Source organism: Paraburkholderia sp. D1E (assembly GCF_052682275.1).
In genome coordinates, this window is sequence record NZ_JBQYMB010000001.1 from 3,613,285 (window position 1) to 3,727,920 (window position 114,636).

The 114,636-nt window shown below is 59.9% G+C and carries 101 protein-coding genes and 11 pseudogenes (1 of these 112 only partly in view); 51 read left to right on the forward strand and 61 right to left on the reverse strand.

The genetic code is table 11. The features are described from left to right. The 8 genes from ACUN0E_RS16240 to ACUN0E_RS16275 all read right to left on the reverse strand — a co-directional run. A protein-coding gene (locus ACUN0E_RS16240) for an A24 family peptidase (RefSeq protein WP_445567245.1) crosses the window boundary here: on the reverse strand, positions 1–272 show its 5' portion. The gene continues 307 nt to the left of window position 1, outside the view; the window shows 272 of its 579 coding nt (coding positions 1–272); its start codon is at positions 270–272; the stop codon falls past the left edge of the window. 85 nt (positions 273–357) lie between these two features. Then, a complete protein-coding gene (locus ACUN0E_RS16245) occupies positions 358–543 on the reverse strand; it encodes a Flp family type IVb pilin (protein WP_408215600.1) in 186 nt (61 codons plus the stop codon). A 164-nt stretch (positions 544–707) separates the two neighbouring features. Then, positions 708–836, reverse strand: a complete 129-nt coding sequence (locus ACUN0E_RS16250) for a hypothetical protein (RefSeq protein WP_445567246.1) — start codon at positions 834–836, stop codon at positions 708–710. 888 nt (positions 837–1,724) lie between these two features. Then, a complete protein-coding gene (locus ACUN0E_RS16255) occupies positions 1,725–2,828 on the reverse strand; it encodes a nucleoside hydrolase (protein ID WP_445567247.1) in 1,104 nt (367 codons plus the stop codon). Positions 2,829–2,960: 132 nt separating this feature from the next. Next, positions 2,961–3,899, reverse strand: coding sequence for a ribokinase (gene rbsK / locus ACUN0E_RS16260; RefSeq protein WP_408229721.1), 939 nt, complete (start codon positions 3,897–3,899; stop codon positions 2,961–2,963). Positions 3,900–3,939: 40 nt separating this feature from the next. Continuing rightward, positions 3,940–4,941: an ABC transporter permease gene (locus ACUN0E_RS16265; protein ID WP_408229718.1), complete on the reverse strand. Its 1,002-nt coding sequence runs from the start codon at positions 4,939–4,941 to the stop codon at positions 3,940–3,942. 3 nt (positions 4,942–4,944) lie between these two features. Further along, a complete protein-coding gene (locus tag ACUN0E_RS16270) occupies positions 4,945–6,570 on the reverse strand; it encodes a sugar ABC transporter ATP-binding protein (RefSeq protein ID WP_445567248.1) in 1,626 nt (541 codons plus the stop codon). 72 nt (positions 6,571–6,642) lie between these two features. Further along, positions 6,643–7,608 carry a sugar ABC transporter substrate-binding protein gene (locus tag ACUN0E_RS16275; protein WP_408229712.1) on the reverse strand — a complete coding sequence of 322 codons (966 nt, stop codon included), beginning with the start codon at positions 7,606–7,608 and terminating at the stop codon, positions 6,643–6,645. A gap of 130 nt (positions 7,609–7,738) precedes the next feature. On the opposite strand from ACUN0E_RS16275, the gene ACUN0E_RS16280 reads away from it, so the two are divergent. Both ACUN0E_RS16280 and ACUN0E_RS16285 read left to right on the forward strand, forming a co-directional pair. Next, positions 7,739–8,683, forward strand: a complete 945-nt coding sequence (locus ACUN0E_RS16280) for a LysR family transcriptional regulator (protein WP_408335249.1) — start codon at positions 7,739–7,741, stop codon at positions 8,681–8,683. 381 nt (positions 8,684–9,064) lie between these two features. Then, complete coding sequence (locus ACUN0E_RS16285) at positions 9,065–9,859, forward strand: alpha/beta hydrolase (protein WP_445567249.1); 795 nt, start codon at positions 9,065–9,067, stop codon at positions 9,857–9,859. A 109-nt stretch (positions 9,860–9,968) separates the two neighbouring features. On the opposite strand, the gene ACUN0E_RS16290 is transcribed toward ACUN0E_RS16285, so the two are convergent. Further along, the gene (locus ACUN0E_RS16290; RefSeq protein WP_408229703.1) at positions 9,969–10,403 is read right to left on the reverse strand and encodes an Rrf2 family transcriptional regulator; all 435 of its coding nucleotides are present in this window, start codon (positions 10,401–10,403) and stop codon (positions 9,969–9,971) included. 173 nt (positions 10,404–10,576) lie between these two features. Here ACUN0E_RS16290 and ACUN0E_RS16295 point away from each other — a divergent pair, with 173 nt between their 5' ends. The 5 genes from ACUN0E_RS16295 (at position 10,577) to ACUN0E_RS16315 (ending at position 15,928) form a co-directional block, all read left to right on the forward strand. After that, entirely contained in the window at positions 10,577–11,488 is a 912-nt protein-coding gene (locus tag ACUN0E_RS16295) for an NAD(P)/FAD-dependent oxidoreductase (RefSeq protein ID WP_445567250.1), read from the forward strand. A 294-nt stretch (positions 11,489–11,782) separates the two neighbouring features. Then, complete coding sequence (locus tag ACUN0E_RS16300; RefSeq protein ID WP_445567251.1) at positions 11,783–14,128, forward strand: TonB-dependent receptor; 2,346 nt, start codon at positions 11,783–11,785, stop codon at positions 14,126–14,128. Between the two features lie 27 nt (positions 14,129–14,155). Next, on the forward strand, positions 14,156–14,803 hold the full coding sequence (locus ACUN0E_RS16305; RefSeq protein WP_408508889.1) for a MotA/TolQ/ExbB proton channel family protein: 648 nt from the start codon (positions 14,156–14,158) through the stop codon (positions 14,801–14,803). Further along, positions 14,800–15,198, forward strand: coding sequence for an ExbD/TolR family protein (locus ACUN0E_RS16310; protein WP_445567252.1), 399 nt, complete (start codon positions 14,800–14,802; stop codon positions 15,196–15,198). The genes ACUN0E_RS16305 and ACUN0E_RS16310 overlap by 4 nt, the downstream gene beginning before the upstream one ends. Continuing rightward, on the forward strand, positions 15,191–15,928 hold the full coding sequence (locus tag ACUN0E_RS16315; RefSeq protein ID WP_445567253.1) for an energy transducer TonB: 738 nt from the start codon (positions 15,191–15,193) through the stop codon (positions 15,926–15,928). The genes ACUN0E_RS16310 and ACUN0E_RS16315 overlap by 8 nt, the downstream gene beginning before the upstream one ends. 76 nt (positions 15,929–16,004) lie before the next feature. Here ACUN0E_RS16315 and ACUN0E_RS16320 read toward each other — a convergent pair whose 3' ends face one another. The 5 genes from ACUN0E_RS16320 to ACUN0E_RS16340 form a co-directional block, all read right to left on the reverse strand. Continuing rightward, complete coding sequence (locus tag ACUN0E_RS16320; RefSeq protein ID WP_408335231.1) at positions 16,005–16,856, reverse strand: carbohydrate ABC transporter permease; 852 nt, start codon at positions 16,854–16,856, stop codon at positions 16,005–16,007. A 10-nt stretch (positions 16,857–16,866) separates the two neighbouring features. Next, on the reverse strand, positions 16,867–17,865 hold the full coding sequence (locus ACUN0E_RS16325; RefSeq protein WP_445567254.1) for a carbohydrate ABC transporter permease: 999 nt from the start codon (positions 17,863–17,865) through the stop codon (positions 16,867–16,869). A gap of 63 nt (positions 17,866–17,928) precedes the next feature. After that, entirely contained in the window at positions 17,929–19,182 is a 1,254-nt protein-coding gene (locus ACUN0E_RS16330; RefSeq protein WP_445567255.1) for an ABC transporter substrate-binding protein, read from the reverse strand. 74 nt (positions 19,183–19,256) lie between these two features. Continuing rightward, positions 19,257–21,251: a beta-galactosidase gene (locus ACUN0E_RS16335; protein ID WP_445567256.1), complete on the reverse strand. Its 1,995-nt coding sequence runs from the start codon at positions 21,249–21,251 to the stop codon at positions 19,257–19,259. Positions 21,252–21,262: 11 nt separating this feature from the next. Further along, entirely contained in the window at positions 21,263–22,420 is a 1,158-nt protein-coding gene (locus ACUN0E_RS16340) for an ABC transporter ATP-binding protein (protein WP_445567257.1), read from the reverse strand. A 192-nt stretch (positions 22,421–22,612) separates the two neighbouring features. Between ACUN0E_RS16340 and ACUN0E_RS16345 the strand changes: the two genes are divergently transcribed. From ACUN0E_RS16345 to ACUN0E_RS16370, 6 genes are all read left to right on the forward strand, one after another. After that, positions 22,613–23,650 carry a LacI family DNA-binding transcriptional regulator gene (locus ACUN0E_RS16345; protein ID WP_445567258.1) on the forward strand — a complete coding sequence of 346 codons (1,038 nt, stop codon included), beginning with the start codon at positions 22,613–22,615 and terminating at the stop codon, positions 23,648–23,650. Between the two features lie 275 nt (positions 23,651–23,925). Further along, on the forward strand, positions 23,926–24,687 hold the full coding sequence (locus ACUN0E_RS16350; protein ID WP_445567259.1) for a flagellar brake protein: 762 nt from the start codon (positions 23,926–23,928) through the stop codon (positions 24,685–24,687). Positions 24,688–25,165: 478 nt separating this feature from the next. Continuing rightward, a complete protein-coding gene (locus tag ACUN0E_RS16355) occupies positions 25,166–26,170 on the forward strand; it encodes a sugar ABC transporter substrate-binding protein (RefSeq protein WP_408229666.1) in 1,005 nt (334 codons plus the stop codon). Between the two features lie 150 nt (positions 26,171–26,320). Continuing rightward, on the forward strand, positions 26,321–27,307 hold the full coding sequence (locus ACUN0E_RS16360) for an ABC transporter permease (RefSeq protein ID WP_408229663.1): 987 nt from the start codon (positions 26,321–26,323) through the stop codon (positions 27,305–27,307). A 20-nt stretch (positions 27,308–27,327) separates the two neighbouring features. Beyond that, positions 27,328–28,125, forward strand: a complete 798-nt coding sequence (locus ACUN0E_RS16365; protein WP_408508898.1) for an ATP-binding cassette domain-containing protein — start codon at positions 27,328–27,330, stop codon at positions 28,123–28,125. Between the two features lie 30 nt (positions 28,126–28,155). Beyond that, positions 28,156–29,382: an ROK family transcriptional regulator gene (locus ACUN0E_RS16370; protein ID WP_408229660.1), complete on the forward strand. Its 1,227-nt coding sequence runs from the start codon at positions 28,156–28,158 to the stop codon at positions 29,380–29,382. 109 nt (positions 29,383–29,491) lie between these two features. On the opposite strand, the gene ACUN0E_RS16375 is transcribed toward ACUN0E_RS16370, so the two are convergent. Both ACUN0E_RS16375 and ACUN0E_RS16380 read right to left on the reverse strand, forming a co-directional pair. Continuing rightward, positions 29,492–32,572, reverse strand: a complete 3,081-nt coding sequence (locus tag ACUN0E_RS16375) for a transglycosylase domain-containing protein (RefSeq protein WP_445567260.1) — start codon at positions 32,570–32,572, stop codon at positions 29,492–29,494. 265 nt (positions 32,573–32,837) lie between these two features. Beyond that, the gene (locus tag ACUN0E_RS16380; protein ID WP_445567261.1) at positions 32,838–33,770 is read right to left on the reverse strand and encodes a LysR family transcriptional regulator; all 933 of its coding nucleotides are present in this window, start codon (positions 33,768–33,770) and stop codon (positions 32,838–32,840) included. Positions 33,771–33,917: 147 nt separating this feature from the next. Here ACUN0E_RS16380 and ACUN0E_RS16385 point away from each other — a divergent pair, with 147 nt between their 5' ends. The 5 genes from ACUN0E_RS16385 (at position 33,918) to ACUN0E_RS16405 (ending at position 38,936) form a co-directional block, all read left to right on the forward strand. Further along, a complete protein-coding gene (locus ACUN0E_RS16385; RefSeq protein WP_445567262.1) occupies positions 33,918–34,850 on the forward strand; it encodes a dihydrodipicolinate synthase family protein in 933 nt (310 codons plus the stop codon). Between the two features lie 469 nt (positions 34,851–35,319). Then, a complete protein-coding gene (locus ACUN0E_RS16390; RefSeq protein WP_408215486.1) occupies positions 35,320–35,889 on the forward strand; it encodes an RNA polymerase sigma factor in 570 nt (189 codons plus the stop codon). Then, a complete protein-coding gene (locus ACUN0E_RS16395; RefSeq protein WP_445567263.1) occupies positions 35,889–36,671 on the forward strand; it encodes an anti-sigma factor in 783 nt (260 codons plus the stop codon). The genes ACUN0E_RS16390 and ACUN0E_RS16395 overlap by 1 nt, the downstream gene beginning before the upstream one ends. A 131-nt stretch (positions 36,672–36,802) precedes the next feature. Further along, positions 36,803–38,107: an NAD(P)/FAD-dependent oxidoreductase gene (locus ACUN0E_RS16400; RefSeq protein ID WP_445567264.1), complete on the forward strand. Its 1,305-nt coding sequence runs from the start codon at positions 36,803–36,805 to the stop codon at positions 38,105–38,107. 133 nt (positions 38,108–38,240) lie between these two features. Continuing rightward, positions 38,241–38,936, forward strand: a complete 696-nt coding sequence (locus tag ACUN0E_RS16405; RefSeq protein ID WP_408229642.1) for a TetR family transcriptional regulator — start codon at positions 38,241–38,243, stop codon at positions 38,934–38,936. A gap of 85 nt (positions 38,937–39,021) precedes the next feature. Here the strand turns inward: ACUN0E_RS16405 and ACUN0E_RS16410 are convergent, their stop codons facing one another. The 3 genes from ACUN0E_RS16410 to aroQ form a co-directional block, all read right to left on the reverse strand. After that, the gene (locus ACUN0E_RS16410) at positions 39,022–40,392 is read right to left on the reverse strand and encodes an MFS transporter (RefSeq protein ID WP_445567265.1); all 1,371 of its coding nucleotides are present in this window, start codon (positions 40,390–40,392) and stop codon (positions 39,022–39,024) included. Between the two features lie 119 nt (positions 40,393–40,511). Further along, positions 40,512–41,408 (reverse strand): shikimate dehydrogenase, encoded by an 897-nt coding sequence (locus ACUN0E_RS16415; RefSeq protein ID WP_445567266.1) that lies wholly within the window; start codon positions 41,406–41,408, stop codon positions 40,512–40,514. Then, positions 41,405–41,860, reverse strand: coding sequence for a type II 3-dehydroquinate dehydratase (aroQ, locus tag ACUN0E_RS16420; protein WP_408387730.1), 456 nt, complete (start codon positions 41,858–41,860; stop codon positions 41,405–41,407). Before aroQ ends, ACUN0E_RS16415 begins: the two co-directional genes overlap by 4 nt. Before the next feature lie 320 nt (positions 41,861–42,180). Between aroQ and ACUN0E_RS16425 the strand changes: the two genes are divergently transcribed. The 3 genes from ACUN0E_RS16425 to ACUN0E_RS16435 all read left to right on the forward strand — a co-directional run bounded on the left by ACUN0E_RS16425 (position 42,181) and on the right by ACUN0E_RS16435 (position 45,015). Beyond that, positions 42,181–44,064, forward strand: coding sequence for a bifunctional sugar phosphate isomerase/epimerase/4-hydroxyphenylpyruvate dioxygenase family protein (locus ACUN0E_RS16425; protein WP_445567267.1), 1,884 nt, complete (start codon positions 42,181–42,183; stop codon positions 44,062–44,064). Between the two features lie 201 nt (positions 44,065–44,265). After that, entirely contained in the window at positions 44,266–44,598 is a 333-nt protein-coding gene (locus ACUN0E_RS16430; RefSeq protein WP_408229629.1) for a hypothetical protein, read from the forward strand. 156 nt (positions 44,599–44,754) lie between these two features. Beyond that, positions 44,755–45,015, forward strand: coding sequence for a hypothetical protein (locus ACUN0E_RS16435; protein ID WP_408215466.1), 261 nt, complete (start codon positions 44,755–44,757; stop codon positions 45,013–45,015). A gap of 19 nt (positions 45,016–45,034) precedes the next feature. On the opposite strand, the gene ACUN0E_RS16440 is transcribed toward ACUN0E_RS16435, so the two are convergent. The 6 genes and pseudogenes from ACUN0E_RS16440 to ACUN0E_RS16465 form a co-directional block, all read right to left on the reverse strand. Further along, entirely contained in the window at positions 45,035–45,364 is a 330-nt protein-coding gene (locus ACUN0E_RS16440) for a hypothetical protein (RefSeq protein WP_408229626.1), read from the reverse strand. A 12-nt stretch (positions 45,365–45,376) separates the two neighbouring features. Next, the gene (locus tag ACUN0E_RS16445; RefSeq protein WP_445567268.1) at positions 45,377–46,144 is read right to left on the reverse strand and encodes a helix-turn-helix domain-containing protein; all 768 of its coding nucleotides are present in this window, start codon (positions 46,142–46,144) and stop codon (positions 45,377–45,379) included. A gap of 88 nt (positions 46,145–46,232) precedes the next feature. Next, complete coding sequence (locus ACUN0E_RS16450) at positions 46,233–47,525, reverse strand: FAD-dependent oxidoreductase (RefSeq protein WP_445567269.1); 1,293 nt, start codon at positions 47,523–47,525, stop codon at positions 46,233–46,235. An 89-nt stretch (positions 47,526–47,614) separates the two neighbouring features. Next, positions 47,615–47,878 (reverse strand): annotated as a pseudogene (locus tag ACUN0E_RS16455) ((2Fe-2S)-binding protein); the annotation flags it as partial. Continuing rightward, positions 47,871–48,998, reverse strand: coding sequence for an NAD(P)/FAD-dependent oxidoreductase (locus tag ACUN0E_RS16460; RefSeq protein WP_445570449.1), 1,128 nt, complete (start codon positions 48,996–48,998; stop codon positions 47,871–47,873). The pseudogene ACUN0E_RS16455 and the gene ACUN0E_RS16460, both read right to left, overlap by 8 nt. Then, the gene (locus ACUN0E_RS16465) at positions 48,995–49,942 is read right to left on the reverse strand and encodes a 4-hydroxyproline epimerase (RefSeq protein ID WP_445567270.1); all 948 of its coding nucleotides are present in this window, start codon (positions 49,940–49,942) and stop codon (positions 48,995–48,997) included. The genes ACUN0E_RS16460 and ACUN0E_RS16465 overlap by 4 nt, the downstream gene beginning before the upstream one ends. Before the next feature lie 356 nt (positions 49,943–50,298). Here ACUN0E_RS16465 and ACUN0E_RS16470 point away from each other — a divergent pair, with 356 nt between their 5' ends. Continuing rightward, positions 50,299–51,204, forward strand: coding sequence for a dihydrodipicolinate synthase family protein (locus ACUN0E_RS16470; RefSeq protein WP_408335186.1), 906 nt, complete (start codon positions 50,299–50,301; stop codon positions 51,202–51,204). Positions 51,205–51,227: 23 nt separating this feature from the next. Here ACUN0E_RS16470 and ACUN0E_RS16475 read toward each other — a convergent pair whose 3' ends face one another. Further along, on the reverse strand, positions 51,228–51,947 hold the full coding sequence (locus ACUN0E_RS16475; protein WP_445567271.1) for a response regulator transcription factor: 720 nt from the start codon (positions 51,945–51,947) through the stop codon (positions 51,228–51,230). 409 nt (positions 51,948–52,356) lie between these two features. Here ACUN0E_RS16475 and ACUN0E_RS16480 point away from each other — a divergent pair, with 409 nt between their 5' ends. From ACUN0E_RS16480 to tnpB (ACUN0E_RS16490), 3 genes are all read left to right on the forward strand, one after another. After that, the gene (locus ACUN0E_RS16480; protein WP_445567272.1) at positions 52,357–53,658 is read left to right on the forward strand and encodes an MFS transporter; all 1,302 of its coding nucleotides are present in this window, start codon (positions 52,357–52,359) and stop codon (positions 53,656–53,658) included. Positions 53,659–54,383: 725 nt separating this feature from the next. Continuing rightward, positions 54,384–54,797, forward strand: a complete 414-nt coding sequence (gene tnpA / locus ACUN0E_RS16485; RefSeq protein WP_171929598.1) for an IS66-like element accessory protein TnpA — start codon at positions 54,384–54,386, stop codon at positions 54,795–54,797. Then, positions 54,794–55,048, forward strand: a complete 255-nt coding sequence (gene tnpB, locus ACUN0E_RS16490) for an IS66 family insertion sequence element accessory protein TnpB (RefSeq protein ID WP_445567273.1) — start codon at positions 54,794–54,796, stop codon at positions 55,046–55,048. The genes tnpA (ACUN0E_RS16485) and tnpB (ACUN0E_RS16490) overlap by 4 nt, the downstream gene beginning before the upstream one ends. Here the strand turns inward: tnpB (ACUN0E_RS16490) and ACUN0E_RS16495 are convergent. The 3 genes from ACUN0E_RS16495 to ACUN0E_RS16505 form a co-directional block, all read right to left on the reverse strand. Beyond that, positions 55,010–57,127: a recombinase family protein gene (locus ACUN0E_RS16495; RefSeq protein WP_445567274.1), complete on the reverse strand. Its 2,118-nt coding sequence runs from the start codon at positions 57,125–57,127 to the stop codon at positions 55,010–55,012. The genes tnpB (ACUN0E_RS16490) and ACUN0E_RS16495 overlap by 39 nt on opposite strands. A 286-nt stretch (positions 57,128–57,413) precedes the next feature. Continuing rightward, the gene (locus tag ACUN0E_RS16500) at positions 57,414–57,881 is read right to left on the reverse strand and encodes a helix-turn-helix domain-containing protein (protein WP_445565193.1); all 468 of its coding nucleotides are present in this window, start codon (positions 57,879–57,881) and stop codon (positions 57,414–57,416) included. A 183-nt stretch (positions 57,882–58,064) separates the two neighbouring features. After that, a complete protein-coding gene (locus ACUN0E_RS16505; protein WP_445570450.1) occupies positions 58,065–58,376 on the reverse strand; it encodes a DUF5372 family protein in 312 nt (103 codons plus the stop codon). On the opposite strand from ACUN0E_RS16505, the gene tnpB (ACUN0E_RS16510) reads away from it, so the two are divergent. Continuing rightward, positions 58,361–58,525, forward strand: a complete 165-nt coding sequence (tnpB, locus tag ACUN0E_RS16510) for an IS66 family insertion sequence element accessory protein TnpB (protein WP_445570451.1) — start codon at positions 58,361–58,363, stop codon at positions 58,523–58,525. The genes ACUN0E_RS16505 and tnpB (ACUN0E_RS16510) overlap by 16 nt on opposite strands. 77 nt (positions 58,526–58,602) lie before the next feature. Continuing rightward, a pseudogene (gene tnpC, locus ACUN0E_RS16515) lies at positions 58,603–59,997 on the forward strand (IS66 family transposase); the annotation flags it as partial. A gap of 139 nt (positions 59,998–60,136) precedes the next feature. Here the strand turns inward: tnpC (ACUN0E_RS16515) and ACUN0E_RS16520 are convergent. From ACUN0E_RS16520 to ACUN0E_RS16530, 3 genes are read right to left on the reverse strand one after another with little or no spacing between them, the layout of a single operon-like run. Beyond that, positions 60,137–61,138, reverse strand: a complete 1,002-nt coding sequence (locus tag ACUN0E_RS16520; RefSeq protein ID WP_159004773.1) for a tyrosine-type recombinase/integrase — start codon at positions 61,136–61,138, stop codon at positions 60,137–60,139. Beyond that, positions 61,135–62,061, reverse strand: coding sequence for a tyrosine-type recombinase/integrase (locus ACUN0E_RS16525; RefSeq protein ID WP_063498244.1), 927 nt, complete (start codon positions 62,059–62,061; stop codon positions 61,135–61,137). The genes ACUN0E_RS16520 and ACUN0E_RS16525 overlap by 4 nt, the downstream gene beginning before the upstream one ends. Beyond that, entirely contained in the window at positions 62,058–63,299 is a 1,242-nt protein-coding gene (locus tag ACUN0E_RS16530) for a site-specific integrase (RefSeq protein ID WP_445567275.1), read from the reverse strand. Before ACUN0E_RS16530 ends, ACUN0E_RS16525 begins: the two co-directional genes overlap by 4 nt. 123 nt (positions 63,300–63,422) lie before the next feature. Here ACUN0E_RS16530 and ACUN0E_RS16535 point away from each other — a divergent pair. Continuing rightward, positions 63,423–63,554: pseudogene (locus ACUN0E_RS16535) on the forward strand (transposase domain-containing protein); the annotation flags it as partial. 43 nt (positions 63,555–63,597) lie between these two features. Beyond that, complete coding sequence (locus ACUN0E_RS16540) at positions 63,598–63,921, forward strand: hypothetical protein (protein ID WP_445567276.1); 324 nt, start codon at positions 63,598–63,600, stop codon at positions 63,919–63,921. Positions 63,922–63,993: 72 nt separating this feature from the next. On the opposite strand, the gene ACUN0E_RS16545 is transcribed toward ACUN0E_RS16540, so the two are convergent. From ACUN0E_RS16545 to tnpB (ACUN0E_RS16565), 5 genes are all read right to left on the reverse strand, one after another. After that, the gene (locus ACUN0E_RS16545) at positions 63,994–64,575 is read right to left on the reverse strand and encodes a helix-turn-helix domain-containing protein (protein WP_445567277.1); all 582 of its coding nucleotides are present in this window, start codon (positions 64,573–64,575) and stop codon (positions 63,994–63,996) included. A gap of 316 nt (positions 64,576–64,891) precedes the next feature. Then, positions 64,892–65,515 (reverse strand): hypothetical protein, encoded by a 624-nt coding sequence (locus ACUN0E_RS16550; RefSeq protein ID WP_445567278.1) that lies wholly within the window; start codon positions 65,513–65,515, stop codon positions 64,892–64,894. 386 nt (positions 65,516–65,901) lie between these two features. Further along, positions 65,902–67,623, reverse strand: a complete 1,722-nt coding sequence (locus ACUN0E_RS16555) for a hypothetical protein (RefSeq protein ID WP_445567279.1) — start codon at positions 67,621–67,623, stop codon at positions 65,902–65,904. A 139-nt stretch (positions 67,624–67,762) separates the two neighbouring features. Further along, complete coding sequence (gene tnpC / locus ACUN0E_RS16560; protein WP_408519094.1) at positions 67,763–69,331, reverse strand: IS66 family transposase; 1,569 nt, start codon at positions 69,329–69,331, stop codon at positions 67,763–67,765. A 30-nt stretch (positions 69,332–69,361) separates the two neighbouring features. After that, the gene (tnpB, locus tag ACUN0E_RS16565; RefSeq protein ID WP_445570452.1) at positions 69,362–69,523 is read right to left on the reverse strand and encodes an IS66 family insertion sequence element accessory protein TnpB; all 162 of its coding nucleotides are present in this window, start codon (positions 69,521–69,523) and stop codon (positions 69,362–69,364) included. 32 nt (positions 69,524–69,555) lie between these two features. On the opposite strand from tnpB (ACUN0E_RS16565), the gene ACUN0E_RS16570 reads away from it, so the two are divergent. The 3 genes from ACUN0E_RS16570 (at position 69,556) to ACUN0E_RS16580 (ending at position 72,874) form a co-directional block, all read left to right on the forward strand. Continuing rightward, positions 69,556–69,819, forward strand: a complete 264-nt coding sequence (locus ACUN0E_RS16570; protein ID WP_445570339.1) for a DUF5372 family protein — start codon at positions 69,556–69,558, stop codon at positions 69,817–69,819. A 183-nt stretch (positions 69,820–70,002) separates the two neighbouring features. Further along, positions 70,003–70,470, forward strand: coding sequence for a helix-turn-helix domain-containing protein (locus ACUN0E_RS16575; protein ID WP_445565193.1), 468 nt, complete (start codon positions 70,003–70,005; stop codon positions 70,468–70,470). 286 nt (positions 70,471–70,756) lie between these two features. Beyond that, positions 70,757–72,874 (forward strand): recombinase family protein, encoded by a 2,118-nt coding sequence (locus tag ACUN0E_RS16580; RefSeq protein ID WP_445567274.1) that lies wholly within the window; start codon positions 70,757–70,759, stop codon positions 72,872–72,874. On the opposite strand, the gene tnpB (ACUN0E_RS16585) is transcribed toward ACUN0E_RS16580, so the two are convergent. From tnpB (ACUN0E_RS16585) to ACUN0E_RS16625, 9 genes and pseudogenes are all read right to left on the reverse strand, one after another. Next, on the reverse strand, positions 72,836–73,090 hold the full coding sequence (tnpB, locus tag ACUN0E_RS16585) for an IS66 family insertion sequence element accessory protein TnpB (protein WP_445565195.1): 255 nt from the start codon (positions 73,088–73,090) through the stop codon (positions 72,836–72,838). The genes ACUN0E_RS16580 and tnpB (ACUN0E_RS16585) overlap by 39 nt on opposite strands. Beyond that, positions 73,087–73,521: an IS66-like element accessory protein TnpA gene (gene tnpA, locus ACUN0E_RS16590; RefSeq protein ID WP_445565196.1), complete on the reverse strand. Its 435-nt coding sequence runs from the start codon at positions 73,519–73,521 to the stop codon at positions 73,087–73,089. The genes tnpB (ACUN0E_RS16585) and tnpA (ACUN0E_RS16590) overlap by 4 nt, the downstream gene beginning before the upstream one ends. Positions 73,522–73,614: 93 nt before the next feature. Further along, positions 73,615–73,794: pseudogene (locus ACUN0E_RS16595) on the reverse strand (transposase); the annotation flags it as partial. 76 nt (positions 73,795–73,870) lie between these two features. Beyond that, positions 73,871–74,298: pseudogene (locus ACUN0E_RS16600) on the reverse strand (IS5 family transposase); the annotation flags it as partial. Positions 74,299–74,537: 239 nt separating this feature from the next. Beyond that, positions 74,538–75,347, reverse strand: a complete 810-nt coding sequence (locus ACUN0E_RS16605; protein ID WP_445567280.1) for an H-NS family nucleoid-associated regulatory protein — start codon at positions 75,345–75,347, stop codon at positions 74,538–74,540. 1,015 nt (positions 75,348–76,362) lie between these two features. Then, a complete protein-coding gene (locus tag ACUN0E_RS16610) occupies positions 76,363–76,659 on the reverse strand; it encodes a hypothetical protein (RefSeq protein WP_445567281.1) in 297 nt (98 codons plus the stop codon). A gap of 136 nt (positions 76,660–76,795) precedes the next feature. Then, positions 76,796–77,359: a LysR substrate-binding domain-containing protein gene (locus ACUN0E_RS16615; protein ID WP_445570453.1), complete on the reverse strand. Its 564-nt coding sequence runs from the start codon at positions 77,357–77,359 to the stop codon at positions 76,796–76,798. Further along, positions 77,360–77,584: a hypothetical protein gene (locus ACUN0E_RS16620; protein ID WP_445567282.1), complete on the reverse strand. Its 225-nt coding sequence runs from the start codon at positions 77,582–77,584 to the stop codon at positions 77,360–77,362. Positions 77,585–78,069: 485 nt separating this feature from the next. Continuing rightward, a complete protein-coding gene (locus ACUN0E_RS16625) occupies positions 78,070–78,441 on the reverse strand; it encodes a hypothetical protein (RefSeq protein ID WP_445567283.1) in 372 nt (123 codons plus the stop codon). Between the two features lie 188 nt (positions 78,442–78,629). On the opposite strand from ACUN0E_RS16625, the gene ACUN0E_RS16630 reads away from it, so the two are divergent. Then, a complete protein-coding gene (locus ACUN0E_RS16630; protein ID WP_445567284.1) occupies positions 78,630–79,199 on the forward strand; it encodes a hypothetical protein in 570 nt (189 codons plus the stop codon). 98 nt (positions 79,200–79,297) lie between these two features. Then, positions 79,298–80,161, forward strand: a pseudogene (locus ACUN0E_RS16635) (DDE-type integrase/transposase/recombinase); the annotation flags it as partial. A gap of 63 nt (positions 80,162–80,224) precedes the next feature. On the opposite strand, the gene ACUN0E_RS16640 reads toward ACUN0E_RS16635, so the two are convergent. Genes ACUN0E_RS16640 through ACUN0E_RS16650 form a run of 3 tightly spaced genes read right to left on the reverse strand, consistent with a single transcriptional unit; the run spans position 80,225 to position 83,389 of the window. After that, positions 80,225–81,220: a tyrosine-type recombinase/integrase gene (locus ACUN0E_RS16640; protein WP_445567285.1), complete on the reverse strand. Its 996-nt coding sequence runs from the start codon at positions 81,218–81,220 to the stop codon at positions 80,225–80,227. After that, positions 81,213–82,154 carry a tyrosine-type recombinase/integrase gene (locus ACUN0E_RS16645; RefSeq protein ID WP_445567286.1) on the reverse strand — a complete coding sequence of 314 codons (942 nt, stop codon included), beginning with the start codon at positions 82,152–82,154 and terminating at the stop codon, positions 81,213–81,215. The genes ACUN0E_RS16640 and ACUN0E_RS16645 overlap by 8 nt, the downstream gene beginning before the upstream one ends. Further along, positions 82,151–83,389: a tyrosine-type recombinase/integrase gene (locus ACUN0E_RS16650; protein ID WP_445567287.1), complete on the reverse strand. Its 1,239-nt coding sequence runs from the start codon at positions 83,387–83,389 to the stop codon at positions 82,151–82,153. The genes ACUN0E_RS16645 and ACUN0E_RS16650 overlap by 4 nt, the downstream gene beginning before the upstream one ends. A 160-nt stretch (positions 83,390–83,549) precedes the next feature. Between ACUN0E_RS16650 and ACUN0E_RS16655 the strand changes: the two are divergent. The 3 genes and pseudogenes from ACUN0E_RS16655 to ACUN0E_RS16665 form a co-directional block, all read left to right on the forward strand. After that, positions 83,550–84,152, forward strand: a pseudogene (locus tag ACUN0E_RS16655) (IS481 family transposase); the annotation flags it as partial. Beyond that, a complete protein-coding gene (locus tag ACUN0E_RS16660) occupies positions 84,149–85,006 on the forward strand; it encodes an ExeA family protein (RefSeq protein WP_007175955.1) in 858 nt (285 codons plus the stop codon). The pseudogene ACUN0E_RS16655 and the gene ACUN0E_RS16660, both read left to right, overlap by 4 nt. Before the next feature lies 1 nt (position 85,007). Then, positions 85,008–85,223 (forward strand): hypothetical protein, encoded by a 216-nt coding sequence (locus ACUN0E_RS16665; RefSeq protein ID WP_042974467.1) that lies wholly within the window; start codon positions 85,008–85,010, stop codon positions 85,221–85,223. A gap of 92 nt (positions 85,224–85,315) precedes the next feature. On the opposite strand, the gene ACUN0E_RS16670 is transcribed toward ACUN0E_RS16665, so the two are convergent. From ACUN0E_RS16670 to ACUN0E_RS16680, 3 genes are read right to left on the reverse strand one after another with little or no spacing between them, the layout of a single operon-like run. Further along, positions 85,316–86,311: an MFS transporter gene (locus ACUN0E_RS16670; protein ID WP_445567288.1), complete on the reverse strand. Its 996-nt coding sequence runs from the start codon at positions 86,309–86,311 to the stop codon at positions 85,316–85,318. 4 nt (positions 86,312–86,315) lie between these two features. Then, entirely contained in the window at positions 86,316–88,103 is a 1,788-nt protein-coding gene (locus tag ACUN0E_RS16675; protein ID WP_445567289.1) for an FAD-dependent oxidoreductase, read from the reverse strand. After that, entirely contained in the window at positions 88,100–88,942 is an 843-nt protein-coding gene (locus ACUN0E_RS16680) for a sulfurtransferase (RefSeq protein ID WP_445567290.1), read from the reverse strand. The genes ACUN0E_RS16675 and ACUN0E_RS16680 overlap by 4 nt, the downstream gene beginning before the upstream one ends. 389 nt (positions 88,943–89,331) lie before the next feature. Between ACUN0E_RS16680 and ACUN0E_RS16685 the strand changes: the two genes are divergently transcribed. Continuing rightward, positions 89,332–90,159 (forward strand): helix-turn-helix transcriptional regulator, encoded by an 828-nt coding sequence (locus tag ACUN0E_RS16685; protein ID WP_445567291.1) that lies wholly within the window; start codon positions 89,332–89,334, stop codon positions 90,157–90,159. A 560-nt stretch (positions 90,160–90,719) separates the two neighbouring features. Here ACUN0E_RS16685 and ACUN0E_RS16690 read toward each other — a convergent pair. The 6 genes and pseudogenes from ACUN0E_RS16690 to ACUN0E_RS16715 all read right to left on the reverse strand — a co-directional run bounded on the left by ACUN0E_RS16690 (position 90,720) and on the right by ACUN0E_RS16715 (position 95,460). Then, positions 90,720–91,043 (reverse strand): DUF4148 domain-containing protein, encoded by a 324-nt coding sequence (locus ACUN0E_RS16690; RefSeq protein ID WP_445567292.1) that lies wholly within the window; start codon positions 91,041–91,043, stop codon positions 90,720–90,722. A gap of 1,043 nt (positions 91,044–92,086) precedes the next feature. Continuing rightward, positions 92,087–92,988 (reverse strand): annotated as a pseudogene (locus tag ACUN0E_RS16695) (ABC transporter permease). 1 nt (position 92,989) lies between these two features. After that, a pseudogene (locus ACUN0E_RS16700) lies at positions 92,990–93,617 on the reverse strand (ABC transporter permease); the annotation flags it as partial. 3 nt (positions 93,618–93,620) lie between these two features. After that, positions 93,621–94,037, reverse strand: a complete 417-nt coding sequence (locus ACUN0E_RS16705) for a Gfo/Idh/MocA family protein (RefSeq protein ID WP_445567293.1) — start codon at positions 94,035–94,037, stop codon at positions 93,621–93,623. Positions 94,038–94,050: 13 nt separating this feature from the next. Then, positions 94,051–94,272, reverse strand: a pseudogene (locus tag ACUN0E_RS16710) (Gfo/Idh/MocA family oxidoreductase); the annotation flags it as partial. Between the two features lie 303 nt (positions 94,273–94,575). Continuing rightward, positions 94,576–95,460, reverse strand: a complete 885-nt coding sequence (locus ACUN0E_RS16715; protein WP_445567294.1) for a LysR substrate-binding domain-containing protein — start codon at positions 95,458–95,460, stop codon at positions 94,576–94,578. A 403-nt stretch (positions 95,461–95,863) separates the two neighbouring features. Between ACUN0E_RS16715 and ACUN0E_RS16720 the strand changes: the two genes are divergently transcribed. The 3 genes from ACUN0E_RS16720 (at position 95,864) to ACUN0E_RS16730 (ending at position 97,514) form a co-directional block, all read left to right on the forward strand. Beyond that, on the forward strand, positions 95,864–96,973 hold the full coding sequence (locus ACUN0E_RS16720) for an alkene reductase (protein WP_445567295.1): 1,110 nt from the start codon (positions 95,864–95,866) through the stop codon (positions 96,971–96,973). Between the two features lie 95 nt (positions 96,974–97,068). Next, complete coding sequence (locus tag ACUN0E_RS16725; protein ID WP_445567296.1) at positions 97,069–97,290, forward strand: hypothetical protein; 222 nt, start codon at positions 97,069–97,071, stop codon at positions 97,288–97,290. After that, a complete protein-coding gene (locus tag ACUN0E_RS16730) occupies positions 97,290–97,514 on the forward strand; it encodes a hypothetical protein (protein ID WP_445567297.1) in 225 nt (74 codons plus the stop codon). Before ACUN0E_RS16725 ends, ACUN0E_RS16730 begins: the two co-directional genes overlap by 1 nt. Before the next feature lie 1,020 nt (positions 97,515–98,534). Here ACUN0E_RS16730 and ACUN0E_RS16735 read toward each other — a convergent pair. Further along, entirely contained in the window at positions 98,535–99,200 is a 666-nt protein-coding gene (locus tag ACUN0E_RS16735) for a GntR family transcriptional regulator (RefSeq protein ID WP_445567298.1), read from the reverse strand. A 936-nt stretch (positions 99,201–100,136) separates the two neighbouring features. Here ACUN0E_RS16735 and ACUN0E_RS16740 point away from each other — a divergent pair. Next, positions 100,137–101,287, forward strand: a pseudogene (locus ACUN0E_RS16740) (IS3 family transposase); the annotation flags it as partial. A 223-nt stretch (positions 101,288–101,510) separates the two neighbouring features. On the opposite strand, the gene ACUN0E_RS16745 reads toward ACUN0E_RS16740, so the two are convergent. Both ACUN0E_RS16745 and ACUN0E_RS16750 read right to left on the reverse strand, forming a co-directional pair. After that, positions 101,511–102,836, reverse strand: a complete 1,326-nt coding sequence (locus ACUN0E_RS16745; RefSeq protein ID WP_244179604.1) for an MFS transporter — start codon at positions 102,834–102,836, stop codon at positions 101,511–101,513. A 159-nt stretch (positions 102,837–102,995) separates the two neighbouring features. Continuing rightward, positions 102,996–103,508 (reverse strand): hypothetical protein, encoded by a 513-nt coding sequence (locus ACUN0E_RS16750; protein WP_445567299.1) that lies wholly within the window; start codon positions 103,506–103,508, stop codon positions 102,996–102,998. Here ACUN0E_RS16750 and ACUN0E_RS16755 point away from each other — a divergent pair. The 9 genes from ACUN0E_RS16755 (at position 103,492) to ACUN0E_RS16795 (ending at position 114,542) form a co-directional block, all read left to right on the forward strand. Beyond that, positions 103,492–104,667, forward strand: coding sequence for an ABC transporter substrate-binding protein (locus ACUN0E_RS16755; RefSeq protein WP_093647280.1), 1,176 nt, complete (start codon positions 103,492–103,494; stop codon positions 104,665–104,667). The two genes, ACUN0E_RS16750 and ACUN0E_RS16755, sit on opposite strands and share 17 nt — an antisense overlap. A 39-nt stretch (positions 104,668–104,706) precedes the next feature. After that, positions 104,707–105,576 carry a branched-chain amino acid ABC transporter permease gene (locus ACUN0E_RS16760; protein ID WP_445567300.1) on the forward strand — a complete coding sequence of 290 codons (870 nt, stop codon included), beginning with the start codon at positions 104,707–104,709 and terminating at the stop codon, positions 105,574–105,576. Positions 105,577–105,586: 10 nt separating this feature from the next. After that, complete coding sequence (locus tag ACUN0E_RS16765; protein ID WP_445567301.1) at positions 105,587–106,630, forward strand: branched-chain amino acid ABC transporter permease; 1,044 nt, start codon at positions 105,587–105,589, stop codon at positions 106,628–106,630. Further along, a complete protein-coding gene (locus ACUN0E_RS16770; RefSeq protein ID WP_445567302.1) occupies positions 106,627–107,415 on the forward strand; it encodes an ABC transporter ATP-binding protein in 789 nt (262 codons plus the stop codon). Before ACUN0E_RS16765 ends, ACUN0E_RS16770 begins: the two co-directional genes overlap by 4 nt. Further along, positions 107,402–108,115: an ABC transporter ATP-binding protein gene (locus ACUN0E_RS16775; protein WP_445567303.1), complete on the forward strand. Its 714-nt coding sequence runs from the start codon at positions 107,402–107,404 to the stop codon at positions 108,113–108,115. Before ACUN0E_RS16770 ends, ACUN0E_RS16775 begins: the two co-directional genes overlap by 14 nt. A 541-nt stretch (positions 108,116–108,656) precedes the next feature. Next, a complete protein-coding gene (locus ACUN0E_RS16780; RefSeq protein WP_445567304.1) occupies positions 108,657–109,811 on the forward strand; it encodes a porin in 1,155 nt (384 codons plus the stop codon). 248 nt (positions 109,812–110,059) lie between these two features. Then, positions 110,060–110,812 (forward strand): IclR family transcriptional regulator, encoded by a 753-nt coding sequence (locus ACUN0E_RS16785; protein ID WP_445567305.1) that lies wholly within the window; start codon positions 110,060–110,062, stop codon positions 110,810–110,812. Between the two features lie 718 nt (positions 110,813–111,530). Further along, positions 111,531–112,649, forward strand: a complete 1,119-nt coding sequence (locus tag ACUN0E_RS16790) for a TauD/TfdA family dioxygenase (RefSeq protein ID WP_445567306.1) — start codon at positions 111,531–111,533, stop codon at positions 112,647–112,649. Positions 112,650–113,633: 984 nt separating this feature from the next. Beyond that, a complete protein-coding gene (locus ACUN0E_RS16795; protein WP_445567307.1) occupies positions 113,634–114,542 on the forward strand; it encodes an NAD(P)-dependent oxidoreductase in 909 nt (302 codons plus the stop codon). The last annotated feature ends 94 nt before the right edge of the window (positions 114,543–114,636 follow it).

Below are 114,636 nucleotides of genomic sequence, written 5' to 3' on the forward strand. Positions count from 1 at the left end.
CGCATCGCGTAGCCCGGCAGAAACATCGCACCGCCCACGAGCGTGCCGCCCAGCCACGTCTGCATTCCGTCGATACCACCCTGCGTGAACCATTGCACCGGTATCGCTACGATCAATCCTGTCGCCACCAACCAGTTAGGAATCCGGCGCGTTTGTATATCCCACAGTGCGGCGAAGAGCGCCAGCGTTATCACGCACGGCCCAACCGGAAAAGGAACCCCGTTCATTGTCTGCCCCGCTTTGAGGATCGAATTGCCCTTCTTGCGTGTCATTTAGCGCTGGGCCGTCGCTACCCTGTCTCGAAGGACCGTCGAGACAGGGCGAGCGATCGGTATGCGCCTGGTATTGCGTACGGCGTCAGGCCGCGGCCGTGGTGATGGCGGCCAGCGAGTTCGAAATGGTGGTGAACACGCCTTTCAGACTCGTGCTCATTGTCGTCACCGTCCCAATGATTGCCACCGCAATCAGCCCAGCCAGCAGGGCGTATTCGATCGCTGCAACACCGTCTTCTTCGCGCAGGAATTGTTGGATCGTGTTCTTCATGCTAACCCCCGTAAGAGTGAAAATTGACTTCGATTTGTGCCGCCACAGCTGCCTGAAAACAGGTCTGCCGGCGCGGCGTTCAGGTCCGTCCATAGAGACGGAAAAAGTGGCGGGATCATCGCTTCACGTCGTCGCGGTCGCAAGTGGCCGATACCCCGTATCGATCATTCGCGCCGTACTTTATCGACATCCGTTTTTCGCTGGCCCCGCCGCACCTCGTAAAGCGCGTTGAACTCCCCGACGCGTTCTACGAAGACTGTTGCTGCTGCCGGGATTTTTTCTGCTGCGTCCACTCATGTGCTGCTTCCCGGCTGCAACCTGTTTCGCTTTGTGACTCGCTTATTGCACGGGCTATGCCATATGCCTTCAAAGCCTTGCCGGGCGGAGTTGAGTGATTCGGCACACCCCGCGGAAGGGGGATTCGCATCGCGCGATGACTCGCGCCTGATACGCCGTGGATGGCCATCGCGGCGGCCAGTTGTCGTGCACCGCGCGTGATTTCTGGAGGATGGAAAACCCTTGGTCTCGATGACAGGCAATGGTTTGACGAATGCTCAGGTCAAATATGCCGATTCGCAATTCGATGAAGTAGCTTTTTCATGCCCTGGACCGGACTGTCGCAAGCCTGAGACGATGAGCCGCCGTTTGGGCCGATGTGTGATGGGGTCGACGCGGCCGGCGCTTGCATTGCTATGTGCGCTGGCACGCACTACGGGGGTTGACGGGGGATTTATGACTCGCTTGAACGTGGGGCAAGCGGCAAGCGGCGCGCATTTTCTTTGTACGAGGTAAGCGATGCGCCCGTTTCGCGCTCGCGCGAGGCGGAGCGCGTTGCTGGAAGCACGCTACGCAGCGCAGTGGGGGTGTACCAAACGATATTGTTTTGCGCGCGGCCGATAAAAAAACTTCGCGCTTCGCGCGCTGTACAGCGCCCCGGATACGCGCGACGTACATTGCGTCCGGCTTAGCTCAGCACTGCTGTGAGAGGCCGCGTGAATCGGCCGGTTTTGATTCCTGCGGCGCTCCTCGTAATTGGGGTCTGCGTATGAGCCGCGGGACCGGCGGGTCGGATCGGTCGCCGGTCCCGCCGTCATCCAGTTTTTATCAATCTGCTTAAGCGGTCAGTGCTGCAGTCCGGGAGAACCCGGAAGCACCGTTGCCGAGTTGCAGGTCGAGGCCGATCAAGGCAACGTAATCGGCACAGGACGCGTAAGCAAATCGACGTAGAGACTGAAGAAACGATTGTTGTCGAACTGCGTGACATAGGTGATCTTTTTGGGTGACGCGCCCGCCGCGGGTTGATCGGGGTAGACCATCACATGCCCCTGATCCTCGCCGCTCGTGGTATCGATATCCAGGTAGGCGCTTTTCGTCTGCGTGGCATAGGTCGGGTCCATGAAGTAAGCGATCGTCAAGGTGTCGAACAGATCGGTGTTGTCGGCGAATGCGCCCGCATTGGCGATGCCGTACGCCTTGGTCACCGCGGTCTGCTTGCTTGGGTTGTTGACGATCTGGTCGTACACGGTCTGGGTGAGCGGCACCGTGTTCGTGACATCGAGCGGAATGACAGCCTGGGGAATCGTGGTTTGAAGCACCGTACGTACGGCAAGCGGATCGAACCACCAGTTCAGTTCGCCCACGGCATTCGCATTGCCCGGTACCGCCATCGCGCCACCCATGTAGACGATCTGCTTGATCAGCGGCACGATCTCCGGCGCTTTCATGATCGCCGTGGCGAGATTGGTAGGCGGCCCGACCTCAAGAATGGTGACCTGATTCGGATAGCGTTTGATGGTCTGGATCATGAAATCCGCGGCGTTTTGTGCCTGCAGTTTCGTCGACACCGCGAAGCCGTCCGGCGGTGCAACAAGCTGGGACTGCTGGGTCGGTTCCGGGCGGCTCCACGCGCCGAAATAACCTTGCGGATTGGCGGCCTGCTGCGCGCGAATACTCGCCACATCGTATTGCAATGGATAGTCCGCCCCGCCGTAGACACCCACCACGTTCTGCACGCCCATGCGCTCCACGGCCTTCAGCGCATCCGATTCTTCCTGGATTAACCAGTCGTTACCGGTCACGACGGTCAACCCCAGCAGGTTGACCTTGCCCTGCCCCATCAACTGCGTGGTCATGGCGAACAACTGACCGTCGTCGCCCATTGTGTTGAAGTCTGAATCGATGATGATCTTCGGCGCCGTGGCAAGCGGATCGGTGGTCGATACGCCTCCGCCACATGCGCCGAGGATCAGCGTCATCATGAGGATACCTACGTATTGTGATTTCATGTCTCGTCCATTTAGTCTAGTAGAGATCGCGATCAAACCAGGAGACACCATCCGGAGAGGGTGCCGGTCATTCAACGTCAAGCTACCCAGAGTTGCAGGCCGGACTGCCTCATGTCACAACAGGCATCCGTTTCAGGCTGCGCTATCCACTTCCGCGCGAGTCGGGATCGACGGCTGCGCGCCGGCACGCGTGACGGAAATCGAAGCCGCGCGTTGTGCGAGGCTGATCGCGCCTTCCAGCGGCTGGCGGCCGGCGAGTTGTGCGGCAAAAACACCGATAAACGTGTCGCCGGCCGCGGTCGTATCGACGGCCCGCACCTGCGGTGCGGGAAAATGCATGCCTTCGCCGCCTTCCGGCAACAGATAAGCCCCTTGCGCACCGAGCGTGACGATCACGTTACTGGCGCCGCCGCGTTGCAGCTCCAGTGCCGCCCGTCTGGCGCCGCTTTGCGATTCGACCGGCAAGCCGGCCAGGATCGCGGCCTCGACCTCGTTCGGCACGAGGTAATCGATTAGCGGCAGCCATTCCGCGGGCAGCGGGCCGGTTGCCGGCGCCGGGTTCAGCACGGTGACCTTGCCCAGGCGCCGGGCAAGAGCGAGTGTTGCGTGAACGGAATCCCAAGGCGTTTCCAGCTGGCAAACCACGACGTCGCTGGCCTTGATCGCCGCTTCGTGGCGGGCGACGCTCTCCGGCGTGAGTTCGCCGTTACTGCCAGCGACCACGACGATTGTGTTCTGCCCGTCGTCCGATACCGTCACCATCGCAACACCGGTGGGTTGCGCCGGATCGACCTCGATACCCGCGCAGTCGATACCCTCCGCTTCCAGATCCTGGACCCGCTGGGCGCCGTTCGCATCCTTCCCCACGCGTCCGATCATTGCTACACGCGCGCCGATGCGAGCAGCCGCCACCGCCTGATTGCCACCCTTGCCGCCGGCCACCTGCGAGAACTCATGTCCGCCGATCGTCTCGCCGGGCCGCGGCAAATGCGGTGCACGGGCGACCAGGTCGGTATTGATGCTGCCCACCACGAGCACGCGGCCCTGTTTCGCTTCCTTCGACACTTTCATTCTCCTGCTGACCATCCACGTGTGGTCACTAATGGTCAATTTATGCGGCGCGACGCCGGCTTCTATACGTATCCAGCACGACGGCCACGACAATGACGGCCCCCGTGATAATGCGTTTGGTCGGCTCGGTCGCGCCGATCTGGGCGAGACCCGCGGCCAGCACCGAGATGATCAACACGCCAAAGAAGGTGCTGATCACCGAGCCTCGGCCGCCCATCAAGCTCGTCCCGCCGATCACGACGGCCGCGATCACCTGCAATTCGATGCCCGAACCGGCATTCGGATCGGCAGCCTCGAGCCGCGAAATCTGGAACAGGGACGCCATGCCGGCTAACAGGCCCATCATCGCGAATACGGCAATCTTGTAGGGCCGCGGGTTGACGCCCGCGAGGCGCACCGCCTCCTCGTTCGTGCCGATGCCGACCAGATAGCGGCCGAACACCGTGCGGGTCAGCACCAACTGCGCGGCGATCATCACGACGATGGCAATCAGGAACGCGGGAGAAATGCCGAACGCAATCGGGTTGGACAGGAAATCGAACGCATCGCCAATGTAGGCCGTGCGAGAGTTGGTGAGCTGATACGCGAGACCGCGGGCCGCCTCGAGCACGCCGAGCGACACGATGAATGACGGAATCCGCCAGGCCACGGTAATCGCGCCGGTCACGCAGCCCGTCAGGGCCGCGCCCGCCATGCCGAGCAAGGCGGCGGGCAGCGCCGGCCAGTGCCACTGCAAGGCTGCGACGCTCGTGAGCGCCGCGCCGAGCGCCAGCACGGAGCCGACCGACAGATCGATGCCGGCGATGATGAGCACAAAGGTCATGCCGATCGACATCACGACCAGATCGGGAATCTGGTTCGCAATCGTGCTGAAGGTGTCGTAGCTCAGGAAGTGCGAACTCAGCAGCGAGAACAGGACGATCATCCCGAGTAGCGCGCCGAGCAGGCCGAGGTAGTTCGAGAAACCCAGGCGCGTGCCAATCGGCTTCGCGTCTTTGGGTGGTTCGTTCTGCAACGTGGGCAGGCTGGTTGGTGAGGTCATACTTCAATACTCCACAGATTTTGTGCCGGGCGCCGGTGCGGCGGGGGCTTTCGCATCAGGTTCGATCGGATCGTGCAGCAGCGCGTCGCGTTTCGTGTAACCCGCGAACGCCGCTGCGAGCAGCGCGTCCTGGGTCCAGCTGCCACGCTCGAACATGCCCGTCATCCGCCCTGCCGACATCACCCCGATCCGGTCGCAAATCGACATCAACTCGCGCAGATCGCTCGACACCACCACCAACGCGCGGCCTTCCCGCGCGAGCGCGCCCATCAAGGCATAGATATCGAACTTCGCCCCGACGTCGATGCCGCGTGTCGGTTCGTCGAACAGCAGCACCGTGCAATCGCGCGCGAGCCAGCGGCCGATCACCACCTTTTGCTGGTTGCCGCCGGAGAGCTCGGACACCGGTTGCGAGGGCCCCGCGCTGCGGATGCTCATCGCGTCGATCTGTTTGCGCGCCAGCGCCGCCTCACGACGGCCGTCCACCACGCCGTTCTTCGACACCGCGCGCAGATGGCCGAGCGAGATATTGGCGGCGATAGGCTGCGTCAGCAGGAGGCCCTCTCCTTTGCGGTCCTCCGTAATCAGCGCGATGCCGTTCTTCACCGCGTCCGATGGCGATGAAACCTTCACGAGTTCGAGCGGCCCGCCGCCATGCGCGATCGACACCGCACCGGCATCCGCCCGATCGGCCCCGTAGATGAGTCGCATCAATTCCGTGCGGCCCGCGCCGATCAAACCGCTGATGCCGAAAATCTCGCCGGCCTTCACTTCAAAAGATACATCGCGCACGACCGGTTCGCGGGCCATGCCTGCCACCTTGAGCGCCACGTCGCCGATGCGCCGCTCGCCGAGGTCGATCCGCTCGCCGATATCGCGCCCAACCATCAGCGTCACGAGACGGTCAGCCGAGAGATTCGCCATCTCGTCAACATGCACCAGCCGCCCATCGCGCAGCACCGCGGCGCGCCGCGCAATACGCTTCAATTCTTCCAGTCTGTGCGAGATGTACACCAGCGCCACGCCACGCGCCTTGAGCCGTTCGACCTGCTCGAACAGCAGGTCCACCTCGCGGGCGGTTAGCATCGCGGTGGGTTCGTCGAGGATCAGCACGCGGCAATCGCCGATCAGATTGCGCGCGATTTCGACCATCTGCTGATGCCCGATGCCCAGCGTGCCCACCAGCGTGTCAGGGTGGATCGCGTCGAGCCCGACTTGCGCCATGGCATGCCGGGCGTCCTCGCGCAGCTTGGCGCGGTCGATCCAGCCGAACATGCCGCGCTGCGGCAAGCGGTTCAGAAACAGGTTCTCCGCCACCGTGAGGGTTGGCAGCAGGTTCAGCTCCTGCATGACCATGCGCACGCCGAGCGCCTCGGCGTCCTTGCGGCTGGCCGGCGTATAAGCCGCGCCGCCGAGCGTCATCGAACCGGTAGTCGGTGTGACGAGACCGCCGATGATCTTGGACAAGGTGCTCTTGCCCGCGCCGTTTTCGCCGGTCAGTGCGAGCACCTCGCCCGCGTACAGTTCCAGCGAGATATCGGCGAGCACGGGTCCGGCGTAGGTCTTGCCGATCTCGTGAACACTCAGCACGGGCGGGGTATCGGCAACGGATAGGATGGGAGTGGACATCGCATTGATAAAGCCAGACAAAGATCAGGCAACGTGGCCCGCAACCAGCACGGACCACACGTTGTGCCAGTCTTACTTGGTGACCAGATCGACAGGCGTTTCGACCACGCCCGACAATTCCGACTGCTTCTTGTGTTCGGAGATGGCCTTCAAAGCCGTATCAATACCGAACACGGCCTGTTTGGCGGCGTACTGATTGGCGGTGGCGAGAACGCGGCCGTCGGCGAGCATCGGCTTGATCGCGTCGATGTCGTCGTAGCCTACCACCTGCACCTTGCCGGCCTTGCCTGCCGCGCGCACGGCCGAGACCGCGCCGATTGCCATGTTGTCATTGCCGCACAACAGCGCCTTGACGTCCGGGTTGGCATTGAGAATCTGGCTCGCTACGGCGTTGCCCTTGTCGATTTCCCACTCACCCGATTGCAGCGAGACGACCTTCATGCCGCCCGTCGCCATGGCCTGCTTGAAGCCGGCCGTGCGTTGCTGCGCGTTGGTGGTGGTCGAGACGCCTTCAATAATGGCGACGTTGTCGCCCGACTTCAGATGTTTGGCCAGGTAGTCGCCTACCTTCAGCGCGCCCTTCGCGTTATCCGGGCCGACGAACGGGATGTTCAGGTCTTTCGACTTGAGCACGCCCGGATCCAGCTGGTTATCGATGTTGACCACGATAATGCCGGCGTCGACCGCTTTCTTGAGAACCGGCACAAGCGCCTTGGAATCGGCCGGTGCGATCACGAGCGCGTCGACCTTGGACACGATCATCTGCTCGACAATGCGAATCTGGTTAGCCGTATCCGTTTCGTCCTTGATGCCGTTCGTGACGAGATCGAACTTCGTGGGATTCTGTTTCTGATAGTTTTTCGCGCCGGTTTCCATGGTCAGGAAAAACTCGTTCGCCAGCGACTTCATCACCAGTGCGACTTTCGGCTTGTGAGCGGCCTGAGCAAACGCTGCGGGCATCGGCAGGATCGACGCTGCGAGGAAGGCTGCGCTGGCTACGATGACGCGACGCCGCGCCGGTTGGAAATGACGAATCATTGATGTCTCCGTATCGCTCGTTCGGTCTACGTACTGATAGCCGTTGAGTCGCGTGATGGGTTGGGATGCCACACCTGCCGCCGGCCACCGTGGAAACCCTCGGGTTTCTTTGCCAGATGCTGGGACGAGTATGGCCAAGTCCAATGCTATCCTCGCGATCCACGTTATGCTATGCCTAATTTTAAAATCGAGCGTTTCAAAAATGGAACACGTGGACTGGGACGACCTGCGGATTCTGGTGGCAATCGCGCGCGGCGGGACCATGCGAGCCGCCGCCGTGGCATGCGATCTGAGCGCGCCGACCCTGTCGCGCCGCCTGAGCGAGCTTGAACGGCGGCTGGGCGAGCCGCTCATCGACCGGGTGCCGTCGGGCTGTACGGTGACGGCATTCGGCGCGCGCGTGCTGGCCTGCGCCGAGCAGATGGAAGATCTCGCCCACCAGATCGAGCGCGCGGCGGACGTGACCGGCGGCGCAGGCGCTCACGGCACGGTGCGGATCAACGCCGTGGAATGGCCGTCTTACATCTTGCTTAAGTTGCTCGGCTCGTTCCAGGAGCGGCTGCCCGGCCTCGCTATCGAGGTGCTGACCTCGCGACGGCCGTATAGCCTTGCCCGCCGCGAAGCAGACATAGCACTATGGTCCGAATGCCCGGACGAGGGCGATCTGTATGTCCGGCGAATCGGCAGGATCCGCTTCGGGCTGTTCGGTTCGCGCGACTACTATCTGCGCCACAAGGCGGCGATCACGAGGAAGGAATGGGACAAGCTGTCGTTCGTCGGTTATGACGACCGGCAGCCCGATCACCCGGCCACGCAATGGCTGAAAACCCTGCCGGGCGCCCCTGCGCCTTCGCTTCGAAGCAGCTACGGCATGGGCGTATTCGACGGCGTGCTGGGCGGCTCCGGGCTTGGCGTGCTCGCCCAGCTCGCGGGTGACACGACGAGCGATCTCGTCTGCATCGAGAAGCACATCAAGGCGCTCGACCAGGACGTATGGATGGTGCTGCATCCCGCCCTGCGCGATAGTGAGCGTATCCGGACGGTGGCCAACCTCATTGCCGAGATCTTCCGTTAAGCCGGGGCGGGGGCCATGGCCCCGGCGCTCACGATGTTGCGGCAGCCTCGCCGGGCATCGGCAAAAAACCTACGCTGACATTGCGAGGCAACCCGAACCTGCTGGTTGTCAGCCATGGATACGCGGATCGATTCGGGGAAATCGTAAGGGTTCGCGCGCTTCCCAGGTGCTGCAAAACTCGACGTTAAAAAAAATGGAATAAGCCGCCACTCGATGTGTTTGCCTCTACGTAGACGACAACAGGCACACGGTCAACGAGCACAAGCGGAACTACTTCCGTGCAGATCCAGCGGCACATGGATCATGTAGGCAAACAGGTCAAGACGTAGTTTTCTATCACACCGATAGTTAGATCCAATCATTATCAATTAGGTATCCAGAATGAAACGTAATCTTGCAACTACTCTTTCGATGATTCTCCTTGCATCGGTCGGCGCGGTCACCCGGGCATCCGCACAGGACGCCCAGCCGCAGAATATCCCGGTCCGCAATATCGTGCTCGTACACGGCGCATGGGTGGACGGATCAGGCTGGAAGCCGGTTTATGACCGGCTGACCAAAGACGGCTATCACGTCACGATCGTGCAGGAGCCGCTGAGCTCGCTCGAAGACGACGTCGCCGCAACCAAACGCGTCCTCGACCAGCAGAACGGCCCGACGATCCTCGTGGCTCACAGTTATGGCGGCTCGGTCATCACCGAGGCCGGTGTGCATCCGAACGTCGTCGGGTTGGTGTATGTGGCCGCGCACGCGCCGGCCGTCGGCGAAGATGAAAGCACGCTCGGCAAAGGCATGCCGAGCTACACGTCGAAGCAGCCGGGCGCCATCATGAAAACCGGCGACGGCTACACGTACCTGAACCCCGCGGATTTCCCGGCGGATTTCGCCGCCGATCTGCCGCTCAAGGAAGCCCAGTTCGAATCGCACGCGCAAATCCTGACCGCCGCGAAAGTCTTTTCGACGCCGATGACAGTCGCCGCATGGACCAGCAAGCCGAGTTGGGGCATCGTCGCAGCCGATGACAAAATCATCAATCCCGACCTCGAACGCTGGTACTACGCGCGCGCCCATAGTCACACGACCGTACTCGCCGGCGCGAGCCACTCGGTCTACGAATCGCGTCCGAAAGAAGTCGCTGCTGTGATCGAGGACGCGGCGAAGCATGCCCAGTTGTAAGCGGATCGACGCGTCCGCTTATATCAGGACCAACGGCTTTGAACGTTAAGTCCACAGGAAGATTGATGTGAACACCTGCACGCTCGCCGATGACCTTGTGACATGCGGGTCATGGGCGGCTGCGGGCAAACCGTTCGTCAAAATCGCGCGCCAGCATCCCGACTGAAATTTCGCCGAAGCGTGCAAGCAGCGCAGCTTCAGCCTCTCGAACCGTTTCCGACAGACCGGCGTTGACGGCTTGCTCGACGAGACACTCCGGGTGATCGTCCGTCAGCAATTCGGAAAAAATCGGCGGCTCACCGACTGCCCGATAAACGTCCAATAACGTTAGTTCATCCAGGTTGATCGACACAACCCAACCGCCCCCGTGCCCTTTTTCCGACTGTACGTAGCCCTGATCTCTTAGCCCTGCCAGCATTCGCCGCACCACAACGGGATGGGTGCGAAGCATCTGCGCGATCGTTTCAGACGTTAGCGGACCGTCATGCCGATCCATGTGAATCAGGACATGCAGCATCCGCGACAGGCGGCTATCCGTTCTCATTTATCGCCTCGTGTTCAAGCCGCATTGTGGACAAGTCCACTCATGCAACATTAAGAGTTGCATGAAGTATAACACCGCCCTATCATGCAACTCGTGATGTTTCATGAAACTGCCGGCGTCGGTTTGGCAATGGTCGATAAGCGTGGGCGCCGGCGTGATACAGGAGAGAGGGAATGCATACGCAGCATGATGTGATTGTCGTGGGCGGTAGCTTTGCTGGCTTGTCGGCCGCCATGCAGCTGGCGCGCGCCAGACGGAAAGTTCTCGTGGTGGACGCTGGATTTCCGCGCAACCGATTTGCCTCGCACGCTCACGGATTCTTCGGCCAGGATGGCAAGCCGCCTGCGGAGATCATTCGCGAAGCCGCTTTACAGCTTGCGGCCTATCCGACGATTCAATGGGTCAAAGGCGAGGCTGTCGGCGCTCGACGGACCGACAATGCTTTCTCTGTCGCGCTTTCGGACGGCCGGACTGAACTCGCTTCCCGGCTCATTCTCGCTACGGGCGTGCGCGACGAGTTGCCATCCATACATGGATTGCAGGAACGTTGGGGCACGACGGCATTGCACTGCCCTTATTGTCACGGGTATGAAGTTCGGGATCGCCGTCTCGGCGTGTTGGGCAATCACGCGCTGTCCGTTCATCAGGCGCTTCTGATTCCCGAATGGGGTCCCACAACGTATTTCACTCAGGGGATCTTCGAACCCGGCGCGGAGCAGATTGCACAACTGGCCGCACGCAATGTTCGCATCGAGCGCTCACCCGTGACGGAACTACTCGGTCCAGCGCCGCAACTCGAGGGGCTCAGGCTCGCCGATGGCCGCGTTGTCGAAATCGACGCGTTGTTCGTCGCACCCAGAACGCACATGAACAGCACTCTCGCGGAGCAACTCGGGTGTGCATTCGACGAAGGCCCGCTTGGCGCCGTCATCAAGGTCGATGACTTGAAGCAGACGACGGTCGAGGGCGTTTATGCCGCAGGCGACATTGCCAACAAGATGACCAACGCGACGTTTGCGTCGGCGGCCGGCGTAATGGCCGGCGTCGGTGTGCATCATTCGCTGGCGATGCCAAAGCACGACTAAGCACGATCGCGGCACGCACCCCGTGCCAAATCACTACGGCGGCCCGAATCCGGGCCCCACTCCCGCGTCAAACACCCTCCTCAAGTCCCCCGAGCCGCTCGCAGCGCCTCCCATCTGGTTGTCATTTTTGTTTTTAAATGTAATGATATAACATTCCGAACGACAGAACGACGGCAAGGATCCCGCTTGACTTGGGATCGGTAAGCGCACGCCCTGTCATCCCGATCGCACTCAAGAAGAACGTCAACAAGACGGAACCGCATCCATCCAGTGGTCAACCTCAAATAAACCAAGATGAAAAACCGCACGCGCGTCTCCCACGCAGCCCTGCTGCTATTCGCAATCGCTGCTCACGCCCATGCCGCGCCCGACGAAGGCTCCGTGACGGGCGCGGTCACTGATGCCGCGGGCAAGCCCGCCCGCAACGCCACCGTCAGCGTTCAGAACGCGAGCGGCGCCGCAGTCAATGAGGCGAAGACGGACGCAGAAGGTCATTTTGCAATCGGCCATGTGACACCGGGCACTTATGCGATCGTTGTTACGGCACCGGGATTCGCGAGCGGCAACAGCATAGCGACCACGACGGCGGGTGCGGAAAGCGCGGTGAGTGTCAAACTCACTCAAAGCGACACACTCGATGTTCAGGTGAACGCCAGGCGCCTCGATCGAGCCCGCAACGGACTGTTGCCGGAGACAGGCAGTAGCGTGTACCGCTTCAGCCAGGCCGATATCAATGCACTACCCGCGGGGCAAGATACGCCGCTGAACCAGGTGCTACTCCAGGCGCCCGGCGTGGCAAGCGACTCGTACGGCCAGTTGCACGTGCGCGGAGACCACGCGAACCTGCAATACCGCATCAACGGCATCATCATTCCCGAGCCGATCAGTGGTTTCGGTCAGGCACTCGACACCCGGATCATCGACCAGGTGAACCTGCTCACTGGCGCGTTACCGGCGCAATACGGCTATCGCACCGCAGGCGTGGTGGACATCCGCACGAAGACGGGTGATGCAGGCAACGGTGGCTCCATCGACGTGTTCGGCGGCAGCCATCAGACCATCAAGACCAGCGCGGATGTCTTCGGCACTCAGGGACCGTTCAGCTACTACTTCAGCGGCTCGGTCGGTATGAACAACCTCGGGATCGAGAATCCCACCGCCAGTGCCAACGCGATTCACGATCACACCCGCCAGGGCGACGCGTTCGGCTACATGTCGTACATCATCAACCCGCTCACGCGCGTGAGCGTGATGTTCGGCACGACGAGCAATCAGTTCGAGATTCCCAACACACCCGGCCTGCCGACCAACTTCACGCTCAACGGCAACAACACGTTCAATTCGAGCCAACTGAACGAAACGCAATCGGAGTTGAACAACTTCGCCGTAGTGGCGCTTCAGGGCACCAATGGCGGCGCACTGGACTACCAGGTCGCTCTCTTTACGCGCTATACGCGCACGCAATTCAATCCCGATCCGGTCGGCGATCTGCTCTTTAACGGCGTGGCGTCGCAGGATTTTCACAGCAACTCGGCCAATGGCGCGCAAGTGGACACGACCTGGCGACTGAACGACAAGCATACGATCCGCGCGGGCATCTTCTTCCAGCAGGAACATGCGGTGTTCGACGACAGCGTCAACGTATTCGCGACAGACAGCAACGGCAATCAGCTATCCGATCAACCCTTCAATATTCAGGACTCCAGCAGCAAGACCGGTTATCTGTACAGCGCCTACGTGCAGGACGAATGGAAAATCACGGACAAGCTCACGCTGAACTATGGTCTTCGCTACGACAAGATGGACGAGTACGTCAGCGCAAGCCAGCTTAGTCCTCGTGTTGGCCTCGTCTATACGCTGACGCCGACCACGACCTTCCACGCCGGTTACTCGCGCTATTTCACGCCGCCCGCGTTCGAGTTGGTGTCCGGCTCGACCATCAGCCGCTTCAACGGCACGACCAACCAGAGTCCGTCGAGTCAGAACGACCAGGTTCAACCGGAACGCAGCCATTATTTCGATCTCGGTGTGACTCAGCGTCTCGGGTCGAATGTGACGGTCGGGCTCGACGCTTACTACAAGAAATCGACGAACCTGCTCGATGAAGGCCAGTTCGGCTCCGCACTCATCTTCACCCCGTTCAACTACAGGGAGGGACGCGTGTATGGGGTCGAGTTCACGGCCAATTACAAACAGGACAACGCATCTGCGTACGTGAATCTCGCGTGGAGCCGTGCACAGGGAACACAGATCGATTCGGCCCAGTTCAATTTCGACCCGGCTGAACTCGCCTATATCAACAATCACTGGGTCTATCTGGATCACGACCAGCGCATCACCGCCTCATTTGGCGGAACCTACGATTTCGGCAGAACAACTTTCACTTTCGATGGGCTGGTGGGAAGCGGTTTGCGTAGCGGCTTTGCGAACACCGACCGGTTGCCGCTCTATGCGCAAGTCAACCTCGGCGTGATACAGCACTTCAACCAGCCGCTCATCGGAAAATTCGATGCACGCCTGCTCGTGATCAACGCGTTCAATCGCGTCTACGAGTTGCGCGACGGATCGGGTATCGGCGTCGGCGCACCGCAATATGGCCCACATTTCGCCGTCTACGCGGGCATCACCAAGCATTTCTAATTCCGTCAGGCTACGAAGAGGTAGGTCATGCAAGATTGGGCAAGCGTTCTAGCGGCGGTACGCGTAGGCGGATGGGTTATCTATCCGCTGACGATACTCGCCATTCTGGCGGTCGCAATCGCCCTCGATCGCATCTATGTGTTTCTGCGCTTTGGCCGGTTACCGGGCGCGCTGCGTGGCACAGACGAAATCGCTGCGCCCGGCTCGGCGCTTGACTGGGCCGGCAGATTAAAGGATGCCTCCAGTCAGAACGCGTTCAGGCGTATGAGCGCGCCGTGGGCGCCCGATCCTTCCGTACCGCTGTGGCTGCGCGAGGCCAAGGCGCAATCGGTTGCCTCGCAAATCGAACGTGACATGAGCAAAGGTTTCTGGGTGCTGGAGACCATCGTCACGGCAGCGCCTTTGCTGGGGTTGCTGGGCACCATCGTCGGCATGATGCATTCGTTCCAGTTGTTCGGCGGCGATGGTCTCGTCGATCCGGGGGGCGTGACCGGCGGTGTGGCGCAATCATTGGTGGCAACCGCGATCGGCCTGGTGGTCGCATTGTTCGCGCTCTTTGCGTTCAACTATTTCTCCCGCCGGCTTGAACGCCTCATGGATGAGCTCGAATCGTTCGCGAATGCACGGCTCGGCGAAATCCGTCTTGCCGCCCCGTCTGCGGGAGCGCAGCCGTGAGGTTCAGACGCTCACGCGCGGCGAAGCGCGGTCGCATCGAAATCATTCCGATGATCGACGTAATGTTCTTTCTGCTGGCGACCTTCATGCTCGCGTCGCTCGCAATGCAGCGGCTCGACGCGCTCAAGGTTAAGCTCCCAGCCGGCCGCGCGCAACAGATGACAGCCCATGAGCCACTGACGATCTCGGTGGACAGCAGCAATGAGGTATTCGTGAATCGTCAGGCGGTTCGGCTCGATCAGATCGAGCCGACGGTAAAGCGTCTGCTGCAACCGGACGGCAATGTTGTAATCGCCGCTGACGACGCAGCGGGCCACGGCGTGGTCGTTCAGGCGATGCTGGCCGCGCGCCGCGCCGGCGCTGAGCGGTTTCTGATCGCAGTGCATCGTGAATAGCCGGATGCGCTTCGCGGTCGCTGTGGACGATTCTCCGCAAATACGGATTACGCTAGCGGTGCTGGTCGCGCTCATCGTATGGATCGTCTTCCTGTTTCAGTTGGGGCATTGGTTGGGTCCATCGGCGTCTGCACATGCCCCTGCCAGGCCACTCGAGATGCAGCTGGTGGAGCTCGATCCTCCGAAGGCGCCGGTTGCGGCTCCTTCCGTGGCTCTGGTTACGCACGCCACGCCCGCGCCGATCACTCCGGCAAAGCCACGACAACCGGCCGATCCGCGCCCTCACGTCTCAACCCCGGCACACGCGACGCCAGGTGTGCCCTCGAAATCGGATATGCGATCGGTGCAAAGCGTTGCACAGGCTCAATCGGCCCCCGTAACGGAGGAACAGAAGCAGCCAGCCGAGCCGCCTGCGCGCGCTGCTGCACCTGCAGAAGAAAGCGCAAACGCCGGATCATCCGGCGATGCCGCGGCGCACGCCATTTCCCAACCGTTGCCGGAACTCCCCGACGACCTGCGCGAGCAGGCGTATCAAACCGTCGCGACGGCCCGTTTCGCAATTCACGTCGACGGCTCGGTCCAGGTTGATCTCATCAAGCCGACATCCAACCCGCGGCTCAACCAGATCCTCCTTGAAACGCTGCGTAAATGGCGATTCTTTCCGGCAATGCAGGCCGGACATCCGGTGGAAAGCCGGCAGGATATCCGGGTGCATTTCAATGTGAACTAGCGAGTGTCACCCGAGCTTCCAGGCCGTAGCAAGGCATCCGCAACGATAGAGCGAATGTGTTTCCGTAACGTTCGTTTCACCCCTTCGTCGCCCCAAACGTCAACCCGGCCACAAAATGCTTCTGCATCGCAAAGAACATCGCGACCGAAGGCAACGCGGCAAGAATCGACCCGGCGGACACCAGATTCCAGGCGGTGGTCCACTGTCCCTTCAAAGCCGCGACGCCTACGGTAATCGGCGCGGCATCGTCGCCTTGCGTCAGACACAGCGCCCAGAAGTAGTCATTCCACACGAACGTAAACACAAGAATCGCCAGAGCCGCAAGCGCGGGACGAATCAGAGGCAATACGATCCTGAAGAACACCGTCCATTCATTGGCGCCTTCGATCCGCGCCGCTTCGACCAGTTCAAACGGCAGTTGCTTAATGAAATTGCGCAAAAATAGCGCACAAAATCCCGTCTGAAACGACACGTGGAACAGAATCAACGCGCCCACCGTATTGAATAAGCCGAGTTGCAACGACAGATCCCGCACCGGAATCATCAACACCTGCACCGGGACAAAATTGCCCGCGACAAAGGTCGCAAACAAAGCCGAATTGCCGCGAAACCGATAGATGGCCAGCGCGAATCCCGCCATCGCCGCGAGTGCAATCGAGCCGACCACGGCGGGCACCGTAATCAATACGCTGTTCCAGAAGTAATGCAGCATCGGCGAGGTCGTCAACGCCTCGCGATAGTTATCGAACATCGCGAAATGCTTTGGCCAGCCCCAATAATTGCCCTCGCTCAGTTCCTCCGTCGAACGCACCGAGGTCACGAGAACGGCGATCATTGGCAACAGCCAGATCAGCAGCGCAAGCGGCAACGTCAGTTTGTACACACGGCGCGTAGCCGGCTTCCATTTGTCGATCGGGATTGGAAACATGATCGGCTCCTTATTGCTCGGTGCGCAGCATGCGGCGCAAGTGATAAACGATGTACACGAGCATGATCCCGAACAGCACGACCGCCACCGCCGCGGAATAGCCGACGCGGTAATACTTGATCGCCTGGTCATACATGTAATACGCGAGCACGGTGGAACTTTCAAACGGGCCGCCGCCAGTCATCACCGAAATCAGATCGAAGCTGCGCAACGCGCCGATCACCGTGACAACGATCGCCATGAATGTGGTGGGCCGCAATTGCGGCAGGATCACGTGCCACAACATCGACCAGCCACGCGCGCCCTCCATCCGCGCAGCCTCGATCTGTTCGGCGTTCAGCGAGGTCAGACCAGTCAAATAGAGGATCATGCAATACGCGGTTTGCGGCCACAGTGCCGCAAACACGATGCCGAGGGTAGCGTAGCGGGGGTCCCCGAGCACCGGCACGCCGTGCCCGAGAATCACCGCGAGCAACCCAAAGGTCGGGTCGTAGAACCATGAAAATATCAAACCGACCACCACGCCCGATAAAACGAATGGCGCGAAAAACAATGATTTGACGATGCGAATACCGGCCACCGCCTGGTTCAGATAGAGGGCGACGGCGAGCCCCATCGGCGGGGCAAGCAGAAACAGCAGCAGCCAGATGAGGTTGTTCTTCAGTGCGGTGTAAAACGTCTGCGTATGGAACAACTCAACGTAATTTGCGAGACCGACGAAAGACGGGTCGGTCATCCCGTCCCAGTTGAAAAAGCTCAGGTGGATGGTCGAGATGATCGGCCACACGACGTAGATCGCCACCATCACGCAGGCCGGTGCGAGAAACAGAAAGGCGGCTCGGCGCTGCCGGCGCGCGGTCGGTGATGGACGGCGCCGGCGTGCCACACGCGGTGACCCACCGCGCAATGCTCCACCCGAAGCCGGTCCTCCCGGTGCAGGAAAGCCAGAACCACCGGGGTCGGCAGGGCCGCCAACAGTGTGACGGGTGACGGAGTGCGACACGATCATTCTCCCGATCGAAGATAGCGAGTTGACGCTTAAGCGGGCGGCCCATCAACGGGCCGCCGTTGCTCACTTCTTGTAGATCCGCTTGCGCGTCTGCTCGAGTTGCGCGAGCACGTCGTCAAGCTTTGAAGGATCGGAGACGAATTGCTGCATCCCCTTCATTCCTTCGTCGGCCATTTCCTTGGTCATGTCGCGATCGTAGAACTGCGCAATACCGCCCTTCGTGTTCGAGAGAATCTGGAAGCCGATCTTCGAGATGGGATCCTCAGGCTCAGGCGATTTGCTGTTCGCCGACAGCGAGCCGAGCCCAACCGCCAGCTTCGCGCCATTTTCCGGCGTCTCGACGAACGCGAGGAACGCATGCGCATCCGCCTTGTTCTTCGCCTTAGACGGAATATGCAGCGATTCGACCGGGCCATCTTCGGCGGTCGGCACGTTCGCGTCGATGATCGGGAACTGGAAGTAACCCATTTCCGGTTTCACGTTCGGCGGAAAGCCCGCGGAAATGAAGGTGCCCATCAGCATCATCGCGGCCTTGCCCTGGAACAGGAACGGCTGTACCGAATCCAGATCGTAGGAGAGCGAGTTGTCGATGAAATAGCCGGCGTCGATCAGTTGCTTCCACGTCGTGTAGACCTTCTTCACACGCGGATCGGTGTACGCGATGTCGCCCGCCATCAGTTTCTGATGGAACGCGTTGCCATTCAGGCGCAGGTCGAGGTAATCGAACCAGCCGGCCAGCGTCCATGAATCACGGCCTGCCACGGCAATCGGCGTAATGCCGGCTGCTTTCAGCTTCTTGCAGTCGTCGAGAAACTGGTCCCACGTTTTCGGTTCGCCGGTAATGCCGACCTTCTGGAACAGGTCCTTGCGATAGAACATGCCCCACGAGTAATACACGGTCGGCGCGGCGTACTGCTTGCCCTTATACGACGACGCTTCCTTCGTCGACGCATACATGTCGTTCCAGCCGTTCTTCGCCCAGTCGCCGCTCAGATCGTCGAACAGGCCGCGCTGCGCGTAATACGCCATCCGCTCGCCGTCATGCCAGTTGACGATATCGGGCGCGACCGTGGAGAGCCAACCGGGCAACTGCACCTTGTACGCTTCTTCATCGACGAACGACACCTTCACGTCGGTACCGGGATGCGTTTTCTTGAAGTCGTCGATGATCGACTGCCAGACGGCGCGTTGACTTGCGCCCTTGAACGCGATGTTGACCGCGAGCGTGCCGGCCTGCGCCGTGCTGACAACGGATGTGCCTGTGGCCGCCGCGGCAAGCGCGAGTGCCAGCAGAATCCTGCGAGGTTTCAGTGCCATATTGCCGTCTCCTTTATTCCTTGATTTTGCGTCGTTGTTGTTACTGCATGGAATCCTTCGTTCAGCGCTTCAAATCATGTGTTCGATCGATAAACGGCCACACCCTGTGGTTCGATCACGCGTGAGCCGATCACGAAAGCAGCGTCGGCGACATTGGCAAGCGTGTGGGTCTGATCGCCGTAGTTCAACACGTAGGTCAGCGCGCCACGTCGGCTGATGCGCACGCTGTCACCGAGCGACATCGTGTCGACGCCCGCTTCCCCGGCGATCTGTGCAAACAGGCGGACCGTAAGTGCGTCGTCGAACAGGCCCGCGAAGTAATGAAACGCGCCGCTTGTTACATAGGCGGGATGGCCGTCGGCGAAATGGGCACGCACGTCGAGCAAGTCCGGTGCAGGGCTGCCGACATCGATGAAATCGCGCCAGTGGCGCGCTACGCCATCTTCCGCGGCCGCGTCCTTGCTGTCCGCAAGGCGCACCGCTTCGGTCACATTCGGCCGCATCGATTCGACACGCCACACGCGCAGCGGCATCACCGCGGCAAGAGCACCCGGCGGCAGGTTCGCCGGAATCTGCAAATCCTGAGTCTTCGAACCGGTGCGCGGACCGAGCACGACTTGCGCGCCCGAGCTTGCAAGCCGCGCGGCGAAATCGGCGGGCACAACCGGCAGCGGCGGCACGACGATCAGACGATAGCCATCGAGCGGCGCATCGACCGGCACGATATCGACGTCGAGCCCGAGCGCACGCAGCGCCGAGTAATACTCGAACGCGAAACGCGGATAGTGAAAGTCCGCACCTTGAGGATGAATCTCGAAGAGCCACTTCGCTTCATAGTCGTAGACGAGTGCGACCTTTGAGCGAATCGAAGCATTGGCGTCGGCGTTCGCGGCAAGCACCGTGCGAATCTCGGCGGCGACCTGCGCAGCTTCATTGCCGCCCACGTCGAGCCGGTTGTCGGGCGTATTCAAGCCGGCGTGCATCTGTTCCTGCGCAAACGGCGCCTGGCGCCAGCGGAAATACGACACACAGCCCGCGCCGTGCGCGAACGCCTCCCAACTCCACAGCCGCACCATGCCAGGCAGCGGCGCCGGATTCCACTGCGCCCAGTTCACCGGCCCCGGCTGCTGCTCCATCACCCAGAACGGCAGCTTCGACATGCCGCGGTACACGTCATGATTGAACGACGCGAAGTCGGGATGCCCGCTCCGTAGCCAGCGCGCCTTCACGTCCGGCGCAAACCACTGCTCCTCGAGGCCGCCCAGCGGATAGCTGTCCCATGCCGCGACATCGAGATCGGCCGCAACCTTGTAGTGATCGAACTCGGTAAAGAGCTGCATGAAGTTGTGCGCGACCGGCCGCCCCGGCGAATGCGCGCGGATGATCTCCACCTGCATGCGGTTGTAGCGCGCCACTTCATCTGAAGCGAAGCGCCGGTAATCGAGCCGGTGCGACGGGTGCGCTTCGGTGACGGTCGCCACCGGCGCGTCGATCTCGTCGAAACTGCGATATTCCATGCTCCAGAACACCGTACCCCATGCACGGTTCAGTTCTTCTACGGTTTGATAGCGTGCCTTGAGCCACTCGCGAAAGCGCCCCACCGCCGCCTGCGAATAACTGAGTACTGTGTGATGGCAACCGAATTCGTTATCGGTCTGCCAGTACGCGACAGCCGGATGCTTGCCGTAACGCTCGGCGACCGCCGTGCAGATCCGTTGCGACGCGGCGAAATACGAAGGCGACGAGAAATCGTAATGACGGCGTGAGCCGAACGCGCGCGGGCGGCCGTCCGCGCCGATCGGCAGAATGTCCGGATGACGGTCGATCAGCCACTTGGGCGGCGTCGCCGTCGGCGTGCACATGACGACCTGCAGACCAGTCGCGCCGAGTACGTCCACCGCGCGATCCAGCCAGCCCCAGTCGTATTCGCCAGGCGTCGGCTCCATCCGGCTCCATGCGAATTCGGCGATCCGCACCTGTTCGATGCCGAGTGTCTTCATCCGGCGAGCGTCGTCTTCCCACATCGACTCCGGCCAGTGTTCCGGGTAATAACAGACTCCAAGGCGCATCCGAATGTCCTTTATGCGTAGTGTTCGACGGATTCGAGCGAAGCGGCGGCAAAGCCGTCTTCGGTAAACAAATGGCAGGCGCGGCTCGGGACGCGCAAGCTCGCACGGTCACCCGGTGCGAGGCGCGTGTCGCCCGGCGCCTTGGCGATCAGCGCGGCAGCGCCGGGATGATCGAGGTGGACATAGCTGTGCTCGCCGAGCTGTTCGACGAGGGACACCGTGCGAGTCAGAACGGCGTCCTGCGCGTTTTCAGACGCGGCCGCATTGATGAATTCCAGGTGTTCAGGGCGTACACCTAGCGTGACGGCTTGCGACGTCTGGAGCCCATCGCCGCTGACCGGCACGCGCACTTTTTCGTCTGTGTGATCGAGTGTGATAACCACGCCTTGCGGATCGACCGACGCCACCCGCCCCGGCAAAAAGTTCATGCGCGGCGAGCCGATGAAACCGGCGACGAAGCGGCTCCTGGGACGGTGGTACAACTCGAGCGGCGCGCCGATCTGCGCGATGCTGCCGTAGCGCTCGGTGTCCTTGCCGGCGTGCAGCAGCACGATCTTGTCGGCAAGGGTCATGGCTTCGATCTGATCGTGAGTGACATACACGACACTGGCTTTGGCGAACTGCTTATGCAGCCGCGCGATTTCGACGCGGGTCTGGCCGCGCAGCGTCGCGTCGAGATTGGAGAGGGGTTCGTCGAACAGAAACACGCCAGGTTCACGCACGATGGCCCGGCCAATCGCCACACGCTGACGCTGGCCGCCGGACAATGCTTTCGGCAGGCGCTCGAGCAGCGCCTCCAGTTGCAGGATGCGCGCGGCTTCGCGCACCTTGCGGTCGATTTCGTGTTTCGGGGTTTTAGCCAGCTTCAGGCCGAATGCCATGTTCTCGAACACGGTCATATGCGGAAACAGCGCGTAGCTCTGAAACACCATCGCCACGCCGCGCTGCGCCGCCGGGACGTCGTTGACGAGGCGGCCGGCGATCGACAGGTCGCCGTCGGTCACGTCTTCGAGGCCCGCAATCATGCGCAGCAAGGTGGACTTGCCGCAGCCGGACGGGCCGAGAAACACGCAAAACTCGTTTTCCCCGATCTCCAGATCGACGTCGCGGATCACCAGCGCGCCGTCGCCATACGCCTTCTGCACGCCTTTCAACGAAATGCTCGCCATCGCATCGACTCCGTGATTTAATCGGCTCGATGTCGGAGATTAAGCGCTTAATCAGTAAAGCCTAAAAAATCGATCGCATGCGATCGTGGGGCCTTACCTGTCTCCGATATCGTTTTTGTCTGTGCGGCAAATGGTGCCGCGCCTTTGGCTACGATGCAAATATCGAACAGTCATCCCAAATATTGACAGGCCATGTCCACACTTAGCGAAGTCGCGCGTTACGCCGGCGTCACCCCTGCCACGGTATCGAATGTACTGCGCAATCGCGGCCGGGTCGGCGCGGCCACCCGGCAGCGCGTGCTGGACGCCATCCAGGCGCTCGGCTACCGCCCGCATCTGGCCGCCCGCGCGCTCGCCGAGGGTCGCGCGCCGACGCTGGCGTTGATGGTGTCGAGCATTGCCAACCCGTTCTATCCGGAGTTCGCGCTCGCGGTCGAGCACGCGGCGCGCAGCAGCGGCCACTTCGTGATCATCTGCAACACGAATGAAGATCCGCTGATCGGGCGGGCGTATCTCGACCAGATCGCGGGGACGCTCTCCGAGGGCGTGCTGGTGACGAATGCGAACCTCGATTTTGCGGACCTTCATACGACCGAGTCGCGCGGCACGCCCGTGGTGTTGTGCATGTGGGAGCGGCCTAACGAATCGCCGGGGCTGCCGTGCGTCGCGGTCGATTTTCGTCTGGCTGGCGAATTGGCCGGCACGCATCTGCTGGAGCTCGGGCATCGGCGGATCGGCGCGGTTGTCGGCAGCAAGGCCTCGGGCATTCACGCGGCCCGTTACGAAGGATTTGCCGAAGCAGTGCGTGCGGCCGGTGCGCCCGGAAGCCCCGTCAAGCATGCGCCCGATACGATACAAGGCGGCTACACCGCGGCGCGCGCGCTGCTGGAGGTCGATCCAACACTCACCGCGATCTTCGCGACCAACGATCTGCCGGCGCTCGGCGCAATGCACGCGGCCGCCGATCTCGGTCTGAACGTGCCGGGCGATCTATCCGTGGTCGGCATTACCGATATTCAACTGGCGCGCGAGTCACGGCCCGCGTTGACGACGGTCGCCGTGCCGACCGTCGAAGTCGCCGGACTCGCGGTATCGCTGTTGCGCGAACTGATCGAATCCTCGTACGGGCAAGCGGGTCGCGAGGCCGCCGCAAGCGTGCCGATGCGGATTTCCTCCCCGCCGCAACTGGTTGTGCGCGCATCGACCGGAGTGGCGCGTCAGGCGCGTTGAATGATGCGGGCGAGTGCGCTCGTGTGGCCGTAACGGTATCGAGGACGTTACGTAGCGAACCCTGCATACGCCCATCCCCGCCTTCCAGGCTACCGCCCGCAAACGCCCGTATCAAGCGGTTCCGCGACAAAAATATCGCTCCGATCAGTCCATCCATGCAGTTGGCACGGTCCCTGCAATAAAGCAGGAAAAGGCCGAGCGCCGGCACGACTCACATGCCGCTTGCGCTCCCCCAAACCGGCCGGGCCAAGGCCATAACAAGCATGGATACTCAAATGATTGCCGCTCTTCTGGACGCCGATGTCGCCGAACAGTTCACCGACGCAGACTCGACTTTCGCGCAGCGCCACCCCCTGCAAATCGCAGTTTGCCTGCGCAAGCTGATGGCCGGACAGGACTTCGTGACGGTGGAATTCAACGGCCGCCAGATCGTTACGCAAGTGCTCGATGTCGACTCACGCAATGCCCGCTTTATCTTCGACGCCGGCAGTGTCGATGCCGACAATTACGCGCTTCCGGCTGCGCGCCAGTTGATCTTCCGCAGTTTGCCAGGTGGCATTCGCACGGAATTCACGACACTCAACGCAAACCCAATCATGTTCGAAGGACGCCCGGCCTTCGAGGCAGCCTTCCCTTCGCTGCTGTACTACGTTCAACGCCGCGAATTCTTCCGTGTGCAAACGCCCGTGCTGGATCCGTACATCGCCAGCGGACCCTATGTGGACGGCGGTTCGTTCCGGCTGGAACTGCAGGACCTTTCATTGGGCGGCGTGGCGTTGAAAACCGCCGATGAGCATTTCGGCTCGCTTGAAAGCGGCACCGTATTACGCGACGTGACGCTGCAACTCGGCAGCTTCGGCACGCTGCGGCTCGATCTGGAAATCGTCGCGCCGCGGCAATTAACTACGCCGAAGGGCGACCGGCGCTTCGTCATCGGCTGCAAGTTCGTGCAGACACCGGGGCCGGCGGAACGCACCTTGCAACGTGTCGTCACCCAACTCGAAACGAAGCGTCAAACGCTCGTGCCGCGCCGGTAAGCACCCTCGGGAGCGCGCCGCGATTCTCACAGCATTGATCAGGTTTGCGGTCATCGCTGTGAGAATCGTTGTTTTCAGCCACTACTGAAAATCTTCACGACGCCAGCCAATACGTTCGAGAACGACACCTTAAGATTTCAATTCACCTTCAATCGAGCCAGGACTTTCCCCAAGTTTCCCGGTTCGATCTCGCACCGCATTACACTCGCCAAGCCCCGCCCCATAAGCCATTCCGCCCTCCCGGCCGGTTCCGCATGTCAACGTGCACCTCAATCGTTTTCTTGACGAGCGTCCGCACGCCTGCTGTACTAAATCAATCCAAGTGATTTAGGCGGTCCGCTTCGGATTGCCCTGGAATGGCATCGGGTTCCAAACCCGGTCCCCAATCAGGTTGCAAACAGGTTGCAAGCGCGCAGCGTTGGCGTGTGCAACCGCCCGCAGTCCACAACGTCGTTGCCAATAACCGGAGGAGCGTCCCATGAATCTGAATTCCCGCAGGCACCCTGTCACCAGGAAAATCGTGTCCATGTGCGTAGCGGCATCGGCCGTGTGGTGTGCGAGCGCGAGCCAGGCGGCCGACCAGCCTGTCGTCGGCCTCATCACCAAGACCGACACGAACCCGTTCTTCGTGAAGATGAAACAGGGCGCCGAAGCGGCCGCCTCGAAAGACGGCGCCAAGCTGCTCACCGCCGCCGGCAAGTTCGACGGCGACAACGCGAGCCAGGTCACCGCCATCGAAAACATGATGACGGCCGGTGCCAAAGCCATTCTGATCACGCCGAGCGACACCAAGGCGATCGTGCCGAGCATCAAGAAAGCGCGCGCGGCCGGTGTAATGGTGATCGCGCTCGACACGCCGACCGACCCGCAAGACGCCACTGACGCCCTCTTCGCCACCGACAACTTCAAAGCCGGCGTGCTGATCGGCAAGTACGCGAAAGCCGCCATGAACGGCAAGCCCGCGAAGATCGCCACGCTCGACCTTGCACCCGGCGTATCGGTCGGCGTGCTGCGTCATAACGGCTTCCTGGAAGGCTTCGGCGTGAAGGAAGGCGATCCGTCGATCGTCTGCAGCCAGGACACTCGTGGCGACCAGGCGAAGGGCCAGACGGCGATGGAAAACTGCCTGCAGAAATCACCGGATATCAATGTGGTCTACACGATCAACGAACCGGCCGCAGCGGGTGCGTATCGCGCGCTCAAAGCTGCGGGCAAGGATAAGAGCGTGATGATCGTTTCCATCGACGGCGGCTGCGAAGGCGTACGCAATGTGAAGGCCGGCGCGATTGCCGCGACCTCGCAGCAGTATCCATTGAAGATGGCCGCGCTCGGCGTGACGGCGGGCGTCGAGTACGCGAAGACCGGCAAGAAGGTCTCCGGCTATCAGGACACGGGCGTGACGCTGATCACCGACAAGCCGATGTCCGGCGTCGACAGCAAGGATACGAAGTTCGGCCTCGACAACTGCTGGGGCAACAAGTAACGCGCATCGAACCGCGGCCCACTTTGCTGGGCCGCCGATGGACCGCCAGTTACCGGATGGCCGGCCCCCGGATGGCCGGCCCCCAGATGGCTGGCCCCCGTGCTTACCCCATGGCCTGCACGCCACGTTCATGTATCCAGGACACCTATCATGTCGACTCCTTCCGCGCCCGCCAGCCACTCGCGCCCCTTCAGCGAACGCTTACCGTCGCTCGCTGAAATCGGACCGCTGATCGCCCTGCTTCTGGCCTGCGGCTTCTTCATTTCGCAGAGCAACCGGTTCCTGTCGTTCCAGAACCTCTCGCTGATCCTGCAACAGACGATGGTGGTCGCCGTCATCGCCATCGGCCAGACGCTGATCGTGCTGACAGGCGGGATCGATCTGTCGTGCGGGATGGTGATGGCGTTCGGCTCGATCATCATGACCAAATTCGCGGTCACACTGGGCGTACCGCCCGTTCTCGCGATTCTGTGCGGCATCGCCGCAAGCGCGCTGTTCGGTGCGCTCAACGGCGTGCTGATCACGCGGATCAAGTTGCCGGCTTTTATCGTCACGCTGGGTACGCTGAACATTGCGTTCGCGCTCACGCAGATCTATTCGAACGCGGAGAGTGTCTCGAACCTGCCGGACGCGATCATGTTCCTCGGCAACACGTTCAAACTCGGCCCCGCCGACGTCACCTACGGCACCGTGCTCACGCTGCTGATGTACGTGGTGACATGGTTCGTTCTGCGCGACACCGTGCCCGGCCGGCATCTGTATGCACTCGGCAATAACCCCGAGGCGGCTCGCCTGATGGGTCTCTCGTCGCAAAAGATCCTGCTTACCGTGTATTCGCTGGCCGGTGCGATCTACGGCATCGCCGCGCTGTTGTCGGTGTCGCGTACCGGCGTCGGCGATCCGCAGGCGGGACAAACCGAGAACCTCGACAGCATTACCGCCGTGGTACTCGGCGGCACCAGTCTGTTCGGCGGACGCGGCTCGATTACCGGCACGCTGCTTGGCGCGCTGATTGTCGGCGTGTTTCGCAATGGTTTGACGCTGATCGGCGTCTCTTCGGTCTACCAGGTGTTGATCACCGGCATGCTCGTGATTCTCGCGGTCGCCGCGGACAAACTTTCCCATCGTCGCGGCTGAGCAATTAACAGGAACCCGTCATGTCGACACCTACTTCCGCTTCAGCCGTGATGCCCGTTCTGCAGGCGCGCGGACTCGTCAAACGCTACGGCAACGTCACCGCGCTCGACGGCTGCGATTTCGAAGTGCTGCCCGGCGAGATTCTCGCCGTAATCGGCGATAACGGCGCGGGCAAGTCGTCGTTGATCAAGGCGCTTTCGGGCGCCACCGTACCCGATGAAGGCGAAATCCTCCTCGACGGCAGGCCGGTCAAATTCCGCAGTCCTTTGGATGCTCGCGCGCAAGGCATCGAAACCGTGTATCAGGAACTCGCCGTAGCACCCGCCATGAGCATCGCCGAAAACCTGTTTCTCGCCCGTGAGCTCGTCAAGCCGGGTTGGCGTGGTTCGATCTTCAAGATGATCGACAAGCGCCGCATGCTCGAAGAAGCGACCGCGCATATGAAGGATTTGCAGATCGGCATCCGCTCGATGCGTCAGGCGGTCGAAACGCTCTCAGGCGGCCAGCGTCAAGGTGTGGCTGTCGCACGCAGCGCGGCGTTCGCCCGGCATGTGGTGATTCTCGACGAACCCACCGCCGCACTCGGCGTGAAAGAAGGCAACATGGTTCTCGAACTGATCCGCCGCGTGCGTGAGCGCGGCCTGCCGGTGATCCTGATCAGCCATAACATGCCGCACGTGTTCGAAGTCGCCGATCGCATTCATATCCAGCGGCTCGGCCGGCGTGCCGCGGTGGTGAACACCAAAGACATCCACATGTCGGAGGCCGTGGCGATCATGACGGGCGCGAAGGAAGCGGACGTCAAGGCGATTGCATGATGCATGCATCCCGCTGAGGGGCACGCGACGATGGATACCACCGGCACCCGCTCTCCCGTCAAACGCACGGTCGGCTCGAATCAGGTCGGCATGCGGCAGTTCAACGAACGAATCGTCCTGCAGACGATCCGTTTGCACGGGCCGCTGCCGAAAGCCGACGTAGGCCGTCTCACCCGTCTGTCGATGCAGACCGTGTCGATGATCGTCGACCGTCTGATCGACGACGGCCTGCTCGAGAAGCAGGCGCGCGTGCGTGGTCGTATTGGTCAACCCTCGGTGCCGATCGCGTTACGTGCGGATGGCGCATACACCATCGGCATCAAGGTCGGTCGCCGCAGCCTTGACGTGCTGGCGATGGATTTCGCGGGCCACGTGGTGTGCCGCGACGTATTCGAGTATGCCTATCCCGATCCGCGCACGCTGTTCCCCGCGCTCGAAAGCAGACTGGCGCGCGTGAATCAGACGCTCGGCGCGAAAGCTGACAAAGTGGTGGGGGTAGGCGTCGCAGCGCCGTTGTGGCTCGGCGGCTGGCGTGACTTTCTCGGCGCACCGCCGGAAGCGCTGGAAGCGTGGCACGAGATCGACTTGCGTAGTCGCATCGCAACGATGACGGGCTTGCCCGTCGAGTTCGCTAAAGACACCACGGCTGCTTGCGCGGCCGAACTCGTGATGGGCCAAGGCCGCGGGATTCACAATTTTCTGTATCTGTTTGTCGGCACGTTTATCGGCGGCGGCCTCGTGATCGATGGCCGTTTGCATGGCGGGCCGCATGGCAACGCGGGCGCGGTCGGCTCAATTCCTTTGAGAGACGGCAACGCGAGCAAGCCGGCGCGGCAACTGCTGCACGCCGCATCAGGCTTTGTTCTGGAACAGTTGTTGAGCGATGCCGGCGCGCCGGCTGCCGCCGCGCATGACCATCGTGCGTTGTCGCCTGAACTGTGGCGGCAGACCGAACAGTGGCTCGACACCGCTTGCCCCGCGATCGCCAATGCGTCGACCAATGCGGCGGCCTTGCTCGACCTGGAAGCGGTGGTGATCGACGGCGAGTTCGACCGGCAACTGGTCCGCGAAATCATCCGCCGAACCGAGCGCGTGCTCGATCGCTTCGAATGGGAAGGCATGGTGCGCCCGCAACTACTGGAAGGCACCATCGGCGCCGATGCGCGGGCAATGGGCGGCGCGATTCTGCCGTTGTACGCGCATTTCGCGCCCGTGCACGAGCTATTTCTTAAGCCGGCGACGGACGCGGGATATTAGAAGTCGAGACGCTGTTTTGCTGTTTCGCGCGGGTCCGTAGCGAATGCACCTTCGCCCATCAGGTCTCGCACGGCCTTCATGCGGTCATTGCCCATGGCTAACCCGCCGCTTATTGTGCTGCTACCTTCGCGACAGAAGCAGTTTTGGCCGGCGGATTCTCCAGCAACGGCTGCAACACCGGCGCGAGCGACTTCAGCAATTGCACCGACAGCGCGCTGGTGAAATCGTAGCGGGCCGCATACGGTTCATGCACGTAGGCGGTCAGCGTACCGTAGAAGCGATCTCCCATCACGAACACGAACGTTGCGCTGCGATTCACCTTGCGCGATTCGATCAGGCGCGCGCCTTTGGCCCACACATTGAAGCGCTGGTCGCCGGTGCCGGTCTTGCCGTAAATCTCGAGTGTCTGACCGTTAGGGAACGTCATGCCCTGCGCGAGACGCTTAGCCGTACCGCCTAATACAACATCACGCAACAGCACTCTGACAACACCAGCGATCTCCGGCGACATCTGCTGCTGCGGTGCGACCGCCGCGCGCTGGAAATGCGTTTCGTATGGCGTGTCTTGAGCGAAGTCGAGTTGCGTGAGGCTTTCGGTCGGTACCTTGTTGCCGCCGTTGGCAATCACGCCGATCAGCTGCGCAAGCGCAGCCGGCCGGTCGCCGGACGCCCCAATCGCCGCCGCATACGAGGGCGTGAGCGTCGCGAACGGATAGCCGAGCGCCTGCCAGGATTTGCCGATCGCATCGTACGCGCGCAGTTCGACCATCCGCTTGATGCGGCGATCCTGGGTGGCGTGATAGCGGGTCTTGAAGAGCCACGAATACGTCGACAGACGCACGTCGCGGCTCGCGTTCTGCACCTGATCGAGCGTCGCATCGGGATGGGCGCGCAGATAGTTAAGCGTCCATAGTTCCAGCGGATGCACGCTCGAAATATAGCCGCGATCGTTCAGATTGAAGCGATCGATCGCATATTTGTCGTACAGGTTCGCCAGATCTTCATCGTCCAGCACGGAGGCAGCCGGCGTGTTCTTCAACGCGGCACGCATCTTCGCGTTGAACCACGCATTCGATTCATCCGGTGCGACGCTGCGCAACACCGTCGCCACTTTAGGCGGCGATTTGCGCACACCGAGCAGTAGCAAGGCCAATGCCTGATCGGGCGTTTTGCCGTGGTACTTCGTGTAGAAACGATTCATGTACACGCGGCTTTCCTGATCGGCGAAACGCGTGAGATACATCTTACGGATCGCCGGGTCACCCAACCATTGCGACGAAGGTCCAGTGGTCTGCACCATCTCATAGTGGACGATATCGCGCATCAGACGCACGAACACCAGATTCACCGAATGCTGGAAGGCACGATGCACGGTGAGAATGCGGCTGTTGTCGTCGGAATCGAAGTTGTTGAAGGTCTGCGCCCCACCGCCCGTGTAAAACGTTTCGCCCGGACTCGCCGAGTATTTGCGTTCCACAGCCGCATCGAGCATGGCTTGTAGCGAGCGATCCGAGGTATGCGCCAGATAATCGAGCGCCCAGCGCGTGAGCTGATCGTTCGGATCGGGTTTCAAGGCCTTCAGTTCCGCTGTGCTCAGCGGGGCATAACGTGCATGCAGATCGGAGACGATCTGCAAATAGGTCACCACGGTGCGCATTTTCGCGGTCGAACCGAGATTCAGCCGTGCGCCGGAGTTGATGTCAAATGGCTGGTTGACGCTGTCGGTTTGCACCCGCACGAGGTTTGCGCCATCACGCCGTTCGAACAGCGTGAAGCTATAAGCGATTCTCGACGGATCGTCGGAGGCGCGCAGCATTTCGAAACCGACGAGCCCCGCGGCTTTCGCGCCGTCGCGCGTCGCGGCGGCGGCGAGGCGTTCACTCACGGCCTGCTGCACGGCGTTGTTGAGTGTGCCCTTTGCCTGCAAGTCGAGCCGGTCGAGTTCATAGAAACTCGGAATGCCGAGCGCCGCCAGCAGATGCGAGCGCATCGACGTCACAGCCTTGCGTGACACGAACGAGTCTGCGTTCTGCGTAGTGTTCGGCGCGTGGCGCAGATCGACTTGCGCGGACAGCGCTGCATCACGCAGTGCAATCGTGATGACACCGCCGTTCGCCAGCAGCCGTAAATAGCTATCCGTCAGACGTTCGAGTTCGGCATAGCCGTGATGCAGGAAATACGACGGCGCACGTTGCGCGATCATCAGCGAGAGCACCTGGCGAAACGCCACGCCCTGCTCCGCGAGATTGTCCTGAGTCGACGGCGCTTTGAGAATGCGGTTGACGTCGTTGAAATCGCGGCCGTACCAGGCGGCCAGACCGTCGCCCATCCCGTTGATTTCGCCGATACCCGGTTGCGCGGCAAGCGGCACCGAGTTGAGATAGTGGACGACGATCTGCTGGCGCGCCGGCATGGTCTGCGGGCCGTTCAGATAAGCGCGTACCGAAGCCGATGCGATTTGCCGCAATTTCTCCGGTGGCGTCGCAGTGCGTCCACCCGCCGAGTGGCGGAACTTCTCGATCTGGGTGGCGAGCGTGCTGCCGCCCGGCGTCGACTGATGCCGGTTGAATACACGCGCGCCCTGATCGACTAGTGCGCGGCTAAAGCGCCCCCAGTCGACCGCCGGATTGCGGTTCGGCTGATCCGGATCGAGCAGATAGCGGTCTTCGATAAACAGCAGCGAATTGACGACAAGCGGCGGGATCGAATCGAAACTGTTATAGATGCGCCCCGGAAACTGGGCGCCAAAGAGCGGCGCGCCGGTGCCATCGAAGAGTTGCAGCCCCGCCTGATCTTTTTCGGCGTAAGGAATGAATAGACCATCATCCGCCAGCGATAGCATGCGCTCGGAATCACGTGACTGCGCGCTGATTTCAAACCCGCGTTGAAGCAACCGCTGCTGGAACGAAGGCAGCAACGCGTAGCCGAGGCGGCTGTCGTAGGGGCCTTTGTCTGTCTGAGGGAATCGGATGGAATGACTTGGACCATCCGCGACGGAGAAACCCACGTCGCGCGTGAGTTCGGAGAGATAGCGCGCCTGCAATCGCGAGGTTTCTATCTCGATCTGAACAAAACGGGCCGCCAAGGCCAGCGCAAGCAGAAAAGCCGCTGCCAGCCCCCATTTGAGCCACTTCCTGACGGGCGCCGTGCCTGTCGTGCGAAGCGGTAACCGAATCAGTGGCCGATTCATGGCTGCTCTCCCCGAGCGTGCGCCATGCTCTTGATTCCGGCGCACCTTCAATCAAGTGTAGCGCGGAACGCGAGTGTGCAATCGGTTCGGATTTACCCGACAGTGTCGTCGCCGCAACACCGCAATCGCAGGGCATGGCGGAGCGCCGATTGGCGTGAGATATTGGACGTCTTGAGCGAGTCGAAGAAGCGCCGTTTCAGGCGGTTTTTCGCGTTTTTTGCGGTTTTTCCTTTTTCACCACCGGATTGCTCAACGGCGCCACCGCCTACCCCACCGCCCGCCCATGCAATAACTCGATAAATTGCTCAGCCGGCGGCGACAGCACGCCGCCTTTGCGCGTCACAACACCGAAAGTCTGCGAGGGTGACTTCAGTTTGACCGGCACGAAGCGCAACATTTTCTGCCGTACGAACAACTCCGCGATCGCGGTCGGCAAGAGCGAAACCAGATCGCGGCTGCTTTGCAGAAGCGCCACCGTCACGAAGGTGGAAGCGGTCGAGATCGGATTGTCCGGCATCTCGAGACCCGCCAGATCCATCTCCCGTTCAAGCAACGCGTGCAACGGCATATGCGACGGATACATCACCCAACGATGGCCGGCCAGGTCGCGCAGTTTCACTTCCTTCCTGGGCAACGGCGGATGGCCATAACCCACCACCACGGATAAGGGCTCGTCCCCAAGCGGACGATAGTGATATTTCGACGGATCGGCGGCAACCGCCGCACGCCCGATCACCAGATCGAGCCGGCCCTGATCGAGTTGCAGCAGCATGCGCGCGCTCGTGTCTTCCACCACTTCAATCGACAAACCCGGCTGCCCGGCATGCAGATCGTTCAGCGCCGGCACGACGCATTCTGGAATCGCGCCCATGATCGCGCCGACCGCGAGACGCCCGCCGCGCCCCGAACGTATCTCGGCGACGTCCTGGCACAACGCGGTCAGGTCCGTCGCCACGAGCCGCGCGTAGCGGATCACGCAGTGGCCAAGCTGGTTCGGAATCATGCCGCTCTTCGAGCGTTCGAAGAGCGGTGCCTCGAACATCGACTCCAGCTCCTGTAGCGCCTTGCTGGCGGCCGATTGCGTCATCGACATCGCGCCGGCGGCCTTGTGCAGCGACGTGTGGTCGTCGAGTGCGATCAGCAATTGCAACTGCTTCATGCGCAGTCTCGACAGCAGAACGTTCAGGGTGTCTTTCATGGATTGCAGGGCTGCTGCTGGGTGAGTCGCAAAAGCGATCACAAGATGGAAACAATTCAATATACCCGCCACGCACGCCGCCGTATAGTCAACGGCGGAGACATTCAAAAACCCACGTCTGACCACCTCGGTACAACGCACATCATCATGACCCAGACACCTAACCCTGCTGCATTGCGCGGCGTGTTCCCCGTCGCGCCGACCATCTTCGACGAGACCGGCCGTCTCGACCTGGAAGGCCAGAAACGCTGCATCGATTTCATGATCGACGCGGGTTCGAACGGTCTGTGCATTCTGGCGAACTTCTCGGAGCAATTCGCGCTGTCCGACGACGAGCGCAACACGCTGATGCACCTGGTACTCGAACACGTCGCCGGCCGCGTGCCGGTGATCGTCACGACCACGCATTTCAGCTCGCACCTGTGCGCTGAACGCAGCCGCAGCGCGCAAGCGGCGGGCGCCGCGATGGTGATGATCATGCCGCCGTATCACGGCGCGACGATCCGCATCGGCGAGCGCGGCATCTATGAGTTCTATCGCACGGTGTCCGATGCAATCGGGATTCCGATCATGATCCAGGACGCGCCGGTCAGCGGCACGGCGCTGTCGGCGCCGTTTCTCGCGCGTATGGCGCGTGAACTGCAGAACGTTTCGTACTTCAAGATCGAAGTGCCGCAAGCGGCGAACAAGCTGCGCGAACTGATCGAGCTGGGCGGCGACGCCGTGGAGGGTCCGTGGGATGGCGAAGAAGCGATCACGCTGATGGCCGATCTCGATGCGGGCGCAACCGGTTCGATGACCGGCGGCGGTTACGCGGACGGTATCCGGTTGATCGTCGACACCTATGCGGCGGGCGACACGGAAGCGGCCGCCGCGCATTATCAGCAGTGGCTACCGCTCATCAACTATGAAAACCGCCAGGGCGGCCTCGCGTCGTGCAAGGCTTTGATGAAAGAAGGCGGCGTGATTCGATCGGACGCGGTGCGCCATCCGCTGCCATCAATGCATCCGGCCACGCGTGCAGGCTTGCTGGAAGTCGCGCGGCGGCTCGATCCACTGGTGTTGCGCTGGGGCGGCTAAAGTCAACCCAAAGCGGCCGGGAGCAACCGGCAACGCTCGAAAGAAAAGGCAAACAGGCCCAAACAGGCAGGCGAACCCATTCCGATCCGGGCCGCTGTCGAGCAATCGACAACGGCCCGAACCTCATCTGGAATGAGCCCGCCGCCCTTCACCGTCGAACACGCCCGCGCCGCACTATCCATCCCGCGTCGCGTGGCTCCGTTGCCCGCCACTCATCAGGCTTGTGCAACGGCCCTACGCCTCCCTGCACACGCACCCCGTGTTCAAATCCCCCGTTCATGCGTCTTTAATGCCGCGCCCGTCGCGGCTTAACTCTGCTCTGCGAAGACACAACGCCCGGACGCGCCAAGGCCCCGCACCATATACGCAGCAACAAGCTCGATGGATGCAGCCCACGCGAGAAAAATCACATATAAGACCGGGAAGAAACTGAGTAACATAGGCCCGCAAGCCCACCACATCACTTTCCATGACCGCCAATCCTCGAGAACTGACGCCGGAAACCCTCGCCGGGTTGCTCGAGCGCATTGCCAAAGAAGACGCCGCGGCCCTGCGCGAGCTATATGATCTCGCGGCCCCGAAACTGTTTGGCCTCGCACTCCGTATATTGAGCAGGCACGAGTGGGCCGAAGAAGTATTGCAGGACAGCTTCGTCAATATCTGGCGCTTTGCCGGCGACTATCGCCGGGCACTGTCCGCCCCCATGACGTGGATGTCGGCGATCGTCCGGAACCGTGCTCTCGATCACCTGCGGCGGGTCAATCCACAGGAAACAGAATGGAGCGATGCGTTGGACGATCTTGTGGCAACCGGCGATCCGGATCCCGAAGCGCTGACCGCGGTCAGCCTGCAGGCACGTTTGCTGGCCGGCTGCATGCAGCAACTGGAACCGGCGCAGCGTCAGGCGGTTGCGCTCGCCTACCTGCGCGATCAAAGCCATAGCGAGATCGCCGAAGTTCTAACGGTGCCGCTCGGCACCATCAAATCCTGGATCCGGCGTGGCCTGGCCAAACTGAAAACCTGCCTGGGAGGCGAGTGATGAATCTCCATCGCTATCCTCAACTGGTCGATATGCTGGCCGCCGAGTATGTGCTCGGCACCTTGCGCGGGGGCGCCCGGCGCCGCTTCGAGCGCTACGCGGACCACGATACGGTCATTCGTCAGGCGGTCGAAGAATGGCAGCGGCGGATCTCGCCGTTGGCCGAACTCGCGGAGCCGCGCATGCCGCCGCCCGCCGTGTGGGATGCCATCGAGCGGCGTCTCGGCCTCACCGCAGCGCGTGAAGCGGCACGACCGCGCACCGTGGTCGAAAAGCCCGCGCGGCCGTCCCGCAGCATCTTCGAAAACCTCGCGTTCTGGCGTGGCTGGGCACTCGGCGTCACGGGACTGGCCGCGGTCGCCGTCGTGGTCGCGGTGCGCTCGCTGTTGCCGTCCGGGGTGACGCCTTCCACGGCGCCGACCGTCGCGCAGCAGCCGGAAACGGCCGTTTCGCATGTGGCCGTGCTGAACAATAAGGAAGCGCATCCGGTGATGCTGGTCGCCTGGGACGAAGCCCACTCCACCATGACGCTGCATCCGCTCGGCAAGGTCGACTTGCCGGCGGGCCGGGCGATGGAGCTGTGGGGTATTCCGGCGAACGGCCATCCGGTCTCGCTCGGCATGTTGCCTGACAGCGCCAGCGGCAAGGTGACGGCCGGCGTGCAGAAGCCGGAGAGCTACGAGGCGCTGGCGGTCTCGATCGAAGCACCGGGCGGCTCGCCCGATCACAACGCGCCTAGCGGTCCGGTGGTGTTCAGCGGCAAGCTGCTGCCGGTGTCCTGAACCAGTTCGGTATCAGCGGGCAAGGCCGGCATGCGCTTTTTGCGGATGCCGGCCTTTGTTTTTCCGCATCCCCGGCGCGGTCATCGCGCGATGGCTGGACGTGGGCGCGACATTCCCGTTACCCTGACTCCATGCAAAACTTTTACGAAGCCACCGTCACGCGCTCTGCCGGGCAACCGTCCGCTTACGCGCCGCCAACCGGCCGGCGGGGCGTCAACGTCTGCATCATTGGCGCAGGCCTCGCGGGTTTGTCCACGGCCTTGGGGCTCGCCGAACGCGGTGTCGCCGACGTAGCCGTGCTCGAGGCCGAGCAGGTCGGCTTCGGCGCCTCAGGCCGCAACGGCGGCTTCGTGTTCGGCGGCTATAGCCTCGATTGCGCGGATCTGCTGAAAACCCTCGGGCCGGCCCGCGCGCGCGAACTCTATACGCTGACAACCGACGCGGTCGATCTGATGCGTAAGCGTATCCAGCGCTACCGCATCGATTGTGACGTGACCGACGCCGGTGTGATCCTCGCCAACTGGTTCGACGAACCGGCAAGGCTCGACTTGCAGCGGCGTCTGATGCGGGATTCATTCGGCGTCGAGTGGGAACCCATGGCAGCCGCGGAACTCGCCTCACAACTGAAGACGAGCCGTTATCACGGCGGCCTGTTCGAGCGCAACGCGTTCCACTTTCATCCGCTGAAATACGTGCTCGGTGTTGCTAGCGCCGCGTCCAGCGCGGGCGTGCAGATTCACGAGAAGTCGCCCGTTGTGCGCCTGGAGCGCGACGGCGCCCGGCGCGATGGCGCCGGTTTCGTGGTGCATACGCCGCATGGCGCGCTCGAAGCACGCCACGTTGTGATGACCAGCGGCGGCTATGCGCGCAACGTCTATGCACGGGTCGAGCGCGCGGTCCTGCCGATCGCCACCTACGTGATGGCCACTGAACCGCTCGGCGCACGCCTGAAAGACGCGATGGACACCCGCGCCGCCGTCTACGACACCCGCTTCGCCTTCGACTATTACCGCCCGCTGCCCGACACACGCATTCTGTGGGGCGGCCGCATCTCGGTTCGCGACCGCGCTCCTGACGTCATCGCGCGGCTGCTACGGCGTGATCTGCTGAAGGTGTATCCGCAGCTACACGAGGTGCGTATCGAACACGCCTGGGGCGGCCTGATGAGCTACGCGCGGCACAAGATGCCGCAAATTGGTTGCAGCGCGGACGGCGTCTGGTACGCAGTCGGCTTCGGCGGCCACGGCATGGCGCCCACCACTGTCTCGGGCGAATTGCTGGCAGCGGCCATCTCCGGCGAACGGCCGGTGCCCGACGCTTTCGCGGCCTTCGGCCTGACGCCCACCTACGGCGCGCTCGGTCTCGCGGCCGCGCAACTCACCTACACCGCCATGCAGACGCGCGACGCACTCGCCGCCCGGCGCCCCTCGCCCTGATCGACACCTTGACTCCCTTCGCCGTGAGGCTATTCAATACGCCGCGCGATACGGCGCTGCTTATGCCCGGGACCCGCTCCAGAGGCCGGTTTTACCATGCTAGAATGCGCCGTCACTGCCGCTCGAATACACAATGAAAAAGGGAAGCAAGGCCGCCGAGCCTGATACCAACGGCATCGCGTCCAACGCTCCGCGCACCGACGCCCGACGCAAGTACGATCCCGAACAGACGAAGCGCAACATTCTCGACGTCGCGACGCAGGAGTTCTCCGCGATGGGACTGACCGGTGCGCGCGTCGACGCGATCGCAGAGCGCACGAACACCACCAAGCGCATGCTGTACTACTACTTCGGCAGCAAAGAGGGGTTGTACCAGGCCGTGCTGGAAAAAGTGTACGGCGACATTCGCGCGCTCGAACAGGATCTGCACGTCAGCGAACTCGATCCGATCGAGGGCATGCGCGCGCTGGTCGAGTTCACGTTCGATTATCACGACCGTCAGCGCGACTTCGTACGCCTCGTGACGATCGAGAACATTCACGGCGCGAAATACGTCGAGCAGGTGAAGACCTTCAAAGGCCGCAACGTCACCGTCATTCATACGATCGAAGATCTGCTCTCGCGCGGCATCGCGGCGGGACTATTCCGCAGCGATATCGATGCGATCGATCTGCATCTGATGATCAGCTCGCTGTGCTTTCACCGCATCGGCAATCGCCATACCTTTGGTACGGCGTTCGGCCGCGATCCGTCGCACCCGCGCCTGCGCGCGCGTCATCGCGCGATGATCGTCGACGCCGTACTGCGTTTCGTACGCAAGGAAGACTGAAGCAAGGCGGATACGAAAAAGCGGAACCTGGCTAAGGCCAGGTTCCGCTTTTTTTTGCTCAAGCTATTCAATCAAGCCGTGCTGCTCAATCCACCAGCACGATCCGCTTGATATCGCCGACGATAAAAATGTACGACAGCGCGCCGATCAACGCGACCGCGCCGATGAACACCAGCGCACCGACAAACGAGCCGGTTGCCGCGACGATGAAACCCACCACCAGCGGCGTCACAATGCCGGCCAGATTGGCGGCAAAGTTGAAGATGCCGCCGGTCACGCCAAGCAGGCCTTCGGGCGCAATATCCGACACCAGCGTCCAGCCCAGCGCCGCCATCCCCTGCGCGAAAAACGCCACCGACAGAATCGCGATCACCACTACGTTGCTCTCGACATAGTTGGCGAAAATGATTGTCGACGCGAGCAGCAGGCCGGCGATGATCGGCAGCTTGCGCGCTACATTCGGCGATTTGCCACGACGCAGCAGCCAGTCGGAGAAGAGACCGCCGAACATCACACCGATCGACGCGGCAATGAACGGCATGATCGCGAAGAAACCGATCTTCAGCCATGCCATATGGCGTTCGGTGGCGAGATAGGTGGGGAACCAGGTGAGGAAGAACACCAGCGTCGAATTGCCGGCGAACTGGCCGAGGCAGATGCCCGTGAGCTGACGATGCTTGAGCAGGCGTCCAATGGTGCGCCATTCGAAACCGCTCGTTGCCGCTCCAGCCGGTGCGCCGGAAAGGTCGGCGTCTTTCTTCCGCTGTGTCAGACCGCCGCCTGCTTCGATATAGTCGAGCTCCGCCTGATTGACGGACGGATGATCGTGCGGCTCACGATAGAACGTCCACCAGATCAGACCAAACACGAGGCCCACGCCGCCCACCACGTAGAACAGCGAACGCCAGCCGAACGCGCCCATCAACATGAACAGAAACGGGCTAAAAAACGCCAGGCCGATATATTCGCCGACCGTGTACGTGCCGGTCGCCATCGCACGTTCGCTCTGCGGAAACCATGTGGCCACCACGCGGCTATTGGTCGGAAAGCACGGCGCTTCCGACACGCCGAGGCCGAGCCGGAACACGAACAACGCGCCGATGCCATGCACGAGCCCTTGCGCCAGCGTGCACAGCGACCAGAACGTCATCGACAGGAAATACGTGAGCTTGCTGCCAAAGCGATCGAGAAAGAGACCGCCCGGAATCTGCGAGGCTACATAGCTCCACGAGAACACAGAGAACAGCAGCCCCATCAACGCGGCGTTGATACCGAGTTCCCTGGTCAACTGCGGCGCCGCGATGCCGAGCACCGTGCGGTCCAGATAGTTGATCATCGTGCCGACAGCCAGTAGCCCGAGGATCTGATAGCGGGCTTTCGAACGGCGCCCGGTGCTCGCCGCGGTATTTGTTTGACGCGTCGCGTCGGCGGGCGTGGATTGAATGGGTTGTGGCATGTCGTCTCTGTCTCCTCGGTCTGGTTTGTGTACCGGTTGTGTGCGGTTCGCGTGCTACCGGCTTAGCGTCCCCTAATCCCCCGATCCCCAAAAGGGGGCTTCCTTCGGGACGGGGGACTTCACTCGGGGCGTTGCAACAAGGCCTGGAAGTGTGTGTAAACGCGCTCGGCGTCGGGTTCGAGGCCCGTGAAGATGCGCATCGCGTCGACCGCCTGATACACCGCCATGCCGCCGCCGCTCAACGTGCGGCAGCCGAGTGCTTCGGCGGCTTGCAGCAGCGCGGTGCGGATCGGGAAATAGACGATGTCCGATACCCACAAACCGCGGTGCAGCAATTCGACCGGCAACGGCAAGCCCGGCAATTTCGCCATACCGGTGGGCGTCGCGTGAATCAGGCCGTTAGCAACGGCCAGCGATTCGGCCAGCGAGTTGCCGGCGCTGACGGTCGATGCAGGGAAACGCTCCTGCAATTCCGCGGCCAGCGATGTGGCGCGCACGGCGTCCACGTCAAATAGCGTGAGCGTTTGTGCGCCCATCGTCAGCGCGGCATGCGCGACCGCCGCGCCGGCGCCGCCGGCGCCCAGTTGCACAACGCGCTCCAGCGAAACGTCCGGCAAACCGCGTTGAAACGCGCGGGCGAAACCGGACCAATCCGTGTTGTGGCCGATACGTTTGCCGTCCTTGAACAGAACCGTGTTGACCGCGCCGAGTGCGCGCGCGTCGTCGGAGAGTTCGTCGAGCAACGGAATGACCGCCTGCTTGCAGGGATACGTGATGTTCAGTCCGTTGTAGCCCATGCGTTCCGCGGCGATGAGTAAATCGGGGAGCGCCGTGATGTCGAGCTTCAACGTGTCCAGATCGATGCGCCGATACACATAGTGCAGGCCGAGCTCGCTGCCCTCTTCCTCGTGCATCGCGGGGCTGAGCGATCCTCCGATGCCCGAACCGATCAGACCGACGAGAAACGATTTGGCACTCGTTTGTGTGTTCGTTTGTGTGTTCGCTGGAATGTTCATTTAGCCACCCTATTCTTAAGGATGGTCGCCATCCGCTCCAGAGCGAGCACATAGCCTTGCGTACCACACCCGATGATGATCGCCTCGGCCACAGGCGACACGTACGAGTGATGCCGGAACGCTTCGCGGCGATGCACATTCGAAATATGTACTTCGATGACGGGCTTTTCGATCGCGGTGAGCGCGTCGGCAATCGCTACCGAGGTATGCGTATAAGCCGCCGGATTGATCACGATGCCGTCGACCTTGTCCCGCGCCGCATGCAGCCAGTCGATGATTTGATGCTCGGCGTTCGATTGGCAGAAGCCGACCGACAGACCGAGCCGTTCACCCGCATCGCTGCAAAGTTTCGCGACGTCGTCGAGCGTTTCCGAGCCATAGATAGCGGGCTCACGCGTGCCTAGCAGGTTGAGATTCGGTCCATTGAGGACCAGCACTGATGCAAAACTCATGACGACCACTCCTGCAAAAATGAGGCATAAAGCGGGCCACAGCATGCGCCGTGGCTCTACAACGTGATTGCAGTGTGCGCGCATTGAACGCAATCGTCATTCGGGGTTTATACGAATTTGTACCATCTAGTTAGTTTGTATAAACTATCGGAAATTTCGGTTGGTGTTGGTACTTCTAGCCTGTGCGTTTGTCATTGCAGGTAACCGGATAGACCATTTTTCGCATTGCAGCATGGCGAACTGCAGAGCATGCGGACGCGGCACAGCGGCCACTTCACGCAGTTCCAACAGCCGTTTCATTGTTTTCGCAGGAGCCGTTCATGCAACGTTCGATTGCCACTGTGTCGATCAGCGGGACCCTCGTCGAGAAGCTGACCGCAATCCAGGCGGCGGGCTTTGAAGGCGTCGAAATCTTCGAGAATGATCTGCTGTATTTCGACGGTTCGCCCGCCGACGTGCGGCGCATCGCCGAGGATCTCGGTCTGAAGATCATGCTGTTCCAGCCATTCCGCGATTTCGACGGGGTGAGCCCCGAGCGCCTCGAACGCAATCTGGATCGGGCGAAGCGCAAGTTCGACGTGATGCACGAACTGGGGACGGACCGGATTCTGGTGTGCAGCAACGTCTCGCCCGACACCATCGGCGACGATTCGCTCATGACCGACCAGTTGGGTGCGCTGGCCCGCGCAGCCGAAGCGGCCGGCGTGATCGCCGGCTATGAGGCGCTCGCGTGGGGCAAGCACGTGAAGACCTACCGCCATGCGTGGAAACTCGTCAACGCAGTGAATCATCCGAATCTCGGGCTCGTGCTCGATAGCTTTCACACGCTGTCGCTGAACGATGCGGTGGACGCGATCGCCGAGATTCCGGGCGAGCGCATCGCCTTCGTGCAGATCGCCGATGCGCCGAAACTCGCCATGGACGTGCTCGAATGGAGCCGCCACTACCGCTGCTTCCCGGGTCAGGGGGATTTCGATCTGGCAGGCTTCACTGCGCAGATTGTGAAAACCGGCTACGCAGGGCCGCTTTCGCTTGAAATTTTCAACGATAGTTTTCGCGCGGCACCGACCACCATCACCGCGGCGGACGGCCATCGCTCGCTGCTGTTCCTCGAAGAACAGACTCGCGCACTGCTTGAATCCACCCAGCAGCCGGTCGGCGAGCTCTATCAATCGCCCGCTGCGCCCGCGCACGTTGGCTACCAGTTTCTCGAGTTCGCGGTCGACCACACCACTCGCGCGCAACTGGTCGACTGGCTCGGCAAGCTGCGCTTTCGCCAGGCCGGCCAGCATCGTTCGAAAGATGTGACGCTGTTTCAGCATGGCGCGGCGTCGATCGTGCTGAATGCCGAACCGGATTCATTCGCCAACGCCTTCTTCCAGCAGCATGGTCTGTCGCTATGCGCGTCGGCGTTTCGCGTGGACGACGCCAATCAGGCATTCGAGCGCGCCGCCGGGTTCGGCTATGCGCCGTTCTCCGGCCAGATCGGCCCGAACGAACGCGTGCTGCCGGCCGTGCAGGCACCCGACGGCAGCCTGAACTATTTCGTCGACGAGACGCCCGACCAGCCCACCCTGTTCGAAGCCGATTTCCTGCTCACCGACATCAACGGTCCGACCGAAGTCGGGCCGCTCACGCGCATCGATCACGTTTGCCTCTCGGTGCCGGCGCCTTCGCTGGATACATGGGTTCTGTTTCTGCGGACCGCGTTCGGCTTCCAGGCCGAGCCGGGCGTGCTGGTGCCCGACCCGTACGGGCTGGTGCGCAGCCGGGCGCTGCGCAGTCGTGACGGCTCGGTACGCATCGTGCTGAACGCGTCGGTGGATCATCACACGGCAGTCGCTGAATCCTTGCACACCTACCACGGCTCGGGCCTGAACCACGTCGCGTTCAGCACTGGCGACATCTTTAGCGCGATTCCCGAATTCGTCGCCGACGGTTTGCCGGTGCTGCGCATCCCGCGCAATTACTATGACGACCTCGCCGCCCGCTATGCGCTGCCGGACCAGACGCTCGAGGCGCTGCGCGCATACAACATCCTGTACGACCGGGACGAACGCGGCGGCGAGTTCTTCCACGCTTACACCGAACAACTGGATCAGCGCTTTTTCATGGAGATTGTGGAACGACGCGGCGGCTACGACGGCTATGGCGCGGCCAATGCGGCTGTGCGGCTCGCTGCGCAGGCCCAGCGCCGCAAATAGGCGATCGGCCGGCAATGAGGGGGGATCGCGGTGGGCGGTGGGCGAATCCAGTCGAATCGGGCACGGCCCATGCGTCATCGGCTCAAGCGGGTGCGCCGCACCGATATAATGGCGGTTGATCCGCGGTCCGGTGCCGCGTGGCACTCTGCCTCATGCGAGCGCCGCGCGCACCCGTCGGCCGAATGAAACGCCAGGAGAGATATGAAGAAGTTTGCCGTAGTCCTGTCAGTTCCCCTGCTTCTCAGCGCTTGCGCGTACTTCCAGAAGAATCCCGATGCCGGTGAGCCGGTCACGGACACCACCACGCAGCGCTCGGTCAACGATGTGGTCGCCTGCCTGACTCAAGTGGCGACCAGCCACAACGCGGCGTTCAAATCCACGGCAATCCCGCAAGGCCAGATGCTCGACTTCGGCGATTCGAATATCGTCAAGGTGCGCGGCGACAACGGCGCAACGACTTACCGCTTCTACGCGGGCAAGCGCCACGTGGGCAATCTGTGGATTGAATCGGCCAGCAAAACCTGCGCGCCATGAGGTAAGCAAGGGTAACAATCGGCCAGATGTAACGGTCGGTAACGTGTTCCGGCGCAATCATAGTGTCACGGTGTTACATCACAATGGTGTCTTAAGAATCGTTTAAGACTTCATCCGCATGATCCATCCGACACTATCCCGCACAAGGTGCGCTCCATGAACCAGCCCGATCACAACACGAACGACACGCCCGCACCGGCGAAGCGGCCCACGATTCTGCGCCGCCTGCTGAGCCACCATGAACTGGCGACGTTGCTGCTGTTACTGCACGCGCCGATCGACGCGTCCGCGAAACCCGAGATTCCCCAGCTTCACGAAGCCGGCTTGATCGAAACGGTCTCCGGCGATGCAGGCGCCTCGCATATCCGTCTGACGTCTGAAGGCAATGCAGTGCTGCGTGGCCTTGGCGTGAAATAAGGCACGTTTTACATTTTAGTTACGCCTGCCACACGCCGTACCCCGCTTCGCGTAGTCCAATCGCCAATTCCACTTCCATATCCTGTGCGCCGCGGTAAGGCATTGGATTGAACACTTCATACAACTCGGGCACGAGACGCAGGCCGTAATCGCGTACATAGCGATTTGCCTGAATGCCGGCTTTGTGCCGGTCGAATCGCTGATCCGGGTCCAGCCCCGTCATTCCCACGTACACGCAAGGCTTGTCGAACAGGTAATCCGGATTCGCGCGGCGAAAGCGTGCCTCGTTCCAGACGGTGTCGTCCAGCGCGACGACGTAGACGTAGTAATGATGCTTGCGACGAGCCATGTGGGCGGCGGCTCAGCTTCGCGAGGTTCCGTGCAGCAGCATCCGGTACTCGGTCGGCGTGACGCCGACGGTCGCCTTGAATTGGCGCGTAAAGGCGCTGTGGTCCGTGTAGCCGCAGAGTGCCGCAACGTCGGTGACCTTGTCGTGCGAAACCAGCAGCGCGGTGGCGGCGTCCAGTCGCGTTTTCAGCAACACCTGGCGCGGTGTCAAATGAAACACTTTGTGAAAATAGCGCTCCAGTTGCGCCACCGACATATCCGCCATCGCAGCAAGCTGTTTCAGATTGAGCGGCTGCACGTAGTTTTCCTGGATGGACTGCACTACCGCGGCCAACCGGCTGTAAGCGGGATGACTGCTTTCGTCCGCTTTCAGGTCGCGGGAGATGCCCGCGAGACCGACCACCTTGCCCGCCGGATCGCGCAACGGCTGCTTGCAGGTCAGGCACCAACCCGGCTGGCGGCCGGGATACAGGTGCAGCTCCAGCTGATCGATCATCTGGCTGCCGACGTTGATGATCGCTTCGTCCTGTGCGGTATAGATGCGGCCGAATCGGCGCGGGAAGACGTCCTCGGCGGTCTTGCCGAGTAACGCGGTCTTTTCCTTGAAGCCGCAGCGCGAAGCCAGCGTGCGATTGACCAGCGCATAGCGGGCGTGCACGTCCTTGACGAAGAACACGACGTCCGGCATCGCGTCGAACACGGGCTCGAGCAGCGTGAAATGCGACAGCATGCTGGATAGCGTTGCGTCGTCCGGTTCGAGCGGATAAGCCAGCGTGTTCATCGTGCGGGTTCCGTGGTCGGGGCGGTTGCGGTCGATTATAGGGCCGAGTAGCCGCCGACAGTATCCACCAGGCGTATCGATACCGGTGTCATTCAGCCGGCGGCTGCTCGCCGCTCGCCGCCATCAATGTGCCGATTTGTGCCGGACTGAACGGCGGGCGCGGCATCGCAGCGTTCCAGCCGAAATACAGGCCAGCCGCGGCGCCGCAGATTCGTCCCTGGCATGCGCCCATCCCGCAGCGGGTATGCAGCTTCGCCTCGCGCCAATCCGGATAGGCGCGCACCTCGCCGATGCTGACGTCTTCGCAACGGCAGAGCAGCGTGGCATCGTCGGGTGGCGTGCGCGCGGCGACCTGCAACGCAAAGGCCGCTTCGACGCGCCGACCGAAGCGCTGCCATCGCGCGCGTTGCAAATCCAGCGTGGTGCTGGCAGAGGTGGGGCCTGCCGAGCCGCTGCTCGCGAAGCGGCCCGCGATCTCGCCTTCCACACACGCCAGTTCCGCGCCGCCGACACCCGTGCATTCGCCTGCCGCCAGCACGCCGTCGACCGAAGTCCGCTGCTCACCGTCAACGACGATCTCGCCTGCTTCGGTGATCGCACATCCGAGCGCCTGCGCAAGCATGATGTTCGGCACGAGTCCATAGCCGCACGCGATGCGGTCGCAGTCGAGCGTCGACGCGTGTTGACCACGCCGGATCGTCACGCGCTCGACACGGCCATCGCCATCAGCTTGCGCGACGATGCTGCCGGTCCAATACCGCACTCCCGCGAAGCCGCGCGTCATGGCAACGGCTTGCCGCAACTTCGCCGGCTCGCCTAGCAGAGAGATTCCGAATCGGGCGACCTCGAACGCCGACGCCTGCTCGACGACCGCCACCACCTGCGCCCCGGCAGCACGCGCGGTAGCGAGCGCGGCGATCAGCAAAGGACCGCTGCCTGCAATCACGATCCGTTCGCCGCGTACCGGCATGCCGCCTTTGATGAGTGCCTGCAATGCGCCCGCACCGGTCACGCCGGGCAGCGTCCAGCCGGTGAATGGCAATAGACGCTCGCGCGCGCCGGTCGCGAGGATCAACTGATCGTACGTGATAGACAAGCCACCATGTTCAGCCGACTCAAGCAGCAAACCGCCTGGACCCATCGGCGCAATCACGCGAGTCGACGGCATCAGGGTGATATTGGTTCGCGTTTTCAAGGCAGCCAGCAGGCCTTGCAGCGGTGCTTGCGGCGAATGACCGGGACCCTGCCGCCAGATTTGACCGCCGGCGCGCGGATTGTCGTCGAGCAGCGCAACCGTAGCGCCCTCGCGCGCCGCTGCCTGCGCGGCGTTCAACCCGGCTGGACCGGCGCCCACTACGACGATATCGAAGTGCTGATTCATCGCGGGCCTGTGGTGGTAATGGTGGCGGTGGCGCTGATCCCGTTAGTCCCGTTAGTCCCATTGAATACTTTGAACACGTTGGCCGCGCTAGTCCCGGCAGTGGTGCAAACCACCTGCCCTTCGCGGCAAAGCGTCTGACACGCCAACGCGTGAGCCCGGCCGTCGATCGTAACGCGGCATTCCTGGCACACGCCCATCCCGCACAGTGCTGCGCGCGGCTGGCCGCTCACCGAAGTCCGCGTGGCGCTCACACCTGCAATGACGAGCGCCGCGGCCACGGTCGTACCCGCTTCGACCGCGATGCTTCTACCGTCGATCGTCAAGTGAAGACGTGCTGCATTGGCGTTAGTCATGGCCCACCCCTTGCGCAAAACGGACCGGCAAGTATGGCTCGACCGGAATCGGTGCGGCGTTCCCGGTAATTTGCGCGGCGAGCAACTTTGCGGTTGCGAGCGAAGTCGTCACACCAAGGCCTTCGTGTCCGACTGCGAGCCACACGCCAGGTGAAAAATCGCCGGCCGGACCGATCAACGGCAAACCATCGGGCGACGCCGAACGAAAGCCGGTCCACGCGCGGATGCCACTCAGCGTCGGCAGCACCGGCAGATAGTGCGCCGCGCGCTGCAGCATCTGGGCAAGCACCGGCATGTCGACGGCAGGATCGGTTGTATCGAACTGGCGCGACGAGCCAATCAACAACTGGCCTGTCGGTCGCGGCTGCGCATTGAATGCCACCGAGGTGCCGGCCGCGTGATGCGCGCTCTTGATGTAGCCAAGTTCGAGCAGTTGATGACGAATGAGTTCGGGGTAACGGTCAGTGATCAGCAGGTGACCTTTCTTCGGCTGCAACGGCAGCGAGTGGAGCAGTTGCTGAGCGCCTAGACCATTGGCGACGATCACGTGCGCGGCGCTGACGCGCTCGCCATCGGCTAACGTCACGCCGTCCGCACTGATTGCGGTAACGCGTGTACCGAGCCGAACACGGATATTCTCGACTCCTGAGGATTGTGTCAGCAGCCACTCGGCAACGGTGGGCGCATACACCACGCTGTCGTGCTCGATCCGCAAGCCGCCCACCATCGACGACGCCAGCGCCGGCTCGCACGCCCGCAGCGCAGCCGTGTCGAGCAGTTGTGCAGAGACGCCCTGCGCTTCGAACGCGGCATGCATGGTGCGGGCGGCTTGGCACTCCTCATCGTCGGCGGCAACCCATAGCGTGCCGCAACGCGCGAACGCGTCGCGCGTGCGCAGTTGCGGCGCGAGCGCCAGCCACAAGTCGCGCGAATAACGGCTCAACGCGAATTCCGCGGGCGAGTCGTTCATCACGACGATGTGGCCCATGCCCGCCGCCGTCGCGCCGCCGCCGATGCCCTGTGCGTCGAGTACCTCGATCCGCATGCCGAGCGCGGCCAACTCCGCCGCGCAAGCCGCGCCGACAATGCCGGCCCCGATGATCAGCGCGTCCGCTGTCATGCCGTGCGGATGCCCCACGCGAACGGGTCGTGTTCGTCGAAACACAAACGCCCTTCGGCCATGATGTGCGCGTGACCGGTGATGGTTGGAATCACCGAGACACCGTCGTCGGCGTGACGATAGCTCGCCGCGAACACGCTGCCGATGATGCTTTCCTGCTGCCACACGGCGCCTTCGGTGAGCTTGCCGTCAGCGGCGAGGCAGGCGATTTTCGCGCTCGTGCCTGTCCCGCACGGCGAGCGGTCATACGCGTTGCCCGGACAAAGAACGAAGCTGCGGCTGTCAATACCGTCGCGCGAGCCGGGTCCAAAAAGTTCGATGTGGTCGATCAAGGCGCCGTCCGCGCCGGTGATGCGCTGCGCGATCAGCGCATCGCGAATTGCCGCACTGAACGTGGTCAGCTCGGCGATATGCGCTGCCTCCAGCGTGCGCCCGTGGTCGGCGACAAGAAAGAACCAGTTGCCACCCCATGCGATATCGCCACTCAACAAACCGTAGCCCGGCACGTCCACCTGCACGCCGTGCCGGTAGCGATGAGCCGGCACGTTGCGCACAGCCACACTGCCGTCCTCGTTGAGCGTGGCTTCGACGACGCCGACCGGCGTCTCGATCCGATGACGCCCCGGCCCAATCCGCCCCATGTGCGCGAGCGAGACAACGAGACCGATCGTGCCGTGCCCGCACATGCCGAGATAGCCGACGTTGTTGAAGAAAATCACGCCGGCCGCGCACGTGGGGTCGTCCGGCTCGCATAGCAGCGCGCCGACCACCACGTCCGAGCCGCGCGGTTCGGTGACGATGCCTGCACGCCAGTCGTCGAAATGCGTGCGAAACACGTCGAGACGCTGCGCCAGCGTGCCGCCGCCAAGCGCCGGGCCACCCGCCACCACCAGGCGAGTCGGCTCACCGCCGGTGTGCGAGTCGATAATGTCTAGGGTTTTCATGATGCAGATGGTAGGAAAGCCAGGCGTTGGAGTCTTGGTGTGCTTACGCGTGGATTGTGACGATTTCAGCATAATGTTTACGCCCGTTTATTCATGCGTCAATCTTTGAAAACGAGTGGAGTCCACACCTGAGCAGTTTACGGCGACTGGACTCGAGAGCCCACGTAAGGTCCTTTCCATGCAACTTCCATGTACTTTGCGCCCTGTCGCGAAATAGTCTGATTACTCGATCTTGCCTGGCTTACGGGCATAGCCACTATGCTGAAATCGTCACCGGTCACGCGCGAATCGCGCAAGACGGCAACCTTTTCCCTGCTTACACTGCGCTTCGACTCATCACAATCAGGAGAGCAGTCGTGGCGCATATCTGGGAAGGCGTATTACCCGCAGTTACCACCAAATTCCACGCGGATTTCAGCATAGACCGCGAATGGACTGGTAAGAATATCGAGGCGCAGATCGACGCGGGGGTGGACGGCATCATCGTGTGTGGATCGCTCGGCGAAGCGTCGACGCTCTCACTGGACGAGAAGCTGCAAGTGCTCGACATCGCCGTCGAGGCATCACGCGGACGCGTGCCGGTTCTGCTGACCATCGCCGAGAACAGCACGCTCGACGCATGCCGCCAGGCCGAAGCCGGCAGCCAGCGTGGCGCGGCCGGTTTCATGGTGCTGCCCGGGCTGCGCTATCTGTCGGACCGCCGCGAAACGCTGCACCACTTTCGCAGCGTCGCCGATGCGAGCGCGCTGCCGCTGATGATCTATAACAATCCGCTGGCCTATGGCGTCGACATGACGCCCGAGATGTTCGCGGAAATCGCCGATGAAAAGAAGATCGTCGCGATCAAGGAATCATGCGGCGACGTGCGCCGCGTGACCGATCTGATCAACGTGGTCGGCGACCGCTTCGCGATCCTGTGCGGGGTCGACAACCTCGCAATGGAAGCGATATTGATGGGCGCGCATGGCTGGGTGGCCGGTCTCGTGTGCGCGTTTCCGCGCGAGACGGTCGTGATTTACAAGTTGCTGAAAGCGGGCCGTCTTGAGGAAGCACGGGCGATCTATCGCTGGTTCGCGCCGCTCCTCGCGCTCGACGTCTCCTCGAAGCTGGTGCAGAACATCAAGCTGGCCGAAACGATCGTCGGGCTGGGCACGGAGCCGGTGCGGCCGCCGCGCCTGCCGTTGGCCGGAGATGAACGCAAATCGGTGGAAGCGTTGATCCGCCAGTCGCTTGAAACCCGGCCGGCGCTGCCGCAGGTTTGAGTTCCCTACGCGGGCGGACCCGCTCAGGCCGCCTGCTTCTCCGCAGCCACTTCACCTTGCCGAAGATGCAGCAGCCGATAGCCGCTCTTGTAAACGGGTTGCAGCCGGAAGTCGTTCTGCGGCTCGATCTCGAGCAGCAGCCGCAGGCGCGACACGTGGCTGTCAATCGTACGGGTGAATTCGCGGAATTCGCGGCCCCATACCATCGCGAAGATATGGTCGCGCGACATCACGCGGCCGATATTGGAAAAGAACAGCGACGCCAACCGGTATTGCGTACCCGACAGTTGTACCGGCTGGCCGCGCAGCATGACGAGCTGGCGATGCGTGTCGAAATGGTAGGGGCCCACATCGAAGCTCGAGGCGCTGAAACGATCCGGATAGGCGCGGCGCAGCAACGCGGCAACGCGCTCGCGGAACTCGCCCGGCCGCAACGGCAACGAAACATAGTCGTCTGCCCCGCTGGCAAAGGCGCGCACCACGCTCTCCTCTGACGTCTCCGTCGACGCGAACACGACCGGCAGCCGGTCGCCGCCGACGGCACGCACCGACCGCAGAACCTCGGCGCCAGACAGGCGTGTGCCGTGCCAGTCCAGTACCAGCAGATCCACCGTGGAACGGGCAAGCGCTTTCGACATGGTCAAACCGTCGTCATAAGCCATACAGGTATGGCTGGCGTTCATAAGAATCTTTTCGATCGACTGACGCATGACGGGGTCACGCTGAAGGATGGCAATGCGCATTGGGATAACTCTTAACTGATAGCTTGGACGCGATTCTCAGAGGGACGCCCCGGCCATCCCATAGGAGCATTCCTAATTTGCGCACCAATCGCCCCACTCCGACAGGTGTGCGCACCATTCCTACACTCGACCGCTGCGGCTCGCACGACGCGCAACCCTTGCTGTCCTGCACGCCGTCGAAAAGACACGTCTGGAGGAACTTTTTCCAATCTAATTAAGTACTTCCCGAAGCGAGAGTCTTTCATCCTGTAAAATCCCGGCCCGGCCCCAGTCGTCATCGTGCTTGCCCTACCCGGGCCGGCGCGCCGGTGTCCCGTGCTCTACCCAGCGCTTGTCACACTTCTCGCCTGACGACCGCCATATTTCCACGCGCCACGTGTGGCTCCCAATTCAAGACAAGACACAAGCAATGCAAGCGACAAATCTGGGTGGAGCGCAGGCTGTCACCCCACGCCCTCTTGGGCGAAGCGATTACAAGACACTCGGCCTCGCCGCGCTCGGCGGAGCACTGGAGTTTTACGACTTCATCATCTTCGTATTCTTTGCGCCGGCGATCGGCCAGTTGTTCTTCCCCGCCGCGATGCCGGACTGGCTGCGTCAGGTGCAGACTTTCGGCATCTTCGCGGCGGGCTATCTGGCGCGGCCGCTCGGCGGCATCATCATGGCGCACTTCGGCGACCTGTTCGGCCGCAAGCGCATGTTCACGCTGAGCGTGCTGCTGATGTCGGTGCCGACGCTGATGATGGGGCTGCTGCCCACCTACGCCAGCATTGGCGTGATGGCCCCGGTATTGCTGCTGCTGTTCCGTGTGATGCAAGGCGCGGCGGTCGGCGGCGAAGTGCCGGGCGCGTGGGTGTTCGTCTCGGAGCACGTGCCGCAGCGGCACGTCGGCTATGCGTGCGGCACGCTGACGGCCGGCCTCACCGCGGGCATCCTGCTCGGCTCGCTGATCGCATCGGCGGTGAATCGCAACTTCGCGCCCGCGGAAATCTCCGCCTACGCATGGCGCATCCCGTTCCTGGTGGGCGGCGTGTTCGGCATGTTCTCGGTTTATCTGCGCCGCTGGCTGCATGAGACACCGGTGTTCGCCGAGCTCAAGCAACGCAAGGCCATCGCCGCGGAAGTGCCGCTCAAGGCCGTATTACGCGACCACGGCCGCGCCGTGATCGTGTCGATGCTGCTCACGTGGATGCTGTCGGCCGCGATTGTCGTGGTCATTCTGATGACACCGACACTGCTGCAGAAGCAGTTTCATATCGCGCCGGCCACCGCACTGCTGGCGAACTGCGTGGCAACGCTGTGCCTGACCATCGGTTGCGTCATGGCAGGCTCGATCGCCGGCCGGATTGGCGCGGGACGCACGATTTTCATCGGCGGCCTGGCATTGGCGGTGACGTACTACGTGATGTTCCAGCAGCTCGCCGTCGATACGTCGGCGCTAGTGCCGCTGTACGCCGTGGCTGGCCTTTTCGTCGGTGTGATCGGCGCGATTCCGTTCGTGCTGGTCAAGGCGTTTCCGCCGGTCGTACGGTTCTCGGGCATCTCGTTCTCGTATAACGTCGCCTACGCGATATTCGGCGGCCTGACGCCCATCGCCGTTTCGCTGATGATGAAGTCGAACCCGATGGCGGCGCCCCTGTATGTCGGCGCAATCTGCATTCTCGGCGCATTGACTACGCTGTTTATCAAAGACGCGCCGCAAACGCGCTAATCGAGCTATTTCGCTACGGCGCGCCGCCCGGTGCGCCGTTGTTTGCACCGGCTCCGCGCCCCGCCTTTCCGGCAGTGTCGGCGACATCCATACTTCACGCCGGACCGAAACATCGTGCGCTGTATCGCGCTTACGATGTATCTCATTGGTCACGTTCAATCGAAACCTGATCCGGTCAAAACAAATCTGATTTGGCCGTTTTCCACAAACAAATCTGCTCTATACGCACTAACGAGCGCCTCACCTCGACCACAAAGAAATCTGACTTGGCGTTAACCTATTGATTCTCCTGAAATTCCGAAGGAACGCTGAAGGGCTCGGTTTAGTTGAGCAGCTTGCAACCGCTCGTAAAGTTCTGTTCCTTCGGACCTGGTGCAAACAGCGACGAGGCAACTCACGCGCAAAGCCTTATGCAGCGGACCCACGCCCAGCTTTGTGACAAAGAAAACTGGTTTGGTCAAAACAAATTGCAAACAAATCTGACTCCGCCGCCGCGTACGCGAACCCTGCTCCCACCGAGATCCCGGCTGAGCCACTTGCTGCACCTGCGCGTGATTACGCACCACGCCCATTCAGCCCAACGTATCCGTCGCGATTGATGCCGGGACAGAATTAGAACGAGTCCCTTTCATACCCTCCCCCGTCTTAAGGGTAAGCGGCTCGCGCCGGCCGTTATAGGCGGTGACTGAGATAGACACCAAAGTAATGTCCATCATTCCGATTTGATGGGCACCACTTTGTCACAGTCTGAAGAGAAGAAGCCGGGTACCCGAACGGGGCGCCCGAATTACGCCCGGGAGCTTCGTGAGCGACTGGCGGCAGCGGCGTGCGAGCCTGGCGTTTCAGTCTCGAAACTGGCCCGCGAGAACGGCATCAATGCGAACATGCTGTTCACCTGGCGGCGGCGTTATCTGGCCGAGCAGCAAGCTCAGTCTGCAGGGCTCATTCCGGTTGTACTTGTAGACGACACGCGAGCGGAGGTCGGGGCATCATCTTCGATTGAGCCACAAGCGCAGGACACGAGGCCTGCATTAGCTGCCGGCACGATCGAGATCCGGATCGGTCGTGCGGTGGTTAAAGTGGACGGTCTGGTCGATGCCGACCTGTTGCGAATTGTGCTGGGTAGTCTGCGCTCATGATTTCCCTGCCGGCGGGCACGCGCATCTGGATTGCTGCGGGCGTCACCGATATGCGATGCGGGTTTCAGGGGCTGGCCGCGAAGGTGCAAACAGCGCTTGAGGAGGATCCGCTGGGCGGCAACGTCTACATCTTCCGAGGCCGCCGGGGTGACCTGGTGAAGATTCTTTGGGCAACGGAGGACGGAATCTGGCTTCTCGCGAACTATCTGGCTTCATACTACAACTCCTTTGGTTGGATGAGAGGGTTTTGATTCTTTCGTCGCCTGCACCGCAGCTACGCGGTCAGCGAGCCGGTCCCATCGACTACTATGCTTCACCGGTGGGTTCGAATCGGGGACTTCGTAGAGATGCGCATAATCGTTATAGGCGTGTTTGGTGACGATGCCGTGTTCCACCCATCTGACGAGCGTGGCTTCATGGATTCCAAGCCGCGCGGCGGCCTCAAGTCTCGTCAACATGCCACGATCCCGCAGTCTGTCGCGACGGGAGCGGAGCCCGTTTCGCTGAGCCTGATATGCGACGCGCAGCGCGGTAAATCGGATGTCGGCCTTACCTGGCCGGACACAACCACCAGGGCGGATACCCTGATTGTTGAGGATGTCAGCAATCTCGGAGCATATGTGGCTGTCGAGAAGCGTGTCGATGAGTTCCAGGACCTCTGGCCGGGTCTTAACCTGTTGTGCAGAGGTTTGGGGATTCTGCGCCGTCAGGGTTTCAGTCCTGCCAGCCTTGAAGCGGACGTGAATCCTGGTTGTTCCCTCTTCTGGCAGTTTGACCAGCGTGACATCCTCGATAATGTAAGCGAGTAGCCGCTTGCGTTCACGGTTCGGTAGTGATTGGTCACGCCAGAGCGTTTTGAAGTCGGTCGTCATGGCGATGAGTCGGTCGCGGATTGCATCGTCGACCACGAGACGTTCCTCCTGCTGGCTACGCTCCCTTTCCTCCCTGGCGTTGGCCAACGTGCGTAACTTGTCGTTCCATTCATGCTCGAGCGTGTCGGCGACCAGACGATTATCTGGGGCAACCAGCATGAATCGTCGCTGTGCAAGATCAGCCTCGTACTGCGCGCGTTCGACGGCCCGAAGGCGCAACCGGTCTGCTTCGTCGTGGCGGGCTTCGATCTCTCTGCGAATCTCCAGCGCCAATTCAACGGCGGCCGGAGTCATCATGGCGGCGACCAGTGCACCAACCGCTTCATCTATAGGCGCTCCGGCAATCGACTGGCAGCAGGGTTCGCCACGAGTGCCTTGTGCGCGATCGCAGATATACCACGCTTCCTGTCGTCCGCGTCGTGTTGCGTACCGGAGCCGGAAGTGCCGGCCGCAAAGCCCGCAAACCGCGCGCCCCTGTAGCAGGGCTGCGCCTTCCCTGGGCGGCGACGCTCGCGCAACCTCGTACCCTTGACCATTGGTCTTGAGAATCTCGAGATTCTGCTGAAACTGTTCCCGTGTGATGTACCCGGGATGGGCATCCGGGATGCAGGCTAGCCAGTCGTCACGTTCGCGCTTCCGAGTCAGACTCTTACCATCAGCAGTCCGCCGGTAATACCGCCGGCCATAGAAGTAAGTGCCTGCGTAACGCGGGTTGTTCAGTGTCCGGAGCGCGGTCGACGCGGTGAGGGGCTGGAAGGTTATCAGCTTCTCGTTGCGCATGCGGGATGGAAACAGAAGCCCCTCATTCTTGAAGACCTTGACTGTCTGACAGGCAGAGCCTACCCGTGAAAACGTCTCGAAGAAGTACGCGATTGTCTCCCTGACCTGCGAGTCTGGGTCAAGCACCACGTTGCCGAGTTCGTCGTACACGAAGCCTGTCGGAAGTCGACAGCGAAACTCGCCACGGCGCGCCTTGTTCAGGATTCCGCCACGCAATCGGGCCTTGATAACATGGAGTTCGGCCTCGCTCATTGTTCCCTTGAGCCCGAGCAGGAGCCGATCATTGAAGCTGGCCGGATCGTATACTCCGTCTTCGTCCAGAATCAGCGTATCAGCGAGGGCGCAGATCTCCAGCAGGCGATGCCAGTCGGCATTGTTTCTCGCCAGGCGTGACACCTCCAGGCCCATGACGATGCCGGCCCGGCCCATGCCGACATCAGTAACCAGCCGTTGAAACCCCTCCCGCCAGGACGCCGACGCTCCAGATTCACCTTGATCGCTATCGATCGTGATGATCTGGTCATCGCGCCAACCAAGCGCGGTCGCACGACCACGCAGGGCGTACTGCCGTTTCGTGCTCTCGACGTTCTCGACGACCTGTCGCATCGACGACTGCCGAATGTAAAGGTACGCACCCCGCTCGAGGTGATGAGGTTGAACTTTATGCGATGCGTTCATAGTGTTCCCCACTTATTGAATGTCATGGCCATGCCTGCGAGTGCGTAAACCACGGTGTTGCGCTCGAAGGATCGTGCATGTGGTGCGGATTGGGTCGGAATCGGTTCCGGGCGCGTGCCGGTAGTGACCGACATGCATGCCCATGCCCACATGCCTCGATTTAGAAAGACGTTGAGCCCACGCCGGGCGTCTGCAGGCAAAACCTCCCCCAGCATGGCCGAACGCATCACCTCGTACTGCGCGACGACGGCGGGCGAAAGCGTCGGTGGTCTGGCGTCGGCTCTGGTTATTCCGCCGTTTTTTTTACACCGAAGGCACGTTCGATCGTTCTTGGATGCACATCGAGACCAAATTCCTTGCGAACCAGCCTTGCCAGTTCGCGTGCCCGAATCGGCTCTCCAGGGGCAAGCCGTGTCTTGAGAAACGCCAACACATCACCCTGGATCTTGTGTGGACCATGCGGCCCCCGCTTCCTCGGCATCAGTCCAGCGATCCCGCCTTCCTCGAAGTCCATCCGGGCCTGATAAAAGGTCGGTCGTGAGACGCCGTATTCGTCGGAAACCGACGTCACCGATGCCTTCTCGACGGAGACGCGGCGCAACATCTCGTACTTCACCTGCACGGCATCGTGCGGGTCAAAAAAACTCCCTTCCTGAAACTTGGGGTCCAGGACGTTCTCCGGCATCGGATTCAACGCGCCGTCCTCTGTGAGAACGTCGATCTTCGAGCGCTTGCGTTCGATGGTTGTGGGCACATTCAACTCCAGATGACTCAAAGAGTATATGTAATTAAAATATGCCGCAATGCAAGCCTTGTCAAGGTCAATAAAGATGGACTTTAGTCGTAATTTTACGGAATAGTATTGCGACTATGGCTGCGTTAATGAAAGAACGTGCGGCATAATTACATTACATAAGCGGCAAAATTAGGCTTACAGCTAATTGGCGCTATCAGCTCGCCTTTGCGAGGAGAGGCGTGTCACGAGGCAAGCAAGTTCCATCAAGTCCGCTACCGTGAACAGCGCACGTTCTTGCCCCATGGTGACCTCAGGATCAGGCTCGCTCATATCGGTCCACTTCGGGGGAACAGAGCAGAAGCTCTTGTCGTCGATGCGCAGCAAGAGACGCTTGCCGGAGCGGTTATAGCGCTCGCCAACGCAGACGAGCTGCCGGCCACTGAAGGGATGGAAGGGATGAGTTATGCGGACAAGCTGCGCCGAGGTAGCAACAAGGCCTGCATTCCGAGCTATGTTACAAGCGCCTGGAGCGCGGGCGGTTTGTGTGGCCGCGAGCCGATGGCGGCGTGGTCTGTCTGAGCCAGGCACAACTGTCGATGCTGCTCGAAGGCATCGACTGGCGACAGCCGGTCCGCACGACCGAGCCGAGTTCAGCGTTGTAAACCTCCCGAGGCCCGCGTAAACTGCGGGCATGACCACGGCAAACGCCTATCCGGACGACATCGAAGCGCTCAAGGCGATGCTGCTTGAGCGCGACGCGCGCATCGGTCATCTGGAGGATCTGGTCGAGTCGCACGAAGCCGTGGTGGCGACGGACAAGGCCGAGATCGAGCACCTCAAGCTGCTGATCGCGAAGCTACGTCGCATGGCGTTCGGACGCAGTTCCGAGAAACTCGATCGCCAGATCGAACAACTCGAACTAAAGCTGGAAGATCTCGAAGCCGACGAAGGCGCCGCGCCTATCGAGATTCCGAAGACGCCGCGCGCCGCACCGGAGCAGATACAGCGCAAGCCGCTGCCGGCACATCTGCCGCGCGAAGTGCTGACCCACCTGCCCGAATCCGGCGAGACCTGCACGGCCTGCGGCGGAGCGATGAAGCCGCTGAGCGAGGACGTCTCTGAACAGCTCGAATATGTACCCGCCAGCTTCCGCGTGATTCGCCATGTACGGCCGAAACTGGCGTGCTCGTGCTGCGATCACATCGCTCAGGCTGCGGCGCCGAGCCGGCCGATCGAACGCGGTTTGGCGGGTCCGGGACTGCTCGCTCACGTCCTGGTCGCGAAGTTCGCGGATCATCTGCCGCTCTACCGGCAGTCGGTGATCTATGCCCGAGAGGGTATCGATCTCGACCGCTCACTGCTGGCGAAATGGGTCGGTCACAGCGCGGTCCTCCTGCAACCACTCGTCGATGCGCTACGCCGGCACGTGATGGCGGCAACGAAACTGCATGCCGACGATACGCCGGTGCCGGTGCTCGCACCGGGCAACGGCAAGACCAAGACCGGACGTCTGTGGGTGTATGTGCGAGATGATCGCGCTTCCGCCGACATGACGCCACCGGCTGTGTGGTTCGCCTATACGCCGGATCGCAAAGGCATCCATCCTCAGCAGCACCTCGAATCCTTCAACGGCACGCTGCAGGCCGACGCTTATGGCGGCTACCAGGCCATCTACGAAAGCGGTCGAGTTGCCGAAGCGGCATGCTGGGCGCACGCCAGGCGACAGTTCTACGAATTGCATGCCGCTCGCCCGAATGCGTTGAACACCGAGGCGCTGGAACGTATCGGCGCGCTATACAAGCTCGAAGAGCCGATCCGAGGCAAGCCGCCCGACGAACGCCGGGCATATCGGCAGGTCCATGCCCGACCACTGCTCGATCAACTCCACACGTGGCTGAGTACGATGCTGGAGACGCTCTCACGTAAATCCGACACGAGCCGGGCGATTCTCTATGCCTTGAACCGGTGGGCGGCGCTGACGCGCTATTGCGACGACGGTCAGTTGGAGATCGACAATCTGCCGGTCGAGCGCGCATTGCGCGGCGTCGCCATCGGGAGGCGCAATTACCTGTTCGCCGGTGCCGACTCGGGTGGAGAGCGTGCGGCGACAATCTACAGCCTGATCGGCTCTGCCCTATGCCGGATGCGGCATAGGGCGGTTCATGCCGAATCCCGTGCTATGCCGAACGGCTGATGCTGATGGCGATTTGGGCACCGCAAAAGCGACCTCGCTGCCGATCATACATCGGTCGCGCTCGGCATAGTCGGACTCTTCACAACGCGGTTAGGAACTCAAGTAGTTTATCGCCTGCACGGTATCGACCCAATGGTTTACCGTTCGAAGACTTGACTTTAGCCAGCGCGGCTTCCTTGAGGGCTAAATGAGCGTGCAAATAGACCTGAGTGGTTTCGACCGATTCGTGTCCTAACCACAATGCAATGACGGAGCAGTCGACGCCGGCATGAAGTAGTTCCATTGCAGCGCTGTGCCTGAGGACGTGTGGCGTGATTCGCTTACGTTTCAAGGACGAGCAGCAGGCACTCGCGGTGGATACATACTTGCCCAGAAGATGTTGCACAGAGTCAGAGCTGAGCCGACCACCACTTATATTAGGGAATAACGCGTGCGCGCCGTTGCGCGGGGGCTCTTGCAGCCAGGCTTTGAGCGTGGCGATGGTATGCGTTGTCAATGGCGTGCATCGTTCTTTGCGCCCCTTGCCAAGGCAGCGAACGTGTGCGCCGCAACCCAATTGCACCGAATCACGATCGAGCCCTGTCAATTCGGAGAGTCTCAACCCCGTCTGAATCGCGAGCAATAGCAGAGCATAGTCCCGACGTCCAAGCCACGTTGTTCTATCAGGAGCAACAAGAAGCGCTTCGATCTCGGTGCGTGTCAGAAACTGAACGAGTTGCTTATCGTATCGCTTGGTAGGTATCGCGAGCACGCGCTGGATGTGGGCGGCGTATGCAGGCTCCTCGAATGCGGTGAAGCGGAAGAAGGACCGAATCGCGGTTAGACGAAGGTTGCGTGTCCGTACGCTGACTGATCGCTGCGTCTCCAGATCCTCGAGAAACGCGGCAATCAGCGGCGCGTCAAGATCGCACAGGTCGAGACTGGATGGGGGCTTACGCAGGCAGACTTGTGCGAACTTGAACAATAGACGAAACGTGTCTCGATACGATGCGATAGTGTGTGGGCTGACGTGGCGTTGCCGCATCAATCGCTCTGTGAAGAAGCGTTCGATCAACGCAGGCAAGATGTGGGTTGGTCTCATGATGGGGCTCCCCAGCGCACGTCGAGCCTTCGCGCGGCGAGCCCCATCAATTCGGGACACGCCGACAGATACCAGTACGTGTCGCGCACACAGGTGTGCCCCAGATACGTGGACAGCACGGGTAACCATGATTCGACGCTTTGACCCGATCGATACCAGGTGAGCAGCGTCTGAACTGCGAAGCGATGCCGGAAGTCATGCAGACGAGGACCGGAATGGGCATCGGGGCTTCGAAGCCCCGTTCGCCGTGAAAGCTTCAAAAATACCGGATGAACGTATTGGTGCAACAGTTTGCCACCTTGCTCAGCGATGAAAAAGTATGGACTGTGCGGCGGCCAGATGTGCGCGTCTCGTCGTTGCGCATAGTGCGCCAATACGGCTCTGGTTGTGTGGTGGACCGGGACAAGGCGTGACTTACCGAACTTGGTGTCGCGGATCGTGATAACGCCGTCTTCCAGATCAACGTCTTCTCGTCGCAGGTTAAGTACTTCACCGATCCTCAGTCCAGTCACGGCCAGCAGTCCGAACAGACAGTGATACGTCCACCGACGCAAGCCATCTGCCGGAGGAAGTTCTAACGCAGCCGTCAACAACTTCTGTATCTCTACGTCGGTGTAGAGATAGGGTCTCGGGCGTGAGGGACCAACAAGAATGCCCAACGGTGGCACTTCCGTCCTGATTTCCGCAATGCGCCGATAGCGTGCAAATCCGCGCACGTCCGTTAAGCGTAACGCCCAGGACGCGCGCCCGTCTATAGGCAGCATTGCCCACTCAAGAGCGAGCTTGTGCGTGATAATGGTAGCGGCGCGGCCATCCATAAAACGGACAAAGCTCGTTAGCCGCCTCTCCTGGTTCTCAAACTTGAACCCAAAACCACGACGCATGAGCACGTACTGCCGAAGCGCTTGCGAGAGAGTGTTCATCGCACACCTCCCGGCCATGGCAGGCCAAGCGTGCGCAGCGAGGCGATATCGACCTTCGCATAGATTCGGGTCGTGTCATGATCCTGATGACGGAGAACTTGACCGATCTGTGTCAATGACGCACCGGCTCGGAGCAACTGAGTCGCGAGGCTATGCCGGAAGAGATGTGCGCCCTTGTGCGAAACATTATCGATTCCCGCGCGTGTGAGCGCCATCGTGGCGATCATGGAAACCGCCGCCGACGATGCAAACCCTATGTGCGGAGCCAGGTGCCGGAGAAACACGCGTCGGCTCCCGGATTGCGGCCGCCCGTGCTTTAGATAGTCCACCATTGCGGCGCCAACCTCCGCCGGCAACGGTAGCTCAGCTCGTCGCCTTCCCTTGCCGTGAACGGCGAGTTGGCCAATACGCCAGTCAATATCATCGAGCGTCAGCAACGCAATCTCATTTGCTCGCAGTCCAAGGCGAGCAAGCAACAACAAGATCGCGTAGTCTCTGCGTCCGACGGGAGTATGCCGGTCACAGCCGTTGAGCACGGTTTGAACCTGGTCGGGCAGCAGATAGGTAGGAAGCGATGTGAGCTGCCACGCTCTCACACCTGGTACGCAGCTCGCAAGATCGGCGGCAATGTAACCTCGGTATTGCAGAAATCGCATGAACGCGCGAATGGCCGAGCACATATGTTTCGCGGATTGCGGACTGTGGTCTCTTGCATGACGTTCGATGAATGTCATGACGTCCGAACCAGTCAGGCTGGTGATTTGCGGATAGCCAGACAGGCAATACTCCCGCAGAAACTGCCGAGCGAAAGGGACATGGCGAACGGCAGACACGCGCGCCAATCCGCGCTCCTGGATCAGATATCGGTCAAAATCCTGCACAACCTGTTCGAGCTCGTCCAGTGCGAAAGGTGGCTTGGCAGGAATTGCATCGATCTCTCGAAGCAGACCGAGCAGTCTGATCAATGCAGGACGATCACTGAGAAATGGACATCGATATCGGCGACGGAACTCCTGATACTCTTCTATCGATTGCTCGTTGATGTCGTCAAGCTCAAGCCGTTTGCGTGCGAGCCAGTGACTGAAGTCGCAAGCCACGCGAAGATTGCGCCATGCTCCTTGTCGACAATGTCCCTCTCGCAGCAGCCGCGCTGCGAACAGATCGATATGAACTCCCAACGGCCCTTCGTGAAGCCGTTTAAGCATCTTGGGACTGTCGTAATACGCTTCGATGGTCATGTCTACTCCTTCCCGCCAAAATGACAGGAGAGAGCCTCAGACTATGCCGAATGCGCAAACCGCATCGCATGACCCGGAGTGAATGATACGAACTGCTTCGGCATAGCGCGGGATTCGGCATGAACAGCCAAGCTCAACGGCGTCGATCCCGAGGCGTACCTGCGTCACGTACTGGCGCGCATCGCGGATCATCCGATCAACCGGATCGACGAACTCACGCCCTGGGCCGTTGCCGATCAGCTCACCACGCCATAAGCGCCAACCCCGCGCAACACGGTTCTGGCGACACGCTTACGGCATGGCAGGCTTCGCGCTTGTTCAAGAGCGAAATGCTGCATTCTTTCCGTGGGAAATTGCAGGTCCGCAGAACGGTGTGGAGCAATTCCGTGGTGAGTGCGGCAAGGAGAAGGCATGGGAGTTCATGCAGGCATCTGTGAGGTTGATTGAAAGCGGTATCGTTGAACGTACCGCGACAACCGATATCCCGCACGTTCGTCTCGAGCACGTCTTGGTCAATATCCTCATGACTGACCGGCTGGCCAAGGTCGCGAAGAAGGAGTCTCTGGAGCAGCTTGCCCGTCTACCGGAGTTTTCGCGGCCGGCTGACGTAACTGTCCATTGACAGCGTCAATGAGTGAGGCGTTAGGTCAGCTCAGCCGGGCACTGGTCGGCGTGATCGCTAGCACAACTGCAGTCACGTCGGCTCATCTTTTCCGTCGGATTGGCCGGCGGTCGCATCGTAGAGGCGGGCTTCGTCCGAGGTTGCTGCGAGGTCCTCCAGCGCCTTGCGACTTTTGGCTTGTCGATCGCTGCGATAGGCTTCTACTGTGGCAGTCGGAATTCGGCGTTGCCCACCCTCCGTTTTCTCGATCGCACCGAGCTTGCCCGAATCCGCTAATTTGACGACATACGGGCGAGACACATTGAGAATCTGCGCGACGTTCTCAGTGGACAACATCCGGTCCTGCTTGAGGGAGGGTCTCGCAGCGTCAAAAATTTGCGTTGAGATATTGCTGGCGCTAAGAAGCAGCATCAGTGCTGCTCGCGCGTCTCTGGCCGCAACGGCATGCTCGCGCCGCCCCGCAAGGACGGCGTCATCAAGCGCGACCTTCAGCATGTCGTGCAACTGGAAGTGGTTGGGCTTCACGCCGGGATTTGCATCGATGAATTCGCTGAGTTTTTCAGCAAGCACCCGCGCCATTCCGTCGAGGGCTGATTGGTGCAGATTCTCGAGGGCTTTGGGATCGATCAGGTGGAACGCGGCATCGGGAAGCATGATTTTTCGCCAAAGTCTCAAGGCATAGCGCCATTGTGACACAAAACGAATAACTCGAAAAACTCGAAACCGACACTGCGCACCCACGGGCTTCGGGCTTCTAATCGTGCGTCTCACTCTCGGGCGCAGCGTCGCTCGCTGCCGTACATTAGTGCAACGGGCGCCGATACCTTTCGCACTCCGGCGCGGTGAGCCGATGCTCCGCACCGAATCGCTGGTCGACTTAGAACGTGGGCCGAGATTCTGGCCATGAAAAGCTCGCAGCGACGGAAAATTTCGAGTGCGCCATACACCAAGGTACGCACACGCAAGCCCGCTACGAGTTTGTTGGTGAGGATTTTTCGCTGCCGTCGTCCACTGTAAGAAGTTCGCCAATGTAGTCTTTTACGGTCGGTGTCATCACAATCCACACGCATTGGTCATCAGCCTTCGGATATCCGCGAGTGAACGCTGCTTCGAAAACTGCAGCCCGAGAGTCGGAGGCCGCCTGTAAAAAGAAGTGTGCCGTCGTGGCTCCTCCAGAATGGAAGCGGAACCTTTCGATGTCGTCGTTCAGAATGCCGCGTTCGTCTGCGAAAGCGAGACATAGGTGTGCTTCGCCTGTGTGGTGCGCGCCCACCTGCAGACCTCCCTGGTTTTGCCATGCATCGAGCATGGTCCAGGTGACCGGGTCGTTCGGGTCGAGAAACCAGTTGAGGGTTGGCCAATTCTCAAAGGTTGCGCGCAGATTGATGACGGGGCCATAGATTCCTTCAAAGGCGTACGAGCTTAGTGTCCCCTCCAGGAAAAATTCGGGTAGTGGCACGTCAGCAGCGAGCGGCGCTGAAAGCCCGGGAGCGGATGCGAGGACCGACGACTCAGCAGTTTGGAATGGAATAATCCGATTTGCGAATAGCTCGTTCTCTTGGTTGTCTGAGACAGCGGACGTTTTAGTGTTCATTTTCGGAGTCGTGCGGAACGGCACGGCAGATGTTGTAATGGAAAGTAGAGAGACTGGTTTTAGCCGCGCCCGCTCAGCGAGATAATGTCCTGTTGGACATCACCTGAAATTTGAACGATTGCAAATGATCTAGCGGAATTCTGGCAACTGCGCACGGATCAGAAAATGACTGAGTCGGTGGCGCGCAACCATGCACGTATCCTTGAATAGGTAGAGCGCCGGTCCGGAATGTAGGAACTGGAAGAGACGTGGTGCGCGAACACTGGCTCGCCACTCGGAGTGCGTCGCTGTGCCGGAGTGCAGCACGTCACTGGTTATGGCCGTATCACCGCGTCCTCAGCAGGGGTTGACAGCCTGCAGGGAGGATGGGATGAGGCGATGCAGTCCTATTGCGCGGTAGAAGTATTTTCCGCGACGTACCTTTTTGAAAGTGCTCCAGCATTGCGGTAGCTCGCTTCGTTGACCACGTGTGTGAGCAACGATGGTCGGTATTGACTCCATCCACTTGGCCCATCGTACGAGACAGTTCCGTCTTCATCGACGGTCTCTGTCGGGTAGTGCTTCGGAGAAAAATCAGCGATGTATCGAAGGTCGCAGAAGTGGCAGAACGGATACTGACAAATCACCAACGAGCGCTCAAACACGTACACGACCGGAATAGATCGGCGAAAGGCGAACACGACGGGCCAAAGCTGCTCGTATTGGCACCAAAATGCCGGGCTCATAGCCAGTTCGCACCTGACGATACCTGGTTTTCCCTGTTCCGAAAAAAAGGGCCGTAGCTCATAACCCCGACCAAGCATATCGACGTTGTCCAGCCATGACTCGGGAACACGCACTACTAGGGCCGTCTTTTCTGCTATCACTGTTGCTGCTTCGGCGGGTAGCGCGTGTTTATTGACGACAAAGCAAGTTTCAGCCGCGGCGGGCGTGGCGCGCAAACGGTCAATGTATTCATTCGTTCCAGCAGACCGGTCAACTTTTGTTGCTCGGCAAATTTCCTTCGCCTCGCGTCGTCGAATCATGCTCCAGACCAACGACGACCGACGAGAGACCTCAGCTTCGTCCGTGTTGCCTGCGCGCACAATCTTCTTCACTATTTCGATGGCCTCGTGCTTGTCGGGGCATCGTAGTAGAAGCGCACGAACTGGATAATTTACACCTGCCCAGATGCGTTCGACGGCCCTCATTTCCGTAAGAAACCCCCACACGTCGGCAACGTAATCTGAGACGTCACTGGCGCCGAGTATCGACGCCGCAACCTCAGGAATGTCCATCTCCAGCCAGTCCCCGACGATGCTCGGGTACGTCTTCTCCCAGAACTCCGAGTGTGCGCCATCATCGAACAGAATCAGTTCGCGACGGGCATGCAACATGGCTTTCACCGTGTATGGCGGTGTTTGCGCCACATCGTAATCCGGCATGTGAGCGTCCAGCTCATTTTCGATGGTATACGAGTGAACGACGGCGGGAAGACGTTCGCGCACCGATTCCCGGGATAACGCGCGCTGCGGTCGACTTGAAATAGCCCGAATGGCACGTTCAAATAACGCTCGCTGCGGAGTTTCCGCAAGGCAAATTGAACTATGTTCCAGTGCGCACAGCATATCTTCAGCGGTCACGTGGCCATCATCGGGGTAGTCCAATGCCACTTCCGCGCATCCGTCGAGGTATGCCTGATAACGAAGCTCCTCCGCTGACGGTCGCAATGTGCCGTACAGCGTAAGACAGCGACGAAAGTCATCGAATTGCCCGGCATCACGGAGTGCCGTCACAAGAGAGGGATTGAGCCGTTCGATTGCCCATACGACGACTTCGGTCACGAAAATAAATTGACTGCCCGGGGACGACTGTTCCATTTTTCCGATGAGTCGGAAAGCATAAGAAAGGGCTCGCTCGACCGTAGAGTCAGCGTTGCGATGTGAGGCAGAGTATTCATTCATTTGAGTTAGGGTATGGCCTCCGTTGCGATACAGGGTGTAGCGGACAGTTTTAGCCATCACGTTACCGACATGTCTTGAGCACGCATGCAGCCGCTCGTAGATGCCGTCGTGTTTAACGATGCGCCTAGAAAGCAGCATCTCGAGGTCCGCGCAGAATTGATCCATTCGACAGCCGGTTTCTTGCAGCAATTCCTATGCATACAGGAAGGCCTGCTCGAAGCGCGCCTTAAGAGTAAGCGGCTCGCCTAGGCCGTTCGTCCACGCGCGTGCACGTGAAGCATGATGGTGATCCGAACAAGCCCGGTCAGGTCGCGGGCGTCGGCGGACTGGCTGGTGTATGCAACTTGTCGGCCACGCGCCACGGTAGAAGCTCGTCGATGTGATTGATTTTGTGGTCAGCGATGTGAGTCAGCACGTAGTCCAGATAGGCGCGCGGATCGATGTCATTCAGGGCGCAAGTGCCGATCAACGCGTACATTGCGGCTGCCCGTTCGCCGCCGCTATCGGAGCCGGCGAATAAAAAATTCTTCCGCCCCAGGCTTACACAACGCAGCGCGTTCTCCGCGATGTTGTTGTCGATCTCGAGCCTTCCGTCTTCGCAATACAGCGTCAGTGCGGTCCACTGGTTGAGCGTGTAGTTGATCGCCTTGGCTGTATCGGACTTCGACGACAGCGTTTCGAGCTTTGCCCTGAGCCAGGCTTCGTAGATTTGAAGCAGTGGCCTGGCTTTCTCCTGGCGTATTCGCAGCCGTTCGGCCGCAGGCTTGCCGCGAATGGAGGCCTCGATGTCATAGAGACCGCCAATATATTCGAGCGCCTTTTGCGTTGTGTCAGATGGCGTTCGCACATGGATGTCGTAGAACTTTCTCCTTGCGTGGGCATGGCATGCCGCCTCGCGTATCGAGCCATCGCGGAACAGCTCGTCGAAGCCCGCGTAAGCGTCCGCTTGCAGGATCCCTTTGAACCTGGCGAGATGGGTTTGAGGGTGGATGCCTTGCCGGTTCGGCGAGTACGAGAACCAGACCGAAGCCGGTTGCGTCGAGCCCGAGCGATGATCGTCGCGCACGTAGACCCACAGCCGGCCGGTCCTGGTCTTCCTGTTGCCCGGTGCGAGCACCGGGATCGGCGTGTCATCTGCGTGCAGCTTGGTGGCGGCCACCGTATAGCGGCGCAGCGCCTCTGTTAGCGGTGCGCACAGTGCCTCGCATTGGCCGACCCAGCGGCCCATACTGGCCCGGTCAAGCGTCACGCCGTCGCGCGCCGCGATCGCCGCTTGTCGGTACAACGGCTGGTGGTCTGCATACTTCGAGACGAGGATGTCTGCCAGCAAGCTCGGATGGGCGATGCTCCGCTCGATCGGCAGGCCGGGCATTGGCAGCTGGGTGATAGTGCTGCAGCATGGGCAAACCAGTTTGCGCCGGATCGTGCGAATGACCTTGAACGCCGCTGCGACCCGGGCGAGTTGTTCGGACACGTCCTCGCCGAGCATCTGCATTGGTTGACCGCAGTCCGGGCAACTCGATTCGGGCTGGAGTACATGATCCTCGCGCGGCAGATGCGCGGGAAGCGCTCGCCTTGACGCCGCTTCGTCCGTCGTCGCATTCGAGGTGGACGCATTTGCACCGCGCGCCTGCGCACGCTCCACATCCGCAACGCCGCGCCCGGCGGCCAGATCTTCAAGTTGAGTCTCGAGCGTTTCGATTTGCCGCTGCAACTGCTCGGACTTGCGACCGAACTGCATGCGCCTGAGCTTGTCGATCTGGGCTTTGAGCTGCTCAATCTCGACATCGCGTTCGGCAAGCAGACTACGGGCCTCGACCAGCAAGGCCTTCAGGAGTTCGACATCGTCAGGAAGATCGGCGCCGTTCGACATGCGCCGTAGTTTACGAGTCTGCCGCGCGGTTTACAACATCGATAACGCAGCGGTGCGACGGGGCTGTCTCCAGTCGATGCCCTCGAGGAGCATCGACAGTTGTGCGGAGCTCAGATGGACCTTGCCACCATCGGCTTGGGGCCAGATAAAATGGCCTCGTTCAAGGCGCTTGTAACATAGCTCGGAATGCAGGCCTTGTTGCTACCTCGGCGCAGCTTGTCCGCATAACTCATCCCTTCCATCCCTTCAGTGGCCGGCAGCTCGTCTGCGTTGGCGAGCGCTATAACCGCTCCGGCAAGCGTCTCTTGCTGCGCATCGACGACAAGAGCTTCTGCTCTGTTCCCCCGAAGTGGACCGATATGAGCGAGCCTGATCCTGAGGTCACCATGGGGCAAGAACGTGCGCTGTTCACGGTAGCGGACTTGATGGAACTTGCTTGCCTCGTGACACGCCTCTCCTCGCAAAGGCGAGCTGATAGCGCCAATTAGCTGTAAGCCTAATTTTGCCGCTTATGTAATGTAATTATGCCGCACGTTCTTTCATTAACGCAGCCATAGTCGCAATACTATTCCGTAAAATTACGACTAAAGTCCATCTTTATTGACCTTGACAAGGCTTGCATTGCGGCATATTTTAATTACATATACTCTTTGAGTCATCTGGAGTTGAATGTGCCCACAACCATCGAACGCAAGCGCTCGAAGATCGACGTTCTCACAGAGGACGGCGCGTTGAATCCGATGCCGGAGAACGTCCTGGACCCCAAGTTTCAGGAAGGGAGTTTTTTTGACCCGCACGATGCCGTGCAGGTGAAGTACGAGATGTTGCGCCGCGTCTCCGTCGAGAAGGCATCGGTGACGTCGGTTTCCGACGAATACGGCGTCTCACGACCGACCTTTTATCAGGCCCGGATGGACTTCGAGGAAGGCGGGATCGCTGGACTGATGCCGAGGAAGCGGGGGCCGCATGGTCCACACAAGATCCAGGGTGATGTGTTGGCGTTTCTCAAGACACGGCTTGCCCCTGGAGAGCCGATTCGGGCACGCGAACTGGCAAGGCTGGTTCGCAAGGAATTTGGTCTCGATGTGCATCCAAGAACGATCGAACGTGCCTTCGGTGTAAAAAAAACGGCGGAATAACCAGAGCCGACGCCAGACCACCGACGCTTTCGCCCGCCGTCGTCGCGCAGTACGAGGTGATGCGTTCGGCCATGCTGGGGGAGGTTTTGCCTGCAGACGCCCGGCGTGGGCTCAACGTCTTTCTAAATCGAGGCATGTGGGCATGGGCATGCATGTCGGTCACTACCGGCACGCGCCCGGAACCGATTCCGACCCAATCCGCACCACATGCACGATCCTTCGAGCGCAACACCGTGGTTTACGCACTCGCAGGCATGGCCATGACATTCAATAAGTGGGGAACACTATGAACGCATCGCATAAAGTTCAACCTCATCACCTCGAGCGGGGTGCGTACCTTTACATTCGGCAGTCGTCGATGCGACAGGTCGTCGAGAACGTCGAGAGCACGAAACGGCAGTACGCCCTGCGTGGTCGTGCGACCGCGCTTGGTTGGCGCGATGACCAGATCATCACGATCGATAGCGATCAAGGTGAATCTGGAGCGTCGGCGTCCTGGCGGGAGGGGTTTCAACGGCTGGTTACTGATGTCGGCATGGGCCGGGCCGGCATCGTCATGGGCCTGGAGGTGTCACGCCTGGCGAGAAACAATGCCGACTGGCATCGCCTGCTGGAGATCTGCGCCCTCGCTGATACGCTGATTCTGGACGAAGACGGAGTATACGATCCGGCCAGCTTCAATGATCGGCTCCTGCTCGGGCTCAAGGGAACAATGAGCGAGGCCGAACTCCATGTTATCAAGGCCCGATTGCGTGGCGGAATCCTGAACAAGGCGCGCCGTGGCGAGTTTCGCTGTCGACTTCCGACAGGCTTCGTGTACGACGAACTCGGCAACGTGGTGCTTGACCCAGACTCGCAGGTCAGGGAGACAATCGCGTACTTCTTCGAGACGTTTTCACGGGTAGGCTCTGCCTGTCAGACAGTCAAGGTCTTCAAGAATGAGGGGCTTCTGTTTCCATCCCGCATGCGCAACGAGAAGCTGATAACCTTCCAGCCCCTCACCGCGTCGACCGCGCTCCGGACACTGAACAACCCGCGTTACGCAGGCACTTACTTCTATGGCCGGCGGTATTACCGGCGGACTGCTGATGGTAAGAGTCTGACTCGGAAGCGCGAACGTGACGACTGGCTAGCCTGCATCCCGGATGCCCATCCCGGGTACATCACACGGGAACAGTTTCAGCAGAATCTCGAGATTCTCAAGACCAATGGTCAAGGGTACGAGGTTGCGCGAGCGTCGCCGCCCAGGGAAGGCGCAGCCCTGCTACAGGGGCGCGCGGTTTGCGGGCTTTGCGGCCGGCACTTCCGGCTCCGGTACGCAACACGACGCGGACGACAGGAAGCGTGGTATATCTGCGATCGCGCACAAGGCACTCGTGGCGAACCCTGCTGCCAGTCGATTGCCGGAGCGCCTATAGATGAAGCGGTTGGTGCACTGGTCGCCGCCATGATGACTCCGGCCGCCGTTGAATTGGCGCTGGAGATTCGCAGAGAGATCGAAGCCCGCCACGACGAAGCAGACCGGTTGCGCCTTCGGGCCGTCGAACGCGCGCAGTACGAGGCTGATCTTGCACAGCGACGATTCATGCTGGTTGCCCCAGATAATCGTCTGGTCGCCGACACGCTCGAGCATGAATGGAACGACAAGTTACGCACGTTGGCCAACGCCAGGGAGGAAAGGGAGCGTAGCCAGCAGGAGGAACGTCTCGTGGTCGACGATGCAATCCGCGACCGACTCATCGCCATGACGACCGACTTCAAAACGCTCTGGCGTGACCAATCACTACCGAACCGTGAACGCAAGCGGCTACTCGCTTACATTATCGAGGATGTCACGCTGGTCAAACTGCCAGAAGAGGGAACAACCAGGATTCACGTCCGCTTCAAGGCTGGCAGGACTGAAACCCTGACGGCGCAGAATCCCCAAACCTCTGCACAACAGGTTAAGACCCGGCCAGAGGTCCTGGAACTCATCGACACGCTTCTCGACAGCCACATATGCTCCGAGATTGCTGACATCCTCAACAATCAGGGTATCCGCCCTGGTGGTTGTGTCCGGCCAGGTAAGGCCGACATCCGATTTACCGCGCTGCGCGTCGCATATCAGGCTCAGCGAAACGGGCTCCGCTCCCGTCGCGACAGACTGCGGGATCGTGGCATGTTGACGAGACTTGAGGCCGCCGCGCGGCTTGGAATCCATGAAGCCACGCTCGTCAGATGGGTGGAACACGGCATCGTCACCAAACACGCCTATAACGATTATGCGCATCTCTACGAAGTCCCCGATTCGAACCCACCGGTGAAGCATAGTAGTCGATGGGACCGGCTCGCTGACCGCGTAGCTGCGGTGCAGGCGACGAAAGAATCAAAACCCTCTCATCCAACCAAAGGAGTTGTAGTATGAAGCCAGATAGTTTGCAAGCAGCCATAGCCCGTCGCTGGTAGCCCAAAGAATTTTTACCAGGTCGCCGCGACGGCCGCGGAAGATGAACACGTGACCGCCCAGCGGATTCTCCTCAAGCGCCGTCTGTACCTTGGCGGCCAGGCCCTGGAAGCCGCAGCGCATGTCGGTCACCCCTGCTGCGATCCAGATACGTGTGCCCGCCGGCAGGCCGATCATCGCGACAGCTCACGGATCAACAGACGTAGCGTGGCGGGCGAGACCTCGCCGCGGATCCGCAGACACGCATTGCTGAACACCACCTCGCACACGCTCTCAACCACGGTGTTCACGCCCCCCGCGTCGCGCACCGTCACCGGGGTCGATTCGGCGGTGTCGGCGACAATGCTCACCGGCAACAGCGGCGCACTCTCCCGGGCAGGATCGGATATCGTGGGGTTGGGAAGCGACGGGATGCCGTAGGCACCTTGCAGATACTGCCGTCGCCATTTGAACAGCAAATTCGCATTAACCTCGTTGGCACGCGCAATCAACGCTACCGAGGCACCTGGCTCAAGTGACTGCTCTACCAGGCGCCGTTTGAACTCCGTAGGGAAATTCGGTCGCTTATATGCGCCACCGGCTGCGCGCGCCTTCAATGTATTGTCCACTTTGGTGTCCGCAATAATTTGGTGGACACCAAATTACCCAAACCCTCAATCCGCTGTCCATAACGGCCCAGACGAGCCGCTTACACCGCATACCTTCGTGGTCCATTTGCGCAGCAGGTTGGCGTTGATCCCATGCTCCTGTGCCAGACGGGCTACCGACACGCCCGGGCGCAATGCAGCCTCGACCAGCGCGCGCTTACCGTCCTCGTCATAGCGACGGCGCCCGTCGCGGCTTAGACGAACTACTCTTAACTCTGAGTCACTGCCAGCCATAGGTGTCCACCTCCACGTAGGTGGACACCTATGCTCCTCGCTCATGCCGCCAGCCGATAGACGTCGAAGATGGACCGCTTACAATCAACCGCAGGGGGCGTCCGGCGTCATCAACGGCCAGGTGCAACTTGGTGGTCAATCCACCTCGCGAGCGACCGAGCGCTTGCGGACCGTTTTTTTTCGAGCTCCGGACGAATGCTGGTGTGCGCGCACGATGGTCGAATCGATCAACACATGCTTGATCTCGGTTTCGTCGGCCACGGCGTGGATCACACGTTCCCACACACCCTTGCGGCGCCACCGGGAGAATCGCATGTACACCGTATGCCATCGGCCGAACGCCTTCGGCAAATCGCGCCACGGGCAGCCGGTCCGGCCGATCCAGAGGACAGCTTCGACAAACCAACGATTGTCGCTCGCCGTTCGCCCTGGATCGCCTTCCTTGCCCGGCAAGACGGATTCGATTCGTGTCCATACTTCATCGCTCAATAACGTTCGAATCATCTTGCCCTGCTCGCGCAAAAAACAAGATGTAAACACATTTCATCGAATGTAAACAGCCCCTAATACACCGCAGTCTCTTTTGCGTCACGGCCCGCTGGCGAGAGATTTGCATGTGCCTTGAACCATGCGAAGACTCGCCAGCCATGAGACCCGGCAAATGACATAGCGGTCAGCGACTGCGGCGCCGTTGTACCCCGCAGTCGGTTGCAACGTACAACTCCTCGTCATCGGAAGGATGTCTAAGCGACCGCTGCTTCCGGCGCTTGGGTGACACCAGTTGCCGCAACCGTCTTCTTGGTAGCGCCCATTTTTCTCTTTTGAGCCTTTTTAGCCGCGACCTTTTTCGTTGCAGTTGTCGAAGTTTTTTTGGTAGTCGTATTCTTGCCTGCCAAGGCAGCGTTCTTCGCCGGGCCCTTCGCTGCAATAGACTTCTTCGTCGGCTTGCGCGCCTCGACCGCAGCGCTGGCGTCCACTCCCGCGCCTGCACCATCTATCAAGAATTTGCTCCGGTCCGCGCCCAACCAACCTGGTACCCGACCTCGCCCGCTCCAGGTCGCTCCAGATTTCGGGTCACGGTACGTGGCCGGCTGAGGTCCCTTTCGCTGACCTTTGCCTGCAACTGCGCCGGCCGCCGAAGACGTCTTAACTGCGGCCTTCGCCTTACCAGTGGCACCGGCACTTTCGGCAATAGCAGTTTCAGCACCATCTGCAATCAGAAATCCGGTGCGGTCCTTCGCGCCAGCAATCCACGCCGGTGCACGGCCATACCCGCTCCAAGTTGTACCTGTTTTGGGGTCCAGGTACTTCGGTACTGGTTTAGCTTTTTCTCCATGGGCAACTTTCATACTACCGCTGGGCGCGCTGCCATTGAGCGCGTTGCCCTCACGCTTCGCCTTTGCTTTGGTCTCAATGTCAGCCGTGGTAAGACCGTGCTCCAACATCAATGCGCGAATCTGATCCACTACAACCTGCGCCTTCTTCGCCAGCATCGCGTCGGCTTGCGCCTGCAGTTTCTTAAGCTTTGCCTGAACCTGTTCCAATGTCGCCATGGCAATTCACCTTTTTGTTGAGAAAAATCGAACTATGCCACGCACTTGCCTTTTAATGCTATGGATTCAAACACAATCAGCCTCATTTTCATCTTATTCGCCTTGCAAGTGTAAGAAACGGTCGCCGAGCATCAGGATGCCGCCATCTGTTGGCCGCTAATTTGATAGGGTGAAATCTCCCCGGGCAGATTCGGGTAGCGCGCTTATGGGCTACCACAGCAGGACGGCGACGCCGATTCGAGCCGTTGGAGGACAACTCACACATGACTCCCCGGAGCGTCCCGCTGGTACGGCAAAGTGCAGGTTCCAGCCAGCACAAGGCGATTCTCGCCGGCGCCCTCCGGGCGACGATTGCATGGTAGAAGAAGCGCGAAAGCTCCTCCTTGCAGAGATCTGGACTTCACCGCGAAGAAGAAAGCGACAGCCCAGCTCCGCCCGGAAGCGGCGCGCATGCTCTCGGGGCTGCTTTAAGCAAAATACCGGCGACTGCTCGAAGCGCAGTGCTTTCTTGCGGGTGTCGGACTGATCCTGATTGACCCCGCCTATCCGCCGACCATCGGTGTGGTGAGATACGCAGCACGACTGGGCTGGAGTGTGCATGCTGCGGCGTCAGGTGTATCGTCCGTCCCAGACAGACGTTGACGGCGCGTTTGCTACGCGCCGGAACGGTTATTCGTGTGCCGGTGCGGGATGGCCATCACGCCCGCCAACTGTCTGCAGGGAAAAGCTGGGATCCGCGTGTGACTGCCTGCCGCGGCGTTCATGCAGCGCACAGAGGTGTGGTGCGCGAGCATTGACCAGCCACCCGGAGCGGCTCGTCGCCCCGGAGTGCGAAAGGTGCTCATGGTCGCGGCGGTAACTTCGCCCCCTCGACAGGGCAACCGCTTCCTCCGCGAACACAATCTGCATGTGCAGATTTCTGCACCTTCAAAACAGCGGTCAAGAAGGAGATGCTTGGTAGTTTGGCCGCAGAACTTCTGTCGCCCCCCTGAGCTTCGATTCGTGCCGTTCAAAGTCATTTCGGCTCGAGGTTCCATTGCGCGCGCGGCTCCTGCGACCTGGTTACTAGAATACGGTGCTTCTTGTCGCTTCCCATGACACTCGTAGCGGCAGTTTTCGCTGCATCGAGCACGGACGCCTTGGTGTCATCGGTAATCTTGCTATATTCGGCTGGAGGCAACTTAAAGCCAGTGGCGTCAAGTGAGATGGTCCGCCAAAATCCTTCATTTTTCATTTCATCGTGGAGTTTTTCGTACTTGTCCGCATCATGGTCAACTCCGATTAACTCAACTCGCACAGTGTAATTCGCCATAGCGCCTTTCCTCGATAGGAGTGACAAGCCAAATTGCTCGCCTCGCCATACCTCGCCCCTCTTCAGGACGCGAAAACGACGAAAATTCCCCTACCCCATTTCGCCTTCAGTACAGGTAGAAGCACAGGGATCAATTTTACATGTGCGTATGCACATAATTGGATGATCCTCCGAATCCACAACCGCTGTCAACCGATGGACGGGAAGCCCTGCCCGAATATTGGACGCATCGGCGCGATCGCAAACGCTCCAGATTCGCTAAAGCGAAGCGGCATATCTGTCCACAGACGGCAGGGGGCACGTCTCCGGGAGCGCCCAAAGAGGCGCTCCACACGACAGCAAGCCGGTTTTCGCCCGCAGGTATCGACGACGCGGATGGGCGTCGAACGAGCGGAATTTTTTCGGGCTTTGGGCGCCTTATGTAGTTGCGATTCCGTCGATGCATAACCTCGCATGGTGTGATCTGCCGCCGAGGGTCATCGACCAAAAGCGGGAAGTGTTTGAACAATTCGGATATCCGGTCAACAAAGGCTCGCATGGTGTGTGATAGATGCTCGTTCTGTGGACACACGACAGACACGGCAATTGACTTCGGTTTGTGCGCCGGAAGAAGTTCCCTCAATTCTCCGGAGCGTAGGTACGGCAGACTCGTGAGCTGGGGGATCTGTATGATTACAAGCCCCTTTAAGGCGCATGCCAGCTAGGCTTCTATGTCGTTGACTGCGACGCTCGAACGCAAACTTATGTCGACGGTTTTGCGGATGACCTGAAACTGCAAATCGGATGCACGGACTACCCATGGACAGGGATTTCGTATGCCGAAATGCGTCTGCAGTTCGTCGTACGACTGCGGAACGCCGCATTGCTCTAGATAGCGCGGCGCGACGACGCTGACAAGCTGCAGCGTGCCGATGCGCTTGGCCAAGAGGTTTGAGTCCGTCAGTGCGCCGAGCTTGATAACGCAGTCGACCGCTCTCCTGAAATGATATTGACGGGTCTATCACCGAAGTCGATCGTGAGATGAATGTCAGGGCAGCACCTTCGGAAGTCGTCCAGGGCCGGGATGATCAATAGCTTCCCGATAACACCCGGAGTATCGATGTGAAGTCGAGCTCTGCCCCTGTAACTTCGGACCGCATCACACTTGAATTGATGAATTATCGCCGCGCCTGAATCGCGCGGCGGGTGGCACTTCAACACGCTATGAGGATGGTGCTCGTTGCCATGCCCAGACTTGCAGCGAACTGTGCGCCGCTCGTGTTGACCACACGCACGTGGCACGGAAACATGAGACTCGCGCCGGCGTAAGAGAAGGACAGCGTTATTTGGCCCAGTTAACCGAGTAGCCCTGAACGGTAATGCGCCAACTACGCCCCCATATGACGCCATTCCGGCCGCCAGCGTACGAAATCACGGCGCGATAGACCTCAACTGCTTCCCGATAAGATTCCCGACGCAGATCATTGCGAGGGATGCCCCGCCAAGTATTGCAACAACCACGAGGAAGCCGGACGAAAACGAATGGGTGGCGTCTTTGAGCCATCCAAAAGCGATCGGCATCAATGCACCACCGATGCACCCTATTGTGCCAATAAGCCCGATTGCGCCCGGTGCGATCTGCTTGTGCAGGAACGACTGAGGAATCGTCCAGAAGATCGCTTGCCCCGCATAGACACCGATGTTGGCGATACCGAAACCCAACACAATCTCCGGCAGCGACTTCGCAAACGCGGTGAGCAGAAAGCCGGCGGCCGCGAGGGCGAATGCAACGGATGCATGCACAAAGCGGCTTCCCCGTCGGTCGGACCTCTTGCCAAGTGAGCGTGAGCACGTAAATCGATGGGAATTCGGGGCGTTTTGAGCAGCTTGCGTGATGTAGCGGAGGGGGTCTCCCTCAGGCATCTTGCACAAACGACGCCCAAGGGAGAGTCTCGTGTCTGCCAAGAACCGAGACTTCCCGAGTGTGCCACGTGAGTGCCCGCGATCCCAACTTCTATCACCTGCTGTTACGTATCGATCAGGACTACGCCGAACAGACCCGCGCGCAGCGTTGTCGCTGCGGTGGCGTACTCCATAGCGCCCGCTACCCGCGCAAGCCGCGCGGAATTTCATACGAAGCCCGCTGCCACTGCGGGTTCCGCTACAGCTTCTGCTGCGCCGACTGTCGCCGTCGTACCACGCCATTCTCGGTGCGCTTTCTCGGCCGGCGCGTCTACACCGCCGCAATCATGATTGTCGTCAGCGCCACGCGTGCGAGCGCCGGTACGGCCGCGGCAATGCGCCAGCTCGATGCGCTGGGCGTGCCGCCCTCGACGATCGCGCGATGGCGGCACTGGTGGACGACCGGGTTTGTCGGCACACCGCTCTGGGCGCTCGGACGGGCGGCGTTCGTGCCGCCCGTCGAGACCGCACAGGTGCCGGCAAGCCTGCTCGAGCGCTTCGCTACCACGCAGCCTGCCGAACCATTGCCATGGCTGCTGCGCTGGCTCTCACCGCTTACCAGTGCAAGCGCCGTGAGCACCCTGCGTGAGGGACGGTAACCGCCCGCAGAACTTGTCGCTCGCCCCCCTCGGACTGCGCCTGTAGTCTCGCCTCTCCCCCGAATCGCGGCGCGGTGCGCCGCATCCCTGGAGAGAGCATGACTGAACTTCACGATTTACCCCTGCGGGATCGTTGGGCGCGCCTGCGCTTTGCGGTCGTGGGCCCCCTGCTGGCAGCACCGCCTGAACCCGGGCAGGTGCGCGAACTCATCACCGCGCTGGCCGCCAAACGCTGGCGTCATCCCGTCACTGGCGACGATGTCCAGTTCGGCCGCTCCACCGTTGAGCGGTGGTTCTACCGGGCCCGCAAGGCGGCCCACGATCCGGTTGCGAGCCTGCGCGACCGCAAGCGCCCCAGCGGCGCCGGCGCAAGCCTGTCGCCTCAGGCGGTACAGGCGATTCGCGCTCAGTACCGCGAACATCCCGGCTGGACCTGCCAGTTGCACTTCGACAACCTCAAGGTCACGCTCGGCCCGGCGAACCTGCCGTCGTACACGACGGTGCGTCGTTATCTGCGTGCGCAGGGCCTGTACCGTGAACGCAAGCCGCGTCATACCAGCACCGGCGCGATGCTCGCACGCGATCGCCTCGAGAAGCTCGAGGTCCGCAGCTTCGAGGTCGAGCACGTCAACGCGCTCTGGCATCTCGATTTCCATCACGGCTCGCGCAAGCTGCTCACGCATGATGGCCAGTGGATCACGCCGATGCTGCTGTGCGTGCTCGATGACCGTTCGCGCGTCGTCTGTCACGCGCAATGGTTTCTCGATGAAACCGCACGTAGTCTGATCCATGGGCTCACCCAGGCGCTCCAGCGTCGTGGCCGGCCTCGCGCACTGATGACCGACAACGGCGCAGCAATGCTTGCCGAGGAGACGACCGCCGGGCTGCTCTCGCTCGGCGTGCTGCACCAGACGACCTTGCCATATTCGCCGTACCAGTATGTGGCGCACAAATTTATGTGGTCACTGACTCCACGCCGCAGATTCAGCAAAGCGCGGAGCCGGTGCCTTCTCACATAACATCTTCTACAGCGTGCGCAGGAAGGTCATGAGTTCCGGCTGATCCCGCCAGCGCTTTCCATGCTTCATGTCGACCACTGGAGCACAGGTTTCCAGCGCACGGGCCTTCGTTTCGAGATCCGTTTCGGCGTAAATGTTGGTAGTGTTGATCGAGACGTGTCCGAGCCAGGCCCGTACCGTGTTGATATCGACGCCCGAACGCAGGAGATGACAGGCCGTTGAATGTCGAATGATGTGTGGGCTTGCCTTCTTGCCGGAGAGAGAAGAGATTTGGATTGCCGCCTTTGCGGCGTGTCTTTCCACCATCGTGTGAATGCCGAAACGGGTCATCGGCTGGCCGTTGCGATTGACGAACAAGGGTTCCTCTGGATGACGGGAACCGGCGCAGAGTCGTAGCTGCTCGATGGTGCTTGGCCACAACGGGCATGTCCGGCATTTCTTACCTTTACCGAGAAGGCGCACGGAACGGACATGCCAGTCGATATCGGCGATTCTGACTGTACACGCCTCACTGGCACGAGCACCGGAGTTGTAAAGAAACAGGAGCAACGCATAGTCCCGCCTTCCTCGCGGTGAGGACCGATCTGGCGCCGCAAGCAAGGCGTCCATCTCGGGCTTGTCCAGATAGCTCACGCCGCCCTGGGTTGTCTTCTTGAACGGAATCAGGCGAATCTGCATGCACCATTCGACGTGTTCTGGACTGCTCTCGCCGATGAATCGCGCGAGCGCATGGATTCCGGCCAGACGCTGGTTACGCGTGGCCACCGAGCAGTGGCGGGCGTCTTCCAGATCGGCGAGGAACGCCCGGATCAGAGTGGGCCCCAGATCCGTAATCTTCAGCCGGTCGACGCTCTTTCCAACGCGGCGCGCCGCGAAGGGAAGAAGCTGCACGAGCACATCTCGATAGCTGGCCCTCGTGTTCGTCGACAGGTTGCGTTCCATCGTCAGGTGTTCGACAAGGAACCGCCTGATCCATGGGCCCAGCAGTGCACGGTCAGCCATGGTTGACCTCCATTGCGTAGCGCTCGAAGCGCAAGCTCGCCTCGTGCAAAAGTTCCGGCGTCATCGTGAGGTAACGCTGAGTGGCATGAAGGTCGACATGACCGAGATATGTAGCAAGCTTGGGCAGCAAGTCCTGGACATCGTCACCACGGCGATACCAGGCGACGACCCTGTGAACGGCTCCGGAGTGTCGAAGGTCATGCAGCCGAGGCTGCCGACGAGGTCCGCCGTCGCGCTCGATGCCGGCGTAATCACGTGCCCGGCGGAATGCAGCCTGCGCCATGTGTCTGGGTACCGGTCGTCCATCACGACAACAGAAGAAAGGGAATGCTTCCGATGCCGGATGCCTGTCCTTACGGATAACGAGATAGCTGCTCATCGCGCCCGTCAAATCCCGGCCCAGTGGAACAATCCTGGCCTTAAAGAATTTCGTTTCGCGCACCTGGAGGAGTGATTCGGCGAGGTCAACATCCGCAATGGTCAGGGACAGTGCTTCGCCTAATCGCAGCGCTGCACCGTAGAGCAGGATTAGCACGGCACGCAGTACGTAACCCTCGAGGTGACACCTGCCGGGACACGCTGCCGCACATGCAGCGAGCAGCTTCCGGAGCTCGTCCTGGGAGTAGATGTATGGCACGAACGCCGGAGTTGTTCGAAGGGGAATCCGATGCGGCAACGGTGACTGTGTGACGAGTCCGCGCGACAGCGCAAAGCGGTAGAACCCCGACAGGACGTTGTACTTCTTGACCCAACACTCCGTCACCGGACCATTGCCATTCAGAAAGACAAGCACGTGTGTGGCTTTGATGCGATTCATCGGTCGATCGCTCACCGCATTACGGAATGCGCGCAGCATGTGCTCTTCCGTTGCGAATCGATGGCCCAGCGATCGCTTATAGGCAAGGTAGAGCGAGATTGCATTGGAAAGATTCATAGCAGCCTCCCGAGATCAAGCTCCGCGACTCGGCGAAGAGCGCCGATGTCGACCTTCGTGTAGGCCATCGTTGAGTTGGCGCTGCGATGGCCGAGGTGATCACCAATCTCCTTGAGTGTGAAATCGGCGGCAAGCAGGTGCTCAGCGCAGGCATGCCTCAAACAATGCGCGCCTCGGGCATGGGAATGGATGCCAAGGGAGCTCATCCGGTTGCGGACGATTGCCGTGATGCTGTCCGCCGACAGCGCCCGGGTGGGCGCTGACAACGCCAGAAATAGCTCCCTGCATGCACAACGCGGCCTCACGTCCTGCAGATAGCGCAGGATGGCGTTCCCGACCTTGGTCAGGAGGGGGTATCTTTGTGTTCGCCTTTGCTTGGTGCGTCTGATCCAGATGATCTCGTTGTGCCAGTCGAGATCGTCAAGGCGCAGCATCGCAACTTCACCGCGGCGCAAACCGTAGAGCGCTAGAAGCAGGAGAATGGCGTGGTCACGAATGCCAGCCGGGCTGTCGTCAAGCGTCTCGGCGAGTAATCGCTGCACATCCTGCCAGGTTGGTCCTTGTGGAATTCCTTCGCGTGCGTAAACGCGGGGCGATGCGATTGCCGCAGGCAGATTCCCGGAGCACCACCCGCGCGCCGCTGCGAACTTGAAAAAGCTGCGCAGACTGTTGGTCAGTTGGCACAATGAAGCTCGCGACCACCCTTGGGCATGCATCTTCGACACGAAGACGTCGACATCGGCAATGGTGATTCCAGCCAGCGAGTCCAGGGTTCGCAAGCTGTCGACAAACCATGCCAATCGCTCCGACCGAGTTGAAATGGTCACTGGCGAAAGACTGCGTTCGTCCCGCAGGTACTTGGCGAATGCGTTGATCTCGCCGACGAACCTGCGTGCTACTGTTGCTTCAGCGAGCAGGCCCATGCTTCGAAGCCACGCTTCGACGAAACGCATGAAAAGCGCCCGGGATGACACGGCATCCGTGACGCCGCCCGGTTGCCGCAGAACGTGCATCCTGCACTCGATCGCGCGTTGGACATCGAGCGTTGTAAGCGCGCCTTTGTTCAGGTCCAAGGCAGGTGCGACGGTCATCAATATCCATGCGATCTTGACCTGCATGCGGCGCGAGTACCCTTGCTTCGCGCACGACTCGACGAACTGTTCCCTGGCCTCGGCATAGGGGCCGTTGCAATATCGCGCCAACACACCTGGGTACTTGAAAAGAGTCTCATACATGGCTTCGCCTCCTCAAAAGAGCGAGGCTAACCATCTTAGGCGGGGCGAAAATTATGTGGGCCGCGTCGCAACAAGACCGGCCAAAACAACCGCGTCGGCGCCGATCGCGCACATAAATTTGTGCGCCACATACTGGTACAAATGGGGGCGACATCATTTGTACCAGAACGCGAAGCAGGAGACGTTCTGGGCCCGCATCGAAGGGCGCGTGATGGCCATGCTCGAAGGCGAGCCCAATCTCACGCTCGAACTGCTCAATCAGGCCACCCACGCGTGGATCGAGCGCGAGTACCACCACGCGCATCATTCCGAGATCGGTGGCACGCCGCTCAAACGCTATCTGGCCGGCCCCGATGTGGGCCGCGAATGCCCGTCGAGTGACGCGCTGCGCGCCGCATTCCGTATCGACGTGACGCGCGCCCAGCGGCGCTCGGATGGCACCGTGAGTCTGGCCGGCACGCGCTTCGAGATTCCCTCGGCCTACCGGCACCTGCAACGCGTGCACCTGCGCTACGCGCGCTGGGACCTGAGCGGCGTCGATCTCGTCGACGCCGATAGCGGCGCCGTGCTGTGCCCGCTGCGGCCGCTGGACAAGGCCGCCAATGCTGATGGCCAGCGTCGGCGACTCGATGCCGTCAATGTCGAGCCGCCACCGGCCAGTGCGTCCGGCATCGCGCCGCTGCTACGCCAGATGCTGGCCGACCACGCCGCAACCGGGTTGCCGCCAGCCTGGATTCCCGCCAACTGGCAGGAGGAGGCATGAGCCAGCGTCTGCAAGCCCTCTACGGCCTGAAGTGGAACCCGTTCTCGCCGGAGCTTCCCCTCGAGGCGCTGTACGTGCCGCCGCGCGTCGAGAACTTCTGCTGGCGCATCGAGAACGCGCTCGTGCGCGAAGGCGGCTTCGCGATGATCCACGGCGAGCCGGGTACCGGCAAGAGCGTGGTCATGCGCGTGCTGGCCGAGAAGCTCGAGCGACTGACCGATCTGACAGTCGTCTCGATCAATCATCCGCAGAGCAACCTCGCCGACTTCTATCGCGAGATGGGCGACATCTTCGGTCTGGAACTCCGGCCGCACAACCGCTGGGGCGGCTTCAGGTCGCTGCGCGACCGGTGGATGTCGCACCTGCAAAGCACGCGCCGGCGCCCAATCCTATTGATCGACGAAGCGCAGGAAATGAGTCCCGGCGTGCTCAACGAACTGCGACTCATGGCCAGCGCCCGCTTCGATTCGCAGCCCCTGCTGTGTGTGGTGCTCGCCGGCGACACGCGCCTGACCGACAAGCTGCGGCGCGACGAACTGCTGCCACTGGGCAGCCGTATCCGTTCCCGCCTGGGGACCGAGAAGGCTTCGGCCGACGATCTGCTGGCCTGCCTCGATCATCTGCTCGCCAGCGCCGGCGCCCCGCAGCTGATGACGCCGCCGCTGCGCCACACGCTGTGCGAACACGCGCTGGGCAACTACCGCGTGCTCACCACGCTCGCCAACGAACTGCTCACCACCGCCGCGCAGCGCGAACTGTCCGAACTCGACGAGAAGCTGTACTTCGAGGTCTTTGCACCATCAACACAGTCCTCGCGCCGCACGCCAGCGCGTCAACCCAACGGAGCCCGATGACATGTCCCGTAAAGCATCACCTCACAAACCCAACGCCTCCCGGCGCCTGCCATTGCCCGAGCTCTCCGACGAGGCAGCCTACATGATGCAGTTCTTCATCGAAGACCTCTATCTGTGGTTCAGCCGCGCCTACGCCACCCAGATCCGCCGCTATCGCGAGCCCTGGTACCGCGGTCCGACACAGCCGCCACACCAGAGCATCGACGAGCCATTCTGAAACGACAACGGGAGCTTCATCGCTCCCGTTTTACTTCGTCCCTCGAACATCATTTATGTTGCTCATTGCCCCATCGATTTACGTGCTCACGCTCAGCCAAGCGCGACCATGCCGATCAGACCTATCAGCGGTGGAATTGAGGTCACGAGGCCCGTCTGAATCGGGCTCAGTTTGAATCCGTGCACGATCTGCGGAAGCCAATATGGCGGCGTGGTCAGGCCGCAATAGAGTGCTGCGTTGCAGGCCCCTAGGATGAGCACAGTGGGATTTGCCAAAGCCCTCCAAAGGCTTCCCGACTGCACCGCGACAGCCACCTTCGCGTCGCGCTCCAACGCACGCTCAAGGAGACGACGTTCGTCGACATTAAGCCAATGCGCTTCGGCAGGACGATTCGACAGATAAAACAACCCGGCAATTCCAAGGATGACCGCCGGCAGTCCTTCGAGAAGGAACAGCCATTTCCATCCCTTGATTCCTGCCACACCGTCCATCGAAAGGACCGCGCCTGATATCCACGCCGCAATGACATACGACACGGGAATTGCAAGGTTGAATATGGAATTGTAGCGTGCGCGGTAACGTTGTGGAAACCATTGACTGATGTACAGCATGACGCCTAGCAGTAGCCCCGCCTCGGCCATGCCGAGCATCGCACGAAGAATATAGAAACTAGTGGGGCCCGTTGCGCACGCCGTCAACATCGTGGTCAGCCCCCACAGAATGGCAATGCGCGACAAAGTGGCGCGCGCGCCCAAGCGGGCAAGCAACAAGTTGCTCGGTACTTCGAAAAGTGCATACGTGGCGAACATGATGCCGACGCCGAAACCGAACATCTGGGACGAGAGACCGATATCGCGATTCATCGACACCGCGGCAAACGAGATATTCCCGCGGTCCACGATTGCGCAAAAGTACAGTGCGATGAGAAACGGCATCAACCGTCTGCCGGCCTGCCGGATGATCTTGTCTTCATGGCCCTCGTCTAGTCCGACCACTACATTGGAGCGATCTCTAGCGGCAGGTTGTAGCGACGAATAGGACGACTCACGAACTGCCTGCATTGCATTTGCCTCAAGTATTCGTTTCATTCGATTACCCGTCCACACGTTCGACCGCCTCGGCGTCGGTTAAAGTGAGATATCCGTCGTCAACGCAGAGGACGTTCCGGAGCGTCGCACGTAGCAGTGCTACAGCATCTGTCGTACTGGACTGGTCTGCCCCCGAGAGCCTCAACCGCCTCCCGATGAATCCGTCCGGGCGTATAAGGAGCGCGTTGCCATGATCGAGGGAATAAAGCCGACTGAATCGGGGCTCTACGGCAAGGTATTCGCCGCCGCTTCCAAACGTGATTAGCCGTATAGCCACGCCGGTTTCTCGCCCAACTGCGACCACCGCTTCGCCCCACTGCCGGGTTTCGTGCTGAATCAGGAGCACAAAGCCGGTGCCCCAAAGATCCACTGTAGATCGGATCCGGCCGTTCCGGTCCTTCAGCCAGACGTGCGGCGCACGCACGCCGGGCACGGTGCTTTCTTTGTAGTCGGAAAGCGTGCTGGGCGGCGCTATCGCACCATCACGAATGACGGCAGACGAATCGTAGGTGGCGCCGAACTGAAACCCGGTGTGAAGAACGCTGTTGGCGCCATGCCGCTCTACGCCCTCGCGCAGGAACGCGAGGGCACGCGGGCTCAACTTGCCGGAGCGGCTAGCCTCGGGTTCGCCAACCAGCGTTGCGGCAATTAGCGCCTGAAAATTGAGCGAGTTGTAAGTGGCCGCCTTGACGGCCAACTCGGCCTTCGGCTTACGTTCGGCCTCGTAAGTGTCAAGCAGTTTCGACGACGCTTGCCGCCGAATCACGAGCGCGAGTTTCCACGCGAGGTTGTTCGCATCCTGAACGCCTATGTTCGCGCCGTAGCCACCCCACGGCGAGTGCCAGTGAGCGGCGTCCCCCGCGAAGAACACGCGCCCTTCCCGCCAGGAACGGAGTAATCCGGTCGTATAGTCGAACCGCCACGTCTTCACCACCTTCACTGGCAGATGCGGCATACCGAGCGCCCCGCGAATGCGCGCCAGCACCACCCCTGAATCGGGGAGCTGTTCTTCGTCGTGCCGGAAGCTGTAGCGCCAATATCCCGTCTCGGGATGCTGACTGCCGAACCAACCGGCGTAACGCGGGTCCAGAACGAACGAGTGAAAGAACCCATCTTGGCCCAGTGACGCATCAAGGTCTGCTTCGAATTCAGTCAGGATCTGGTTGCCGAAGGTCGGACCATGATCCTCCCCGCGCCCCAACTGACTGCGGACGAAGCTGCGTGCGCCGTCGCATGCCACCAAATAGAGTGCAGAGGCCGCGTATTCTTCACCTGAAGCCTCCCGCACTAACAGGTGGACGGCTTCGCCGGTATCCGTGACCTCGACGACCTCATGTCCGAACCGGAGAGAAACGCAGCTCCATCGGGCCGCCTGTCGATAGAGCGCAGCTTCGTAATCAGACGCAGGAATTTTGCGCGGATAAACCGGCGACAGTTCCTGCCATTTCTCCACGTACTCGCTTTCGATGCCGGATGACTGGCGAATTTCGGCAACCGGTCCCAACGCGACGCGGACGTAGTAGCCTTGGCCATTCGATGCGTCGATGGACCATCCGGCACCGTCAAGGAGATCCCAGACACCCCATTGCCGGTACAACTCGGCCGTCGATGCGTGGACGAACTGGCCCTTGGGGAGCTGGGTTGTATGGCAACGTTTTTCGAACAACACCACGCGCAGGTTTTCGCGGCCGAGCAAGTAGGCAAGCGCGAGCCCCACCGGGCCGCCCCCGCAGATTGCAACGTCATAGGGAGCGGGTTCCCCGACGGCATCCCGCAGCGATATACGCTTCATGCTTCGCCTCCGGTTTTTGCCCGCACCTGACGCTTATCCCGGAGCTTGTGCCATTCGGACCACGAACCGACGTACAAACGCACGGAGACGCCCGCTTCGGCAAGCGTCATCCAACTCAGCGCGGAGAGCACGCCACCTCCGCAGTAGACGATGACCTCGTGGTCCGGGAGCACCCCCGCCTTGGCATATTGGCTGGCGATGACGCGCTCCGGACGCAATCCGCCCGATGGCGTCCACAGGTCAGACGCGGGCGCGTTCAGCGCGCCCGGAATGTGACCGGCCTGATAGGCCGCCTCGTCGCGGGCATCCAGCAATACAACCGCGTCGCTACGACGATTGACCGCATGGAGATCGATATCGGCCAGATTGCCGGGTGACAGCGACAATAGACGCGCCGTACCGGCACGCCGAGGCGGCGCGTCGCCGCGCGCCACAGGTCCGCCAGCAGCCGTCCACGCCCTGAGCCCACCTTCGAGCACGCTGACGTGCTCCAGACCGGCCCAACGGAGCACCCACCAACCGCGTGCCGCTAGCGCTAGGGTTGGACCGTACAACACGATCTCGGTCTGCGCGTCTACGCCCCATGCATTGAGAGTGACGCGCAGGTCCTCAAGGCGACGCAACGGTAGATTGCCACTATGGGCAGTTGGCTGGGCAGCAAACACATCGCGGATCTGCGCGTGAACCGCCCCGTAGATGTGGCCGTCCCGGAACTTCTCGAGTTCCACGTCCGGATCGCCCAGCCTGACATCAACGAACAGCCTGTTGCCATTGGGTGTGGCAATCAACGTTTCGGCATCGACGAAGGGGCTATTCCGGTGTTTTTCGGTAAGTGACATTGCGTCGTGAATGATAGAAGATTCCCTATTTTCACGTGCAAGCTAGAAAAACCCTTACCACCGGCTGCACAAATGCACTTCCACGGGACGCTGAAAACTCGCTCCAGCGGCCCGCGCGAGCGCCACATCACCCGATGTCATATTCAAAGAGGAAATCGATCTAAGCGTGCGGCCTTACGAGCGTTACTCTGCCGGTCGAGTCCGTCCCGGCAGCCGCACATGGCAACGCGCGGGCCGCCCAGTTTCCACGAAACCGTTTGATCATGCGTGATGCGCCCCCCCTTTCCGGCTCCCCACATCTCCGATATTACGGCGGTGCCTTTGGTCGGATCTCCCTGCTGACCACGGCAGCGAGATTCGCCAGTCATGCACGTGAATGCGAGCAAGTCTTGATCAACATCGATGAAAGGCCGCTCGAGGTCGTTGTCGACGACAGGCCTTATCGCCTGTGCACGTTCGAGGCCGTGCTCATTCGTCCACGGCAGCTCTATGCGCTGCCCGCTCACGGCAATGCGGCGGGAAATGCCGCCATGGATCACGGCTCAGTTCTGATCAAGGCGTCCGCGCACCTGCGTCAACAGGCCGGACTAACGGAACTAGCACCCCGTGTCAACGTTCGGGGGAACAGCGTGGTCTCGCCCCGCGCGCAATCGCGCGACATGATTCGCGGCCTCCTGACCGAACTGACCAGCACCGATCCCCGTATCGCCAATGTTGAAGAAGCCGCGCGGGTGGTGTTCACGACCATCAGCGGCGCCATTTTGGCTAACTCGCCGTCGCGGGTCGATCCGCCCGCGCCGATTGAAGGCAAGCTGAAAGCGCTCATTGAGGATGCCAACACACTTTTATTCGACGACGCGAATGCATTTCGCCCCGTACACGATATCGCAAATGGATACCACGTCTCAGAGCGCCATCTTTTCGCTTCTTTTCGTAAGGCGACGGGGTTGACGCCTCGGGCCTTCTACAACATGAGACGACTGGAAATGGCCTTCGCGATGCTTCTCGACAAAAAACGGCGGATCGCAGATATCGCCTACGAACTGGGTTTCAGTGCTCCCCCGCATTTCACGCGGTTCATGAACACCAACACGGGCTGGACACCGACACGATACCGGCAAATGATCGACACTACGCCTCCGGAGCTGCGTGCATCGCTCGATCACACTGTCGCGTTCATACAGTTCGCCGAGGCGGGCATTCGCCGGCTGGAATAGCGCGGCTTGTCATGCGACGAGAATCCGTGAATTCCGGCGATGAAAGCGGGGCATTAGCCACGACGACCTCGACACGATCTCCTGCGAAGGAAAGGTTACGCTTATGTGCTTAGAGAAACTAAGCGGGGATGTGTTGGACTGCCATGAAGGCTGCTTACAACGTCATTTTCCATCGAGAGCCGCTCGCCCTCTACAAGGGTACCGCTTTCGCAACCGACAAACGTTGCCTTAATCAAACACGTCACCACCGACAGCGCGTTCGCGATCGCGTTCGGCAAGAATGATGTCCGCTTCCGTTTCGCCCGACTCAGAACCGGCTAACAACATGGCATCGCCAACGTTCTGGTTAGCTAGTCAGCCGTGCTCACATCAATGGACAAAACCTCGCCGACAGAACACCTGCGCGGTTCGTTGCCCTAGTCACCGGCGACATCTTTGATGCAACGTCAGGCTATTTCAACCGGCTATTCTCTGCCCATCCCCGACGTTCACGATTCCCCCAAAAGCCATGACGTAATCATGGCAAACGGTGCAACGTAGCAGCTCTCCCCACCGGCCAATCAACGGAGGATATGAACAGGCGACGAGTCGGCACTTTCGTTCTTATCTGCCCGCCCACCGGCCTGCGACGAGCCGACGATGCCCGCCCCATACCCGGTTGGGCTAGCTTGTACGATGTCGTTTTGCGCAGCAATACGCGCTTCGGCTGCTTGGATATTTTCCGGGTAATGAATCCAGTCTCTCGGGTTGTAACCCGCGCTCTCAATCTGGACCAAGTCAGCATTAACCTGCGCCCGGGAAATAGGCCGATTCGACTGCGCAAACGAGGCAACGGGAGCGGCGATGACGGCGATTAGCAACGCAGCCTTGATAAGCGATTTCATGAGAAATACCTACAAAGATAGTTTTGTCCGGTGGCGTTTGCTGCGCACACTTTTGTTTTGCAGCGCTAGGGGCACTATAGGGAACCAGAAACCTAGGGTAAATACTTAACTTTCGAATTCACTGTTCGTACAAACAAGACAATCGCAATGCCAGCATCCCGCAGCTCCGAGGCAGAGGTCTCGGTCGAACTGCTCGTCGACTGGAACTTTGCGCCGGGCATCGACGGCTGCGCCGATCATTGGCCCGCGTAACTCGCGCACCCGGCGTCCCTCACGCCTTCGCGGCGACATGAGGCCAACGGGGCACGTGTGCCTGGAGCTTTCTTGGGGCCGATATCGCGACCATGCGTCGCGTGGCAGCCGGCGACGGTTTCATCGCCCCTATCAGGAAAGCGTTCCCTTGGTCAAACCCGGAGTTTCCCTTTCACACGGCCTTAGCGAAGCCAGAATCTCTCGTACTAGCCTCTCTCTCCATTTCATCGAACCGAGGCGCGAGTATTTCGCCAGAACTATGAGCTATACACGGCGGCCGGACTCAGTGTCGGTGCTGTCATGGTCGATTGACTGAGCCCGGCAAGCCGTCGGGGCTGGAACACGGCGTGGTGATCACGCTGGAGTTGCCATGAAGTCGAGGCGCCTCATGAGGCGTTCGCAGAATGCGGGCTGCCTAAGGTCGTCAACGGATCAAGGGCGCCCGTTGGCCACAGCCGAAGTTTCCGCCTCGGTGCTTCGCCGAAAGGTCCTTTGTCGAAGATGAGAGGAGCGCTTGGCGTGAAAAGTATTCATCGAAAGGAAGCGGCGCAGCGTTAAAGTTTGCGGCCTTGAACACTTATAGGGGTGCTTTCGATCCAAAGCCTGATATAACAGCACTGCCCCTCAACCGGTGCCGATCGTGTCCTACGTTCCACCGCAAACACCGGCGAACGCATTGCAGCGCCGTATCGAACTTGGCGATCTGTGATGAAATCCGTCCGTCGCATGCGCCTCCTCCTGCGTCCAGACCATCGGCATCATCGATTTCGCATCGATACTCCCGTCGAGAGCTATCGTGCAACCTTTCTCACGCGACGCCGGGCCAACCACCGCACCGTCAACAGACCAACCGCCATCACAGCCAGGGACGATGCCGTGGTCAGAGTGCCCAGCGCGTAGATTACTTGTGTCGTGACTGAAGTCGTGAGTCCCTTGAGTTCAAGAGGCAGTGTGTTCTGATCACCGATTGCCCGCGAAGTACGGGCGATCTCGTCCCACGAGAGCGTAAAGCCAAACATCCCAACCCCGATCACCGACGGTCCGATGATCGGCAGAACGACGGTGCGAAACGTCTGCCACGGCGTCGCGCCAAGGTCGCGCGCCGTCTCTTCATAGGCCGGATTGAAACGGTTGAAAACGGCGACCATCGCAAGCAAGCCAAACTGTAGCGTCCGGGTCAGATGTGCGACTAGCGCCAAAGTGCGGAGGCCCATCGAGGTAGCGTAGTTGTCAGCGAAGGACTGGAACCCCTATGCTGCCGCAAGGTACTTTGCACCACTGTCGAGCAAGCGAAAGGTCAGCCCGATACCTAATGACACAATGATGGACGGCATAATCAAGCTCGCAGCCGACACATAGAACACGGCAGTATCGCCGCGAAAGCGCTTACGAAACGCAAGGCCGGCCGAGACCAAAACAAAACCGTCGGTACTGTTACGACCAACGCGAGCCGTACCGAGCGCCCAAATGCAGCCCAAATATCGACATCGCCTATGCCTTCGCGCAGGACGGAGAACCAGTGGAGCGAGACGCCGCGCATAGGAATAGGCCCCCCTTCCGGCCCTTGGAAGGACAGGATGAAGACAGTAATGACCGGTCCGTAAAGAAATAGCATGAAGAAGCGGAACAATAGCGCGAGCCAATAAAAACTGGCCGGACGCCGTTCGCGATGCTTGAGGCGGACGGACTGCATGTTAAAGCTCCTTGCGGATGTCGACTACCCGCGTCAACCCCCAACCAATCATCAAAACGACGACACGCAGAACGATCGCGTTGACGGCTGCCGCGGGAAACTGCAGGTAGCCTGTCTGCACCTGAATGATTTTGCCGACCGAGGCGATTTGCTGGCCTCCCATCACGCCTACCGTCAGAAAGTCGCCCATCACGATCGTGATGACGAAGACCGAGCCGACCACGATGCCAGTCTTGGAGCGCGGCAGCACCGCCTCGCGGACTACTTGCCAGCCGCTCGCACCGGCGTCGCGCGGGGCTTCTAGGAGCGAATGGTCTATGCGCATCATCGCGTTGAAAATTGGCACAATCATGAAGAATGTGTAGAGGTGACGAACGCGAGCACGACAGAGAAATTTGAGTAAAGCAGCCACTCACGTGGCCGGTCGACCAGATGGGCGCCAAGCAACGCCTGGTTGACGAGTCCGTTACGGCCGAGCACCGGCACCCACGGGATCATCCGGATCATGTTTGACGTCGAGAACGGGATTGTGCAGACGAGCAACAGTACGGTCTGCATACCCGAAGAACGAACGTGGACCGAGAGTATGCAATCGTGAAGCCGAGCACCGGTGTTGCGGCCGAGACTAGCTGTCATACCGAAGTTATTGCGCTTTGCACCTCAATATGAACCGTCAGCACGGCGCCGTTGCCGAAAGTGCCTGCCAGCACAACCTGATCGGCGCTGGTATCCGGGAACGTTTCTCTGGTTTCCACCAGCGTCACTTTCTTGAACTGATTGACAGTCAGCGCCGACAGGCTCTGAGGATAGCCAACCATCGTCGTAAACAAGGCGTCCAGGAAGTGGCCGCCGTAAATCGATAGCAGGCTGGAGAAGTTCTTTTCGGGGATCGTGAAGTACAGTGAAGTGGGCCGTGCTCTCCGGAAGTACTTGACGCTCACATGCAGGCGCACCGAACGGACTTCGCCGATCTCGCCCTGCTCCAGCAGACCGCGCACATAACGGTAGCCCGGATTGAGCCGTCGTTGCAGACCGATGATGGTGCGCACGCCCGCCTTGTCGGCTAACCGCAAGCAACTCGTTCGACAACTCCGTGCTCGGCGTCAGCGGCCATTCGCAGTAGACGTCCTTACCCGCCCCGATGGCCGCGCGAATGCCCTCTTCGTGCTGGAACGCGGGCGTCAACACAAGGACGAGATTGACCTCCGGATGCGATACCAGTTCCTGCAACGAGGCTGCGGCGTACTTGAATCCATGCCGCTCGGCCAGCGCTGCTGCTTTTCCGGGCTGCGGCTGTACACGGCAGTCATTTCATATTCCGCCAGCAGCTTCAGCGAAGGCAGGGTGCCTATATTCCGACCAGTTGCCGAGCCCGACGACGCCGACCCTGATTTTGCCGGAGCCTGTAGCTCGACTGACGATACTGTTCACAAGAACTCTCCAGTTTGATGCCGTGCACACCATCTGTGCAGCGACAGGGCAATAGTAGAGTTCAGGCGATCGGAGACAAACAGATTGAGGTTTCGATCATTTCGGACACTTCGATCCTGTGTCGCGGTTTTTGCCGATTTTTTCCGCCCCGCCGGGTCAGATCCGCAGGTTCTCGCTGACATAGTCGATAAAGACGCGCAGCTTCGGCGAGGCGTAACGGTTTGCCGGCCACAAGATCCAGAAGGTGACGGTCTGGTCGATAAAATCGTCGAGCACGATCTGCAGCGCACCGCTCGCCAACGCATCGCGCACGAGGAAGGTCGGCACGAAGGCGAGCCCCTTGTTCTGAAGCGCCAGAAAGCCCAGCACTTCAACGGTGTTGGCGACGAAGGTTTGCGGCAACTCGGGCTCCGCTTCCGACGCGGCGAGTCGAAACGGCCAGCGCTCCAGCTTGCCGCTCACGGGAAATTTATGCAGCAGACAGGCGTGCTTAACGAGTTCGGACGGATGCTTGGGTACGCCGTGCTTCTCCAGATAACCGGGCGAGGCGACCAGCACCTGAGCGCAGGAACCGAGGCGCCGCGACACCAGCCTCGAGTCATGCTGCTCGCCCGTGCGTATGACCGCATCGAAGCCTTCTTCGATGATGTCCACCATGCGATCGGACAGATCGACGTCGAGTTCGATGTCCGGGTATTGCAGCATGAAGCCGTCCAGCGCCGGCATGATCAGCTCGAACAGTTGCGGCGTGCTGATTCGCAGTCTGCCGCGCGGACTGCCGGCGGCATCGGACAGTTCGGCTTCCGCCGCTTCGAGCTCGCCGAGGATGCGCCGGCACCGTTCCAGGAACAACGCTCCTTCGGCCGTCAGCGTGATGCTGCGCGTGCTGCGGTGAAAGAGCCGCACGCCGAGTCGCGTCTCGGTGCGCGCAACGCTTTTGCCGACCGCCGAAGACGATACTCCGAGCAGCCGTCCCGCCTCCGTAAAGCTGCGGGTTTCCGCAGCCTGCACGAACACCGAAATACCGCTGAGGCTGTCCATTACCGCATCCTAATGTCATTTAAGGACGCGCTTGTCCCATATGACGGATACCTTAGCCTTATTTTCTGATGTCCGCAAATCGGGCCAGTGTCAGCAACCCGTCCGACAGCGCGTTGCTCCGTGCCAGCGGCAACGCAGTACCCGCTCCGCGACTACGCCACCCGATGCGCTTCCACGTATGCACGATGGCGCAGACAGCGAACAGGCAGAATACGCGCCCGCGCCTACCCCGAACAGGCGTTCGCAAGCCGGCCGCGGCGAACGGACCGATTTCGGATGTTTTTGTCCAATATGTTCGGAACCCTAGTCTATTTTTCTTATCCCCGTCCATCCATACACTGTTCCTCGAGGTCGAAAGCCCGTTACTGACGGAGCGGCACCAACCATAAATCTCGAGGAAGTCATGTCCAAACTTCATTCCGCAGTCAAAGTCGGTCCTTACCAATTTGCCCATCGCGTAGTGCTGGCGCCGCTCACCCGCATGCGTGCCGAACAAGGCGCCAAACCCGGCCCGTTGATGGCCGAGTACTATGCCCAGCGCACGTCGGAAGGCGGCTTCCTGATCGGTGAAGCCACCATCGCAGCAGCCAACGGCAACGGCTACCTCGGTGCGCCTGGCCTCTATGACGATAGCCAGATCGCCGGCTGGAGGCAGGTGACGGACGCCGTACACGCAAAGGGCGGCCGTATCTTCCTGCAGCTGTACCACGCCGGACGCCAGTCCAACAGCCAGTTGCAGCCGGGCGGCGTGGAGCCGGTGGCGCCTTCCGCTGTGCCGCACGGTGGCGTGGCGTACACGGAAGCGGGCTGGATTCCGAACACGCCGAGCCGCGCGCTGACCATCCCCGAGATCGCCGAGTTGGTGGAGAGCTTCCGTACTGCTGCGATTCGCGGCAAGGAAGCCGGCTTCGATGGCGTCGAATTGCACGCTGCCAATGGCTACCTGTTCGATCAGTTCCTGCAGGACGGCAGCAACAAGCGCACCGACATCTACGGCGGCTCGTTCGAAAACCGCGCCCGCTTCCTGATCGAAGCCACCCAGGCCATCATCTCGGTGTGGGGCAGCGACCGCGTGGCCGTGCGCCTCGGCCCGAGCGGCAGTTTTGGCGATATGTCCGACAGCGACCCGACCGCCCTCTTCACTTACGTCGCGCAAGAACTGACCAAGCTGAACCTGGCCTACCTGCATCTGATCGAGCCGCGTGTGCAAGGCAATGTGGATGACGAGAGCAAGGACCCGAACCCGGTCGCCGCGCAACTGATCCGCAAGCACTACAAAGGCATCATCATCGCTGCCGGCGGCTTCAAGGGTCACACAGCGGAAGCCATTCTGCAAGCAGGTGATGCCGACCTCGTTGCATTTGGCCGCGACTTCATCGCCAACCCTGATCTGCCTGCGCGCTTGCGCCTTCAGTTGCCGCTGAACCCGTATGACCGCCCCAGCTTCTTCGGTGGCACAGACGTCGGCTATACCGACTATCCGTTCTATAGCGACGACACGATAGCAGCGTAAGCCGGAGCACACGATGACCTCGGCGGCCAGCCTATTTCTCTTGCACCACGTTGCTGGCCGGCGCTAGGAACGTTCGCGGTCGGCACCAGACCTTCATGATTGCCGGCCTGTTGCCTGACATTGCCGCAGACCTGCATACCAGCATTGTCGCCACGGGCCAGTTCATGACGGTATTTGCCTTGGCTTACGCACTCACCTCGCCGGTCCTAGCGACGCTGCCTGGCGCACTCCATCGGCGCACGCTGATGATCCTGTCGCTGTCTACCTTCACGGTGGCGAACATCATCGCCCGGCTGCCCAGAGCTATTGGGAATTGATGCCGGCGCGCATCCTGCTCGCTGCGGCCGCCGGACTGTACGTGTCCGGCGCCAACGCGCTGGCCGGCGCCATCGCTGCCCTGTCGGCCGCCGCCATGGCAGATCTGCTGCTCGGCCTGCCGCGCAGCATCGGTGCTGGATTGCCGGTTGCCACGCTGCGCGAGCGCATCCAGGTCGCGCGTCAGCCGGTCATTCCGATGACCTTGCCCGTCACCACGCGTTAAGCGACGGGCGCCTACACGATCTGCACGTACCTGGCGCTATTTGTTGCGAGGACCACGCTGTTGCACGGGGCACAATCGGCTACGTCCTGCTCCCCTAGGGCGTTGCGGCGGCCATCGGCGGCAACGCAGTGGATCGCCTCGGTCCGAGCCGCGTAATCATCCCCTGCCTGAGCGTGACAATCCTCGCGTTCTCGCTCCTGTCGGCGAGCGCGCACTGGGTGCCCACGACGTTGGCGCCGTTCCCCGTTCTGAGCTGCGTCGTGGTCTGGGGCATTGCGCACTGGCCCTTCTGCCCCGCGCAACAAGCAGGGGGGAGCAACATTGCCGGCCTGCGCGGCACGCCTATTTCCCTGTCGCGGAACGCTTCGTTCATGTGTCTCAGCTATTCGCTCGGGGCCGCACTCGGTTCCCTGACTATGAGTTTCACTCGATGGTCAACCTGGGTCAGATCGCCGCTCTCTGCAAAGTCGCGGCGCTGACTCTGACAGCCAGCATCGGCAAGCATCTGGCCCAGGCGCAAAAGGAGGCGGTTGACTGCCGCATAAGGTATCCGCTACCGCGAGGCAGACATTTGCGGCAGTTCACAGGGAGCTGATCGGTCACTCACGGCCATATGTCAGGCCGGGAGAATTTGCTTCGGATGCGTTAGGTGTCTCTGACGAAAATGCTGACGCCGGAACGGCCAGCTTCCAACCGGCACTATCCGTGTCCCGGCGAGTAGTGCTTCGCTCAAACACAAGCAGTAAAGGCGAATATGAATATCCCACGCCCTACTTTCAAAATTGGCGGCGACACGGAAATCAGGCAGTTGGGATTTGGCGCGATGCGAATCACCGGTCCTCGCATCTGGGGCGTGCCCACTGATCGGTCCGAAGCCATCCGCGTCCTGCGTCGCCTTCCCCCCACTGAAAGCGACAATACTCGCGCGCACCACATCTGAGGGCAGGAGTCGGAACGCGATCCATAACGAAACGCGGGCGTCCGATCCCATGCAGTCAATCATGCTTAAACAAGACAACTTCACTGGCCCATTCGCTTCAGTCTGGCCTGTAGCGATGCCCTAACGTGCGAGCGCGCCATTTCTTCTGCAGCGCGCGAATCGCGACGCTCTATCGCAGCAACCAGTGCCTGATGCTCCCTTTCCGCCGCAGGCGCCCGACCATCAATAGTTAGGCTAGTCGGACCCAACAAATCGATAGATCCATGAATCGAATTTAATGTCTTTAGCAAATATCGATTGTGCCCGCTCCGGTGAAGCGTCTGATGGAAAAGCCTGTTGTTCGAAACGAGATCTGCCACGTTACCGAGCAGCGTTTCATCTCGATTCGCAATCTCGCGAAGCATGGCAAGCTCGACCGGAGTCGCAAATCGCGCAGCTAACGCTGCTGCCGCACCTTCCAGTATTTCACGCATCGCGTACAGCTCATGGACCTCCTCGATACTGATCCGTGTGACGATCATGCCTCGGGTGGCGTCGAGGGTCACAAGGTTCTCTCCCTCAAGACGGCCAAGCGCCTCACGCACAGGTGTGCGACTCACGCCAAGCTGTTTTGCGAGATCGATTTCACGCATGCGTTCACCGGCCGTGAGCGATCCGTCGCGAATGGCTTCGCGTAGTTTACGGTAGACGAATTCACTTCGAGGAAGTGAAGGATCGTCGAGAGATGCAGAGTCGTCGAGATTCAATGAATCTTTTTCCGAAGAGCTTGACCACATGCTTCGCTAGCGCAATTGTAGGAAACTTGTAAGTCTCGTTGTTTATGGATGAGTCCGTAACCGCCCTGACCGTGGACCACCTTCGGTTTTACAAACTTACGCTTCTCGACCGCTCACTTCAGCAATCCAGCATTGCGGAAAAACACCACGCGAGAATTTGCTAAATGGCAGTATCGCGAACAATGCAACCACGAAACCCAAATGAATAGCGAGTGCATTCGGCACGGTGGCTATGGTATGCAATGCAAGCAACACGATCCTGTTGCCGAAGTCAACTGCAGTAACGCAATGAAAGACCATGGAATTGTTGTCGGCCCGGATCGTCGTGCAATGGAAACCGTCTCACGTCGAACCGCAACAAATCAAATGATTCGACAATCAGCGTCGACGTCGCCGAATACACCCGGATTCACTGGAACGCTCATCGCCGCGTAGGTAGCCCAACAATCGAACGGACAATAATACCCCGTTGCCACAAAGGTCGCTGCGAAACATAACATGAACCCGTAAAGCATACAGTAATGCAAGTAACATCTCGCAAGAGAAAATGAATCGCTTTCGTAATTGCATCCACCGTCGCGCGCACGGCTGAGACGACCCAAAGCGAGAATGCCGCATCTAGCTTCCTCAACCGCGGGAACCCGAACAGATCCGGCGACTGCACACGCCAGAGCTGCCTCATACCGGTGCCCAGTCTGGCGATGTCGAAACGCCAAATATCAGCGCGAGCACGCGGTGGGAAGCGAGCGCGTAGAAGTCCGCGGCCTGCACGAACTCCAATAAAAAGCCGTGCAGCCAACCCCTGCAGCACGAACACCGCCAAGCCACATAGTCGCCGCCAATTATCAGCACTGGAGTTGACCCGGTTTCGTGGACACCTATCCTTTGGAACAGGAGGTGTTCATCATGCAGAGACATCGCCCCCCGTACCCGGCGGAATTCCGGGCACAGATGATCGAGCTGGTGCATGCGGGGCGCAAGCCCGAGGAACTGTCGAAGGAGTTCGAGCCGACCGCGCAGACCATCTACAACTGGGTCGCACAGGCCGATCGCGACACGGGTAAGCGTCACGACGGGCTGACCACGGCGGAGCGCGAGGAACTGACGCGGCTGCGTCGCGAGAACCGGCAACTCAAGCTTGAGCGAGACATATTGTCAAAAGCCGCGGCCTGGTTCGCCCGGGAGACCGGGACCGTGCCCGACAAGGGTTCGAGTTCATGAAAGCGAATCAGGCCATCTGGCCGATTGTCACCATGGCGCGGCTGCTAGAGGTCTCCGCCAGCGGCTTCTACGCCTGGCTCGAGCGCAAACCGTCTGCGCATGCGCGTAGCGATGCGGATCTGCTCTCACGCATCCGTGCGATCTATACGCGCTCACGCGGTACCTACGGAATGCCGCGCATTCATGCGGAGCTCACCGAACAGGGTATCCACGTCGGGCGCAAGCGGATTGCGCGCCTGATGCGCATCGCAGGGCTGCGCGGCGTGAGCCGGCGTCGCTGGTTCAGTACTACGCAGCGGCAGCCCGATGCGCGGCCGGCGCCGGACCTGGTGCAGCGGCACTTCAACGCCGATCGCCCCGATCAGCTATGGGTAGCTGATGCGACCTACGTGCCGACCGCGGTCGGGTTTCTCTACCTCGCGGTTGTGCTGGACGTGTTCAGCCGGCGCGTGGTGGGCTGGGCGATGGGCAACCACCTGCGCACCGCGCTGATGCTGCAAGCCCTGGATATGGCGCTGGCGCAACGTCATCCCAACGGGGTGATTCACCACTCCGATCAAGGTTGCCAATACACCTCCATCGCCTTCGGCAGGCGTTGCCGTGAGGCGGGTGTGCGCCCGTCGATGGGCAGTGTTGGCGACTGCTTTGATAACGCCATGTGCGAAAGTTTTTTCGCCACGCTTGAATGTGAACTGCTTGCACGCTGCCGGTTTCAAACCCACGACCAGGCCAAACACGCGATTTTTGAATATCTGGAAAGTTGGTACAACCTGCGTCGCCGTCATTCCGGCCTGGGTTATCGTTCTCCTGCTATCTTTGAGGATACCTATCGAGCCAAAACGCAAAAGTCCCCTGAGCCAGTCGCGAGTTGCCCACCGCCGGCCAGCGTCATGGTCGTGAGAGGCGACCCGCCGGCCGACGGTGGACAACTCTCATCAGGGATTTAAAGGTGGTTACAGATATCGCATTCAGCATTCAAACGCTTAACCGTCCACTGAGGCGGGTCACCCCCACACTTCTACCATGCGGTCTCCGCAATCGCTCTACTTACAGAGAGGTTCATGGCGTCGCCTCGCCTATCATTCCACGGGTTGCAGTGCGCGGACGCGAAATGATGGCACCGACGCAAATTGTGAGCGCAATGAAAATGGCCAATGCCAACATGCCGGTTGCGAAAGTGCCTGTGAGTTCCTTCAACGCTCCGACCGCGTAGGGAGCGGCAAAACCAGCGACGTTTCCGATCGAGCTGATCACAGCAATGCCGGCAGGGACTTCAGAGTCAGAGATCACGGAGGGCGGCAGCGTCCAGAACACGGGGACGTTGGCAAACGCTCCAAATCCGCAGACGATCAGCGCAGCGAGGCGCACGGGCGGATAGTCGGTAGACGCTACCACCACCAACGCTAGCACTACGATGATCCCCGGAATCAGCAGGTGCCAACGCCGTTCATGCAGCCGATCGGAGCGGGCGCCCCACCAAAGAAGTCCGATCGCGCCAGCGACAGACGGAAGCGCGGAAATCACTCCAACCATTGAAACCGACAGACCAAACGCGCGCACGATCTGCGGTAAAAAAAAACTGACGCCATAGTTCGCTGCAACAATGCCCGCGTACACAAAACCAAACAGCCAAACGAGCGGATTGCGCAACGCACGAGCAACACCGCGATGCTCGCCAGACTGCGGCAACGACTTACGCTCTTCAGAGAGCTTCTGCGTAAGCCACTTGCGCTCTTGATCCGAAAGCCAACCGGCTTTCTCGGGAGAATCGGCGAGCGTGCGCAGCAAGACCACGCTCATGACGAACGAAGGCAGCGCTTCGATAATGAAGAGCCATTGCCAGCCGCTCAATCCGGCTAACCCATGCAGATTAAGGATCAGACCTGACAAAGGCGCGCCGATTGCCGCAGACACCGGCAATGCCATGGAGAAAAAGCCAACCATACGTGCCCGATAGCTAACGGGAAACCATCGGGTTAGCACCAGAATGACGCCCGGATAGAAGCCCGCCTCGGCGGCGCCGAGCAGAAAGCGCAATCCAAAGAATCCCGGCACGCTCCGGACAAAAACGAAAAGGAGCGAAATCACTCCCCACGTGAGCATGATTCGCGCAAACCAACGGCGAGCACCGAATCGACTAAGCGCGAGATTACTCGGTACCTCGAACAGTACATACCCGAGAAAGAAAATGCCCGCTCCAGCGCCAAACACCGACGCTGAAAAGCCCAACTCGTGGTTCATGGATAGCGCTGCAAAGCTCAGATTTACGCGATCAAGGTAGGCAGCGAAATATGAAAGCATCAGCAACGTCACCAGACGCCAGCGAATCTTCGCGATTGTTTTTGTTTCATTGATTAACACACCCGTCTCCTTAAATTGCTGCAACGCGGTCGCGGCGGTCTACAGCTCTGTACACATCATCCCGTCGACACAATGTATACACGAATCGATGCGCATGCAATCGAAGGCGTCGTGATTTCATCAGTCAAATCGCACATCATCACCATAGAAAAAATGAATATATTATCTATAAGCCGTTGATTTTTATGATTTAAATACCGTTTCTTCATTGCGAGTCAGTGAAAACCCTGCATCATACATTCTTGACATGGGCCGTACAAACCTTGGAAACTTCGCCACATTGAAGTTGCTTTTTGGTCTGTCAGACAGACCATGAGATCTGTTAGATAGACCACCGAGAGCCCGTGATTTTCCGAAGATGCTGCACAGCGCCGTCATCTGTTCTGCACATGCAGCAAAAACGTCTGCGCTAATGCTGCGGCGGCGATCGCGCCAAGCACACGCGATTCCGTGAGCAGCGTCGCGGACAAGCTGCCTGCGCCAACTGGCCGGTGCCGTCAGCTCACTGAGGAATTGCGTCACACGCTTTGACGCAGACCTTCTGCTGACCGCCAACTGCCGTTTGACGAGCACGGCCGTGGAGAGATTTTGATTTTGTCGACGATATCGAAGGCCCGCACCTATGCGGACTTGAGTCGACAGTTTTTTTGAAATGAATAACAGATTCAGGAGACCTTGCATGTCGATTCGCATCATCCCTCTCGCTCTTCTTGCTGGCAGTGTCATTGCTGCTACCGCCCCCTCAATTTACGCGCAGGAAACCTTGAAGATTGGTGCCATTGTCACTCTCTCCGGCGCAGGCTCGGGTTGGGGACAGGCGATCCTTTACGGTGCGGAACTAGCTGCCGACGATGTCAACGCGCAGGGAGGTCTTGACGTCGGCGGAAAGAAATACAAGGTGCAGATCGTGCCTTACGACGACAAATACCAGGCTAACGAAGCTGTCACCGCCGCCAATCGACTCGTGTCGGAAGACAAAGTGCAGTACATCATGGGCCCAGTTGGCGGCGCGCCGTTACTTGCTATTTCACCTATTACTGAGCGTAACAAGGTTCTGGTGTTCACTTTGACATTCACACCCAGAGCGCTTGGCTCGGACAAGCCGAACGTGTTCCGCCCGGTCCCGACGACAGAAGAGACTTCCCAGCCCCAGATCGACTGGCTCGTCAAGGCGAAGCACATCCAAAAGGTCGGAGCCCTATTCCCGAATGACGAATCAGGACAGCAGATTTCTCATGACCTGGAGAAGTCGTATGCCCACGCTGGCGTGCAACTTAGCGCAAAGGAATTTTTTGAACGTCAACGAGTGGATATGGTGCCTCTACTCACACGCGTTATAGGCGCGGGTGTTGACACGATCGACCTGAACGGCAACTCCCCAGCTACGGCAGGCATGATCGTCCGGCAGGCTCGTGAACTTGGATTCAAAGGGAATATTGTCCGTACTGGTGGGCCGGCTACGGCCGAGATAGTTGCTGTGACGGGTAAAGACGTCGCTGATGGCATCCTCGTCAACTCTCCCCTCGACCCTGGCAGCCGCGCCATCCAGGATTACAGCGCCCGTTATCAGAAGAAATATGGCAAACGGATGAACGGATTCAGCCCGGCGTATTACGACGAAACACACATGCTGTTCAGGGCGATGCAGCAGGCAGGCACGGTGACCGATACGACGCGTGTAAAGACCGCCCTTGAAGCAGAGAAAGACTATCAGGGCATTCTCGGCAAGCTTAGCTGGGTCGGCAAAACCCGATATGGCATCGATCATCAGATCTCGGCGCCTTTCTATATTTCCGAGATCAAAGATGGGCAGGAAGTAGTTCGAGCCCGTTGTACGTTCGAAGCCTGCCAGTGAACTTCACCGACAAATAGTCACCTGCGGAGATCCGACATTATGAATCTGACCGGCACCTTACTGCAGGCGCTGAGCAATGGAATTATCCTTGGCCTGCTATATCTGTTGATGGCCGTTGGCTTCACACTTGTGTTTGGCGTGATGCGGATAGTGAACTTCGCACACAGCGAGTTCTACATGCTGGGCGCGTTCGCTGCATGGCTGTTCGTTTCGCACTGGTCTGTACCTTTCCCTATAGCGGCAGGAGCGACCTTTGTGCTCGCGGTGATTGGCGGCTGGATTGTCGAGTGGCTGGTTCTTAAACCTTTCCGACATGACGAACTGAACGGCATGATCGCGACAATAGGCCTCGCGATGGTACTGCAAAGCCTAGCGTTGATTGCCTTCGGTCCGGACCCACAATTCATGCCTTCTGTAGCCGACGGATCGCTCGAGCTGGGGCCAATTACTTTACCCATGTCACGTCTCGTCGTGGTCGGATTCTCACTCGCGGTACTGATTGTGCTCTATGGCTTTCTCGGTTGGACCCGGTGGGGGCGCGCTTTGCGCGCCGTTGTGCAGGATATGGAAGTGGCCACGGTTCAAGGCATTCGCGCAAAACTCGTTTATCCGCTTGGATTCGGGATCGGCGTAGGACTCGCGGCAATCGCCGGGGCATTGATGGCACCGCTCTTTTCGGTTTCGCCATTCATCGGCGAGACACCGCTGCTCAAGGCCTTCATCGTCGTGATTCTTGGCGGTCTTGGCAGCATTCCCGGTGCCGCCTTGGCCAGCATGCTCATTGGGGTTGCCGAAAGCCTTGGTAGCACATATTTCGGCGGCAACGTTTCGGACATTGCCATTTTCGTTCTGGTCATGCTGATCCTGACCGTTCGTCCTACCGGCCTGCTCGGCAAACAAACCGCCTGAACTTACTGCCATGAAAATCCAATCTCCCACGTCACTAACCAGCACAGGCCACATCGCTGCTTCCGCCTCAGGCAGTGACCGGAAATGTAGCCCTCGCCGCAATCCGCTTGTCGTCGCTCTTGTCATTGTGCTCATCGCGGCGCTGCCCCTGATATCGTCGCAGCCTTTCTACTTGCACATGGCCATCCTCATCGCGATCAATACGGTGAGTGCGACCGGTCTATCGCTGCTAAGCCGAACAGGTCAGACTTCCCTCTGTCATGGCGCCTTCATAGCGATCGGCGCCTATGCTTCGGCATTGCTTTCCCTGCGTCTTGGTATGCCATTCCCCGTCGCCGCGTTGGGTGCCATGGCGGCCTCTACATTGGTCGCGCTCGCTCTCGGTGTGGTGATTCTGCGATTGCGCGGAATCTATTTTGTGCTAATCACGTTTGCTTTCGGAGAATTGGTGCGACTGGCATTGCTGGAATGGGAAGACGTAACGGGTGGCGCGAACGGAATTGTCGGAATCCTCCCGGCTGCCTTCGGCCATATCACATTGGACTCGAAACTCCCATTCTATCTGTTCGCCGCGACGGTAGCGCTCCTATGCATTGCGGCATCGCACGCAATCTTCCGGTCTCCGATAGGTCACCGTATTGATGCGGTTGGTGAAAACGCACCGCTAGCCGAAGCGAGCGGCCTGTCTGTGAGTCGCACGCAATATGCTGCATTTGCCGTAGCTAGCGCGATCGGGGGGTTGAGTGGTTCGATGTTTGCTCACTATATCGGCTTCGTATCGCCTGAGACATTCAATTTTATGCTATCGGTCGGCATGGTTATCATCCTGGTTGTAGGCGGTCGCGGTTATGTTCTCGGCCCGTTCATCGGTGCACTCGTCATGACGCCGCTGCCCGAGCTTTTCCGCGGCGCGGTAGAGATGCAGAACATTTTTTACGGCTGCGCCCTGATCCTGATGCTGCGTTTCATGCCTCGTGGTCTCGCCAGCTTGCAGGCGAATTTCCAGCGAAAACATGCTGGTCACTCAGCAATCCCTGGAGAATCGGCTCAATGAACTCGCAGACTTCTGTTCTTCTCCACGTAGACAGGCTTTCCAAGCGATTTGGCGGACTAAAGGCTGTGCAGGATCTCACGTTTCTCGTTGCCAAGGGCGAAACCGTCGGCCTGATCGGACCTAATGGCGCCGGCAAGAGCACTGCTTTCAACCTGATCAGCGGCGCACTCAAGCCAACTGGCGGAACGATTACCCTGGATGGCAGCGATATAACTGGTTTGCCCCCAAGCGGAGTTGTCAAGCGTGGTCTCGCGCGCACGTTCCAATCGGCCTCAGTCTATCCCGGAGTGACGGTTGCTGAAAACATATATAGAGGCGCGCTTTCAACGTTGCCCGGATCAATGTGGCTGCCTGGGATAGGCGCCGCGAGACACGCGCATCTAGACGGTCTCCGACGCGAAGTCGCCGAAGTCCTCGAAATAACCGATCTTGGCGCGCATCGCGATACCTTGGCTGGCACGCTTCCTTATGGCCTCCAGAAAAAACTAGGAGTGGCTATCGGCATCGCGACACGCCCGTCCCTGCTTTTGCTCGACGAGCCCGCCGCAGGTTTGAATCCGGAGGAATGTATCGCGTTTGGCAAGCTACTCCGCACGCTGCGCGCCGAACGTCAGCTGACTCTTCTGCTCGTCGAGCACCATATGGCACTCGTGATGGATTTGTGCGACCGGATCGTCGTCCTTGTCCAAGGGCGCAAAATCGCAGATGCCGCACCTTCAGTGATCCGAGACGACCACGCCGTAATTGAAGCCTATCTAGGAGCACCGGACCATGCCCACGCTTGAAACCCAATCTCTCGTTGTCCGCTATGGCCAGATCGAGGCCGTACGTGACGCGACCTTTCGCGTGGAAAATGGCGAAATCGTCGCCCTTATCGGCTCGAACGGTGCGGGCAAATCGTCGACCCTTAAAGCAGTGATGGGCATCATCCCAACGGCGAACGGAAAAATCTACTGGGATGGTGAGCCGATCCAGGCACTCGGCGCAGCGCGGCGCGTCGTTCACGGAATTGCACTTTCTCCGGAAGGACGCAGGCTCTTTCCTTTCATGAGTGTGCTGGAGAATCTGCTGGTCGGAGCTCATACGGTTCGCTCGCGTATCAAGATCAGGACCACTCTTGAGCTCGTCTATGCGCTTTTTCCGCGAGTCGCCGAACGTCGACGTCAGCAGGCCGGCTCCCTGTCAGGTGGCGAGCAGCAGATGGTGGCGATCGGTCGAGCGTTGATGGCGCAACCCAAGCTTCTGATGCTCGACGAACCTTCGCTAGGCATCGCACCAAAAATCGTCGCTGAGATCGCCGACGCAATAGAGCGGCTCAATGAGGAGATGCGTCTTTCAGTTCTACTGGTCGAGCAGAATGCACGTCTTGCGCTCAAACTCTCTCGCCGCGCGTATGTATTCGAACAGGGGAGTATCACGCGAACCGGTACGGGCGCTGATTTGCTCGCGGATCCGATGGTACAGAAAGCTTACCTGGGACTATGAGTTGTGCACAAGACTAGTCTCTCACGCCATTACCACTGATTCGCGATAAAAAGCACGATCGGATGCACGGGAAGCGATAACAGATTGGATAGTACGCGTTGAAACTACTAAAACATGCACCGCAATATGGCTCAACAAGTAGATGATCTCTTCCGGGCACTCAAAATGCGTGCTTTTTTCGCATGAATGACAACGAACCACCCGTCGTTCGACGTCGATATCTATATAAGCGAGATCGATAGACTAAGTAGATACTCAATCCTCATGGTCATGTGTCATCTCACGGAGTGTGTTCCAGTCTACCGACTAATGAATTAAATGTTTTGACCTTCTCAAATCCGGAGACGGTTAAATTTTTAGGATCTTACGTTTTTGCCGCCCAAACGACATGTTTGACGACGAAAAGCAATTCGTTTGATCAACAACGTTGATTGAATTCATTTCATCGAATAGAAGTCTCGTCATTTACGTTAGTACAACTATGTAATACGAAGAAGAAGATTTGCCGCAATGTTTAACTACATAACCTGGAGATGTTGCAATGAAAAAGCGTATTTTATCTGTCGTGGTGCTAGGTGCATGTGCGAACGCAGCCCACGCACAAAGTAGCGTGACGCTGTATGGCCTTGTTGATGCGGGGGTGAACTACGTCAACAACGACAAAGGGAAATCGAATTTTCTGATGACAAGCGGTGTCGTTCAGGGAAATCGCTGGGGTCTGAAGGGCGTGGAGGACCTAGGCGACGGCCTGAAGGCAATTTTCCAGCTGGAGAACGGTTTTTCGCTGTCCAACGGCACATTAGGACAAGGCGGACGTCTTTTTGGGCGCCAGGCATGGGTAGGCCTGAGCAAGAACACTCTCGGTAGCCTCACATTCGGACGGCAATATGATTCCATTGTCGACTATGTTCAGCCGACAAGCGGTATCCCTTACACAGCTATCGCAAATCCATTTGACAACGACAATCTCGATAACGATTTCCGGATAAACAATACAGTCAAATATGCCAGTCCCGACTTTCACGGACTGAAGTTCGGCGGATTGTACGGATTCAGTAACAGCGCAAGTACAGGTGCAGCAGATTCCGGATTTTCCGTCAACCGTCTGTGGAGCTTAGGAGCTTCTTACACCACTGGTTCGTTCTATTTTGGCGCCGGATACATGCACCTGAATTCACCTAACAGCAACACGTTGGGCGCAGTATCAGGTGACTATATCAACGTTACTCGGACTTCTGCTCTCCAAGCCAACGGGCTTGCCACAGCGGTTACGCGCTCAAATGTCGCCGCAGCAGGCGGGACATATTCTTTCAACGGTGGCAAGGTCGGCGTCGTCTATAGCCATTCGGAATTCGACTCGGCGACTGATCGCCTTACCTTCAACAACTTTGAAGTCAATGGAAGCTATTACGTAACGCCAGCTTTCTCTCTCGCCGGCATTTACACTTTCACGGACGGCAAGCTGCGTTCAACCGATGCCAGCCCCAAATATCACCAGTTTCAGCTAATGGCTGACTACCTCCTGAGCAGGCGCACTGACGTCTATATGCTTGGAGTCTATCAACGTGCGGCTGGGGATGCTACGGTTGCATCCATCGCTCCTGACTCGTTTGGCGCAGGCGGTTCATCGGCACCCGACGCCTCGACGTCAAAAAATCAGGTGTTGGTCCGCCTCGGTCTGCGGCATAAGTTCTAAATCTGACGAACGAAACCATTTCGCCGGCATTGACTGGCGAAATGGTCGGCACGTTCTCACGGCTGGTTGCGGGGGCAGAACTGATAAACGAGTATAATATGGACGCTGATTTGCCGCACGCAGTCGACGTGCCCGGATGTTTCATCGGGTAGGCCTCGCGAATCAGGCTGTACACACCTGTTGGCGCGCAGTCGACCCGCCCGCCGTTTCAGACATAGTGAAATTTTGATAATTTCCGGCCGTACCGTATGCCCGAATCATGCACTCCTAATCCGTCTATTTCTAGATCTGAAAACACCGAACCCGGCGTTGCTGCCGTCGATCGAGCGTTTGCGATTGTTTCGGCTGTTGCAAATGCAACGACACCGATCTCGCTATCAGAACTTGCGCGAACCACCGGGTTGTACAAAAGTACAGTTCTTCGACTTCTCGCTTCACTTGAGAAGTCTGCGATCGTTGTTCAAAGATTTGATTTAAAATATGAAATTGGTCCATTTGCCTTTCTACTCGGACGGGCATATGAGGTCGGCCATAGTCTGAAAGATCGCGTTGTCGAAACTCTCAATCAGATGATTGCGCAGGGAACCGAAAGCGCGTCTTTCCACGTGCCCTACGATGATGAGCAGCGACTATGTCTATTCCGAATCGACTCGCGGCATCCGACGCTTGACAACATAAGAGCGGGCGACTTGTTGCCACTGCATCTTGGAGCCCCCGGCAAAATCATTGAAATATTTTATCCTCACTCGGGAAGTGCTCCACCGCAAAACAGCCCTCTAAGTTTGACAACGTTCGGCGAACGCGATCCGTCTTGCGCCGCGATCGCCAGCCCCGTGTTTGGCCCGGCTGGCCAATTTCTCGGGGCACTCTCACTTTCCGGAGCTCGAGAACGATATTCCAATGAAGCCATTGTGCGAATGCGTCCGATACTACTTGCGTCAGCTGAGGCGCTTACTCGAAGCCTGGGTGGCCGTTGGCCAACCTTGAAATCACCCTCATAGAATTCCGCAATTTCTAAATGTGAATCTCTCTGACTAATTGAAATATCGGCCGCTGCGGTCAGCGACACGCACGACTCCGACCAACATGTTCATCACGGTTCGAAAACCTGTATCTTCCCAATCCGTTTGACTCGCCAGCGCCGCGTCCCATCATTACGGCTTCGCGGACGTGCGTTCTCCTGATCCCACCAACTTATCTGTAGCTGAAACTGTTGCGTTTGGTGCGTCGCCACCCAAAACAAACGCCCGAATTCTGCGCGTCTCCAGATCCTTACCGGACTTAGCGTAAATCACAATCAGGCTGACTGCGCAAGCAATCGAAATGAAATGCTTGACACATAGCAGGCAGTATCTGGCAACCTGAGCAAAAAACGAGTATCGGATTCTGATCCCAAACTGAATCTTGCTTGAGAGATACGATGAAACCATTACGAATACTGCACTGGAGAACCTTCCTCCGGAGCATTTAATAAGAGCGTCAACCCTCGCTCAGGCGGTCAAATCATAGGAGTTCTAGACTTTTCTTTGCGCAAATCGTGCGATCAATCGCAATGATCACGGAGCTTCCATAACAGCTTGTCCTCCTCCGACCACCTCTCGCATACGACTGTGGCAGATCAACCGGATCGGGACCTATTGTTTGGTGTCGTGCTTGCACACACGCCACTTATTGAACCTAGCAATATGTGCATTGATTATTTGAGATTGTCTGAGTGGCATGGTTCGACCAGACTTCTTCCCGTGGAAACGCAATGTTCAACGCAGCTCAAAATCGGGAAAAATGATGAATACAGCCTACAACGGACCCTTCGCCTGGGAAGCCAAAGACATGGTCGACGAAGCCGAATGGTTGATCCAGCTAGGGGACAGCCAGCTTCGCGAGTTTGATAACGCGCTCCAGTCAGCCAACGCCGACGGCCTGCGCATCGATCAACTCACCAAGGAGAACTTTGCGTTGCCTGAGTTCGGCAGACTTGTTCCCGAGATTCATGAGCGGCTAGAAAACGGACGCGGCATCGTTACTCTCCGCGGCCTCGAGGCGGAGAACTATTCGCGCGACGAGCTTCGGCTCCTCTATTGGGGCATGGGCAAGTGGCTGGGTACCGCTGTGTCTCAGAGCAGTCGCGGAGACTACCTCGGCGACGTGCGTAACTTTGGCGCGGACGTCAATGCCGCTACCGGCCGTGGCTATATGTCAAAGCAGGAATTGCCCTTCCACAGCGACACCTGTGACGTCGTCGCCCTGATGGTGATGCGCAAGGCGAAGTCCGGCGGAAAAAGCATGATCTGCAGCTCCGTCGCCATCCGGAACGAAATCGCCGAAACTCGGCCAGATCTTCTGGATGTCCTTTATCAGCCCTTCTATTGGAGTTGGAAGGGGCAGGAAAAAATCACAGACAAGCCCTACTATCTGCAGCCCCTCTACACGGAACATAAAAATAAATTCGCGTGCCGCTACATCCAGCCGCACATCATGGCTGCCCATCAGCACTTCCCAGAACTTCCGCCGCTCACGGATAAGCAACTGGAGGCAATGTCGCTCATCAATCAGCTTGCGAATGACCCGCGCTTCCATTTCGGAATGATGTTTGAACCGGGTGACATTCAACTACTCAACAATCACGTCGCATATCACGCTCGCACGAAGTTTGAGGATTACGAGGAAGATGATCGCAAACGACATCTGTTGCGCATGTGGCTCTCTGTACCTAACAGCCGTGAATTGAGCCCGTTGATGTCGGCAATCTACCTGGATCAACGTGGTGGGACGGTGCGTGGTGGATTCCCGTCGCGTGCCGGCACTTACAGCTTCGAGACCGTCGCAGCCCAGGACTGAATCAGCCGAAAAAATCACGTTCGGCATCGGGAAGGCTCATGTTGCGCCGGGCTGCTTGGCATCTGCCGGGCGCTAACGACCTCTTCCCGCTCCTCGGCCAGTCGCAATGTCTCAACTTGACGCGCGTCAATGCCCCCACGCTCATTGCTTATCAGCAAAACGAGCTAGCTGTCGTCGCCAATTTTCGCGCTGTGATAGAAATCGCTCCTCCTCGTTCCTCGGACGACAAGCTAAGTTCCCGTTCAAAAGCGCACTGTCGTCTTGCACCGCGCGGTTAGCGTCCTGAGTTAGAAGTTCGCAGTTGAACATTGCAATTGATGGAATGAACCCGGCCTGCGAGGGACAAAATGTGTCAAACGTGCGCGAACAGGATCGTGGCATCAAGTGAAATGGAGAAGAAGTCGTGGATAGTGCGAGAAACTCGTTGCGCGAGATGGTCGAGCATTGGCTCGCCCCGGATCCGGCGATCGGCGTTCGGGTCACTGAGTTCAGAAACAGGCGATCCAAACACATATGTTACGTATGCGTCGAGACATTAACGATGGCGGGTCCTGTTGCACTGTTCTTTTTTCGTCACCAAGACGGCGCTTGGCGCATATTCCCACCGAGTCGGGAAAGACCGGCGATGCGTATCGTCTATGATTCGGCGAACTTTTAACTCACCACACTAGTCATCGGCTCCGATATCGATCGGTGTCCAATGGAAGACGTCGCCCGATTTGACGCGAAAAGATGCCGGGAGATGCTTCGACAATTTTGACCTGAAGTGCCGACAAATTTCCGAGATTTCGACAGATCGGCATCCAGCCAACGCCCCATGAATCGTGTCCCAACGCTGCCCCCGAAGGCAAATCGTCAGATATCGCATCTCGTCTTATTCAACATGCCTATAGGTTTATTACATCAGCGAGGTTGTAGACAACACTACTCTTGAGAAATACTCGATTCTGCGACTGTTATTGCGCTCATTCAGAGGAGACGAACGTGGGACATGAAATTCAGCAACGTGTTGCTGTTGTAGGAATCGGTCAGATGGGCCGCGGGATGGCCATTTGTCTAAAACGAGCTGGCTTTGACGTAATCGGCTACGATGTGAGCGAAGCGAGTCGCACCCTCGCCGCTCAGGATGGGATCGCTGTTGCTTCGGAACTTGCTAATGCTCTCAAGGACCGCGAGGTTATCCTGAGCAGTCTGCCGAATCCGCCTATCACGCGCGAGGCGTGGCTGGGCGACGGCGGGATTCTGGAACACGCCAGCAAGGGGGCGATTGGCATTGAGCTCAGTACAATTGACCCTAATACGATGCGCGAAATCGCCGCAGCTGCAGACCAACGCGGCATCCGGATGATCGATGCACCGGTGAGCGGAGACCCGGCCAATGCACTCAAAGGCGAGCTAGTGCTCATCACCGGTGGGCGCCAAGAAGACATCGGTGCGGTCGACTCGATTCTTGATTGCCTGGCCGGTTCACGTCACTGGACGGGAGATATCGGAACGGGCAAGGCCGTTAAGATTGTCAACAACATGATGACGATGGGCAATCTCGTAATCGCATCAGAAGCATTTGCTCTTGGAACTGCTGCGGGCGTGGATCCGGAGAAACTCTTCGAAATCCTGTCGCAAAGCGGCGGGCGGTCGCATCAGTTCATCAAGCGCTTCCCGAGCGCCATCGCTGGCGACTTCTACGACAAAGCACCCTTCCGGATGGAGCTCGGCGAGAAAGACGTTGCCTTGGGCATCGAGCTCGGCCGTCAGATCCAGCAACCCACACCGGCTGCCTCGACCGTCCGGGAAATGATCTCGCTGGGTATGGCGACAGGTAATCTCGGACGCGACATTGTGGCCATGCTCGATTTTTATCAGAAGTTGGGCAATCGGAAAAGATCCAAATAAGGTCCTGTTCAACAAGCTCCGACAGTATTCACGCGTAAGTCTCGCGCGTCTTCGCCAAGCAGTGTCTCGACGTGACCTGGCTGCCTGACGGTTG

Excerpts from the sequence above, each read along its gene's own strand:
- ACUN0E_RS16245 (WP_408215600.1), bottom strand. The coding sequence starts at position 543 with ATGAAGAACACGATCCAACAATTCCTGCGCGAAGAAGACGGTGTTGCA.
- ACUN0E_RS16255 (WP_445567247.1), bottom strand. The coding sequence starts at position 2,828 with ATGAAATCACAATACGTAGGTATCCTCATGATGACGCTGATCCTCGGC.
- rbsK (WP_408229721.1), bottom strand. The coding sequence starts at position 3,899 with ATGAAAGTGTCGAAGGAAGCGAAACAGGGCCGCGTGCTCGTGGTGGGC.
- ACUN0E_RS16265 (WP_408229718.1), bottom strand. The coding sequence starts at position 4,941 with ATGACCTCACCAACCAGCCTGCCCACGTTGCAGAACGAACCACCCAAA.
- ACUN0E_RS16270 (WP_445567248.1), bottom strand. The coding sequence starts at position 6,570 with ATGTCCACTCCCATCCTATCCGTTGCCGATACCCCGCCCGTGCTGAGT.
- ACUN0E_RS16275 (WP_408229712.1), bottom strand. The coding sequence starts at position 7,608 with ATGATTCGTCATTTCCAACCGGCGCGGCGTCGCGTCATCGTAGCCAGC.
- ACUN0E_RS16280 (WP_408335249.1), top strand. The coding sequence starts at position 7,739 with ATGGCCAAGTCCAATGCTATCCTCGCGATCCACGTTATGCTATGCCTA.
- ACUN0E_RS16285 (WP_445567249.1), top strand. The coding sequence starts at position 9,065 with ATGAAACGTAATCTTGCAACTACTCTTTCGATGATTCTCCTTGCATCG.
- ACUN0E_RS16290 (WP_408229703.1), bottom strand. The coding sequence starts at position 10,403 with ATGAGAACGGATAGCCGCCTGTCGCGGATGCTGCATGTCCTGATTCAC.
- ACUN0E_RS16295 (WP_445567250.1), top strand. The coding sequence starts at position 10,577 with ATGCATACGCAGCATGATGTGATTGTCGTGGGCGGTAGCTTTGCTGGC.
- ACUN0E_RS16300 (WP_445567251.1), top strand. The coding sequence starts at position 11,783 with ATGAAAAACCGCACGCGCGTCTCCCACGCAGCCCTGCTGCTATTCGCA.
- ACUN0E_RS16305 (WP_408508889.1), top strand. The coding sequence starts at position 14,156 with ATGCAAGATTGGGCAAGCGTTCTAGCGGCGGTACGCGTAGGCGGATGG.
- ACUN0E_RS16320 (WP_408335231.1), bottom strand. The coding sequence starts at position 16,856 with ATGTTTCCAATCCCGATCGACAAATGGAAGCCGGCTACGCGCCGTGTG.
- ACUN0E_RS16325 (WP_445567254.1), bottom strand. The coding sequence starts at position 17,865 with ATGATCGTGTCGCACTCCGTCACCCGTCACACTGTTGGCGGCCCTGCC.
- ACUN0E_RS16330 (WP_445567255.1), bottom strand. The coding sequence starts at position 19,182 with ATGGCACTGAAACCTCGCAGGATTCTGCTGGCACTCGCGCTTGCCGCG.
- ACUN0E_RS16335 (WP_445567256.1), bottom strand. The coding sequence starts at position 21,251 with ATGCGCCTTGGAGTCTGTTATTACCCGGAACACTGGCCGGAGTCGATG.
- ACUN0E_RS16340 (WP_445567257.1), bottom strand. The coding sequence starts at position 22,420 with ATGGCGAGCATTTCGTTGAAAGGCGTGCAGAAGGCGTATGGCGACGGC.
- ACUN0E_RS16345 (WP_445567258.1), top strand. The coding sequence starts at position 22,613 with ATGTCCACACTTAGCGAAGTCGCGCGTTACGCCGGCGTCACCCCTGCC.
- ACUN0E_RS16350 (WP_445567259.1), top strand. The coding sequence starts at position 23,926 with ATGATTGCCGCTCTTCTGGACGCCGATGTCGCCGAACAGTTCACCGAC.
- ACUN0E_RS16355 (WP_408229666.1), top strand. The coding sequence starts at position 25,166 with ATGAATCTGAATTCCCGCAGGCACCCTGTCACCAGGAAAATCGTGTCC.
- ACUN0E_RS16360 (WP_408229663.1), top strand. The coding sequence starts at position 26,321 with ATGTCGACTCCTTCCGCGCCCGCCAGCCACTCGCGCCCCTTCAGCGAA.
- ACUN0E_RS16365 (WP_408508898.1), top strand. The coding sequence starts at position 27,328 with ATGTCGACACCTACTTCCGCTTCAGCCGTGATGCCCGTTCTGCAGGCG.
- ACUN0E_RS16370 (WP_408229660.1), top strand. The coding sequence starts at position 28,156 with ATGGATACCACCGGCACCCGCTCTCCCGTCAAACGCACGGTCGGCTCG.
- ACUN0E_RS16375 (WP_445567260.1), bottom strand. The coding sequence starts at position 32,572 with ATGAATCGGCCACTGATTCGGTTACCGCTTCGCACGACAGGCACGGCG.
- ACUN0E_RS16380 (WP_445567261.1), bottom strand. The coding sequence starts at position 33,770 with ATGAAAGACACCCTGAACGTTCTGCTGTCGAGACTGCGCATGAAGCAG.
- ACUN0E_RS16385 (WP_445567262.1), top strand. The coding sequence starts at position 33,918 with ATGACCCAGACACCTAACCCTGCTGCATTGCGCGGCGTGTTCCCCGTC.
- ACUN0E_RS16390 (WP_408215486.1), top strand. The coding sequence starts at position 35,320 with ATGACCGCCAATCCTCGAGAACTGACGCCGGAAACCCTCGCCGGGTTG.
- ACUN0E_RS16395 (WP_445567263.1), top strand. The coding sequence starts at position 35,889 with ATGAATCTCCATCGCTATCCTCAACTGGTCGATATGCTGGCCGCCGAG.
- ACUN0E_RS16400 (WP_445567264.1), top strand. The coding sequence starts at position 36,803 with ATGCAAAACTTTTACGAAGCCACCGTCACGCGCTCTGCCGGGCAACCG.
- ACUN0E_RS16405 (WP_408229642.1), top strand. The coding sequence starts at position 38,241 with ATGAAAAAGGGAAGCAAGGCCGCCGAGCCTGATACCAACGGCATCGCG.
- ACUN0E_RS16410 (WP_445567265.1), bottom strand. The coding sequence starts at position 40,392 with ATGCCACAACCCATTCAATCCACGCCCGCCGACGCGACGCGTCAAACA.
- ACUN0E_RS16415 (WP_445567266.1), bottom strand. The coding sequence starts at position 41,408 with ATGAACATTCCAGCGAACACACAAACGAACACACAAACGAGTGCCAAA.
- aroQ (WP_408387730.1), bottom strand. The coding sequence starts at position 41,860 with ATGAGTTTTGCATCAGTGCTGGTCCTCAATGGACCGAATCTCAACCTG.
- ACUN0E_RS16425 (WP_445567267.1), top strand. The coding sequence starts at position 42,181 with ATGCAACGTTCGATTGCCACTGTGTCGATCAGCGGGACCCTCGTCGAG.
- ACUN0E_RS16430 (WP_408229629.1), top strand. The coding sequence starts at position 44,266 with ATGAAGAAGTTTGCCGTAGTCCTGTCAGTTCCCCTGCTTCTCAGCGCT.
- ACUN0E_RS16435 (WP_408215466.1), top strand. The coding sequence starts at position 44,755 with ATGAACCAGCCCGATCACAACACGAACGACACGCCCGCACCGGCGAAG.
- ACUN0E_RS16440 (WP_408229626.1), bottom strand. The coding sequence starts at position 45,364 with ATGGCTCGTCGCAAGCATCATTACTACGTCTACGTCGTCGCGCTGGAC.
- ACUN0E_RS16445 (WP_445567268.1), bottom strand. The coding sequence starts at position 46,144 with ATGAACACGCTGGCTTATCCGCTCGAACCGGACGACGCAACGCTATCC.
- ACUN0E_RS16450 (WP_445567269.1), bottom strand. The coding sequence starts at position 47,525 with ATGAATCAGCACTTCGATATCGTCGTAGTGGGCGCCGGTCCAGCCGGG.
- ACUN0E_RS16460 (WP_445570449.1), bottom strand. The coding sequence starts at position 48,998 with ATGACAGCGGACGCGCTGATCATCGGGGCCGGCATTGTCGGCGCGGCT.
- ACUN0E_RS16465 (WP_445567270.1), bottom strand. The coding sequence starts at position 49,942 with ATGAAAACCCTAGACATTATCGACTCGCACACCGGCGGTGAGCCGACT.
- ACUN0E_RS16475 (WP_445567271.1), bottom strand. The coding sequence starts at position 51,947 with ATGCGCATTGCCATCCTTCAGCGTGACCCCGTCATGCGTCAGTCGATC.
- ACUN0E_RS16480 (WP_445567272.1), top strand. The coding sequence starts at position 52,357 with ATGCAAGCGACAAATCTGGGTGGAGCGCAGGCTGTCACCCCACGCCCT.
- tnpA (WP_171929598.1), top strand. The coding sequence starts at position 54,384 with ATGGGCACCACTTTGTCACAGTCTGAAGAGAAGAAGCCGGGTACCCGA.
- tnpB (WP_445567273.1), top strand. The coding sequence starts at position 54,794 with ATGATTTCCCTGCCGGCGGGCACGCGCATCTGGATTGCTGCGGGCGTC.
- ACUN0E_RS16495 (WP_445567274.1), bottom strand. The coding sequence starts at position 57,127 with ATGAACGCATCGCATAAAGTTCAACCTCATCACCTCGAGCGGGGTGCG.
- ACUN0E_RS16520 (WP_159004773.1), bottom strand. The coding sequence starts at position 61,138 with ATGAGACCAACCCACATCTTGCCTGCGTTGATCGAACGCTTCTTCACA.
- ACUN0E_RS16525 (WP_063498244.1), bottom strand. The coding sequence starts at position 62,061 with ATGAACACTCTCTCGCAAGCGCTTCGGCAGTACGTGCTCATGCGTCGT.
- ACUN0E_RS16530 (WP_445567275.1), bottom strand. The coding sequence starts at position 63,299 with ATGACCATCGAAGCGTATTACGACAGTCCCAAGATGCTTAAACGGCTT.
- ACUN0E_RS16540 (WP_445567276.1), top strand. The coding sequence starts at position 63,598 with ATGGCAGGCTTCGCGCTTGTTCAAGAGCGAAATGCTGCATTCTTTCCG.
- ACUN0E_RS16545 (WP_445567277.1), bottom strand. The coding sequence starts at position 64,575 with ATGCTTCCCGATGCCGCGTTCCACCTGATCGATCCCAAAGCCCTCGAG.
- ACUN0E_RS16550 (WP_445567278.1), bottom strand. The coding sequence starts at position 65,515 with ATGAACACTAAAACGTCCGCTGTCTCAGACAACCAAGAGAACGAGCTA.
- ACUN0E_RS16555 (WP_445567279.1), bottom strand. The coding sequence starts at position 67,623 with ATGGATCAATTCTGCGCGGACCTCGAGATGCTGCTTTCTAGGCGCATC.
- tnpC (WP_408519094.1), bottom strand. The coding sequence starts at position 69,331 with ATGTCGAACGGCGCCGATCTTCCTGACGATGTCGAACTCCTGAAGGCC.
- ACUN0E_RS16580 (WP_445567274.1), top strand. The coding sequence starts at position 70,757 with ATGAACGCATCGCATAAAGTTCAACCTCATCACCTCGAGCGGGGTGCG.
- tnpB (WP_445565195.1), bottom strand. The coding sequence starts at position 73,090 with ATGATCGGCCTGCCGGCGGGCACACGTATCTGGATCGCAGCAGGGGTG.
- ACUN0E_RS16605 (WP_445567280.1), bottom strand. The coding sequence starts at position 75,347 with ATGGCGACATTGGAACAGGTTCAGGCAAAGCTTAAGAAACTGCAGGCG.
- ACUN0E_RS16610 (WP_445567281.1), bottom strand. The coding sequence starts at position 76,659 with ATGGCGAATTACACTGTGCGAGTTGAGTTAATCGGAGTTGACCATGAT.
- ACUN0E_RS16640 (WP_445567285.1), bottom strand. The coding sequence starts at position 81,220 with ATGGCTGACCGTGCACTGCTGGGCCCATGGATCAGGCGGTTCCTTGTC.
- ACUN0E_RS16645 (WP_445567286.1), bottom strand. The coding sequence starts at position 82,154 with ATGAATCTTTCCAATGCAATCTCGCTCTACCTTGCCTATAAGCGATCG.
- ACUN0E_RS16650 (WP_445567287.1), bottom strand. The coding sequence starts at position 83,389 with ATGTATGAGACTCTTTTCAAGTACCCAGGTGTGTTGGCGCGATATTGC.
- ACUN0E_RS16660 (WP_007175955.1), top strand. The coding sequence starts at position 84,149 with ATGAGCCAGCGTCTGCAAGCCCTCTACGGCCTGAAGTGGAACCCGTTC.
- ACUN0E_RS16665 (WP_042974467.1), top strand. The coding sequence starts at position 85,008 with ATGTCCCGTAAAGCATCACCTCACAAACCCAACGCCTCCCGGCGCCTG.
- ACUN0E_RS16670 (WP_445567288.1), bottom strand. The coding sequence starts at position 86,311 with ATGAAACGAATACTTGAGGCAAATGCAATGCAGGCAGTTCGTGAGTCG.
- ACUN0E_RS16675 (WP_445567289.1), bottom strand. The coding sequence starts at position 88,103 with ATGAAGCGTATATCGCTGCGGGATGCCGTCGGGGAACCCGCTCCCTAT.
- ACUN0E_RS16680 (WP_445567290.1), bottom strand. The coding sequence starts at position 88,942 with ATGTCACTTACCGAAAAACACCGGAATAGCCCCTTCGTCGATGCCGAA.
- ACUN0E_RS16690 (WP_445567292.1), bottom strand. The coding sequence starts at position 91,043 with ATGAAATCGCTTATCAAGGCTGCGTTGCTAATCGCCGTCATCGCCGCT.
- ACUN0E_RS16715 (WP_445567294.1), bottom strand. The coding sequence starts at position 95,460 with ATGGACAGCCTCAGCGGTATTTCGGTGTTCGTGCAGGCTGCGGAAACC.
- ACUN0E_RS16720 (WP_445567295.1), top strand. The coding sequence starts at position 95,864 with ATGTCCAAACTTCATTCCGCAGTCAAAGTCGGTCCTTACCAATTTGCC.
- ACUN0E_RS16725 (WP_445567296.1), top strand. The coding sequence starts at position 97,069 with ATGATTGCCGGCCTGTTGCCTGACATTGCCGCAGACCTGCATACCAGC.
- ACUN0E_RS16730 (WP_445567297.1), top strand. The coding sequence starts at position 97,290 with ATGCCGGCGCGCATCCTGCTCGCTGCGGCCGCCGGACTGTACGTGTCC.
- ACUN0E_RS16755 (WP_093647280.1), top strand. The coding sequence starts at position 103,492 with ATGTCGATTCGCATCATCCCTCTCGCTCTTCTTGCTGGCAGTGTCATT.
- ACUN0E_RS16750 (WP_445567299.1), bottom strand. The coding sequence starts at position 103,508 with ATGATGCGAATCGACATGCAAGGTCTCCTGAATCTGTTATTCATTTCA.
- ACUN0E_RS16760 (WP_445567300.1), top strand. The coding sequence starts at position 104,707 with ATGAATCTGACCGGCACCTTACTGCAGGCGCTGAGCAATGGAATTATC.
- ACUN0E_RS16765 (WP_445567301.1), top strand. The coding sequence starts at position 105,587 with ATGAAAATCCAATCTCCCACGTCACTAACCAGCACAGGCCACATCGCT.
- ACUN0E_RS16770 (WP_445567302.1), top strand. The coding sequence starts at position 106,627 with ATGAACTCGCAGACTTCTGTTCTTCTCCACGTAGACAGGCTTTCCAAG.
- ACUN0E_RS16775 (WP_445567303.1), top strand. The coding sequence starts at position 107,402 with ATGCCCACGCTTGAAACCCAATCTCTCGTTGTCCGCTATGGCCAGATC.
- ACUN0E_RS16780 (WP_445567304.1), top strand. The coding sequence starts at position 108,657 with ATGAAAAAGCGTATTTTATCTGTCGTGGTGCTAGGTGCATGTGCGAAC.
- ACUN0E_RS16785 (WP_445567305.1), top strand. The coding sequence starts at position 110,060 with ATGCCCGAATCATGCACTCCTAATCCGTCTATTTCTAGATCTGAAAAC.
- ACUN0E_RS16790 (WP_445567306.1), top strand. The coding sequence starts at position 111,531 with ATGGTTCGACCAGACTTCTTCCCGTGGAAACGCAATGTTCAACGCAGC.